This is a genomic window from Clavibacter michiganensis (assembly GCF_016907085.1).
Taxonomy (GTDB): domain Bacteria; phylum Actinomycetota; class Actinomycetes; order Actinomycetales; family Microbacteriaceae; genus Clavibacter; species Clavibacter michiganensis_O.
This window is the reverse complement of record NZ_JAFBBJ010000001.1, coordinates 171,362-284,776: the sequence shown is the minus strand read 5'-3', so window position 1 is coordinate 284,776 and position 113,415 is coordinate 171,362. Positions and strand designations below refer to the sequence as shown.

General features: G+C 73.3%; 103 protein-coding genes, 1 tRNA gene and 1 pseudogene (2 of these 105 only partly in view). 43 read left to right on the top strand and 62 right to left on the bottom strand.

Going from position 1 to position 113,415, the window contains the following annotated elements; genetic code table 11:
* The 4 genes from JOE38_RS01285 to JOE38_RS01270 form a co-directional block, all read right to left on the bottom strand.
* Positions 1-777, bottom strand: the 5' portion of a protein-coding gene (locus JOE38_RS01285; RefSeq protein WP_204574519.1) for an AAA family ATPase. 402 nt of this gene lie to the left of the window's left edge; the window shows 777 of its 1,179 coding nt (coding positions 1-777); its start codon is at positions 775-777; its stop codon lies beyond the left edge, outside the window.
* Positions 778-832: 55 nt separating this feature from the next.
* Positions 833-1,849, bottom strand: a complete 1,017-nt coding sequence (locus JOE38_RS01280) for a diacylglycerol/lipid kinase family protein (RefSeq protein WP_204574518.1) — start codon at positions 1,847-1,849, stop codon at positions 833-835.
* Between the two features lie 132 nt (positions 1,850-1,981).
* Positions 1,982-3,811 carry a BCCT family transporter gene (locus JOE38_RS01275; protein WP_204574517.1) on the bottom strand — a complete coding sequence of 610 codons (1,830 nt, stop codon included), beginning with the start codon at positions 3,809-3,811 and terminating at the stop codon, positions 1,982-1,984.
* A 136-nt stretch (positions 3,812-3,947) separates the two neighbouring features.
* On the bottom strand, positions 3,948-5,594 hold the full coding sequence (locus JOE38_RS01270) for a sensor histidine kinase (RefSeq protein WP_204574516.1): 1,647 nt from the start codon (positions 5,592-5,594) through the stop codon (positions 3,948-3,950).
* Positions 5,595-5,952: 358 nt separating this feature from the next.
* Here JOE38_RS01270 and JOE38_RS01265 point away from each other — a divergent pair, with 358 nt between their 5' ends.
* The 4 genes from JOE38_RS01265 to JOE38_RS01250 all read left to right on the top strand — a co-directional run bounded on the left by JOE38_RS01265 (position 5,953) and on the right by JOE38_RS01250 (position 8,918).
* Positions 5,953-6,498, top strand: a complete 546-nt coding sequence (locus JOE38_RS01265; RefSeq protein WP_204574515.1) for an alternate-type signal peptide domain-containing protein — start codon at positions 5,953-5,955, stop codon at positions 6,496-6,498.
* Between the two features lie 87 nt (positions 6,499-6,585).
* Complete coding sequence (locus JOE38_RS01260) at positions 6,586-7,188, top strand: TasA family protein (protein ID WP_204574514.1); 603 nt, start codon at positions 6,586-6,588, stop codon at positions 7,186-7,188.
* The gene (locus JOE38_RS01255; protein WP_204574513.1) at positions 7,185-8,087 is read left to right on the top strand and encodes a hypothetical protein; all 903 of its coding nucleotides are present in this window, start codon (positions 7,185-7,187) and stop codon (positions 8,085-8,087) included. The genes JOE38_RS01260 and JOE38_RS01255 overlap by 4 nt, the downstream gene beginning before the upstream one ends.
* A gap of 30 nt (positions 8,088-8,117) precedes the next feature.
* Positions 8,118-8,918 carry a signal peptidase I gene (locus JOE38_RS01250; RefSeq protein WP_204574512.1) on the top strand — a complete coding sequence of 267 codons (801 nt, stop codon included), beginning with the start codon at positions 8,118-8,120 and terminating at the stop codon, positions 8,916-8,918.
* Positions 8,919-8,927: 9 nt separating this feature from the next.
* Here the strand turns inward: JOE38_RS01250 and JOE38_RS01245 are convergent, their stop codons facing one another.
* From JOE38_RS01245 to JOE38_RS01210, 8 genes are all read right to left on the bottom strand, one after another.
* On the bottom strand, positions 8,928-9,212 hold the full coding sequence (locus JOE38_RS01245; RefSeq protein WP_204574511.1) for a hypothetical protein: 285 nt from the start codon (positions 9,210-9,212) through the stop codon (positions 8,928-8,930).
* A 121-nt stretch (positions 9,213-9,333) separates the two neighbouring features.
* On the bottom strand, positions 9,334-10,542 hold the full coding sequence (gene mmsB / locus JOE38_RS01240) for a multiple monosaccharide ABC transporter permease (protein WP_094171152.1): 1,209 nt from the start codon (positions 10,540-10,542) through the stop codon (positions 9,334-9,336).
* Positions 10,539-12,083: a multiple monosaccharide ABC transporter ATP-binding protein gene (mmsA, locus tag JOE38_RS01235; RefSeq protein ID WP_204574510.1), complete on the bottom strand. Its 1,545-nt coding sequence runs from the start codon at positions 12,081-12,083 to the stop codon at positions 10,539-10,541. The genes mmsB and mmsA overlap by 4 nt, the downstream gene beginning before the upstream one ends.
* A gap of 123 nt (positions 12,084-12,206) precedes the next feature.
* Positions 12,207-13,349, bottom strand: coding sequence for a substrate-binding domain-containing protein (locus tag JOE38_RS01230; protein ID WP_204574509.1), 1,143 nt, complete (start codon positions 13,347-13,349; stop codon positions 12,207-12,209).
* A gap of 299 nt (positions 13,350-13,648) precedes the next feature.
* Positions 13,649-14,323 (bottom strand): response regulator transcription factor, encoded by a 675-nt coding sequence (locus tag JOE38_RS01225; RefSeq protein WP_204574508.1) that lies wholly within the window; start codon positions 14,321-14,323, stop codon positions 13,649-13,651.
* Complete coding sequence (locus JOE38_RS01220) at positions 14,320-15,591, bottom strand: sensor histidine kinase (protein ID WP_239544722.1); 1,272 nt, start codon at positions 15,589-15,591, stop codon at positions 14,320-14,322. The genes JOE38_RS01225 and JOE38_RS01220 overlap by 4 nt, the downstream gene beginning before the upstream one ends.
* 39 nt (positions 15,592-15,630) lie before the next feature.
* The gene (locus JOE38_RS01215) at positions 15,631-16,494 is read right to left on the bottom strand and encodes an ABC transporter permease (protein WP_204574506.1); all 864 of its coding nucleotides are present in this window, start codon (positions 16,492-16,494) and stop codon (positions 15,631-15,633) included.
* Positions 16,491-17,411: an ABC transporter ATP-binding protein gene (locus JOE38_RS01210; RefSeq protein ID WP_204574505.1), complete on the bottom strand. Its 921-nt coding sequence runs from the start codon at positions 17,409-17,411 to the stop codon at positions 16,491-16,493. The genes JOE38_RS01215 and JOE38_RS01210 overlap by 4 nt, the downstream gene beginning before the upstream one ends.
* Before the next feature lie 137 nt (positions 17,412-17,548).
* Here JOE38_RS01210 and JOE38_RS01205 point away from each other — a divergent pair, with 137 nt between their 5' ends.
* Positions 17,549-18,793, top strand: coding sequence for a DUF418 domain-containing protein (locus tag JOE38_RS01205; protein WP_204574504.1), 1,245 nt, complete (start codon positions 17,549-17,551; stop codon positions 18,791-18,793).
* Here JOE38_RS01205 and JOE38_RS01200 read toward each other — a convergent pair.
* Positions 18,780-19,910 carry an SDR family oxidoreductase gene (locus JOE38_RS01200; RefSeq protein WP_204574503.1) on the bottom strand — a complete coding sequence of 377 codons (1,131 nt, stop codon included), beginning with the start codon at positions 19,908-19,910 and terminating at the stop codon, positions 18,780-18,782. The genes JOE38_RS01205 and JOE38_RS01200 overlap by 14 nt on opposite strands.
* Positions 19,911-19,999: 89 nt before the next feature.
* A complete protein-coding gene (locus JOE38_RS01195) occupies positions 20,000-20,269 on the bottom strand; it encodes a hypothetical protein (RefSeq protein WP_119457174.1) in 270 nt (89 codons plus the stop codon).
* Positions 20,270-20,374: 105 nt separating this feature from the next.
* On the opposite strand from JOE38_RS01195, the gene JOE38_RS01190 reads away from it, so the two are divergent.
* Positions 20,375-20,815, top strand: a complete 441-nt coding sequence (locus tag JOE38_RS01190; protein ID WP_204574502.1) for an iron chaperone — start codon at positions 20,375-20,377, stop codon at positions 20,813-20,815.
* A gap of 22 nt (positions 20,816-20,837) precedes the next feature.
* Here the strand turns inward: JOE38_RS01190 and JOE38_RS01185 are convergent, their stop codons facing one another.
* The gene (locus JOE38_RS01185; RefSeq protein WP_119435689.1) at positions 20,838-21,191 is read right to left on the bottom strand and encodes a VOC family protein; all 354 of its coding nucleotides are present in this window, start codon (positions 21,189-21,191) and stop codon (positions 20,838-20,840) included.
* Between the two features lie 100 nt (positions 21,192-21,291).
* Complete coding sequence (locus JOE38_RS01180; protein WP_204574501.1) at positions 21,292-22,419, bottom strand: hypothetical protein; 1,128 nt, start codon at positions 22,417-22,419, stop codon at positions 21,292-21,294.
* 99 nt (positions 22,420-22,518) lie between these two features.
* Here JOE38_RS01180 and JOE38_RS01175 point away from each other — a divergent pair, with 99 nt between their 5' ends.
* The 5 genes from JOE38_RS01175 to JOE38_RS01155 all read left to right on the top strand — a co-directional run bounded on the left by JOE38_RS01175 (position 22,519) and on the right by JOE38_RS01155 (position 27,724).
* On the top strand, positions 22,519-23,496 hold the full coding sequence (locus tag JOE38_RS01175; RefSeq protein WP_204574500.1) for a ring-cleaving dioxygenase: 978 nt from the start codon (positions 22,519-22,521) through the stop codon (positions 23,494-23,496).
* Positions 23,493-24,116 carry an alpha/beta hydrolase gene (locus JOE38_RS01170; protein ID WP_204574499.1) on the top strand — a complete coding sequence of 208 codons (624 nt, stop codon included), beginning with the start codon at positions 23,493-23,495 and terminating at the stop codon, positions 24,114-24,116. Before JOE38_RS01175 ends, JOE38_RS01170 begins: the two co-directional genes overlap by 4 nt.
* A gap of 70 nt (positions 24,117-24,186) precedes the next feature.
* Positions 24,187-25,716, top strand: a complete 1,530-nt coding sequence (locus JOE38_RS01165; RefSeq protein ID WP_204574498.1) for a cation:proton antiporter — start codon at positions 24,187-24,189, stop codon at positions 25,714-25,716.
* A 213-nt stretch (positions 25,717-25,929) separates the two neighbouring features.
* Positions 25,930-26,109 carry a hypothetical protein gene (locus JOE38_RS01160; protein ID WP_204574497.1) on the top strand — a complete coding sequence of 60 codons (180 nt, stop codon included), beginning with the start codon at positions 25,930-25,932 and terminating at the stop codon, positions 26,107-26,109.
* Between the two features lie 118 nt (positions 26,110-26,227).
* Entirely contained in the window at positions 26,228-27,724 is a 1,497-nt protein-coding gene (locus JOE38_RS01155) for a PASTA domain-containing protein (protein WP_204574496.1), read from the top strand.
* On the opposite strand, the gene JOE38_RS01150 is transcribed toward JOE38_RS01155, so the two are convergent.
* A complete protein-coding gene (locus JOE38_RS01150) occupies positions 27,721-28,341 on the bottom strand; it encodes a helix-turn-helix domain-containing protein (protein ID WP_204574495.1) in 621 nt (206 codons plus the stop codon). The genes JOE38_RS01155 and JOE38_RS01150 overlap by 4 nt on opposite strands.
* A 47-nt stretch (positions 28,342-28,388) precedes the next feature.
* On the opposite strand from JOE38_RS01150, the gene JOE38_RS01145 reads away from it, so the two are divergent.
* The 5 genes from JOE38_RS01145 to JOE38_RS01125 all read left to right on the top strand — a co-directional run bounded on the left by JOE38_RS01145 (position 28,389) and on the right by JOE38_RS01125 (position 33,449).
* Complete coding sequence (locus JOE38_RS01145; protein ID WP_204574494.1) at positions 28,389-29,246, top strand: class I SAM-dependent methyltransferase; 858 nt, start codon at positions 28,389-28,391, stop codon at positions 29,244-29,246.
* Positions 29,247-29,344: 98 nt separating this feature from the next.
* Positions 29,345-30,082, top strand: coding sequence for a hypothetical protein (locus JOE38_RS01140; protein WP_204574493.1), 738 nt, complete (start codon positions 29,345-29,347; stop codon positions 30,080-30,082).
* Between the two features lie 92 nt (positions 30,083-30,174).
* Positions 30,175-31,935, top strand: coding sequence for a DEAD/DEAH box helicase (locus tag JOE38_RS01135; RefSeq protein WP_204574492.1), 1,761 nt, complete (start codon positions 30,175-30,177; stop codon positions 31,933-31,935).
* Positions 31,936-32,034: 99 nt separating this feature from the next.
* Complete coding sequence (locus JOE38_RS01130; protein ID WP_204574491.1) at positions 32,035-32,601, top strand: GNAT family N-acetyltransferase; 567 nt, start codon at positions 32,035-32,037, stop codon at positions 32,599-32,601.
* Complete coding sequence (locus JOE38_RS01125; protein WP_307838816.1) at positions 32,598-33,449, top strand: alpha/beta hydrolase; 852 nt, start codon at positions 32,598-32,600, stop codon at positions 33,447-33,449. The genes JOE38_RS01130 and JOE38_RS01125 overlap by 4 nt, the downstream gene beginning before the upstream one ends.
* 16 nt (positions 33,450-33,465) lie before the next feature.
* On the opposite strand, the gene JOE38_RS01120 is transcribed toward JOE38_RS01125, so the two are convergent.
* A complete protein-coding gene (locus JOE38_RS01120; protein ID WP_204574489.1) occupies positions 33,466-34,782 on the bottom strand; it encodes a carboxylesterase family protein in 1,317 nt (438 codons plus the stop codon).
* 77 nt (positions 34,783-34,859) lie between these two features.
* Between JOE38_RS01120 and JOE38_RS01115 the strand changes: the two genes are divergently transcribed.
* Positions 34,860-35,486 carry a TetR family transcriptional regulator C-terminal domain-containing protein gene (locus JOE38_RS01115; RefSeq protein ID WP_204574488.1) on the top strand — a complete coding sequence of 209 codons (627 nt, stop codon included), beginning with the start codon at positions 34,860-34,862 and terminating at the stop codon, positions 35,484-35,486.
* Here the strand turns inward: JOE38_RS01115 and JOE38_RS01110 are convergent.
* On the bottom strand, positions 35,483-35,920 hold the full coding sequence (locus JOE38_RS01110) for an arsenate-mycothiol transferase ArsC (protein ID WP_204574487.1): 438 nt from the start codon (positions 35,918-35,920) through the stop codon (positions 35,483-35,485). The genes JOE38_RS01115 and JOE38_RS01110 overlap by 4 nt on opposite strands.
* Positions 35,921-36,029: 109 nt before the next feature.
* Here JOE38_RS01110 and cmtR point away from each other — a divergent pair, with 109 nt between their 5' ends.
* Both cmtR and JOE38_RS01100 read left to right on the top strand, forming a co-directional pair.
* A complete protein-coding gene (gene cmtR / locus JOE38_RS01105; RefSeq protein WP_307838815.1) occupies positions 36,030-36,383 on the top strand; it encodes a Cd(II)/Pb(II)-sensing metalloregulatory transcriptional regulator CmtR in 354 nt (117 codons plus the stop codon).
* The gene (locus tag JOE38_RS01100; protein WP_204574486.1) at positions 36,380-37,063 is read left to right on the top strand and encodes a cation diffusion facilitator family transporter; all 684 of its coding nucleotides are present in this window, start codon (positions 36,380-36,382) and stop codon (positions 37,061-37,063) included. Before cmtR ends, JOE38_RS01100 begins: the two co-directional genes overlap by 4 nt.
* A 45-nt stretch (positions 37,064-37,108) precedes the next feature.
* On the opposite strand, the gene JOE38_RS01095 is transcribed toward JOE38_RS01100, so the two are convergent.
* Positions 37,109-40,513 carry a sialate O-acetylesterase gene (locus tag JOE38_RS01095; RefSeq protein ID WP_239544720.1) on the bottom strand — a complete coding sequence of 1,135 codons (3,405 nt, stop codon included), beginning with the start codon at positions 40,511-40,513 and terminating at the stop codon, positions 37,109-37,111.
* A 338-nt stretch (positions 40,514-40,851) separates the two neighbouring features.
* Here JOE38_RS01095 and JOE38_RS15670 point away from each other — a divergent pair, with 338 nt between their 5' ends.
* The gene (locus tag JOE38_RS15670) at positions 40,852-41,367 is read left to right on the top strand and encodes a DUF3817 domain-containing protein (protein WP_239544719.1); all 516 of its coding nucleotides are present in this window, start codon (positions 40,852-40,854) and stop codon (positions 41,365-41,367) included.
* A gap of 10 nt (positions 41,368-41,377) precedes the next feature.
* Here the strand turns inward: JOE38_RS15670 and JOE38_RS01085 are convergent, their stop codons facing one another.
* From JOE38_RS01085 to JOE38_RS01050, 8 genes are all read right to left on the bottom strand, one after another.
* Positions 41,378-42,040 (bottom strand): YitT family protein, encoded by a 663-nt coding sequence (locus JOE38_RS01085; protein ID WP_204574485.1) that lies wholly within the window; start codon positions 42,038-42,040, stop codon positions 41,378-41,380.
* A 143-nt stretch (positions 42,041-42,183) separates the two neighbouring features.
* Positions 42,184-42,711 carry a hypothetical protein gene (locus JOE38_RS01080; RefSeq protein WP_204574484.1) on the bottom strand — a complete coding sequence of 176 codons (528 nt, stop codon included), beginning with the start codon at positions 42,709-42,711 and terminating at the stop codon, positions 42,184-42,186.
* On the bottom strand, positions 42,708-43,172 hold the full coding sequence (locus tag JOE38_RS01075) for a hypothetical protein (RefSeq protein WP_204574483.1): 465 nt from the start codon (positions 43,170-43,172) through the stop codon (positions 42,708-42,710). The genes JOE38_RS01080 and JOE38_RS01075 overlap by 4 nt, the downstream gene beginning before the upstream one ends.
* 47 nt (positions 43,173-43,219) lie before the next feature.
* Positions 43,220-43,714 (bottom strand): hypothetical protein, encoded by a 495-nt coding sequence (locus JOE38_RS01070; protein ID WP_204574482.1) that lies wholly within the window; start codon positions 43,712-43,714, stop codon positions 43,220-43,222.
* An 84-nt stretch (positions 43,715-43,798) separates the two neighbouring features.
* Positions 43,799-44,050, bottom strand: coding sequence for a toxin C-terminal domain-containing protein (locus JOE38_RS01065; RefSeq protein WP_204574481.1), 252 nt, complete (start codon positions 44,048-44,050; stop codon positions 43,799-43,801).
* A gap of 214 nt (positions 44,051-44,264) precedes the next feature.
* Positions 44,265-44,966 (bottom strand): hypothetical protein, encoded by a 702-nt coding sequence (locus JOE38_RS01060; RefSeq protein WP_204574480.1) that lies wholly within the window; start codon positions 44,964-44,966, stop codon positions 44,265-44,267.
* 1,118 nt (positions 44,967-46,084) lie between these two features.
* A complete protein-coding gene (locus tag JOE38_RS01055; RefSeq protein ID WP_204574479.1) occupies positions 46,085-52,939 on the bottom strand; it encodes a PA14 domain-containing protein in 6,855 nt (2,284 codons plus the stop codon).
* Between the two features lie 166 nt (positions 52,940-53,105).
* Positions 53,106-53,987 carry a siderophore-interacting protein gene (locus JOE38_RS01050; RefSeq protein ID WP_204574478.1) on the bottom strand — a complete coding sequence of 294 codons (882 nt, stop codon included), beginning with the start codon at positions 53,985-53,987 and terminating at the stop codon, positions 53,106-53,108.
* A gap of 92 nt (positions 53,988-54,079) precedes the next feature.
* Here JOE38_RS01050 and lipB point away from each other — a divergent pair, with 92 nt between their 5' ends.
* The 5 genes from lipB (at position 54,080) to JOE38_RS01025 (ending at position 58,970) form a co-directional block, all read left to right on the top strand.
* Positions 54,080-54,781 (top strand): lipoyl(octanoyl) transferase LipB, encoded by a 702-nt coding sequence (gene lipB, locus JOE38_RS01045; protein WP_204574477.1) that lies wholly within the window; start codon positions 54,080-54,082, stop codon positions 54,779-54,781.
* Positions 54,778-55,767 (top strand): lipoyl synthase, encoded by a 990-nt coding sequence (lipA, locus tag JOE38_RS01040; RefSeq protein ID WP_204574476.1) that lies wholly within the window; start codon positions 54,778-54,780, stop codon positions 55,765-55,767. Before lipB ends, lipA begins: the two co-directional genes overlap by 4 nt.
* 127 nt (positions 55,768-55,894) lie before the next feature.
* A complete protein-coding gene (locus tag JOE38_RS01035; protein WP_204574475.1) occupies positions 55,895-56,470 on the top strand; it encodes a PadR family transcriptional regulator in 576 nt (191 codons plus the stop codon).
* Positions 56,467-58,188, top strand: coding sequence for an ABC1 kinase family protein (locus JOE38_RS01030; RefSeq protein WP_204574474.1), 1,722 nt, complete (start codon positions 56,467-56,469; stop codon positions 58,186-58,188). The genes JOE38_RS01035 and JOE38_RS01030 overlap by 4 nt, the downstream gene beginning before the upstream one ends.
* A 116-nt stretch (positions 58,189-58,304) precedes the next feature.
* Positions 58,305-58,970 (top strand): peroxiredoxin-like family protein, encoded by a 666-nt coding sequence (locus JOE38_RS01025; protein WP_204574473.1) that lies wholly within the window; start codon positions 58,305-58,307, stop codon positions 58,968-58,970.
* Positions 58,971-59,038: 68 nt separating this feature from the next.
* Here JOE38_RS01025 and JOE38_RS01020 read toward each other — a convergent pair.
* The 3 genes from JOE38_RS01020 to JOE38_RS01010 form a co-directional block, all read right to left on the bottom strand.
* Positions 59,039-59,112, bottom strand: a tRNA-Met gene (locus tag JOE38_RS01020).
* 141 nt (positions 59,113-59,253) lie between these two features.
* Positions 59,254-62,202, bottom strand: a complete 2,949-nt coding sequence (locus JOE38_RS01015; RefSeq protein ID WP_204574472.1) for a UPF0182 family membrane protein — start codon at positions 62,200-62,202, stop codon at positions 59,254-59,256.
* 139 nt (positions 62,203-62,341) lie between these two features.
* Entirely contained in the window at positions 62,342-63,433 is a 1,092-nt protein-coding gene (locus JOE38_RS01010) for a YlbL family protein (RefSeq protein WP_204574471.1), read from the bottom strand.
* A gap of 211 nt (positions 63,434-63,644) precedes the next feature.
* Between JOE38_RS01010 and JOE38_RS01005 the strand changes: the two genes are divergently transcribed.
* Positions 63,645-65,060 carry a zinc-dependent metalloprotease gene (locus JOE38_RS01005; protein ID WP_204574470.1) on the top strand — a complete coding sequence of 472 codons (1,416 nt, stop codon included), beginning with the start codon at positions 63,645-63,647 and terminating at the stop codon, positions 65,058-65,060.
* Positions 65,061-65,202: 142 nt separating this feature from the next.
* Positions 65,203-65,973: pseudogene (locus JOE38_RS15990) on the top strand (TOMM precursor leader peptide-binding protein); the annotation flags it as partial.
* Here JOE38_RS15990 and JOE38_RS01000 read toward each other — a convergent pair.
* Positions 65,954-67,882 (bottom strand): ATP-dependent helicase, encoded by a 1,929-nt coding sequence (locus tag JOE38_RS01000; RefSeq protein WP_204574469.1) that lies wholly within the window; start codon positions 67,880-67,882, stop codon positions 65,954-65,956. The pseudogene JOE38_RS15990 and the gene JOE38_RS01000 sit on opposite strands and share 20 nt — an antisense overlap.
* Positions 67,883-67,892: 10 nt before the next feature.
* Positions 67,893-68,846 (bottom strand): NAD(+) diphosphatase, encoded by a 954-nt coding sequence (gene nudC, locus JOE38_RS00995; RefSeq protein WP_204574468.1) that lies wholly within the window; start codon positions 68,844-68,846, stop codon positions 67,893-67,895.
* A 140-nt stretch (positions 68,847-68,986) separates the two neighbouring features.
* Here nudC and JOE38_RS00990 point away from each other — a divergent pair, with 140 nt between their 5' ends.
* A complete protein-coding gene (locus tag JOE38_RS00990) occupies positions 68,987-70,063 on the top strand; it encodes a phosphotransferase (RefSeq protein ID WP_204574467.1) in 1,077 nt (358 codons plus the stop codon).
* On the opposite strand, the gene JOE38_RS00985 is transcribed toward JOE38_RS00990, so the two are convergent.
* Both JOE38_RS00985 and JOE38_RS00980 read right to left on the bottom strand, forming a co-directional pair.
* Positions 69,976-73,236, bottom strand: a complete 3,261-nt coding sequence (locus JOE38_RS00985) for an ATP-dependent helicase (protein WP_204574466.1) — start codon at positions 73,234-73,236, stop codon at positions 69,976-69,978. The genes JOE38_RS00990 and JOE38_RS00985 overlap by 88 nt on opposite strands.
* Complete coding sequence (locus tag JOE38_RS00980; protein WP_204574465.1) at positions 73,233-76,496, bottom strand: ATP-dependent helicase; 3,264 nt, start codon at positions 76,494-76,496, stop codon at positions 73,233-73,235. Before JOE38_RS00980 ends, JOE38_RS00985 begins: the two co-directional genes overlap by 4 nt.
* A 172-nt stretch (positions 76,497-76,668) precedes the next feature.
* On the opposite strand from JOE38_RS00980, the gene JOE38_RS00975 reads away from it, so the two are divergent.
* Entirely contained in the window at positions 76,669-76,893 is a 225-nt protein-coding gene (locus tag JOE38_RS00975) for a DUF3107 domain-containing protein (protein ID WP_204574464.1), read from the top strand.
* A 10-nt stretch (positions 76,894-76,903) separates the two neighbouring features.
* Positions 76,904-77,191 (top strand): hypothetical protein, encoded by a 288-nt coding sequence (locus tag JOE38_RS00970; RefSeq protein WP_204574463.1) that lies wholly within the window; start codon positions 76,904-76,906, stop codon positions 77,189-77,191.
* A 79-nt stretch (positions 77,192-77,270) separates the two neighbouring features.
* Here the strand turns inward: JOE38_RS00970 and JOE38_RS00965 are convergent, their stop codons facing one another.
* Positions 77,271-77,990, bottom strand: a complete 720-nt coding sequence (locus tag JOE38_RS00965) for a ferritin-like fold-containing protein (protein WP_239544898.1) — start codon at positions 77,988-77,990, stop codon at positions 77,271-77,273.
* 149 nt (positions 77,991-78,139) lie between these two features.
* On the opposite strand from JOE38_RS00965, the gene JOE38_RS00960 reads away from it, so the two are divergent.
* Positions 78,140-79,675 (top strand): DEAD/DEAH box helicase, encoded by a 1,536-nt coding sequence (locus tag JOE38_RS00960; protein WP_204574461.1) that lies wholly within the window; start codon positions 78,140-78,142, stop codon positions 79,673-79,675.
* 75 nt (positions 79,676-79,750) lie between these two features.
* Here the strand turns inward: JOE38_RS00960 and JOE38_RS00955 are convergent, their stop codons facing one another.
* From JOE38_RS00955 to JOE38_RS00945, 3 genes are all read right to left on the bottom strand, one after another.
* On the bottom strand, positions 79,751-80,053 hold the full coding sequence (locus JOE38_RS00955; protein ID WP_204574460.1) for a hypothetical protein: 303 nt from the start codon (positions 80,051-80,053) through the stop codon (positions 79,751-79,753).
* Positions 80,046-80,618 (bottom strand): hypothetical protein, encoded by a 573-nt coding sequence (locus JOE38_RS00950; protein WP_204574459.1) that lies wholly within the window; start codon positions 80,616-80,618, stop codon positions 80,046-80,048. Before JOE38_RS00950 ends, JOE38_RS00955 begins: the two co-directional genes overlap by 8 nt.
* A 241-nt stretch (positions 80,619-80,859) precedes the next feature.
* Positions 80,860-81,735, bottom strand: a complete 876-nt coding sequence (locus tag JOE38_RS00945; protein WP_204574458.1) for a PHP domain-containing protein — start codon at positions 81,733-81,735, stop codon at positions 80,860-80,862.
* Between the two features lie 92 nt (positions 81,736-81,827).
* Between JOE38_RS00945 and JOE38_RS00940 the strand changes: the two genes are divergently transcribed.
* Together JOE38_RS00940 and JOE38_RS00935 are read left to right on the top strand one after the other, a co-directional pair.
* Positions 81,828-82,853, top strand: a complete 1,026-nt coding sequence (locus JOE38_RS00940) for an endonuclease/exonuclease/phosphatase family protein (protein WP_204574457.1) — start codon at positions 81,828-81,830, stop codon at positions 82,851-82,853.
* Positions 82,854-82,923: 70 nt separating this feature from the next.
* The gene (locus JOE38_RS00935; protein ID WP_204574456.1) at positions 82,924-84,537 is read left to right on the top strand and encodes an aminopeptidase P family protein; all 1,614 of its coding nucleotides are present in this window, start codon (positions 82,924-82,926) and stop codon (positions 84,535-84,537) included.
* Positions 84,538-84,565: 28 nt separating this feature from the next.
* On the opposite strand, the gene JOE38_RS00930 is transcribed toward JOE38_RS00935, so the two are convergent.
* Complete coding sequence (locus tag JOE38_RS00930; protein ID WP_204574455.1) at positions 84,566-85,234, bottom strand: general stress protein; 669 nt, start codon at positions 85,232-85,234, stop codon at positions 84,566-84,568.
* A 58-nt stretch (positions 85,235-85,292) separates the two neighbouring features.
* Here JOE38_RS00930 and JOE38_RS00925 point away from each other — a divergent pair, with 58 nt between their 5' ends.
* The 3 genes from JOE38_RS00925 to JOE38_RS00915 are packed head-to-tail and all read left to right on the top strand — an operon-like array spanning position 85,293 to position 88,339.
* A complete protein-coding gene (locus tag JOE38_RS00925) occupies positions 85,293-86,639 on the top strand; it encodes a magnesium transporter MgtE N-terminal domain-containing protein (protein WP_045527244.1) in 1,347 nt (448 codons plus the stop codon).
* Positions 86,623-87,174, top strand: coding sequence for a DUF1003 domain-containing protein (locus tag JOE38_RS00920; protein ID WP_204574454.1), 552 nt, complete (start codon positions 86,623-86,625; stop codon positions 87,172-87,174). The genes JOE38_RS00925 and JOE38_RS00920 overlap by 17 nt, the downstream gene beginning before the upstream one ends.
* The gene (locus JOE38_RS00915) at positions 87,164-88,339 is read left to right on the top strand and encodes an Mrp/NBP35 family ATP-binding protein (RefSeq protein ID WP_204574453.1); all 1,176 of its coding nucleotides are present in this window, start codon (positions 87,164-87,166) and stop codon (positions 88,337-88,339) included. The genes JOE38_RS00920 and JOE38_RS00915 overlap by 11 nt, the downstream gene beginning before the upstream one ends.
* 99 nt (positions 88,340-88,438) lie before the next feature.
* On the opposite strand, the gene JOE38_RS15895 is transcribed toward JOE38_RS00915, so the two are convergent.
* Complete coding sequence (locus tag JOE38_RS15895) at positions 88,439-88,561, bottom strand: hypothetical protein (protein ID WP_275577753.1); 123 nt, start codon at positions 88,559-88,561, stop codon at positions 88,439-88,441.
* Positions 88,562-88,676: 115 nt separating this feature from the next.
* Here JOE38_RS15895 and JOE38_RS00910 point away from each other — a divergent pair, with 115 nt between their 5' ends.
* The gene (locus tag JOE38_RS00910) at positions 88,677-89,594 is read left to right on the top strand and encodes a LysR family transcriptional regulator (protein ID WP_204574452.1); all 918 of its coding nucleotides are present in this window, start codon (positions 88,677-88,679) and stop codon (positions 89,592-89,594) included.
* Positions 89,595-89,612: 18 nt separating this feature from the next.
* On the opposite strand, the gene JOE38_RS00905 is transcribed toward JOE38_RS00910, so the two are convergent.
* On the bottom strand, positions 89,613-89,987 hold the full coding sequence (locus tag JOE38_RS00905) for a translocase (protein WP_012037868.1): 375 nt from the start codon (positions 89,985-89,987) through the stop codon (positions 89,613-89,615).
* Between the two features lie 149 nt (positions 89,988-90,136).
* Here JOE38_RS00905 and JOE38_RS00900 point away from each other — a divergent pair, with 149 nt between their 5' ends.
* Positions 90,137-90,769, top strand: a complete 633-nt coding sequence (locus JOE38_RS00900; protein ID WP_043587585.1) for an O-methyltransferase — start codon at positions 90,137-90,139, stop codon at positions 90,767-90,769.
* Positions 90,770-90,880: 111 nt separating this feature from the next.
* Here the strand turns inward: JOE38_RS00900 and JOE38_RS00895 are convergent, their stop codons facing one another.
* The 3 genes from JOE38_RS00895 to dapE all read right to left on the bottom strand — a co-directional run bounded on the left by JOE38_RS00895 (position 90,881) and on the right by dapE (position 93,513).
* The gene (locus JOE38_RS00895) at positions 90,881-91,054 is read right to left on the bottom strand and encodes a DUF3117 domain-containing protein (RefSeq protein ID WP_012037866.1); all 174 of its coding nucleotides are present in this window, start codon (positions 91,052-91,054) and stop codon (positions 90,881-90,883) included.
* A 147-nt stretch (positions 91,055-91,201) separates the two neighbouring features.
* Complete coding sequence (locus tag JOE38_RS00890) at positions 91,202-92,434, bottom strand: hypothetical protein (protein ID WP_204574451.1); 1,233 nt, start codon at positions 92,432-92,434, stop codon at positions 91,202-91,204.
* On the bottom strand, positions 92,416-93,513 hold the full coding sequence (dapE, locus tag JOE38_RS00885; RefSeq protein WP_204574450.1) for a succinyl-diaminopimelate desuccinylase: 1,098 nt from the start codon (positions 93,511-93,513) through the stop codon (positions 92,416-92,418). Before dapE ends, JOE38_RS00890 begins: the two co-directional genes overlap by 19 nt.
* Before the next feature lie 80 nt (positions 93,514-93,593).
* Here dapE and dapD point away from each other — a divergent pair, with 80 nt between their 5' ends.
* Positions 93,594-94,592: a 2,3,4,5-tetrahydropyridine-2,6-dicarboxylate N-succinyltransferase gene (gene dapD, locus JOE38_RS00880; RefSeq protein WP_204574449.1), complete on the top strand. Its 999-nt coding sequence runs from the start codon at positions 93,594-93,596 to the stop codon at positions 94,590-94,592.
* 37 nt (positions 94,593-94,629) lie between these two features.
* Here dapD and JOE38_RS00875 read toward each other — a convergent pair whose 3' ends face one another.
* Complete coding sequence (locus JOE38_RS00875) at positions 94,630-95,466, bottom strand: PP2C family protein-serine/threonine phosphatase (RefSeq protein WP_204574448.1); 837 nt, start codon at positions 95,464-95,466, stop codon at positions 94,630-94,632.
* The gene (locus JOE38_RS00870) at positions 95,463-96,695 is read right to left on the bottom strand and encodes an FHA domain-containing protein (RefSeq protein WP_204574447.1); all 1,233 of its coding nucleotides are present in this window, start codon (positions 96,693-96,695) and stop codon (positions 95,463-95,465) included. Before JOE38_RS00870 ends, JOE38_RS00875 begins: the two co-directional genes overlap by 4 nt.
* Before the next feature lie 230 nt (positions 96,696-96,925).
* Between JOE38_RS00870 and JOE38_RS00865 the strand changes: the two genes are divergently transcribed.
* The 3 genes from JOE38_RS00865 (at position 96,926) to JOE38_RS00855 (ending at position 98,722) form a co-directional block, all read left to right on the top strand.
* Positions 96,926-97,405, top strand: coding sequence for an Lrp/AsnC family transcriptional regulator (locus JOE38_RS00865; RefSeq protein ID WP_086520636.1), 480 nt, complete (start codon positions 96,926-96,928; stop codon positions 97,403-97,405).
* A 106-nt stretch (positions 97,406-97,511) separates the two neighbouring features.
* Positions 97,512-98,132: a methylated-DNA--[protein]-cysteine S-methyltransferase gene (locus JOE38_RS00860; protein WP_204574446.1), complete on the top strand. Its 621-nt coding sequence runs from the start codon at positions 97,512-97,514 to the stop codon at positions 98,130-98,132.
* A complete protein-coding gene (locus JOE38_RS00855; protein ID WP_307838814.1) occupies positions 98,129-98,722 on the top strand; it encodes a DNA-3-methyladenine glycosylase I in 594 nt (197 codons plus the stop codon). Before JOE38_RS00860 ends, JOE38_RS00855 begins: the two co-directional genes overlap by 4 nt.
* 31 nt (positions 98,723-98,753) lie before the next feature.
* On the opposite strand, the gene yaaA is transcribed toward JOE38_RS00855, so the two are convergent.
* From yaaA to JOE38_RS00795, 12 genes are all read right to left on the bottom strand, one after another.
* Positions 98,754-99,509 (bottom strand): peroxide stress protein YaaA, encoded by a 756-nt coding sequence (gene yaaA, locus JOE38_RS00850; RefSeq protein ID WP_204574445.1) that lies wholly within the window; start codon positions 99,507-99,509, stop codon positions 98,754-98,756.
* A 126-nt stretch (positions 99,510-99,635) separates the two neighbouring features.
* Complete coding sequence (locus JOE38_RS00845; RefSeq protein WP_012037856.1) at positions 99,636-99,905, bottom strand: F0F1 ATP synthase subunit epsilon; 270 nt, start codon at positions 99,903-99,905, stop codon at positions 99,636-99,638.
* A 1-nt stretch (position 99,906) separates the two neighbouring features.
* On the bottom strand, positions 99,907-101,367 hold the full coding sequence (gene atpD / locus JOE38_RS00840; protein ID WP_104236114.1) for a F0F1 ATP synthase subunit beta: 1,461 nt from the start codon (positions 101,365-101,367) through the stop codon (positions 99,907-99,909).
* A gap of 35 nt (positions 101,368-101,402) precedes the next feature.
* Positions 101,403-102,302 carry a F0F1 ATP synthase subunit gamma gene (locus JOE38_RS00835; protein WP_104236113.1) on the bottom strand — a complete coding sequence of 300 codons (900 nt, stop codon included), beginning with the start codon at positions 102,300-102,302 and terminating at the stop codon, positions 101,403-101,405.
* Positions 102,303-102,352: 50 nt separating this feature from the next.
* Positions 102,353-103,990, bottom strand: a complete 1,638-nt coding sequence (gene atpA, locus JOE38_RS00830; protein ID WP_045527220.1) for a F0F1 ATP synthase subunit alpha — start codon at positions 103,988-103,990, stop codon at positions 102,353-102,355.
* A gap of 55 nt (positions 103,991-104,045) precedes the next feature.
* A complete protein-coding gene (locus JOE38_RS00825) occupies positions 104,046-104,837 on the bottom strand; it encodes a F0F1 ATP synthase subunit delta (protein WP_204574444.1) in 792 nt (263 codons plus the stop codon).
* Complete coding sequence (locus JOE38_RS00820; protein ID WP_086520641.1) at positions 104,837-105,403, bottom strand: F0F1 ATP synthase subunit B; 567 nt, start codon at positions 105,401-105,403, stop codon at positions 104,837-104,839. Before JOE38_RS00820 ends, JOE38_RS00825 begins: the two co-directional genes overlap by 1 nt.
* An 11-nt stretch (positions 105,404-105,414) precedes the next feature.
* Complete coding sequence (locus tag JOE38_RS00815) at positions 105,415-105,648, bottom strand: ATP synthase F0 subunit C (protein WP_012037850.1); 234 nt, start codon at positions 105,646-105,648, stop codon at positions 105,415-105,417.
* A 46-nt stretch (positions 105,649-105,694) separates the two neighbouring features.
* Entirely contained in the window at positions 105,695-106,489 is a 795-nt protein-coding gene (gene atpB / locus JOE38_RS00810) for a F0F1 ATP synthase subunit A (RefSeq protein ID WP_079533717.1), read from the bottom strand.
* A gap of 208 nt (positions 106,490-106,697) precedes the next feature.
* Positions 106,698-107,168: a hypothetical protein gene (locus JOE38_RS00805; RefSeq protein WP_204574443.1), complete on the bottom strand. Its 471-nt coding sequence runs from the start codon at positions 107,166-107,168 to the stop codon at positions 106,698-106,700.
* A complete protein-coding gene (locus tag JOE38_RS00800; protein ID WP_204574442.1) occupies positions 107,165-108,484 on the bottom strand; it encodes an MraY family glycosyltransferase in 1,320 nt (439 codons plus the stop codon). Before JOE38_RS00800 ends, JOE38_RS00805 begins: the two co-directional genes overlap by 4 nt.
* Entirely contained in the window at positions 108,481-109,428 is a 948-nt protein-coding gene (locus JOE38_RS00795; RefSeq protein WP_239544718.1) for an L-threonylcarbamoyladenylate synthase, read from the bottom strand. Before JOE38_RS00795 ends, JOE38_RS00800 begins: the two co-directional genes overlap by 4 nt.
* Positions 109,429-109,499: 71 nt before the next feature.
* Between JOE38_RS00795 and JOE38_RS00790 the strand changes: the two genes are divergently transcribed.
* Positions 109,500-110,147 carry an HAD-IA family hydrolase gene (locus JOE38_RS00790; RefSeq protein ID WP_204574441.1) on the top strand — a complete coding sequence of 216 codons (648 nt, stop codon included), beginning with the start codon at positions 109,500-109,502 and terminating at the stop codon, positions 110,145-110,147.
* A 27-nt stretch (positions 110,148-110,174) separates the two neighbouring features.
* On the opposite strand, the gene prmC is transcribed toward JOE38_RS00790, so the two are convergent.
* The 3 genes in view from prmC to rho are tightly spaced (at most 24 nt apart) and all read right to left on the bottom strand, a layout consistent with a single transcriptional unit that may run on beyond the window.
* Complete coding sequence (gene prmC / locus JOE38_RS00785; protein WP_204574440.1) at positions 110,175-111,050, bottom strand: peptide chain release factor N(5)-glutamine methyltransferase; 876 nt, start codon at positions 111,048-111,050, stop codon at positions 110,175-110,177.
* Positions 111,051-111,074: 24 nt separating this feature from the next.
* On the bottom strand, positions 111,075-112,154 hold the full coding sequence (prfA, locus tag JOE38_RS00780) for a peptide chain release factor 1 (protein ID WP_204574439.1): 1,080 nt from the start codon (positions 112,152-112,154) through the stop codon (positions 111,075-111,077).
* A gap of 5 nt (positions 112,155-112,159) precedes the next feature.
* A protein-coding gene (rho, locus tag JOE38_RS00775) for a transcription termination factor Rho (RefSeq protein ID WP_204574438.1) crosses the window boundary here: on the bottom strand, positions 112,160-113,415 show its 3' portion. 1,210 nt of this gene lie beyond the right edge of the window; the window shows 1,256 of its 2,466 coding nt (coding positions 1,211-2,466); its start codon lies off the right edge, out of view; it ends in the stop codon at positions 112,160-112,162.

The following is a 113,415-nucleotide window of genomic DNA, read 5'->3' as shown; positions in this document are numbered from 1 at the left end:
CGGGAACGCCCGGTCGACGATGGCGTCGAGGTCGTCGCCGCGGCCCCATTCCCGGATGGTCTCCACCGCGGCCGCCAGGTCGGCCCCGTCGCTCGCGAGGACCGGGGTGCGGGTGCCGACGCGAGGCCGGCGGGCGGGGGCGTCGAGGTCGGTGCGGAGGTGGTCGTAGAAGCGCCAGCCGCGCATGCGCTGGCGCAGGATCATCGCCTCGGGGCTCGTGACGGCGTCCGCGACCTCGCTGAGGACGCTGCGGTGCTCCGGGATGAAGGCGGGCACGCGCTGCCACGCGTCGGATCGGTCGCGTACGCGCACGTCCTTCCACCTGCGCTCCAGCAGGAGCGACCTGGGGCGCGCCGTGGGGCCGGAGAAGATCAGCTCGCGCTTGATCTCGGGATCGCGTTCGAACTTCGACCGCGGCACCGCGTCCGGATCGCGCTGCGGGATGCCGAGGTCGACCAGGTATCCGAGCTCGTCGGACGCGAAGCCGAGGCGGAGCGCGATGGGGCCGCGTCGCATGGTGCCCTGCACGGGGTGCTCCCCCTGCAGCACCGACCGCGCGATGGTCTCGGGGCCCGCCCACAGGACCGCGTCGAGGCCGCCCTCGCGCGCCAGGGCCCCGACCGCGCCGCCCTCCGCCATGTCGGAGATGAGGCGCATGGCCCGGTAGAGGTTGGACTTGCCGCTGCCGTTCGCGCCCGTGACCACGTCGAGCCCGGTGAGCGGCAGGACGAGGTCACGGAGGGAACGGTAGCCGGACACGGCGACGGTGCGGATCATGCCGCGACCCTCCCACGCACCGCCGACACGCGTGCGCGCGGCCGGGCGACGCGGGTCAGGCGTCCTGCGGCACCCGCACGGTCAGCCCGCCGGGCAGCACCTGGATCTTGAAGCCCAGGGCCCGGCCGAAGGGATCGCCGTCGAGCTCGATGTCCTCCTCCTTCTCGAGGCGCACCACGACCTCCTCGGCGGTGCGGTACTCGAGCGCGCGCACCTCCTTCTCGGGCCCCATGAGGCGACGGCCCGCGGCGGTGCGGCGGACGACGCCGTTCTCCCACGCGACCTTGAGCCAGATCTGGAGCCAGCCGAAGATGCCCTCGGGGCGCATGAGCACGACGTCGAGGATCCCGTCGTCGACCGCGGCGTCCGGCAGCAGCAGGATGTTGGCGGGCAGCGATCCGCAGTTGCCGACGATGAGGGTGTGCGCGCGGCGGCGGTGCGTGCTGCGGCCGTCGAGGCGGTAGCGCAGGCGGAGCTGGTCGCGGTCGCGGAGCGCCTTGAAGATCGCGTCGACGTAGGCGAGCCAGCCGACCTTCTTCTTCAGCTCCGAGTCGGTGTTGGCCAGCATCTTGGCGTCGATGCCGACGCCCGCCATGACGACGAACACGTGCTTGTCGCGGGACTCGTCCTCGCGCAGGATCTCGATGGCCGCGAGGTCCACCATGCGGTCGCGTCCGGAGAATGCGGCCTCGAGGGAGTGGTCGACGTCGTTGAGCGTGAGCTTGAGGTTGCGGGCCAGGAGGTTGCCCGTGCCGGAGGGCAGGAGGCCGAGCGAGACGCCGGATCCCGACATGCCCTCGGCGACCGCGCGGACCGTGCCGTCGCCGCCGGCCGCGATGACCATGTCGACGTCGTGCGAGAGGGCCTCCTCGGCGGCGCCCTTGCCCGGGTCGTCCTCGCTGGTCTCGAACCAGAGGGTCTCCTGCCAGCCGGCGGTGCCCGCCGCCTGGGCGACCTTCGTCTTCAGGGACTCGAGGTCGACCTTGATGGGGTTGTAGACGACGGCAGCACGACGGCCCGGCCCGTCGGTGGGCGCGGGAGAGGGTGCGGAGGCGGGGGTGGAGGTCGTCATCATGGTCACCCTACCGACGCGCGCGGCCCGTGAGGGGTCCGGGAGCCCCCGCTTCCGCGCGGCGCTCCCGGAGACGACGATGCCGACCCGCGCGCGAGGCGCGGGTCGGCATCGTCGTGGGAGACCGGGGCGTCAGGAGCGCCGGGCCTCGTCCTCGTCGCCGAGGGGCTCGCGGATCTCCGCGTCCTCCGGGTCGACCGGGTCGACCGCGAGCTGGAAGTGGTCGCCGTGCTGCTCGACGCCGTTGACGACGGCGTCGCGCATCATCTCGACCGCGACCTGGCGGCGCACGATGAGCGGATCCGTGCGCAGCTCCTTCCAGAGCGCGTAGCAGGCCACGAGCATCACGATCACGAACGGCAGCGACGCCACGACCGTGAGGTTCTGCAGGCCGGTGAGGGCCTCCGTGCCTCCCCCGCCGATGGCGAGCATGATCGCGGCGACCGCGCCCATGACGACGCCCCAGAAGATGACGACCTTGCGGCTCGGGTGGAGCGCGCCGCGCTGCGACAGCGTCCCCATCACGATCGACGCCGAGTCGGCGCCCGAGACGAAGAAGATCGCGACGAGCACCATCACGAGGATGGTGCTGACGCTGGCCAGCGGGTAGTGGTTGAGCAGCTGGAACAGCGTGTTGTCGCTCACCACGGCGCCGTCGACGGTCATGTCGCCGTCGGTCTGCTGCGCGTGGATCGCGGATCCGCCGAAGATCGAGAACCAGATGAGGGCCACGATGCTGGGCGCGAGGAGCACGCCGACCACGAACTCGCGGATGGTGCGGCCGCGGCTGATGCGCGCGATGAACATGCCGACGAACGGCGTCCACGAGATCCACCAGGCCCAGTAGAAGACGGTCCAGCTGGAGAGCCAGGCGCTCATCTCCTCGCCGCCGGTCGCCGCGGTGCGCGACGCCATCTCGGTCATGTCGCCGAGGTACGCGCCGAGCGTGGCGGGGATGAGGTTGAGGATGAGCAGCGTCGGGCCGACGACGAACACGAACACGGCCAGCACGACGGCCAGCACCATGTTGATGTTCGACAGCCACTGGATGCCCCGGGCGATGCCCGAGACGGCCGAGAAGATGAACGCGATCGTGAGCACGACGATGATGCCGATGAGGAGCGGGGCCGTGGCCTCGTCCACCCAGCCGTTGAACTCCAGGCCCGCGCCGATCTGCGTCGCGCCGATGCCGAGCGATGCCGCCGAGCCGAAGAGCGTGGCGAAGATCGCGAGCATGTCGATGACGCGGCCGGCCCAGCCCTCGGTGCGCTTCGTGCCGAGCAGCGGCTGGAAGATGGAGGAGAAGAGCTGCTTGCGTCCCTTGCGGAACGTGCCGTAGCCGATCGCGATTCCGGCGACCGCGTAGATCGCCCACGGGTGCAGGCCCCAGTGGAACATCGCGGTGGCCATGGCGGTGCGGATCGCCGCCTCCGACTCCGGCTGCGTGGTGCCGGGCGGCGGGGTGACGAAGAAGCTGAGCGGCTCGGCCGCGCCGAAGAACATCAGGCCGATGCCCATGCCCGCGCTGAACATCATCGCGATCCACGAGACCGTCTTGAACTGCGGCTTCTCGTCGTCGGCGCCGAGCTTGATGCGGCCGTAGCGGCTCGCGGCCAGCCAGATGACGAAGATCACGAAGAAGCTCGCGGCCAGCACGAACAGCCAGCCGGTCTTCTCGATGACCCAGCTCTGCGCGGAGCCCGAGATCGACGCGAGCCCGTCGGTGCTCACGATGCCCCAGACGACGAAGCCGACCGCGAGGACGGCCGTGACGCCGAAGACGAGACGGTCGATCTTCGGGTGCTCGGGCTCGTACAGGTCGACGGACCCGGTGAACCTGGCCTCGAGGAGGCGGTGGTCGGAGTGGTCGCGGCGCGGTGGCCGGGTGCCGTCGGGACCCGATCTGCGCTTCGGGACCAGACGGTCGAGGAGGCGTTCTGCGGACGTGCGCGGGGAGGTCATGGAGGGGATGGGCTCCTGTGGGCTCGATGGCGAGGGCATCGCCCGCAGGGGTCCCGCGAGCGACCGGGAGAGTCTAGGCGGAGGTCGCGGAATCGGTCGATTCGCCCGTCGGGCTTGCCATCGGCTATGAGGAGGGCTAGGAGCCGGTCGCGTCGCGGCCCGTCGGGAGGGTCGCGACCACGCGCGTGCCGTGGCCGAGGCGGCTCGCGATGCGGAGCCTCCCGCCGTGCGCCGTCACGGTCCGCTCGGCGATCGAGAGGCCGAGGCCGATCCCGGGGACGGCGCCGTCGCGCGCCGACTGCGCGCGAAAGAAGCGGTCGAACACGTGGGCCTGGTCCTCCTCGCTGAGGCCCACGCCCGTGTCGACGACGGAGATCACGGCGTCGTCCCCCTCGCGTGCGAGGACCACGTCGATCCGTCCGGACGGGGTGAAGAGGAGGGCGTTGGCGACGAGCGCCTCGACGACCTGCGTCAGCCGCTCCGCGTCGCCATCGAGCGTGATCCCCGGCTCGAGCCGCGCCTCGAGCACCAGACGGCGCTCGGCCGCGCGCGCCGCGGCCCGCCGCACGACCGCGTCGACCAGGGCCGTCACGTCGACCGGTCCACGACGGAGGGCGGGAGCGTGGTCGGCGCCCTCGAGGAGCGAGCCGATGATGCTCGACAGCTGCGCCACGTTCCGCTGGATCACGGCGATCTCGTCCTGGATGCCGAGCTCGGCGGGATCGTGCAGCTCGTCGAGCAGGTCGAGGTAGCCGACGATGCTGGTGAGCGGCGTCCGCAGCTCGTGCGACACGGTCGCCAGGAACTCGTCGCGCACCTGCACGGCCTGGGCGAGGTCGGTGACGTCGTAGGCGCCGAGCACCGTGCCCGTCAGCTGGCCGGGACGGCCGCCGATGGGCCGGACGGAGAGCACGAGGGCGCGCTGGTTGCCGGGCTCCCCCACCCAGTAGACGGGGCCGTGCACCTTGTCGGCGTACACCGCCTCCATCAGGACCTTGCCCTCGCGGGCCACGGGCGTCACGCGGTCGGATCCGTAGACGGAGGTCGCCATGCCCGTCTCGTGGTCGTACCCCGCGATGTCGAGGAGCGCGCGGACGGCCGCGTTGCGGATCACGGGACGGTCGTCGGCGTCGAAGAAGACGATGCCCACGTCGACGGCGTCCGCGACGTCGCGGATGGTCGCGGTCTGCTCGCGCGACTCGGCGAGGAGCCGTGCCTGGGCCGCGGTCGACTCCGCCAGCTCGCGCTGGTCGCGGCGCTGCGTCGCCGCGGCCTGCCCCGCCGCGGTGACCAGCAGGGCGGTGAGGAGGAGGCCGCCGACGAGGTCGGCCCAGCCGGCGCTCGTCGCGGGCAGCCCGCCGGCGCGGAGGACGGGGAAGACGGTGATCGCGAGCGCGCCCGCGACCGCGACCGGGACGCCGCCGGACGGGAATCCGAACACGAGCCAGAGGAGCGGGAAGATCACGAGCAGCGCCGCCGCGGGGAGGGAGGCGGCCGTCGCGTCGCGGATGAACGCGACCGCGAGCAGGTCGAGCGCAGGCACCGCGATCAGGACGGCCGACGGGATCCGGCTGGACGCGACCACGAGGGCGACGACGGAGCCGACGAGCACCATGGCGATGGCCGCCGCGTACCAGGCGTCGCGCTGGACGGCGGGCTCGACCACGGCGACGATGACCGCGACCACCGCGCAGCTGAGGAGGAACGGGATCTGCGCACGGGTGGATCCGCGCCGCCGCCGGTCGTCCGCGGAGATCCGGCCCACGGGGGCGGCAGGGGTCATGCGCTGTCCTCCTCCATCCGCCGTCGGGGGACGCCGTGGACCGAGCCTAGACCGGGCGACGCGGCGAGCCCCGTGCGCGTCGCCGCGGGGATCGCGTCGGGCCGTCCGCGGACAGCCCGCCGGGCCCTTGAGCCGAAGCCGGGTCCGGCTTGCGGGAAAGCTCGGGCGGACTTGCGGATCCCCAGCGGGTGGCTTGAGACCGCTCCGTCAGAGTGATGCATGTCGAAGGAAACACCGGTACGACACCGCGGGAGCGCTGCTGAAGCGCCGATGCAGGACCGGAGACGACCGACGGGACACCCACCCGCCGCCTCCCCATGAGCATGCGCAGCACACCGCGCGAAGAACAGGAATCCCCATGAACAAGATCGTCTCCGGTGCCGTCGCAGGTGCCGCCGGAATCGTCCTCCTCCTCGGCGGCGCCGGCAGCTTCGCGCTGTGGAACGCCAACGCCACGGTCGCCGCCTCCAGCGTCTCCTCCGGCAACCTGGCCATCGCCGCCGACACCGCGGGCGTCTGGACCGACATCACCAACGGCGGCAGCAAGGTCATCGACCCCTCCACCTACCGCATCGTCCCGGGCAACGTCCTGCAGTACACGAGCGCCCTGACCGTCACGGCGACCGGCGACTCGCTCGCCGCGGACCTCACCTACAACCCCGTCTCCATCACCGGCGACGCGGCGCTCAAGGCGGCCATCACCACGAAGCTCGACGTCACCTCGACCGACGCCAACATCACCCCCGCCAGCGCCGCGAACACCTTTACGGTCAAGCCCTCCACGGCCGCCTCCAAGGTGAACGTCGTCCTCACGGTGACCTTCCCCTCCACCGCGACGACCGGCCAGAACGGCTCGCTCTCCTTCGACAAGCTCGCCTTCACGCTCACGCAGCGCGCGATCTAGTCGCCGTACTCCCCTCCCCGCGGTGACGTCGCCCGCGGGGAGGGGGCTCCACCCACCACCCGCACCACCACCCGGAACGAGGACGCCATGCGCAGGAACGAGGCCCCCGCCCCGCGTCCCGCGCACGGTCGCCGTTCCGCGCGACCGGCCCGCCGCAGCCCCCTCCGGGCCGCCTGGCTCACCACCGGTCTCCTCACCGCCGTGGTCGTCGCCTCCCTCGCCGCGACCGGCGGCAGCTACGCCCTCTGGAACGGCGCCGCCAGCACGAAGCCCGCGAGCGTCACGAGCGGCACGAGCGGCCTCGTCGTCACCCAGCAGTCCGCCCTCGACTCCTCGAAGCTCCTCCCGGGGCAGGGCGCCATGGGCACCTTCACCGCGAAGAACACCGGGACGATAGCCTTGGACGTGGCCGTTTCCACCCGAGGCACCTCCTCCAACAGCGCCTTCCCGGGCGAGCTCTCGCTGCGCCTCGGCCCCGTCGCCACGGCGGCCGACTGCGTCCACGGCGCCACGACGTTCTCCGGCCGTCCCGGACAGGTGCACACGCCCAGCGGCTTCGTCCGCATCCAGCCCGGCGCCTCCGCGGTCGTCTGCACCGAGGTCCTGCTCGACACGGACGCGCCGCAGAGCGTGCAGGGATCCACCGCGCAGCTCACCTTCGCCCTCGTCGGCACGCAGGTGCAGCCGTGAGCCGCACCCGGCGTCCCTGGGGCCGCGCGCACGCCGCGCTCCTGGTGGGCCTCACCGTCCTCCTCGTCGGGATCGGCGCCACCGCCGGCCACGCGCTCTGGGCGTCATCGACCAGCACGAGCGCGAACGTCCAGAGCGCCACGGTCGCCGTGACCGAGAGCGGCTTCGACCGCCTCGCCGGCGAGCTCACGTCGCAGAACCCCACCCGCACCGCGACGGTCCTCGTCACCAACACGGGATCCACCCGCGACACGTGGACCGGCACGATGACGGCGCCCACCTCCTCGACGAACGACCAGTACTTCGCGCGCAACGTGCGCGTCGTCGCCTGGGCCGCGAGCGGCTCGAGCTGCACGGCCAGCACCTCCGTCGGCTCGGATGCCTCCACGGCCAACTGGGTGGCCCCGCCCACGCTCTCGGGCACGCTGTCCGCGGGCGCCTCCGTCATCTGGTGCGTGCGCACCACCGCGACCGCATTCCCGTCGGGATCCGCCTCCGTCACGGCCACGCTCACGACGGTGCTGGGATCCGGCAGCTGGACCGGCCGCGACACCGCGACCGCGAAGCAGACCACCCCGGGCCCCGCCGTCACGGGCGGCTTCCGATGCGAGCCGACCGACGGGAACTGGTACGTCTTCGTCGCCTGGGACACCTCCGTCGCGCCCTCCGACTCGAACTACGGCGTCATGGTGAACGGCACGCGCATCGCCACGTCGCAGGGCTCCTACGGCAAGGCCGCCATCACGCGCGACCAGGTGCCGTCCACGCTCGCGGCGGACGGCACGGTGCCCGTCTCGGTCGACCTCCTCGACGGCAACGGCGCGAAGGTCCGCCAGGTCGCGAACGGCACGGTCGTCGCCTTCCAACAGAGCGGCGCGCGCGGCTTCCGCTGCTCCTGATCCCCACCGACCCGACCCGGACGACAGACCATGCCCCGCCTCCTCCCCCGCCGACGCGCACGGCACGGCGACGCCCTCGGGCGCCCCGCGGACGACCTCGCCCCCGTCGAGCTCGAGGCCGGCACCCGGCCCCGCGGCGGCGTCACGCAGCTCGCCCGCTCGGCGGCCGTGGGGCTCAGCGTCGGGATCCTGCTGCTCGTCATCGCGCTCGCGGCCGTGCTGCTCGTGGTGCCGAAGGTCTCGGGATCCGTCCCGCTGACGATCCTCACGCAGTCGATGGAGCCGACGCTCCCGCCGGGCACGCTCATCGTGGTGCGGCCCGTGGACCCCGACGCGCTGGAGATCGGCGACGTCGCGACGTACCAGATCCGCTCGGGCGACCCTGCCGTCATCACCCACCGGATCACCGCCATCGCGTCCGCCTCCGACGGCACGCGATCCTTCACCTTCAAGGGCGACAACAACGCCTCCCCCGACTCGCTGCCCGTGACGCCCGGACAGATCCAGGGCGAGGTCTGGTACTCGGTGCCGCTCGTCGGCTGGGCGAACCAGGCCGTCAACGGGCAGGCGCGCAGCTGGATCATCCCCGCCGCGGCGGTCGCGCTCCTCGCCTACGCGGCGGTCACGATCATCACGGGCGCCGTGCAGACCCGGAAGAGGCGCACCGCGTCGGCCGCGGCGGACGTCGTGGCGGAGGGCGACCACGTGCACTCCGACGCGATGGCGGCGGGCGTCGCCGAGGCCGCCCGCGTGGATCCGTCGCACCCGGGCGTCGACGCGACCGAGCCTGCCCCGGCGGCCGTCCGCCTCCGGGGGCGCCACCGCGGCTGATCAGACGGGTCAGACGTGCCGGTGCTCGGGGCCCTCGTCGAAGAGGAGCACCGGGCGGCCGGCCTCCTCGCGCTCGACGACCAGCATCCAGTTGCGTCCCGAGGGCAGGATGCCTCGGCGGAGCTTCGCCGGCGACGGCACCCGCTCGAGCACGCCGTCCGGGAGAGTCCGTCCGGCCCCGCGCGACTCGGGGATCCGGGCGCCGGTGCACCACGCGACGCGCCACGCGCATCCGTCACCCAGTCGTGCGGCCACCTCGTCGCGCGACAGCACGCCGTACGGTCCATGTCCCATGCTCCGAGGCTCCCAGCCGCGCCTGATCCGGCGCGCGATCCGCCCCCACCCGGACGACGGACGGCCCGGCCGCTCCCCGCGTGAGGGAGCGGCCGGGCCGGGAGTCGTGCCGCGTCGCGGGTCAGCGCCCGGAGCGGCGCTTGCTGTAGACGTCGAAGGCGACCGCGAGGAGCAGCACCAGGCCCTTGATGACCTGCTGCCACGCCGCGTCCACCGACAGGATCGACAGGCCCTGGTTGAGCACTCCCATCACGAGGCCGCCGATGACCGCGCCGACCACCGTGCCGACGCCGCCCTGGACGGCCGCGCCGCCGATGAACACCGCGGCGATGGCGTCGAGCTCGAAGCTCTGGCCGGCCGAGGCGACCGCGGATCCGGCGCGCGCGGTGCTGACGACGCCCGCGAGCCCGGCGAGCAGGCCCATGTTCACGAAGATGAAGAAGTTGACCCAGCGGGTCTTGACGCCCGACATCATCGCGGCGAACAGGTTGCCGCCCATCGCGTAGACGTGCCGGCCGAACACCGTGCGCGTGAGGAGGAACGAGTAGAGCAGCACGAGCGTCGCCAGGATGATCAGGATGATCGGCGTCCCGCGGTTGTAGGCCAGCAGGTAGCAGAGGTACATGATCGCGAAGACGGCGATGGCGGTGCGGATCCAGAACGAGATCGCCCGCTCGCGCGGCAGCTCGAGCTTGCGCAGCGTCGCGCGGGTGCGCAGCTGCTGCACCACGAGCGCGACCGACACGAGCGCGCCGATCCCGAGCGTGAGGAGGTCGGGCGCTCCGGTGGTCGGCAGGTTGCCGGATCCGATGGAGTTGAACTCCGCCGGGAGCCCCGAGATCGTGCCGCCCGTGAGGAGCACGAGCGCGACGCCGCGGAACACGAGCATGCCGGCGAGCGTGACGATGAACGCCGGGATGCCGACGAACGCGACCCAGAAGCCCTGCCACGCGCCGATCAGCGCGCCGACCACGAGCGACAGCACGACCGCGGTCCCCCACGGCAGCCCCCACTCGTTCATGCTGAGCGCGGCCACGGCGCCCACGGTCGCGACCACCGAGCCCACCGACAGGTCGATGTGGCCCGCGATGATCACGATGACCATGCCCATCGCGAGGATCAGCACGTACGCGTTCTGCTGGATGAGGTTCGCGACGTTGCCCGGGTAGAGCAGCCGCCCCTCGGTGAGGACCTGGAACAGCAGGATGATGACGGCCAGCGCCGCGAGGATCCCGTACTGGCGGAGGTCGATCCGTCGGCGCGGGCGCTTCTTGATCCCGTCCGGCGTGGGCACGTTCGGCGCGGTGGCCTGCTCGGGCATGACGGTCACTGGTCGACTCCTGACTTCCGGCTGGCGGTCATGTGCCGCATCAGCTCCTCCTGTGTCGCGTCGGCCCGGGAGACCTCCGCGGTGAGCCGCCCCTCGGCGATCGTGTAGATCCGGTCCGAGAGGCCGATGAGCTCGGGCAGCTCGGAGGAGATGACGATGACCGCCTTCCCCTCGGCCGCGAGCTGGTTGATGATGCTGTAGATCTCGTACTTCGCCCCCACGTCGATGCCGCGCGTGGGCTCGTCGAGGATGAGGACGTCGGGACCCGAGTAGATCCACTTGCTGAGGACGACCTTCTGCTGGTTGCCGCCGGACAGCTTGCCGACCACCCCCGCGACGTCGGGCGTCTTGATGTTCATCTTCTTGCGGTAGTCGTCGGCGACCGCGTACTCGCGGTGCCGGTCGATCACGCCGAGCTTGACGAGCTTGGAGAGGGCGGCGGCCGAGACGTTCACCGTGATGCTGCCGATGAGGTTCAGCCCGTAGCGCTTCCGGTCCTCCGTCGCGTAGGCGATGCCGTTCTTGATGGCCTCGCTCACGGTGCGGGTGCGGATCTCCTTCCCGTCCTTGAAGATCCGGCCGGAGATGCCCGTGCCGTACGAGCGCCCGAAGATGCTCATCGCGAGCTCCGTGCGGCCCGCGCCCATGAGGCCCGCGAACCCGACGACCTCGCCCGCGCGGACGTGGAACGACGCGTCGTCGACGACGACGCGGTCGACGTCGACGGGGTGGTGCACGGTCCAGCCCTCGACGCGGAGCTTCTCCTCGCCGATGCGCGGATCCCGCGGAGGGAACTGCGCGTCGAGCGGTCGGCCGACCATGGCGCGGATGATGCGCGTCTCGATCTCGTCCGAGTCGGTGACCGGGAACGTCTCGATGGTCTTCCCGTCGCGGATGACGGTGACGTCGTCCGCGATGGCCCGGATCTCGTTGAGCTTGTGGCTGATGATGATGCTCGTGATGCCGTCGTCGCGCAGCAGGCGGATGAGGCCGAGCAGGTGCGCCGAGTCGTCGTCGTTGAGCGCCGCGGTCGGCTCGTCGAGGATCAGGAGCTTCACCTCCTTGGAGAGCGCCTTCGCGATCTCCACGAGCTGCTGCTTTCCCACGCCGAGCTCGAGCACGCGCGTCGCCGGGTTCTCGTCGAGCCCCACGCGCTTCAGCAGCTTGACGGCCTCGAGGTTCGTCTTGTTCCAGTCGATGACGCCGCCGCGCGACATCTCGTTGCCGAGGAAGATGTTCTCCGCGATGGAGAGGTAGGGGCTGAGCGCGAGCTCCTGGTGGATGATGACCACCCCGTCGCGCTCGCTGTCGTTGATGGATCCGTAGCGGACCTCGCGGCCGTCGATCGTGATGGTGCCCTCGTACGAGCCGTGCGGGTACACGCCGCTGAGCACCTTCATCAGCGTCGACTTGCCCGCGCCGTTCTCGCCGCAGATGGCGTGCACCTCGCCGCGGCGGACGGTGACGTCCACGCCGTCGAGGGCGCGCACGCCCGTGAACTCCTTGACGATGCCGGTCATCTGCAGGATGACGTCGTCCATTGCTGCTCCTGGTTCCCGTTCGGGTCGGTGGCGCGCGCCCTGTCGGCGCGCGCCGGGTGGAGACGGATGCGCGGCCGACGGGCGCCCGGCGTGGTGCCGGGCGCCCGTCGGCCGCGATGACGGCTAGAGGCCGACGTCGGACGCCTTGAGGAAGCCGGAGTCGATGAGGACCGACTGCACGTCGTCCTTCACGACCACCTGCGGGTCGAGGAGGAACGACGGGACGACCTTGTTGCCGTTGTCGTACGACTTGGTGTCGTTGACCGTGACCTCGTCGCCCTTCACGATCTCGCCGATCATCTTCTGGACCTGGTCGCCGAGCGCCCGGGTGTCCTTCCAGACGGTCATGGACTGCTTGTCCTGGAGGATCGCCTGCACGTTCGCCTTGTCGGCGTCCTGGCCGGTGATGACGGGCCAGTCGGCGCCGGGCGCGTAGCCGGCGCTCGCGAGCGACGCCTCGATGCCGAGCGCGAGGCTGTCGTTGGGCGAGAGCACGACCTGGACCTTCTGGCCGCCCGTGTAGAAGGACTGCAGGCGGTTGTCCATCTCGGCCTGCGCGTCGTCGGATCCCCAGCCGAGGATGCCGATGGCCTGCCAGTCGGCGCTCGTCGCGGGCGACTTGCCCGAGGGCACGGTCAGCTTGCCGCTCTCGACGTAGGGCTGGAGCACGTCCCACGCGCCGCCGAAGAAGAAGCCGGCGTTGTTGTCGTCGGGGCTGCCGGCGAAGGGCTCGAGCGTGAAGGGCCCGGCCGCGTTGTCGAGGTCGAGCGTGTCCTTGATGAACTCGCCCTGCAGCGTGCCGACCTTGTAGTTGTCGAAGGTCGCGTAGTAGTCGACCGCGTCCGTGCCGTTGATGAGGCGGTCGTAGGCGATGACCGTGACGCCCTGGCTCTTCGCGTCCTCGAGGGCCGGGCCGAGGGTCTTGCCGTCGACGGCCGCGACCACGAGGATCTTCGCCCCGCCCGCGACCTGGTTCTGGATCTGGCTGATCTGCGCGTCGGTCTTGTTGTCGGCGTACTGGAGGTCGACGGTGCAGTCGTCGCCCTCGAGCTTGGTCTTGAGGCCCTCGCCGTCGTTGATCCAGCGCTCGAGGCTGCGGGTCGGCATCGAGATGCCGACGTTGCACTCGGTGCCACCGGCGGCGGCGCCGCCGTCGCCCGAGCCGGTGTTCGTGGCGCCCTGGGGCGCACAGGCGGTCATGCCGACGGCGACGCCGGCGAGGAGGAGGAGGGAGCTGATCTTTCGTGCGTTACGTCCGGATGCCATGGGGGCGGGTCCTCTCGGTGGCCCGTCCGGGTCGCGCGGGCACCGGGCAGTCGCGTCCTCGCGAGGGCCGTGGTGCTCCGACGCGTCCTCGGGTCGGGTGCTGGTGCGGTGAGTGCTGGTGGTGGTGCGGGTTCGGTGCGGGGCGACCCTCGGCGGAGCGGCCGGGTCGCGGCGGTCCGTGCGTTTGTCGTCGGTCAGAACTTATCCATTTCCGCAGCCGCCGATACTGCTTCCGGCAGACGTTATCCAAGCGTTACCGGCGGTGTCCCGCGGATGGGGGCGGAGGGACGGGAGGCGGCTCAGCCCCGGCCGGGGCGGGCAGCCGGCGGCAGCAGGCCGAGCTCCATCGCGAGCGTGACCGCGCGGGTCCGGTCGCCGACGCCGAGCTTCTCGAAGACGTGCAGCAGGTGCGTCTTCACGGTCGCGGGGGTCACATGCAGCTCGAGGGCGATGCGCGCGTTGGTGCGGCCGGCGGCCACGAGCGCGAGCACCTCGGTCTCGCGCGGGCTGAGGGTCGGCGTCAGGGGCGCGGGCTCGGCGGCGGGGCGCGCCACCTGGCGGACCAGCGCGGCGGCGATCGCGGGCGCGAGGGCCACGTCACCGCGGGCCACCGCGCGGACGCCGGCGAGGATCTCCTCCTCGGGCGCCGCCTTCAGCAGGTAGCCGCTCGCGCCCGCCTCGATGGCGGTGAGGATGCTGGCATCGGTCTCGTAGGTCGTGAGCACCAGGACGCGCACGTCCGGCGCCTCCTCGCGGATCCGGGCGGTCGCGCCGACGCCGTCGAGCCCGGGCATGCGCAGGTCCATGAGGACGACGTCGGGGCGCTCCGCGAGGGCCAGCGCGACCGCCGCGTCGCCGTCGGCCGCCTGGCCGACGACGTCGATGTCGTCGGCGGACGCGAGCAGCGCGGCGAGGCCGGCGCGGACGACGGGGTGGTCGTCGACGACGGCGACGCGGACGGACGGGGGCGTCATGCGCGGGCCCGGGTCGGGGTCGCGGCGGGGGCCGGGGTCGACGCGGGCGTCGGGCCTGCGCCGCGCGGATCGACGTGGGCCGCCGCGGGCGCCACGTGCGCGGGGATGCGAGCAGTGAGCCGCGTGCCGTCGGGGCCGCTCGCGACGTCGAGGCGCCCGCCTGCCGCGTCGAGCCGGCGGCGCATGCCGTCGAGGCCGTAGCCGCCGGATGCGCGGGCAGGGTCGAACCCGCGCCCGTCGTCGCGGATCGCGAGCACGGCGTCGCCGCCGTCGCGCTCCAGGAGCAGCTCCACGGCGGAGGCGCCCGCGTGGCGGCGCACGTTCGCGAGGCCCTCCTGGGCGCAGCGGAGGAGGACGACCTCGGCGTCGCGGTCGACGGATCCGACGCCCGCATCGGCGCGCACCTCGACGGGGATGCCCGCCTCGCGCTCCAGGCGCGCGCCCAGCCGCGCGAGCGCCTGACCGAGTCCGTCCGTCAGCTCGACGGGCGCCGTGGCCGCGACGATCGCGCGGGTCTGCGTCAGCGCATCCCGCGCGCCGTCCTCGAGCTGGGCCAGGGTCCGGTCCGTGGCGTCCGTCTCGCCGCCGCGGAGCTCGCGCCGGCCGCGCTGCGCGAGCATCACGAGGCCGGTGAGGTCCTGCGCGACGGTGTCGTGGATGTCCGCCGACAGCCGCTCCCGCTCGCGGGCGGTCCCCGCCTCACGACCGAGCTCCTCGACCTGCGCCTGCGCCGCCCGCAGGCCCTCCAGGAGCTGCAGGCGCTCGCGGCTGAGGTCGGCGATCCGCGTGATCCAGAGCCCGAGCGCGATGGTGCCGCCGAGGCTGAGCCCCTGCGACAGGGCCATGGTCGGGAGGGCGCCCGGCAGGTCGCCGAAGCCGACCACGAAGCCCACGGCGATGGATCCGGTGAGCACGAGGGTCCCGATGACGGCGTCGCGCACCCGGTCGAGGAGCAGCCAGACGAGCGGGCAGAGCACGCACTGCACGACGGCGAACGTCGACAGGCTCGCGACGCCCCAGGTGGCGGCGGGGATGACGAGCGCGAGGAAGACCACCGCCGACGGCTCCGGGGGCAGCCGGGCCTCCGTGGCGGACGCCGCCGCGGAGGCCTCGAGCGCACGACGGCCCACCAGGAGGTACAGGGCGGTCATGGCGGCGATCGCGCCCCACGCGGCCCATCCGGCGTCCCCGCGCGAGCCGATGGCGAGCAGCACCAGCACCGCCATGGTCACCCCGTAGGCGAGGTGGACGGTGCGGACCGGGATCATCCCCTGAGCCTGCCATCCCGTCCGGTGGTCGCGCACCGCTCAGGAGTCCCGGCGGATCCAGCGGAAGCTGGCGACCGCGGCGATCGTGCCGCCGACCAGCCAGATCGCGAGGACGACCGCGACGCCCGCGAGGTCCCAGGTGCCGCCGCGCTCGACGGCCGCGAGCGCGTCGGGGAGGAACACGGCGCGCATGCCCTGCGCCATCCACTTCAGCGGCAGGAAAGCCGCGACGTCCTGCAGCCAGGTCGGCAGCATGGTGAAGGTCAGGTAGACGCCGCTGATGAACTGCAGCACGAGCACGATCGGCGTGATGACCGCCGTGGCCGACGCGCCGGAGCGCGGGATGCGGCTGAGGGCGATGCCCAGCACGGCCGACGACGTGATCCCGAGCGCGTACACCCACGCGAACGTGGCCCAGCGCCCCGCGTCGGTCGGCAGCTCCACCCCGAACGCGAACCGGGCGACGAGGAGCAGCACGACCATCTGCAGGAGCGAGGTGACGATGACCTGGCCGCCCTTGCCGATGAAGTAGGAGAGCACCGGCAGCGGGGATCCGGCGAGCCGCTTGAGCGTGCCATCGCTGCGCTCCATGGCGATGTCGACCGCGAGGTTCTGCACGCCCGAGAGGAGGATGCCCGCCGCGATCATGCCCGGCAGGTAGTAGGCCGCCGCGCTGACGCCGCCGGACCCGTCGGGCGCGGTGCCGAGGTTGCCGGACGAGCCGAAGGCCACCGAGAAGATCGACAGCATGATGACCGGGAAGAGGAACGTGAAGATGATGGTGTCGGTCTGCCGGAAGTAGCGGCGGACCTCGTAGCGGACGCGGTGGATCCCGAGCGGGAGGACGCCGGGCAGCGCCGGGGCGCGGACCGCGGCGGGGCTCGTGGGGCGGACGGCGGTCATGCCGCCACCTCCTGGGTGGTCGCCGGGGCAGCGGGAGTCGCGGCAGGGGCAGCGGGCGCGCCCGCCTCCGCGAGCAGCCCGAGGTACACGTCCTCGAGGCTCGGCCGGACGATCCGCAGGTCGCGCGGCTCGCCGCCGGGGGTGGCCTCCGAGAGCCGCGCCACGAACGCGCCGGGCGTCCGGGTGCGCTCCTCGTGGGATCCGTCGTCGTCGCGCCAGAGCACCCGCGGGATCCGCGCCTCCTCTCCCCCGATCTCGTCGAGCCGGCCGATCGCCACCAGGCTGCCGCCCGCGATCACCGCGGCCCGGTCGCCCAGCTGCGCCGCCTCGTCGAGGTAGTGCGTGGTGAGCAGGATGGTGGTGCCCTCCGCCTTGAGCTCGCGGATGAGGTCCCAGAACCGGTGCCGGGCTTCGGGGTCGAATCCCGTGGTCGGCTCGTCGAGGAACAGCAGCTCGGGGCGGCCGATGATCCCGAGGGCCACGTCCACCCGCCGCCGCTGGCCGCCCGAGAGCGCGCGCAGGAGTGTGCCGGCCTTCTCGGTGAGGCCCACGGCCTCGATGGTCGCGTCGACGTCGCGGGGCCGCGGGTACATCCGGGCGAAGTGCGCGACCTGCTCGCGCACGGTCATGGCGCCGCTCTCGGAGCTCGACTGGAGCACCATGCCGATGCGGGCGCGCCAGGCGCGGCCGCCCGTCGCGGGATCCACGCCCAGCACGGTCGCGGATCCGCCGGTGCGGAGCCGGTACCCCTCGAGGATCTCGATGGTCGTCGACTTCCCTGCGCCGTTGGGCCCGAGGAGGGCGAACGTCTCGCCGCGGTGGATGTCGAAGGTGACGCCCCGGAGGGCGGTGGTCGTGCCGTAGGTCTTCGCGAGGTCGCGCACGCGGACGTGCTCCTCGACGGCTGCTGTGGTCATGGATCCAGCGTGGCGCTCGGCGGGCCGGAGCGGAACGGCCGAGCGGTCGATCCCCGGCATCGGCCGATCGGTGGATGCGCGCGCGGGTCCCCCGCCCGGCGGAGGCGCCGCGCGGCCGCACCGGGCAGGCTGGATCCGTGACCCCGCACCCCGGCTCCCCCGCGCCCGCGCCCGTCGGCTACGCCGGCCCGACGTCCGCGGCGGAGCGCAGCCTCGCGCCCGACCTGCTCCGCGGGATCGCGCTGCTCGGCATCGCGCTCGCCAACTCCGTCTACTTCATCGTTGGCCGGCCGATGGGCCCGCTCGGCCGCCCCTCGGACGGCACCGCGCTCGACCACGTCGCCGACGCGCTCGTGGGCACGCTCGTCGACAACCGCGCGTTCCCGCTGTTCACGATGCTCTTCGCGTACGGCTTGGCGGTGATCCTGCGGCGCCAGGCCGCCGCGGGCGTCGACGGCCCGCGCGCCCGGCGGCTGCTCCTCCGCAGGAGCCTCTGGCTCATGGTCTTCGGGGCGCTGCACGTGGTGCTGCTGTTCGAGGGCGACATCCTGCTCAGCTACGGGATCCTCGGGCTCGCCCTCGCGGCGATGTACCGGGCCAGCGACCGCGTGTTCCGCGTGCTCGTGTGGGCGCCCGCGATCGTGTTCCTCATCGGGGCGGGGGCGGACGGCCTCACGGGCGACGACGGATCCGGGTCCCTCTTCGGCGGCGACGGCACCTTCCTCGGCGACCTCGGCAGCCGGGCGCTCGCCCTGGCCGCGATCCTCGTCGCGACACCCGTGACGGTCGGCGCGCTCGTGCCGCTGGCCGCGATCGGAATGCTGCTCGGCCGACGCCGCGTGCTCGAGGACCCGGCCGCGCACCTGCCGCTGCTGCGGGGCCTCGCGCTCGTCGGGATGCCCGTCAGCGTGCTCGGCGCGCTCCCGCTCGTGCTCGCGACCGTGGGCGCCATCGACGCGGATCCCGTGGCGCTGTACCTGCTCGGCGTGCTGCACGGCGCCACCGGGGTCGGCGGCGCGCTGGGTCTGCTCGGCCTCGTGGGCTGGGCGGTCGCCGCGCGGGCGCGCCGCGGGGATCCCGCGCCCGGCCCGGTGCTCGGCGCGCTGGTCGCCGTGGGCCGTCGCTCGATGACCTGCTACCTGCTGCAGTCGGTTCTGTTCGCGATCCTCCTGGAGCCGTGGTCGCTCGGCCTCGGCGTCGGCGCGGGGACCGCCCGCATCGCCCTCGTCGCGATCGGCGTCTGGCTCGTCACCGTCGCGGTGGCCGTGGCGCTCGAGCGCGCGGGTCGTGCCGGTCCCGCCGAGTGGGCGATCCGCCGCCTGGCCTACGGGCGTCCGGCCGCGGGACCCGCGGCGCCCGCGCAGCCGGTCAGCGCGGGATGAGCCCCTCCGCGCGGTAGCGCTCGAACAGCCCGAGGAAGCTGTCCAGCGTGCGGTGGTGCGTCTGGAACCCGGCAAGCCGGCTCTTGCTGATGTCGGTGACGACCTCGATGTCGCGTCCGAGGTCGGCGTCGGTGTGCCACCAGGAGGCGATGCGGTTCAGGTCGGACTCCGCGAGCCCGGCCTCGCGGGCGATGCGCGCCCACTCGTCCTCGTAGCCGGCCATCTGCTGCTCGAGCGGACGCGGCGCGTCCTGGAAGCCGACGGGCTCGACGCCGAAGAAGGCGGCGAGGCGGGGCCACATCCAGCGCCACCGGAAGACGTCGCCGTTGACGACGTTGAACGCCTCGTCGCGGCCGGCCTCGGCGGTGGACGCCCAGATCATCTGGTCCGCGAGCACGGTCGCGTCGGTGACGTCGGTGAGCCCGTCCCACTGGGTCTCGCTGCCCGGGAAGACGAAGGGCAGGCCGAGGTCGCGGCAGAGGGATCCGTAGACCGCGAGCGTCAGCCCCATGTTCATCTGGTTGCCGACCGCGTGCCCGATGACGGTGTGCGAGCGGTGCACCGACCACGCGAAGCCCTGGCGGGAGGCTGCCGCGAACAGCTCGTCCTCCTGCGCGTAGTAGAAGTTCGGGGCCTCGAGGCGCTCCTCCTCCTCGTGGAAGGGGGTGTCGGGCATGTTGCCCTGCCCGTAGGCCTCGAACGGGCCGAGGTAGTGCTTGAGGCCGGTGACGAGCGCGGCGTGCTCGACGGGCGCGCCGTCGAGTGCGGCGAGGAGGTCGCGCACCATGCCGCCGTTCACGTCGATGTTCTCCTGCTCGGTGGCCTGGCGCGACCACGCGGTGAAGAACACGTGGGTGGGCTGCTCGCCGGCGAGCGCGCGGCGGAGGTCGTCGGCGGACCGGAGGTCGGCGCTGATCCAGCGGACGCCCGGGCGGTCGGCGCCGGCGCGGCGGCTGAGGGCGAGCACGTCCCAGCCCTCGGCGGTGAGCTGGTCCACCAGCGCGGATCCGCTGATGCCGGTCGCGCCGACGACGAGGGCCGTGCGGCCGGTCCCGTCGGAGCGGGGGGATGCGGCGGGGGCGGGCGTGCGGACGCGGGTCTCTCGGTTCTCGGTCATCCCCTGCCCCAACGACGAGGAGCCGCCCGGGCATTCCGGGCGGCTCCTCGCGGGCGTGTCGGTGCGGGCGCACCGACCGGGGCGGAGGATCAGGCGGGGTGCGGCCCGTCGACCTCCGCGTCGGCCTCGCCGTCGACGCCGTCGCGGCCGGTGGAGGTCGCCTGCGTCGCCGCGGGATCGGCGGGCTCCTCGGCGAGCCCAGCGTCTGCGGTGCGGCGGTCGAGGTCGGCGGCCATGGCCTCGGATCCGCTGTCGCGGTGGTCGTAGGCGACCTGCTCGGCGAGCCCGGCGCGCTTCTCGTCCGCCGTGGCCTCGCCGGCGCCGTCCATGATGGGCTGGTCCTGCTCGTGGGTGCTCATGGTCCGACGGTACGCCGTCCGGCCGGGGTGCAGATCCGAGGGGCGCTTGCCGGCTCCCCCGCCGCCTGCCACGCTCCAGTCACACCACCAGGCGAGGGAGCGGACATGACCGACGGCGGTTTCTCGAAGGACGAGCGCGACGCGATGAAGCAGCGCGCCCGCGAGCTGCGCGAGGAGGCGAAACTCCAGAAGGCCGCCGACAAGCAGGCCGCCGCGCTGCAGGGCGTGCTCGACGCGTTCGCCGCGATGCCGCCCGAGGAGCGGGCGATCGCCGAGTGGCTGCACGGCATCGTCCTCGAGCACGCGCCGGGCCTCTCCCCCAAGACCTGGTACGGCTTCCCGGCCTACGCGGACGCGGACGGCAAGCCCGTCGTGTTCTTCCAGCCGGGTTCGAAGTTCGGCACCCGGTACTCGACGCTCGGCTTCCAGGATCCGGCGCGCCTCGACGAGGGCACCATGTGGCCGACGTCCTACGCGCTGACCGCGGTGGATCCCGCGAACGAGGAGCGCGTGGCGGAGCTGGTGCGGCGGGCCGTCGGGGGCTGAGCGGGCGGCGACGGGACTGCCGTCAGCTCGGCTCCCACAGCTCGATCCGGGAGCCCTCGGGATCCGTCACCCAGGAGAAGCGTCCGACGCCGGGCATGTCCTCGATGCCGGGCGCGACCTCCGCGCCGGCCGCGGCGAGGCGCGCGACGAGGCCGTCCAGGTCGCTCACGCGGAGGTCCAGCATCAGCCGCTGCTCCGGCGCCCGCGACGGCGGCGCCGTGCGCGCTGCGGCCGCGACGACGGTGGGGCCGGCCTCCTGCTGCCACACGCCCTGCGCGTCGAGGTCGAGCCCGAGCACGTCCCGGTACCACGCGGTGAGCGCGACGGGGTCGTCCGCGCGGAAGAGCAGACCGCCGATGCCGAGGATGCGTCCCATGCGCTCATGCTGGCCCCTGCGGATCCGCGGGGGAAGCCCCGGCGTCGACGCTGCGCCGGGCGGATCGCGCGTCGACGACCAGCTGAGGCCCACCCGCCGGTCAGCGCCCGTCGACGATCGACATGAAGCCCGCGATCGCGAAGACCGCGGGCACGAAGATCAGCGAGGCGCGGAACGCGATCCACGCGAACCAGCCGAGGGCGCCGAGGCAGCCGGTGCGGCGGTCGCGGACGTCGAGGCGACGGCCGTCGGCGGCGATGCGCGGGGCGCGGGGATCCGGCTCCTGCTCGTCCAGGTCCGCGCGCAGCGGCGCGGCCCGCCCTCCGTCGCCGAGCAGCACGCGCTCGTCGCGGTACCGGACCGCGCGTCGCCGGATGCGCGCGGCGACGCCGTCGAGGATCCGCCCGGCCGCCTCCCATGGCCCCGCCTCGGCGAAGTCGGCGAGCTCGCGGCGGAAGAACACGAGCGTGCTGTCGACCATCTCGACGTCGAAGTCCGCCGCGTCGTCGACGAGCGCCGCCATGACGTCGGGCGTGAGCAGGTAGAGCGCGTCGCGCTCGTACTCCGCGGGCGCGAAGAGGCGGAAGTGCCGGTCGAAGTCGCCCTCGAGGGAGAGGCGCTGCCCCCTGCGCACGCTCGCCGGGAGGTCGCCGCCGCGCGCGTCGTTCGCGGTGGCGTCGAGCAGCAGGTGCGGCAGCGGCACGGGGAGCGTCACCGCCACGTAGCTCCAGCCGGTGCGGCGGGCGCGCTTCCGGACGACGTTGCCGAACTCCACGCCCGCGGCGCGGAAGCGCGGGACGACGAGCACGCCGCCCGCGTCCTCGGTGATGAGCGCGCGGAAGGTGCGGCCGCCGCTCGGCTGCGGCGCGAACCCGTTGGCGAGCGCGGTGAGGTGCTGGCGCCACTCCCGTCCGCGGGCGCGCGGCGACGGCGGACGTGCCGCCCAGGCGTGCAGGAGGCGGGATCCGAGGATCGAGACGGCGAGGACCACGGCGGCTCCCGCGAGCCCCGCGATCGTCGCGGGCGTGACCGTGCCGTCCCCCGCGCCGTCGGTGACGATGCCGAAGTACATGAGGACGATGCAGACATACCAGAGGATCAGCGAGTCGTTGACGTGCGCGAGCACCTTGCGGCGCGACGGCACCCACGACGGCCGGGCGCTGGTGCGCACGGTCCGCATCGCCTCCGCGACCTCGTCGTCGGGCGCGCTCAGCCAGCGCAGGTCCATGGCGTCCCCCTCGTGGATCAGGCTACGGGCGGGAATGATCCGCCGTCCCATGCGTTTGCATGGACATGGCCCGACCGGGCCGCGCGGAAGGAGCGCCTCATGACCGCCAGCACCCAGGGACTGCATCACGTGACCGCCATCGGCGGCGACCCGCAGCGGAACGTCGACTTCTACGTGCGCGCGATGGGCCTCCGGCTCGTCAAGCGCACCGTCAACTTCGACAGCCCCGGCAGCTACCACCTCTACTACGGCGACACGGAGGGCCGACCCGGATCCCTCCTCACCTTCTTCCCGTGGAAGGGCGTGCCCGCGGGCCGTGTGGGCGCGGGGCAGTCCACGACCACCGCGTTCTCCGTCCCCGCCGGCAGCCTCGGCTGGTGGGCCGAGCACCTGCGCCAGGTCGGCATCGCCTCGTCGATCTCGTCGACCGGATCCGAGGAGGAGCGCCTCTCGCTCCGCGACCCCGACGGCCTCCAGATCGACCTCGTCGCGTCCTCCGTCGTCGACCCGCGCGCGCCGTGGGACTCGGCCGACGTCCCCGCCGAGCACGCGATCCGCGGCCAGCACTCCTCGGTGCTCACCGTGCGGGATCCCGCGGGCACGGCGTCCGTCCTCACCGACGACCTCGGGCTCCGGCTCGTGGACGAGCGCGACGGCCGGTTCCGCTTCGCCGCGGGCGACGGCGGGCCCGGCGCGATCGTCGACCTCGTCGCGGACCCTGGCGCGCAGCAGGGCCTCACCGCCGGCGGCACCGTGCACCACGTGGCGTTCCGCGTGCCCGGCCGCGTCGAGCAGCAGGCGTGGCGCGACGAGCTGGTGGATCGCGGGCACCAGGTGACGCAGATCCTCGATCGGCAGTACTTCACCTCCATCTACTTCCGCGAGCCGGGCGGCGTGCTGTTCGAGATCGCGACGGACACCCCCGGCTTCGACATCGACGAGCCGCTGCTCGAGCTCGGCCGCAGCCTCCGGCTCCCGCCGTGGCTGGAGCCCAGCCGCGCGGACATCGAGGCCGCGGTGCCGCCGCTGCGCCTGCCCGACGAGGAGGCCGCGCCGGCCGACGGATCCGCCGCGTGAGCGCGCTCCTCGACGCGACGCCCCACGTCTTCCAGCCGGGCGCCGACACCGGGCCCGTGATCCTCGGCCTCCACGGCACGGGCGCCGACGAGCGGCAGGGCCTCGAGCTCGCGCGTCTGCTCGCGCCCGGGCAGCCGGTGCTGGCGCCGCGCGGGAGCGTGCGCGAGGGGTCCGCGGCCCGCTGGTTCCGCCGGCACGCGGAGGGCGTCTTCGACGTCGACGACGTGGTCGCGCGCGCCGCCGAGCTCGCCGACCTGGTCGCCGAGGCCCGGTCGGCCTACGCTCTGGGGGACCGGGAGATCCTCGCTGTCGGGTTCTCGAACGGGGCGAACATGGCGCTGGCGACCACGCTGCTGCACCCGTCCGCGCTGCCCGCGACCGTCGCGTTCTCCGCGCGCTGGCCGCTCGGCGACCGGGCCCCGGCCGACGACCTTGCGGGCACGCGGATCACGCTGCTCAACGGCGACGCCGACGCCATGGCGCCGCTCGTCGACGTGGAGCGGACGGTGCGCGAAGCGCTGGACCGCGGCGCCGACGTCTCCTCCCACGTGCGGCCGGGCGGGCACGGGCTCGACGCGCGCGACCTCGACGCGGCCCGCGCGCGGATCCGCATCGGCTGATCGCCGCCGCGGCCCGACCCGCTCGTCCGATCCCCGCCCGCACCATCCCGCCCTCCACCGGAAGCCGCGCATGCCCGAGATCATCGCCTGGGTCGTCTCCTTCGTCGTCGTCACCGTCGCGGTCTCCGGGCTCGCCGGGCGCGCGGGCTGGTCGGCGCCCGTGGCGCTGGTCGCGGTCGGGGCGGCGCTGTCGTTCGTGCCGGGCGTGCCGCAGCTCGTGATCGAGCCGGACGCCGTGCTCTACGGGCTGCTGCCGCCGCTGCTGTTCGCGGCCGCGATCCGCACGCCGCTCGCCGACATCCGCGCCCGGCGGGACAGCATCGTGGTGCTCTCCGTGGGCGTCGTCGTGGTCACGCTCGTCGTGTTCGGGCTGACGCTGTGGGCGCTCGTGCCGGCGGTCGGGCTCGCGGCGGCGCTCGCCCTCGGCGCCGTCGTCGCGCCGACGGACGCGGTCGCCGTCTCGGCCGTCGCGGGTCGCGTGAAGCTCCCCCGCCGCGTGATGTCGATCCTCGAGACCGAGAGCCTGCTCAACGACGCGACCGCGCTGGTCGCCCTCAACACGGCGATCGCCGCGATCGTGGGGATCGTGCATCCGGTCGACGTCGCGGGCGGCTTCCTCGTGGCCGTGCTGCTGGGCGTCGCCATCGGCCTCGCGGTCGCGTTCCTCTTCTCCGCGGTGCGCCGCTTCCTCCGGTCCGCCGTGCTCGACACGAGCCTCTCGCTCGCGATCCCCTACGTCGCGTTCATCCCGGCCCAGGAGCTCGGCGGATCCGGGGTGCTGGCGGTGGTCGCCGCCGGCCTCGTGCTCGGGTACCGCTCGCCGCTGATCCAGTCGCCCGAGGCGCGCATCGCGGAGTCGGTGAACTGGCGCACGATCCAGTTCCTGCTCGAGAACGCGGTCTTCCTCCTCATCGGTCTGAGCCTCGCGGGCATCGTGCGGGATCTCCCGGAGTCGAGCCTCGACGGCTGGCAGATCGCCGGCCTCTCGATCCTGCTGCTCGCGGTGCTGACCGCCGCGCGCTTCGTCTCGGTGGCGCTCGCGAAGGTGCTGTTCGACCACGGGCCGGCGCGACTGCGGGCGCGCACCTGGACCTGGCGGACCGTGACCGCCGTGTCGTCCGCCGGGGTCCGCGGCGTCGTGACCCTCGCCGCCGCGTTCCTGCTGCCCGCCGAGACGCCGGAGCGGGAGCTGCTGCAGTTCCTCGCGTTCGTGATGGTGGCGGGCACGCTCCTGGGCGGCCTCGCGCTGCCCGCGATCATCCGCCGCCTGAAGCTCGGTCACTCCGCCGACGACCAGGAGCGATCCGACCGCGACCGCCTCCTCGACGAGGCGCGCGCGGCGGGCCTCGCGGCGCGGGCCGTGGCGATGCGCGAGGACGGCGCCGACGACGGACCGGGCGACGACGCCCTGCCGGAGACCACGACCGAGCGCCTCGCGCACGATCGGGTGCGACGCCGCATGATCGACGCCGAGCGGGTCGCCGTCCTCGCCGCCCGGCGCGAGGGGCGCTACCCGGAGATCGCCGTGCGCGCCGTGCTCGGCATGATCGACGCGGAGGACGTGGCGCTCGGCCGGCGCGAGGCGGACGACGCGCGCTGAGCAGCTGCGCGCTGAGCGGCTGCCCGCTGAGCAGCTGCGCGCTGAGCAGCTGCGCGCTGAGCAGCTGCGCGCTGAGCGGCTGCCCGCTCCGGCCCCGCGTCTCCCCCCTCGGGACGAGGCGCGCGGGCCCCGAGGAGGACGCGCGCATGCGGCCGCTCCGCGAGCCTGGGTGCACCGCCGCCCGCGCGGTGCGATCAGGAGGATCCCGTGCCCGTGTCCGTCTCCCCCACCACCGCCCCCGTCCGACCCGTCGCGGCCGTCGACAGCGCCCCGCGCCCGGGTGATCCCGCCTGCATCGCCTTCGCCGGCAGCGATGACGGCGCCGACGGCTTCCGTCACGCGGGCACCCGCAGCCTCGCGGTCGACCTCGTCCCGCCGTCGCCGCGCCCCTGATTGGGGGTGCGCGGGGCCGCCCCGCGACACGCCCGGGCTTCCCGGCCGGCCCGAGCGCCGCCTAATCTGGGCGGAGGAGCAGTTCCCCCACCTGGGGAACGCTCTCTTGAGGAGCACCATGTCGTCGACCCCGCCGCCCGCCTCCCCGACGTCGGTCACCCCGTCGTCCGACGAGCCCGGCTGGTTCGGCGACGGCGAAGGCAACCAGCGCTTCTGGGACGGCGCCCGCTGGACGTCGCTCGTCTCCAGCCGCCGCGTTTTCCCGGGCCGCGCGTCCTCGACGCCCGAGCCCAAGCTGATCTCCGAGTCGCCGCTGCCCGAGGACTACGCGCCCGGCGCCGCGCCGCTCGCCCCGCCCGTCGGATCCGCCGTCGACGCGTCGGTGGAGGCCCCGCCCGTCGGTGCGCCGCTGGCGCCGCCCACGGGTGCGCCCGTCGCGCCGCCCGCGGGCTACGCGATGGCGCCGCCGACCGGCGCGCCCGCCACCCCTCCCACCGGTCTGCCCACGGCACCGCCGACCGGCGCGCCCCTCGACGTCCCCGCGCCCCGCACCTCGTCCGTGGCCGGCAGCTTCGCGCCGCCGCGTCCCGCCACGAGCGCCGCCTCCGCCCCGACCCCGCGTGCCGCCACCACCGCGCCGGCTCTCCGCGGCCGGAGCACGTGGCCGTGGGCCGCGCTCGCGGTCGCCGCGGTGCTCGTCGTCGCCGCCGCCGTCATCGCCGGGCTCCCCGGCCTCCTCATCGCGCTCGGCGTCGTCGCCCTCATCGCGGGGCTCATCCCGCTGGTCCGCAGCGGCGCCGCCTGGATCCCCGGCATCCGCACGCGCGCCGCCGGCGGCGCCGCGGCCGGCTTGGCCCTCGTGCTCATCGCGGGCGGCGCGGTCGCCTCCACGCTGCCGACGCCGAGCGACGATGTGGCCGACCCCGACACCATCGAGATCTCGGACTCCCGCCCGGTGCCGAACGCGACGGATCCGGCCAACCCGCTCCCGATCTCGGCCGACGGCCTGGTCGAGATGGTCGACGTGACGCGCATGAGCGGGGCCGACGCGGGCGACACGCTCGCCGCGGCGGGCTTCGGCATCGCCTTCGCCGGCAGCAGCGGAGGCGGCGGCGCGTTCGTGCGCCAGGACGTGGGCATCGTCGCGAGCCAGGATCCAGCCGCCGGCACGCGCGTCGCGCCCGGCACGGTCGTGACCCTCACGCTCGCCACCCCCGCCCCGGACCGCATCGCGCTTCCCGTCGTGCCGAAGGCGCCGGACGTGCCCTCGCGACCCGGCACGCGGCCGGGCACGGGGACCTTCAACCCCGGCACCGGCGGCGGTGGCGGCAACGGCGGCGGCGGCACGGATCCCGGGACGTCGAACCCCGGTACCGGCGGCGGCTCGCCGTCGCAGCCCGACCCGACCTCGCCGGCGGATCCCGAGCCCCAGCCGACGACCGACCCGCCCACGGTCCCCACGCCCGACCCGACGACGCCCACGCCGGTGGACCCGCCCGTGGATCCGCCGGTCGAGCCGACGGTGCCCCCGGTCGATCCCCCCGAGCCGACGACCCCGCCGGAGCCCGAGACGCCCGTCGAGCCCGTGCCCGAGACCCCGCCGGCCGAGGGCTAGCCCTCCGTCCCGTCGTCTGCCGCGTGCCCGGCGGGCCCCGTGCCCGTCGTCCGCAGGTGCGCCCGCTGCCCGTCGCGGTCGAGGATCGTGAGGATCTCCGTGACCCTGCGATGCGCGCTGATCCCGTGCGGCACCATCGTCGAGAACTCGGCCGCGTCGCCCTCCGCCACGAGGATCGTCCGCTCCCCCAGCTGCAGGCGCGCCGTCCCGGACAGCACCGTGAACCAGTCGCGGCCGGGATGCACGCCGAGCGCGTCCACGGGGAGGGGCCGCGTCGGCATCATGCGCATCTTCGCGACGAACGGGCCCGATCCGCTGCCCCCGCCGCGGGACAGGATCCACGTCGTGCGCCCCGCCTGCGCGTCCTCCTGCGGCCGGATCACGACGTCGGCGTCGTCGCCCGACTCGATGAGCGCGTCGAGCGACGTCTCCAGGGCCTGCGCGATCGGCACGAGCTGGTCGAGCGCGATGCGCCGATGACCGGTCTCGATGCGGCTGAGCGTCGACGGGCTGAGGAAGCAGCGGGCCGCGAGCACGTCGAGCGACCAGCCGCGGGCCTCGCGGAGGCTGCGGATGCGCTGGCGGACGAGGGCGTCGAGATCCGGTTCTTGCGTCATGGGCAAGATCGTATGCGCGGCGAGCAGGGGTGCGCCAGCCTGGATCCATGACGCACCCGCACCACGCCCACGGCCCCGCCGACCCGTCGCTCGCCCGCATGCTCGACCTCGACGCCCGGATCCTGCACGGCCACCAGCGCGAGCTGACCGCCTGGGTCCGCCGCCTCGCTCGCGACACCGCCGGCCGCGTGGTCCTCGACCTGGGCGCGGGGACCGGCACCGGGACGGTAGCGCTCGCGCGGCGCTTCGAGCGGGCGGAGGTGCACGCCGTCGACGCGAGCCCCGCCATGCTCGAGCGGGTCGCCGAGCGCGCGGTCGTCGACGGCCTCGCCGACCGGATCCGCACCGTGCACGCCGACCTCGACGCGGGCTGGCCCGCCCTGCCGCCCGCCGACCTGGTGTGGGCGTCGCTCATGCTGCACGAGGTGGCCGACCCCGCGCGGCTGCTCGCGCGCGTGCACGACGGGCTCGCGCCCGGCGGGATCCTCGCCGTCGTCGAGATGGACGGCCCGCCGCGCTTCCTGCCCGACCGTCTCGATCCCGCGCTCGGTCGCCCGGGCCTCGCCGACCGCCTCGACGACGCCGTCACCCACGGCGGCACGGGCGGCCCGTCGCACCCGGATTGGGCGCCGTGGCTGCAGGAGGCCGGGCTGGTGGACGTCGAGACGCGCACCTTCCCCATCGATCCCGACCCGGCGGATCCGATCGCCGCCGCCGCGACCCTCCCCTACGCCCGCGCCTGGCTGACCCGCGTCCGCGACCGCGCCGCCGACCGCCTCGACGCGGGCGACCGCGCGGCCCTCGACGCCCTCCTCGACGACGGCGGCCCGCACGCCCTGGCGCGGATCCCGGGCCTCGGCCTCCGCGGCACCCGCACGGCCTGCGTCGGGCGCCGGCCGCGCTGACCGCCCGTCGCGTCCGCGCCGCCCGGAATTCACCGGGTGAGGAGACTCGACGTCCTCCCGTCGCTCCGCGGCGTATGCGGGTGCGGTAGTCCTGGGCCATGAGCCTGATCGACCGCCCGCTCGCGCACCCCGTGCACCGTCGCGCATCCGCCGCCTGGCGCATCGTCGCGGCCGCCCTGCTCGCGACCTCAGCGGCCCTCCAGCTCCACGCCTCCGCCGCCCGATGGATCACCGCCGCCGCATCATGGGACGACCCGGAGGCGGGGGTGCAGGACGGGCGGTACGACCACTCCTTCCCCTCCCGCGACTGGGTCCCCCTGGGCGACGCCGCCGAGACCCACGGCATCGGGATGCTCCTGCTCGCCCTCGCGGTGCTCGCGGTCGCGCGGGCCGTGCGGATCACGGGCGCGACCGGCGTGCTGGGCGTCGCGCTCGTCGCCGGCTGCTTCGCGGCGATCGGGACGAACGCCCTCGTCGCCGGGCTGACGGGGACGGCGACGCCCCTGGGCGACGCCTACCTCCGCGTCCACCTCCTGGGCCTCGCCGGGGCCGTGGTCGTCGCGGTGGCGATGCGCCGGGGACGCGCGCCGGGCGCGACGGCGTGGGAGGCGCTCGGGGCGGTGCTGATCCTCGGCAACGGCCTCGTCGGACAGCTCCTGGCCCTCTTCGTCATCGCGCCGGCGATCTGGGGAGGGAGCTACTCCGACACGCCCATCCACACGGAGAGCGTCGTCGCCACCAGCACGGCCTGCGCCGCCGTCGCCATGCTGGTCGCCGCCGTGCTCGCGCGCCACCGCGCACGCGTCCTCGCGCGCGACCTCGTCTCGGCCGCCTGACGTCGTCGGCGGCGGAGCTCGCGGCGCCGCGATCGCCCGCCGATCCGCCTGCCGTGGGACCCGAGGCACCCCCGACCCCCTACCGTTGAGGCATGAGCACTGACGACACCGCATCCACCCCCGACGCGGACGCCGCCCCCCGCACGACCTTCAGCGACCTCGGTCTCTCCGACCAGGTGCTCAAGGCACTCAAGGACGTGGGCTACGAGACGCCCTCCGCGATCCAGGCCGCCACGATCCCCTCCCTCCTGTCCGGCCGCGACGTCCTCGGCGTCGCCCAGACCGGCACCGGCAAGACGGCAGCGTTCGCGCTGCCGATCCTCTCCAACCTCGACGTCTCCCAGAAGACCCCGCAGGCCCTCGTCCTCGCGCCCACCCGCGAGCTCGCGCTCCAGGTGTGCGAGGCGTTCGAGCGCTACGCGTCCGGCATGCGCGGCGTGCACGTGCTGCCCGTCTACGGCGGCCAGGGCTACGGCGTGCAGCTGTCGGCGCTCCGCCGCGGCGTGCACGTGGTCGTCGGCACCCCCGGCCGGATCATGGACCACCTCGACAAGGGCACGCTCGACCTCTCGCAGCTCAAGTTCCTCGTGCTCGACGAGGCCGACGAGATGCTCAAGATGGGCTTCGCGGAGGACGTGGAGACGATCCTCGCGGACACCCCGAAGTCGAAGCAGATCGCGCTGTTCTCGGCGACGATGCCCGCGCAGATCCGCCGCATCTCGGGCAAGTACCTGCAGGACCCCGAGGAGATCACGGTCAAGAACAAGACCACGACCTCGGCGAACACCACGCAGCGGTACCTGATGGTGTCGTACCCGCAGAAGGTCGACGCCTTGACGCGCATCCTCGAGACCGAGAACTTCGAGGGCATGATCGTGTTCGTCCGCACCAAGAACGAGACGGAGACGCTCGCCGAGAAGCTCCGGGCCCGCGGGTACGCGGCGGCCGCCATCTCGGGCGACGTCGCGCAGGCGCAGTGCGAGCGCACGGTGGAGCAGCTGAAGTCGGGCAAGCTCGACATCCTCGTGGCCACGGACGTCGCGGCCCGCGGCCTCGACGTCGACCGGATCAGCCACGTCGTCAACTACGACATCCCGATCGACACCGAGTCGTACGTGCACCGCATCGGCCGCACGGGTCGCGCCGGACGCAGCGGCGCGGCGATCAGCTTCGTCACGCCGCGCGAGCGCCGCCTCCTCACCGCGATCGAGCGGGCCACGCGCCAGCCGCTCACCGAGATGCGCATGCCGAGCGCGGAGGACGTGAACGTCACGCGCCTCTCGCGCTTCGACGACGCGATCACCGCGGCCCTCGCCGACCGCGAGCGCCTGGACGCGTTCCGGGACATCGTGGGCCACTACGTGAACCACCACGACGTCGTCGAGTCCGACGTGGCCGCCGCGCTCGCGATCGTCGCGCAGGGCGACACCCCGCTGCTGCTCTCGGCCGACGACCTCCGTCCGCCCCGAGTCGAGCGCGAGCGCCGCGACGACCGCCCGTCCCGCGACGGCGACGACCGCGGCGAGCGTCGCGCCCGTCCCGCGCGCGGCAGCGGCAACATGGCGACGTACCGCATCGACGTCGGCCGCCGCCACCGCGTCGAGCCCCGCCAGATCGTCGGCGCGCTCGCCAACGAGGGCGGCTTCAGCCGCGAGGACTTCGGCCACATCGACATCCGCCCCGACTTCTCGCTCGTCGAGCTGCCGGCCGGGCTGCCGCAGGACAAGATCGACCGGCTCGCCAGTACGGTCATCAACGGGCGCCCGATCGACATCCGCCCCGACCGCGGCGGCCCCCGCGCCGCCGAGCGCGGTGCGGCCCCGGAACGTCGCGGGCGGAAGCCGCGCGACTGATCCGCTGATCGCCTCGACGGCCCGTCGCCTCTCCGGAGGCGGCGGGCCGTCGTCGCGTCCGGCGGCGGATCGCGGGTGCCCGGCCGGTAGCGTGGCCCGATGGATCCCGTGACCCTCCGCACCCCGCGCCTGACGCTCCGCCCGCCCGCGCTCGACGACGTCGACGCCATCACGGCCGCGTGCCAGGACTCGGCGATCCAGCGCTACGTGCCCGTCCCCGTGCCGTACGCGCGCGAGGACGCGGTCTCCTACGTGGCCGACTTCTGCGCCGCCGGCTGGGCGTCGGGCGACCGCCTGACCTGGGCCGTGCTCGAGGGCGGCGAGCTCGTGGGCACCGTGGGGCTGCACGCCATCGCGGACGGCGCGGCCGAGATGGGGTACTGGCTGGCGCCGGGCGCGCGCGGCCGCGGGATCATGCGCGAGGCCGCGGCGGCGGTCGTCGACCACGGGTTCGACGCGTCCGCCGGGCTCGCCCTCGCACGCATCGGGTGGCGCGCGTACTCGGGGAACGCCGGATCCGCCGCCGTCGCCCGCGCGCTCGGCTTCCGCTTCGAGGGGATCGCCCGCCTCGGCGCGATGGGACGCGACGGCCGCGAGGACGACTGGCTGGCGGGTCTCCTCGCGACCGACGGCCGGGCGCCGCAGCCGTGGCCGGTGCTCGCGTGACCGCCGGCCTCCTCGGGCGCGACGTCACGGTCACCACGGCGGTCGGCCGCCGCCTCAGCGCGATGGTCGCGGGCGACGGCGACGACCTCGTGGTGCTGGAAGCGGGCCTCGGCGGCAGCGGGCTGACCTGGGGGCTCGTGCACGGGATCGTCGCCCGCACCCACCGCGTCGTCGCCTACGACCGCGCGGGCCTCGGCGGCAGCGACCCGGATCCCGCACCCCGCGACCTCGCCCGGCTCGCCGACGACCTCGAGGCGGTCGTCGCCGCGTTCCCGCACCGCCGTCTCGTGCTCGCCGGGCACAGCTGGGGCGGGCCCGTCGTGCGCGTCGCGGCGGCGCGGCGGATCGCGCGCGGGGTGCCGACCTCCGGCGTCGTGCTGGTGGATCCGAGCGACGAGCGCGCCCGCGTCTACGTGTCCCCCGTCGCACGCCTCGGATTCGCCACGCAGGCGGCGCTGCTCGTGCCGCTGGCGCGGCTCGGCCCCCTGCGACGGCTGCACCGGATCGCACTCGCGGGCCTCCCGGAACCGCTCCTCGGGGCGGCCGCCGACGCCGCCGGCTCGGTGCGGGCGGCGCGCGCGACCGCCGCGGAGCAGCGGCACCTGCTGCCGGGGCTCGCTGGGCTCGTCGTTTCCGGCTCCCCGCTCCCGGGCATCCCCGTGCGCGTCATCTCCGGCACGACCGCGGGCCCGCTCACCCGCGGCCAGCGGCGCGAACTCGTGCGCGCGCACCGGGCGTCGGCTGCGGCCTTCGCGCAGGGCGCATGGATTCCGGCACCGAGGTCCGAGCACATGGTCCCGATCACGGATCCGGACGTGGTCGCCGCTGCGATCACCGCCCTGCTCTGAGGTCCCCCGGCTCGCCTCAGCCGCGCACGCGCCGCAGCTCCAGCACGCCCGGGATCAGCTGCCGCGTCGGGATCCGCCCGCGCGCGAAGTCGCCCCAGACCTGCCGCACGCGGCGGGCGTCGCGCTGGATGCCGTCCCAGTCGGCGCCCGCGAGGAGGCCGGCGCCGCGCCACGCCTCCTCGTCGCCGAAGAGGAGCGGCAGGTCCACGGTGTGCGCGGCGCCGAACGCGCTGCCCGGTGCCGACCACTGGATCACGTAGCGGTGGGCCGTGCCGCCGGCGCGCGCGTGACGGCGGGCGAAGCGGCGCGCGGGGATCCCGTAGACGATGCCCGTGACCGCTGCCACGGCCGCGCGGCGTACGAGCGGGCCCACGACCGGGAGCCGCGTGAGGCGCGCGAGCCACGGGATCCCCGGCAGGAACAGCCGCGCCTCCTCGGCCGTGTTGCCGATGAGCACGTCGACGCCGGGCGCCGCGGCGTCCCACGCCGCGTCGATCCCGGCCTCGCTCGGCAGCGGCGCGTGCCCGTACTGCGTGCCGAACGGCATCGCGCCGAGCAGCCCGAACGGCGCGGCGACGCGCTCGACCTCCGCCTGTCGGGCGAGCACCTCCGCCACGGGCATGTCGGCCGTGAGCCCGCGGGAGGCGCGCGCCATCGCGTCGGCCATGCGGCGCCGGCCCCGCGAGATGCCGAGCGGCGCGCTCTGCACGATCGCCCGGCGGAACAGGCCCGCGGCCTCGGGCACGGCCATCAGATGCGCGACAGCATCACCGCCCGCCGACTGCCCGAAGGCCGTGACGCGGCCAGGATCCCCGCCGAACGCGCGGATGTTGCGCGCGACCCAGCGGAACGCCTCCAGCTGGTCGAGGACGCCGAGGTTCGCCGGCCGGTCGCGGCCGTCGCCGAGGTAGCCGAGGAGGCCGAGCCGGTAGGTGACCGTGACGACCACGACGCGCTGCTCGGCGACGAGGGCGGCGGGATCCATGATCGGCACGTCCCCCGCGCCGGACACGTACGAGCCCCCGTGGATCCAGACCATGACCGGCAGCGCGTCGCCGGGGCGCACGTCGCGCGGCATCGTGACGGACACGCGCAGGCAGTCCTCGTCCACCTCCAGCGAGGCGAAGCTCCCGAGCACGGCGTCGAGCGCCTCCATGGGCGGCTGCGGGCACGCGGGCGCCCAGGCGGTCGCGTCGCGCGGCTCCGTCCAGTCGGGGTGCGGGACAGGCGGCGCGAAGCGGGCGGCCGTGGCGTACGGGATGCCGGTCGCGCGGACGACGTCGCCGTCCGCCCAGCCGACGACGGGGCCGCAGGGCGGTGAGAAGGCGGTCATCCGGTCGACGCTACCGTTCGGGAGGCGTTCGCCGGGAGGCCCGCGAGCACGATGGATCCCGGTGCTACCGTGACGCCATGCCCCGCCTGATCGACCACGCCCGCCGCGAGGACGAGCTCGCCGAGGCGGTCTGGCGGGTGATCCGACGCGAGGGCGCGAGCGGCGTCTCGGTCCGCACGGTCGCCGCCGAGGCGAGCCTCTCGACCGGATCCCTGCGCCACAGCTTCCCCAGCCGCATCGACCTGGTCGCGCACGCGACCGCGCTCGTCGCTCGCCGCGTCGAGGGCCGCATCCGGGCGCGGCGCACCGATCCGGACGCGCGACGCCGGGCCGTGCGGATCCTCGCGGAGCACCTGCCGCTCGACGACGCGCGCCGCGCCGAGGCCGAGGTCTCCGCGGCGCTCCTCGCCGACGCGGCCTCGCATCCGCGGCTGCGGGAGGTGCGGGCCGCCGCCCACGCGGCCGCCCGCGAGACGTGCCTGGAGCAGCTCGCGCAGCTGCGCGCGGCGGGGCTGCTGCGGCCCGACGCGGATCCCGAGGCCGAGGCCGACCACCTGCAGGCGCTCCTCGCGGGGCTCGCGCTGCAGCTGTTGGTGGAGGAGCCGGATCCGGCCCGGAGCGCCCGCGCGCTCGGCGTCCTCGAGCGGCACGTCGACGCGCTCGTCGCCCGCCGCGTCGACCGGCGCGCGTCCGTCGACGCCTAGCGCGCGTCCGGCTCGCCCGCGACGACGCCGAGACGGCCGCGCAGCTCCTCGACGCGCGCGCGGATGTCGTCGCGCACGAGCCGCATCCGCTCCATGCCGTCGATGCCGCGCTCGGACGGCTCGTCCGTGATCCACGTCTCGACCGCGACGTCCTGGTCGCCGTCCACGTGCGCCTCCGCGCCGAGCACGACCACGAGGTCGGCCTGGCGCACCATGTCGTCGGTGAGCGGCTTCGGGCGCTCGCCCGCCACGTCGATGCCGAGCTCGGCGAGCGACTCCACGGCGAGCGCGTTGAGCGAGGTGCCGGGATCCGTCCCCGCCGACGTGACGGCGACGGCGTCGCCCGCCGCGTGGCGCATGAGGGCCGCCGCGAGCTGGGACTTGCCGCCGTTGCGGGCGCAGACGAAGACGACGTGCGGGATGCGCTCGGGCATGGATCCTCCGGTCGGGATGTCGGCCGCATGTCGGCGCGTCCCTCGATCCTGGCAGACCACGGTGGGCGGACGCTGGCCTTCGGTACAGCCGACGCTGTACCGTCGTCGCGTGCCCGCCCTCGCTCCCCGCCTCGACGTCATGACCCGGCTCGGCCGGGCGCTCGCGGACCCCACGCGGTCCCGGATCCTGCTGGAGCTCCTCGACGAGCCCGCCTACCCCGCGCTGCTCGCCGACCGGCTCGGCCTCACGCGGCAGAACGTGTCCAACCACCTCGCCTGCCTGCGCGGCTGCGGCATCGTCCGCACGGTGCCCGAGGGGCGGAGCACGCGCTACGAGATCCAGGATCCGCGCATCGCCCGCGGCCTCGGCGCGCTCGTGGAGGTCGTGCTCGCGGTGGACGACGACCGGGCGTGCGCGGATCCGGCGCTCTGCGATCCCGGCTGCTGCGAGGCGGGCGCGTGAGCGGCCTCGCGTCCGCGCCGGGGCTCACGGTCGCGCACCGCGACGTGCTGCGCCGCCGCATCCGCTGGATCGTCGCGGGCACCATCGCGTGGAACGCGGTCGAGGCCGTGGTCGCGCTCACGGCGGGCGCCGTCGCGTCGTCGACCGCGCTCGTGGCCTTCGGGCTCGACTCGATCGTGGAGGTGCTCGCCGCGTCCGCCGTCGCCTGGCAGTTCTCCGCGCCGGATCCGGAGGCGCGCGAGCGCACGGCCCTGCGGCTCATCGCCGTGTCGTTCCTCGGGCTCGCCGCTTACGTGAGCGTGGACGCCGTCATGGCCCTGGCGGGCGGATCCGCGGCGCACCCGAGCACGACGGGCGTCGTCCTCGCGGCCATGAGCCTCGCCGTGATGCCCGCGCTCAGCCTGCTCGAGCGCCGCACCGGCACCGAGCTCGGCTCCGCGAGCGCCGTCGCCGACTCCCGGCAGACCCTGGTCTGCGCGTGGTTGTCCGCCGCGCTCCTCGTCGGGCTCCTGCTCGACGCGGGGCTCGGCTGGTGGTGGGCGGATCCGATCGCCGGGCTCGTCATCGCCCTGTTCGCCGTCCGCGAGGGCGTCGAGGCGTGGCGCGGGGACGCGTGCACCGTGCCCGTCGGCGCGCTCACGGGCGAGCGGGCGGTCGACGACCACGACGACCGCTGCTGAGGCCGAGGGGAGCACGGCCGGGCATCGCGCCCGGCCGCGCCTCGGCTACTTCGACAGCTGCACGGCGCCCGTCGCCCGCTGGTAGGCGGCGAAGTACTTGTCGCCCATGGCCCGGGCGCCGGCCGCCGTGTAGTGGATCGAGTCCTCCGCCCTGCTGTACCCGGAGGCTCCCGGGATGTAGGACACGTTCGCCCGCAGCGCGGGCATGCCCTGCTGCGCGGTGTCGATGGCCTGGCGGAGCGACGACACGTTCAGCCACTCGGGCACCATGCCGCCGATGAGGAACGGCACCGCGCCGTAGCGCGTGTTCAGCCGGTCGACGAGGTCGAGCAGCATCGACTGGTAGCCCGCCGCGTTCGTGCGGGTCGCGTCGGACTCGCCCTGGGCCCAGACGACCGCGACGAGGCGGTTGTCGGGATCCTGCGCGAGCGCGGCGTCGATCTGCCCGAGCGCCCGCGTGAACAGGTTGATGCGCGAGCGCGTGTCCGCGGGGTTCCAGGCGTAGGTGCCGTCGCCCGTCATGGAGGTGGACGCCATCGCCGCGGGGACGAGCAGCACCTTCCGGCCCGGGCGGGCGTCGGCGAGCATGTGCCGGCCGAGCTCCATCCCGGGGCCGACGGCCTGCACGCCGCCGGACGTCGTCCAGGTGGTCACGTGGCTCAGCGAGTCCTTGGCGGGCACGATCTGCCCGGCCTTGGCGCCGCTGCCGGCGAGCTGGTCGAGCCCGGGCACGCTCACGTCGATCGAGGGATCCCACCCGGTGCCGACGCCCTGCGCGTTCGACTGGCCAAGGATCACGACGACGTCGTAGCCCTCGCCGGTCGACGCGATCTGCCGCGGCACGGAGGTGCGGGACGTCGGGGCGAACCCGTCGGCCCGCCCGGTGACGGTCACGGTGACCTGCGATCCGGCGTCCCGCGGTGCGGGCACGTAGGTCGACGCGGTGCGGCCGGGCACGACCACGCCGTTGCGCTTCCACACGTAGGAGAGCGCGGTGGCCTCGGGGGTCCACGCGGGCGTCTCGGCCGTGAGGGTGGATCCGACGCTCGCGTCACCCGTGATGGTCGGGCTCGGCGCGTCCGTGAACGCCTGGTCGTCGGGTGACGGGGCGGGCGTCGCGGGCGGCACGTCGAGGGCGTCGACCACGACCGCGGTCGGCTCGCTCGTCACGCTCGTCGCCTTGTAGCCCGTGCGCGTGCCGGTGACGGTCACGGTGATCCGCGACCCGGCGTCCGCGCGGCGCACGGCGTACGTCGCGTCGGTGGCGCCGAGCACGGTGACGCCGTCGCGGGCCCACGCGTACGAGTACGAGGTGGCCTCCGGCGTCCATGCGGGCGTGTCCACCCTCAGGGGGCTGCCGGCCACCGGCGATCCCTGGATCACGGGCGTCGTCGTCGCCTCGAACGGGATGGACGGCGCGGGCGGCGGCGGCGTGACGGGCGTCTCGACGACGGCCACGCCGGGGCTCGTCGCCGTCTGCGTGACATACCCGGTCTTCGTGCCGGTGACGGCGACCGAGATGCTCGTGCCGACGTCGCTCGCCACGACGCGGTAGCTCGGGCCTGTCTGGTCCGGGAGCGCCACGCCGTCGCGCATCCACGCGTAGGAGAAGGACGGCCACGGCGACCACGTGCCGGACTTGGCGTTGAGCGTGTAGTCCACGCGGCCGAGGCCGGTGATGGACGGGGTGCCGACGGTCTCGAACGCGACGTCGGGGGCGGGCGTCGGGTCCGGCGTGGGCACGGTGGGCTCCGGCGTCGACTCGGGCAGCGGCACGAGGAGGCCGTCGCTCGCGAGGGACTGCGTGACGTACCCGGTCTTCGTGCCGGTGACGATCACGGCGATCGTGGCGCCCTGGTCGCCCTCCTGCACGCGGTAGGTGACGGCGGTCTGGCCGTCGATCGCGACGCCGTCGCGGGTCCACTGGTAGGAGAAGGTCGGCCAGGGGGTCCAGACCCCGGCGCGCGCGGACAGCGTGAAGCCGACGCGGGCGGTGCCGGCGATGGTCGGGGTGGCGGCGGCCGAGAACGGCGCGTCCTCGGCCGGAGCGGTGGGCTCCGGGGTGGGGACGGGGGTCGTCGGGGTCGGGGTCGGCTCCGGCGTGCCCGGCGTCGCGGTCGGGGTCGGGGTCGGCGTGGGCGTGCCCGGCGTCGCGGTGGGCGTCGGGGTCGGCGCGGGCGTCGTCGGCGCCGGGGTGGGCGTCGGCGTGCTCGCGGCCGGGACCTGGAGCTCCGCGCTCGTCAGCGACTGCGTGGCGTAGCCGGTCTTCGTGCCGGTCACGGTGACGCTGATGCGGGATCCCGCGTCCCCGGCCTGCACGCGGTAGGTCACGCCGGTCTGCCCGGCGATCACGACGCCGTCGCGGAGCCACGCGTAGGAGAACGTGGGCCACGGGGTCCACACCCCGGCGCGCGCGGACAGGGTGAAGCCGACGCGCGCGGTGCCCGCGATGGTGGGCGTCGCGGCGGCGGTGAACGGCGCAGCGGCCGGCGTCGTCGGCGCGGTGGTGGGGGCGACCGTCGGCGTGGGCGTCGGGGTCGGCGCCTGCGTCGGGGCCACCGTCGGGGTGGGCGTCGGGGTCGGCGCCTGCGTCGGGGCCACCGTCGGCGTCGGAGTCGGCGCGGTGGTCGGCCCGGCGGTCGGCGTGGCCGTGGGCGCCGCGGTCGGGGTCGGCGTCGGGGTCGGCGTCGCGCCCGGCACGGTCATCGCGTCGCTCGTCCGGGGCGTCGTCGCGTACCCGGTCTTCGTGCCGGTGACCGTCACGGCGAGCGCCGTGCCGCGGTCCTGCTCGGTGACGCGATAGGTGACGCCGGTCTGCCCGCCGATGAGCACGCCGTCGCGGGTCCAGGCGTAGGAGAAGGTCGGCCACGGGGTCCAGGTGCCGGACCGTGCGGTGAGCGTGAAGCCCACCTGCGGGGATCCGGCGATGGTGGGCGTCGGGGCGGCCGTGAACGGCGCGACGACGGGCGTCGGGACGGTCGCGGTCGGCTCGCTCGTCTGCGTGCTCGTGTCGTAGCCGGAGCGGCTGCCGGTCACGGCGACCGTGATGACGGATCCCGCGTCGGCGGCGCGCACGGTGTACGCAGTGCTGGTCTGCCCGCTCACGGGCACGCCGTCGACGAGCCACGCGTACGTGCTCGACGTGGCGGCCGGGGTCCACCGCGCGGTGGTGGCGACGAGGCGCTGGCCGATGACGGCCTTGCCGGTGATGACCGGCGCGGGCGTCGCGGTGAACGGCGCGGCGGCCGCGGTGGCCTGCAGCAGGCGCATCATCGACGCGGTGGTCGGCGCGCCGTCGGTCGCGGCCGGCTGCACGGCGCTCGTGCCGGGCGCGATGACGCGCGCGGTCGACAAAGCGGTGCCCGTCGTCGCGGCCTCGGCCGGAACGGCGCCCGGCTCTACGGCGACGAGCAGCGTCACCCCGAGGCTGAGCCCCGTGATGGCGGCCATGAGTCGTGCGCGTGCAGATGCGGTGCGCGTCCCCCGTGTCGAGGCACGGCGGACGGCAGAGTGGTGCTCCCCCAATTGATCCCCCCAGATCGTCGAGGCGAATTCCACCTCATGTGGAAATGCTTGCACACCGCGACGGTGATGCGTGACACGTGTCCGGTGAGGACCCCGCTCACGCCCGGCTCACAGGAGATGCACATGGCGCATCGACGGCCGACGATGCCGGCGCCCATCCTCCGCTGCCGCCCACAGCTCCCACCCGATGGCGCCGCGTACCGTGGGCGGCGACCTGCCCCGCCCGTCGGATCCCCGAGGATCCCCCTGCCCCGGAAGGCCCCATGACGAACGCCCCGCACCCCGACGCCGCCCCGCCCGCCGAGCCCGGGGCGCGCCCTGCGGGGTCGCCCGCCTCCCCCGCCGCTGCCGGCTCCGCGCCGGCCACCGGCTTCGCCGCGCTCGTCCGCGGCACGCGCGACCGCTCCGACCGCCCGTCGCGTCTCGGCCGCCTCTTCGCCGTCGTCGCGATCATCGAGGCGATCACGTGGACCGGCCTCCTGGTGGGCATGTTCCTCAAGTACGTGACGGAGACGACCGAGCTCGGCGTCTACGTCTTCGGCCGCCTGCACGGCGCCGCGTTCGTCCTCTACGTGATCGTCACGGCCGTCGCCGCGATCCGCCTCCGCTGGGGGTGGAAGCCCGCGCTCCTCGCGGGCGTCGCGGCGATCCCGCCGCTCGCGACCCTGCCGCTCGAGGTCGGGCTGCGTCGCCGCGGGTACCTGCGGCAGCCGGCCGACGCGGTCGACGGACGGGCGCCCGCGGGAGCCACGCCGGGCGACGCCGCCTCCCGCGCCTGACCGCCGCGGATCAGATCCCGGTGTAGCGCCCCGGCCGGTGGTTGAGCGCGAGCACCAGATTGAGCAGCACCGCGCCCAGCGCCGACCACACCACGCCTTCGACCGGCACGACCGTGAGGCCGAGCAGGATCACGATCACGTCGAGGATCATCTGCGCGTACCCGGCGGGGAAGCCGAACCGCTCCTGCGCGATGAGCGCGACGATGTTGAAGCCGCCGAGGCTGGATCCGTGCCGGAAGACCACCAGCAGCCCGATCCCCACGAGCAGGTTCCCCGCGAGCACGCCGTAGACCGGCTGCAGCTCGAGCCCGGTGACCATGAGCGGGTGGAGCGAGGAGAACAGCGACACGAGCCCGACCGAGATGACCGTGCGGATCGTGAAACGCCATCCCTTCTTCCACACCGCGAGCGCGAAGAACGGCGCGTTGACCACGAAGAACAGCACCCCGAACGGCAGCACGCCCGTGTAGCTCAGGAGCAGCGCGAGACCCGCCGTGCCGCCCGTGACGGCGCCGGCGTCCCGCAGCAGGAACAGCCCGAACGACGCCACGAAGGTGCCGGTGAGGATCCCCAGCACGTCCTCGATGACGGAGTGCGGGATGCCCGCGGTCGTCGGCTCGCCGGGCGAGGGGGCGATCGGCGTGGGCAGGGGCTCGGACGCGGAAGCGGTCATGGCGGTCTCCGGGGTGGGGGGACGGGATCCGCGCGGGCGGTCGTGCCGCATCACGCGCAGGGAACAGCATGGCGGATCGGCGGGGCGGTGGAGGACGGGATCCTGCCGCGGTCCACGGTCCGGGCTGCCCGAACGCTCCGACGTCAGAAGTAGGGATCCTCGAAGGGACCAACGTCGAAGAACGCCCCGGACGGGTTCTTCCCTCGCCGACCGAAGATCGAGTCGATTGACCGGCGCTCCTTCGCCGTCGCCCCCCACCGAAGGTCGGACTGCCGGACGAACCACGCCCTGGCCTCCTCCCACGCCTCGGGGGACGCGTCCCACCGGACGTCGAGCGCGGTCGTCACGACGTCGATGAGACTGCCCTCCGGACCCGGCAGGACCGACGACTCGGGCATCGACACCATCCACTCGTCCTCGCTGTCGCCATACCGCAGCTCGTCCTCGGGGAGCATCAGACGGTAGGCGTCGGGACCGAGCTCGTCGTCCCCGTACATGCGCCGCGCCATCACGAACGGATGCGGGTATCCGGGCAGCCGGATGCGCCCCGCGATCCCGGCCGGCAGCCAGTCCTCGTACCGCGGGACCGCGGGATTGCGGAGGAAGGAGCGGAGGGCGTAGGGCTCCACTTCTACCTGGATGCGGGGGCGGCGTCGCCAGAGGCGCATCATGACAGCGGCCTGCGCGCGAGCCTGAGCAGGGGGCCGCGCTGACGCGAGATGACGCGGCCACCGAGCCGACGCAGCCGAGAGCCGACGCCGCGCCGCTCCCGGCCCACGGTGCTGACGAGGTCCCAGCAGACCCCCGCCGCGTCGAGCCGCCACTGCGGATCGATGTCGTGCGGCAGGTGGATCAGCTCGTGGCTCACCTCGATGAAGGTCGTCGCGCGCGAGATCGGCGCCAGGAGCTCTACCGGGATGGGCTCCTCGACGAAGGACGCCTGATCGGCCCATCCCGTCACCTCGTGCAGATGATCGGAGACGTCGGAGAACGTGTCCATCACGTCCCGCATGAGGGCGCGGTACGCGGCGCCTGGTACTCGGTGCAGGGCGCGCGACGCCTCGTTCGAGAGCAGGTCGCGGGCGCCCCACAGGTACTCGACGTGGAATACTCCGTCGTCAGCGACCCACATGCGAGGTACCCCCCGTCGCCTCACGACATCGAGTGGAAACAAGACGATCACGATTCATGCAGATATCCCCGAAAATCCTCGATCAGACCCGCCCGCAGTGCCTCATTGCCGATGCGAGGATCCGTTGACATCAGGAGATCGCGGAGGGACAGATCGGATCCGCGCAGGAATATGTAGACGAACACTTCGCTCGGGTCCAGCACCTGCGCTCGGTCTCCTAAGGAGAAGCGGTTGATGAACGCCCGGAGGATCGAGGCCAGCCGTCGACTCGCAAGCATCGGGACCAGGTACGCCGGAAACATCTGGGCCGCGGGGTAGTCACCCCCGGCAGACTCGCCCGCATCCCCGGCGCTCGACTCCAACCGTTCGCCGACCCCGTGAATAACTCTGATCCGGACGTCGTCAGCTGCATCGTCGCGATCACCGCCCAGAGGATCGCTCAGGGCACAGACCATCGCGTGCACTTCATGGCGACGCAGCACGAGGACGGTGCCGTGCGAGGGGGATAGAATCGTGCCTCTCTGCCGCTCGGAGATCGCCACCAGCGCGCGGGTAATCAATGAGGGCTTCGACCCCCGGGGCTGAATCCAAAGGTGCCATTCCCCCAACCGTTCGTCTCGCGACACTCAGTCCCCTATCTGCTTGGTCAAGTATTTGTCCCAGGTGCCACCACGGGTGGTCTTGCTATTGAGGCCGGCAACAGAAGTGGCCCTCTTCCAGTAGCCGCCGTTGTGCCCACCGTTCTGGCTACTTCCACGATCATAGGTGATGTAGTCGTTCTTCCCCTTCTTGAAGATCGCCCGACCCTTGCCGGAACGTGCTTTGATCTTGATATACCCCTTGCTCTTTGCGACTTCACCCGCTTCCTCGTCGGTCACATGTCCCCCCTTGTTGGAATTGGGGTTTTTTGACTTGTTGAAGGCCTGGCGAATCCAAGGGAATGCTGTCGTTTTAAGCCAGGAACCGATTTACTGCCCTATCCACCACGCACCGATAACAATGGCCGTCGCGAGGACAGCGAGACCGAGGGCTACGGCCAAGACGACAGCGATAGGGACGAGGAACGCGAATTGCCCGGTCAGGTCGAACGCGTTAATCGGTCGTTCGGATACGCGTAGTCGTCATCCGTCCCGCCCTCGACCGGATCCACCTGCAGGAACCGCCTAGCGCCGCGACGTACTGCCTCGCGCCCATCTCCACCGTCGCGATGCCGCCCAGGTGCTCCGACAGCTTCTGGTGCTGACCCAGCCACCCGTAATCCGCATTGCCCTGCTGCGTGTCCGGACCCGACTGGTTCGCCGAAAACGTGCCCAGCGCACCCGTCGTCGGATCCTCGACCTGACCGAACGGGTCGTACACCGCCAGCCCCGGAGCACGCACCCCGGCCTGATCCGCCGTGACGAGGATGTCGCCGTGGCACCCTTCGCATCTCTCGGGTGGCGACTGCAGCGGTCGCGTGCCTAGGTGCCATGTCGGAGTTGCGTCCCAGACAGGCGCTACGCCAACGCTCCTCCGGATGGGTACATCGATCATCTCGCTCAGCTTCTCAACGTAGCGGTCCGTGATTTCCCGTGCCTCCTCCGGAGGCGATTCCAGGAGGAGGGAGTCGCGTATGCGAAGCGCGTCCTCGCGATCCAGCTGGAGCAAGACCCAGTGTCGCGCGTCGATGACCGTCGCGGCCCGAAGGGCGGGGAACGTCTTCGCGACCCGAGCAAGCCTGCCGGCCATTATCCTCGAAGCGACGGACTCTATGAACCACCCCGGGTAGAGCGTGGTCTCGGTGGTAATCGTCACCCGACGGTGACGCCTCCTGCACCTCCAGGTACCCGAAATGAGGAATGCATCCAATCGATCCAAGAGCTCCCGCCTGAATTTCTTCAGGCCCGGTGCAACGAGAGACCACGGAGAGATCGCCAGGACCCCGCGGAGGACGATAGCCGACTCGCGGGCCAACTGCATCGCAAAAGGATTGCGAAGGAGAGCGCAGAGGGGCTCGCCTGAAGGACAGCAGCTCGATTACCCAGGACATCAGTGAGCTCGGCTCCGCCACCGTATGTAGACAGGCCAGCCAGACGTCAACAGATTCCGTGTGTTCCATCAGCCTTTGTGTATCATTAACATCTGCCCCAAAGTAACTTCGCGAACCTTCATCCCGAAGCCGCATCCACAAATTCCAGAAGCCACCGTGGCTCGGAAGCGGAAGCGGTCATGGCGATCTCCGTGGGTGCGGGCGGGATCGGCGCGATAGTCGCGCCGATCCCGGGGTTGAGCCCCCCTCGGCTCGCGGATCCACGACTCGCCGGTAGACGTCGAAGCAAGCGGAAAGCCGAGAAGACTTCCCGTCTATTCATCGCTGCGCGCCCGCGAGCTCACGCCATAGGCGCATCACCCGGCTCGACGTCAAATGGGCCCGCGAAGCCGAATCCGCGAGGATTGCCACGTGCACGCAACTCCTCCAAGGTCTCGCCCTCATCCTGGCGCAGTCGAGATTCCGTCTTGAACCATGTGCACGCAGCACGCCAGGCCGCTTCAGAGGTATCCCATGCCACGTCGAGCACGCGCGTCGCAATATCTATCGCTCCCCCGCCGCGCTCGGAAATGAGGGACCCCTCGGCGATACCTACTAAGTAATCCGATGGTAACTCGCCGAACGTGAGGCCATCGATGGGAAGAAACAGTCGATACGCATATGGGCGACCCTCGACGTCTGCTTCCATTCGTCTCGCGAGGACCCACTCGCCCTCATGTCCAGGTGATCTCGGCCTCCCGGCTATACCCGCTGGCAACCATGTCTCGATCGCCGGGACACCCGGATCCCGAGGAATAGGAGGACGGCTACTCTCCTGGTGCTCTAAAGGCATTTCGCGCTTGGCATGACGCCCCTTGAATATCTTGCGCATCTACTCGCTCCGCTATCTTATGTGACTGATGTGCATGTTCTGATACAGATGGGCGTCATCCTTGCCGAATTGACGCGTGGCGGAGTGCATGACGTTCGACGTCCCACCCCCAAAACGCCCCCTCCCGGTCCGAGTCCTGAAAGCGATGTTCCTAGTTCGCGAAACAAACATCCTGCCTCCGTTACTCGGACGTGAGACAATGGGTCGCCAGCCGGTAGAAATTCTTCCCCCGATCCGCGTTCCTACCCTGCCCGCCAATCCACGAACGGCAAGCCCATCTGCTGCGAATCCTGCACCAGTTGCCTCCCCTGCTTCCAAAATACGCGCACTGCGGTAGACCAGCTGGGCAACCCGAACCACTCTCGGGACGAAGGTCGCCGCCCGTAGGGCGAGGCCGGCGCCCGCGATGACATCCAGGCCGGGTATGAACATCGCCGCTACGAGAGCCACGTTCGCCACCATCCCCCAGTCGACGCTCTGCCACCAGTCGCTCTGCCCAGTCAGATCCAACCCGTTGATCGGATCGTTCGGATACGCGTAGTCGTCATCCGTCCCGCCCTCGACCGGATCCACCTGCAGGAACCGCCCCAGCGCCGCGACGTACTGCCTGGCGCCCATCTCGATCGTCGCGATGCCGCCCAGGTGCTCCGACAGCTTCTGGTGCTGACCCAGCCACCCGTAGTCCGCGTTGCCCTGCTGCGTGTCCGGACCCGACTGGTTCGCCGAAACCGTGCCCAGCGCACCCGTCTTCGGATCCTCGACCTGCCCGAACGGGTCGTAGACCGCGAGGCCCGGAGCACGTGCTCCGGCCTGGTCCGCCGTGACGAGGATGTCGCCGTGGATGCTCGGGTACGACCACACGGCCGACCCGGTGCGGAACTCCGCCGTCACGCCACCCGGCAGCGGCAGATCCCACTCGGTCGCCGCGCTCGACACGTCGAGCACGAAGTCCGGGGAATCGCCGCTCCCCGTGAAGCCGTACCGCGTGACCGTCTTCACGCCGGCCGCGGTCACCTCCGTCCGCTGCACGATGCGATCCGTCGCATCGCGCACGTACGTCACCGACGAGCCGTCGGCGAGCTTCGTGGCCGTGTGCCGGTCCCCGCCGTCGTACGAGAGGGTCTCGTCCGCGAGCTGCACGGTGTTGCCGTGCGCGTCGTAGGTGAGCTGCGCGGCGGTCAGCGAGCGGTTCACCGGCGAGGCGTCCGCGGGGACGTTCGCCACCGTGGTGGCGATGAGGCGGTCCGCTCCGTCGTAGCAGGACGCCACCGTGGTCGGCGTCCCGCCGTCGAGCACGTCCGACGAGGAGGTGCGGTTGCCGTTCCGACCGGCGGCGGCGACCGCGCCGGCCTGGGTGCAGGCGGCGGATCCGGCGAGCGCGTCGAACCCGTAGGTCAGACGGTGGTGCGGGATCACGGCCGCGACGAGACGCCCGGCCGCGTCGTACGAGTACGTCGAGACGTTGCTCGTCGTGCCGTCGCTCGTGGTGTCCTGCAGCACGTCGCCCGCCTGCGAGCGGACGACGCGATCGGTGACGGCGGTCTGCTTGCCGGGGAACGACCAGCCGATGCCGGTCACCGCCCCTGCGCCGTTCCGCGTGATCTCGGAGAGCGACGAGCCGTTGCCCGCGCCGGTCGCACCGGAGGGATAGGTGATCCCCGTGAGCTCGCCCTTCGCGTACGTCGGATCGGCGACGACCTTGCCGTCCACGCGCATCACGTCGACCCGGGAGTCGCTGTCGTACTCGTAGGAGGTGGTGTGCGCAGCGCCGGAGGGCGGCGTCGCGACCGTCGAGGTGACACGGCCCGCGGCGTCGTACGACATCGACGTGACGGTCCCCCAGACGTCGGTGTACTTGACCGCCTGCCCGAGGAGGTTCGCGACCGTCGTGACGGTGCCACCGCTCGTGGATCCGGTGACGGATCCGTCCGAGACCGCCCCGGTGAGCGGATCCCCGCCGACCGCGTAGTCCGTCTTCTCCGTGCGCGCCGCGACGGAGCCGAAGGCGGCCGTGGTGCTCGAGGTGGCGCGCCCGCGAGCGTCGTAGCTCGTGCACGACCAGTCGGCGTCGCCGGATCGCTTCGATCCGACCGCGCGCCCCATCACGTCGTAGACGAACGAGGTGACGATGGCGTCGCCCGACGCGGGCTTCGCTCCCGTGGTGGTCTTCGTCGCCCCGTACTGCGGCGTGGCCGCGTCGACGCCGCAGACCTTGCCGCTGGCGCCCCACGCGGAGGCGATGGTCTCCGTCGGGCCGTAGTACGCCGTCGTCGTGGCCACGTTGGCCTGCGCGGGCAGCGTGCGGGTAAGGCGACGGAGGTACCCGGAGCCGCGCGCCTCGTGGGTGGTGGAGTGCGTGAGCGCCAGGCCCTTCGGATCCACCACCGACGCGGTCGCGATGCCCAGCCACGGCTCGTCGTACTGCGTGACCGAGGTGGCCGAGGAGATCTGCGACGCGCTGATGCCCGCCACGCCCGTCGGCGCCTGGTCGGCGGCCGTCACGCTCGTCTGCAGCCCGTAGTCGGGCGTGAGCGCGCTGCCCGGCACCACGACGGTGGCGCCGCTGCCGATCTGCCACTCCAGCTTGAGCGACGCGGACACCTGGCCCTCGTTGTACTGCAGCCGGATGCGCGCGGTCTGCCCCGCCGCGAGGTGCACGGCGTGGTTCGCCCGGATCTCGTTGCCGGGGTTCGCGCCCCACGCGTCGATCAGCGGGATGTCGTCGATGAACAGCTGCGTGCCGTCGTCCGCCTTGGTGGCGAAGGTGTAGTCGCCGTCCTGCGGTGCCGTGACGAGACCCGTGAGCCGTAGCGAGAAGCCGTCCGACGGGAAGCCGTCGCCGGCCGCGGCCGGGCTGCCGTTCCCCCAGTCCTGATCCACGCTGCCGTCGGCGTTGCCGACGCCCAACCCGTACGCGCGCGGCGCGCCCGTCAGGCTGCCGTTGTCGTACCAGACCGCGTCGAGCCCGTGCAGCCCGCCGTCGTACCCGGTCGACGAGTGCGCCGTCGTCGCGGCGCAGGCCGCCGTGGGCACGCGGTCGGAGCCGAAGCACGATGCGGGCGCCGGGCCGTAGGAGTCCGTCGGCCGGTCCTGCGCGTCGTAGAGCGTCGTGGACTTCCGACCCTGCGCGTCCACGGACGCCAGCGGCATGTCCTTCTGGTTCCACTCGGAGGAGGCGGTGAGCCCCGAGGGGCCGGTGATGCTCGTCTGCCGCCAGGCGTCGTCGTAGGTCACGGTCGACGCGTGGGTGCCCGCGGCCAGGCCGAGCGCCGGCACGTCGATGGAGGTCGTGCCGGATCCGTAGACGTACGACTTCGTGGGCCGCTTCGCCGCCGTGATGCCGTCGGGCGCCGGGAGCGTGACGGTGGTCGCGCGACCGGAGCCGTCGTAGGCGATGGTGGTGGCGACGTTCGCGTCGGCTGCGCGCCGCGCGTCCGCCGCGAGCCAGTCGTCCGCGAGCGCGTCGCGGACGGTGGTGAGGCGTCCGCCGTCGTAGGCGAGGTCGGTGATCTCGTCGCCCGGATCCGTGATGCGCACGAGGTTGCCGTGCGCGTCGTAGGAGAGGCGCGTGGTGTCCGTCGCTCCCGCGACGTGACCCGGGTAGACGATGCGGCAGAGCATGTCGGCGGGCGGCGCGGCGAACCCGGCGGCGACCGGGCAGGCCGATCCCGTGGAGTCCGTGTCCTTCGCGTCGAGGCCCAGGGACGCCGCGGTGTCGCCGGCGTACGCGAAGCGGACCTCGCGGCCGTACGTCTCCGGCGAGGTGCCGAGCGCGGAGAGCGGATCCGAGATGCGGTCGACGAGGCCCGTGCCGGGTCGACGCGTCGACAGGGGCGTCGCCCGCTTGAGGGCGTCACCCGGTCCCGTGACGCCCTGCACGCGGCCGGACGGGTCGAACGTGGTGATCGTGCCGTCGTCGCCGGTCACGACGACCTGCCGCGACTGGTCGAGCGTGACGCGGTCGTGCTCCCCCGTCGGCGCCGTGTAGCCGGTGCCGGATCCGTCGCCCGCGGTGCGCGTGTAGGTGTGCGCGGTGCCGGAGGCGTCGGTGAGGATCACGGCGGAGTCCGTGACCTGGGCGCGCGACCAGTCGCCGGCGTCACCCTCGAGCGCGGTGGTCGACGACCATCCGGCGGGGAGCGTGTCGACGGTGCGGGTGAACCAGTCGGCGGGGACCACGTACTGGGCGCCCGTCGGATCCGTGACCCACAGCGAGACCCCGGCCGCCCCCGCGTGCTCGAAGTAGTCGACCTCGAGCGGCACGGGCGTGCCCTGCGTCAACGCGGTCGGGGTCGATCCCGTGGTGTCCTGCGCGACGTGGTCGTCGCGCCATCCGGAGTACACGGTGGATCCGCCGACCCGGACGCAGCCGCCGTCGTCGCGCGTCATGCCGAACGTGTAGGTGCCCGTGGTGGGCACGTGCAGGAAGCCCGTCCACTTCGCGGAGAAGTCGTCCGGGTCGACCCCCGGGGCGGGCGAGCCGTCGCCCCAGTCGAAGGAGATCGACGGATCGGTGCGGGTGGTCGCGAGCGTGCCGGCGTCGGCGTGGCACGCGTCGCCGTCCCCGAGGGGAGCCGCGCCGTCGTAGTAGCGGCCGAGGAGCCCGCCGGAGCCGGCCTGCATCGAGTTGTAGCTGAAGCCCAGGCCCATGCTGCCGCCCACGGTCTGCACCGTCGGCGACGCGAAGCGCAGCCCGACGTTGCCGTTCGCGAGGTTCACGCTGACGGGACCGGCGGTGTCCGTGGGCGAGGGCCCGACGTCGCCGACCCGGCGGTCGACCCGGATCTTGTCCGTCCACGTCACCGGCGGCTCGTCGTACCCGTCGGACGCGCGCACCGACCAGGTGTAGCGGCCGCCGTCCTGCAGGGAGTTCGCCGGCACCGTCCACGTGGTGCCCGTCTGCCAGCCGGACGTGGCGACGGCGCCCGTGGTGCCGTCGGCCCCGGAGGCGATCTGGAAGCGGTACCGCACCGGATCGCCGTCGGGATCGGTGATGGTCGGCGCCGTCAGGGTCGGCGTGGTCGTGGTGATGACCGAGCCGTCGACGGGGGCGGATCCCGCCTGCGCCGTCATGGCCGGCGTGTTCGTGGTGAAGCTCCACGTGGAGGAGATGCCGAGCGTGGAGGTGCCGTGCACCCCGTCGTACCCGTCCTTGACGTAGCCCTTCCAGTGGTACCTGGTGCCGGGCTTCAGCGCGCCGAACGGCACCTTCACCTGCTGCGCGCCCCAGCCCGACTCCCACACCGGCGCCACCTCGGGATCGTCCCCGGCGCTGATGCGGTAGAAGTACTGCAGCCCGGTGCCCTCCGGGTCCGTCCCCGAGATCGCGAGCGTGGGCATCACGGGACCGCGGGCTCCGTCGGCGGGAGAGGGGGCGATGGCCGGCCCCGCCGTGGGCATGTCCTTGTAGGTCACGACGAGCGCGACCGCGATCGACTTGTACGTGTAGACGCCGGGCCGCTCGTCGCCGCCGATGATGAGGTACGCGCCGCGCGAGCCGTCGCGCACGTACTTCGCGATCTCGTCGGTGAGCCGGTCGTCCTGCGCGGAGCCGTTGTCGGACATGGCGAACTGGCTGAGGCGGTTCCCGACCCCGTTGTAGGAGAACGACGTCGCGGCGCTGATGGATCCCCCGAAGAGGGCCTTGGTCCCGCCGTTGTAGTACGAGCCGTCGATGCGGGCGCTGAGGACCTGCTTGCCGAACAGCTGCTCGTAGTCGAAGTGCTCGACCGTGCGCCAGTACTTGTCGCCGTGGTCCCGCGCGTTGCCGATGCGGACGGTGCCGTCGGTGAGCCGGGTGCCGTCGGACTTGTACTCGTGCTGGTCGTTCGACCAGGACGCGACGGACGACGGGTCCACGTGCACCGGGTAGGCGCGGTCGGGGCTCGCGAGCCACGCCGGATCGGGCGTCATCCGGATGGTCCAGCCGCGTCCGTCGGCGGTCAGCGTGGTGGCGACGGGCGCGTCGGCGGGCTCCTGCACGTCCGGGATACCGCTCGAGTCGTACATGCGCGGCGCGGGGATGCCGAAGACGACGGATCCGGCCTTGTCGGTGAAGAGGATGGAGCCGTCGGCGTCCTGCGCCGCGTGCAGACCGGCTGCGCTCACGTGCCAGGTGTACGAGGGCGCGGCCGGCACCGGCGGCGCCGCGAGGATGAGCTCCTCCTTGACTTGCCCCGCCGTCACCGCGTAGTGCAGGTCGGTGCGCGGGAACACGTCCCGGTACTGCACCTCGTCGGCGCTGGGTCGCTCGAGCGGGCTGTCCGCGGCGCCGTCGAGCGTGTACTTCAGCACGTGCCCGTCGTGGTGCAGCGTGAGGACGCCCGCGTCGGACGCGGAGTCGGCGAAGCGCGGAGCGAGCGGGTGGTCGGGGACGACGCCCGCGCCGGACGACCGGACGGTGACGTCCGTGTTGACCGGCACCCAGTCGCCCTTCGTGTCCTGCACGTTGAGGGGCGTCTGCGAGAGCACCGCCGACTCGGTGCCGTCGTCGTTCGCGTAGGTGTCCTGGAACTGCGACTGGGACACGAGCTGGGCCGAGTCGTGCAGCTGGCTCGCCGATGCCGCCCGTCGGGGTCGGGCGACGGCGGAGGCCGAGAGGGAGGAGGGCGAGACGGCCGAGGCGTCGGCGGCCGGCGCGCTCGGGTCGGCGGGAGCCTGGGCGTACGCGGGAGCGGGGGCGTCGACCGAGCCGGTGGGGATCGTCGGCGTGGCGACGTCGACGTCGTCGGACGTGAGCGCGGGCACGGAGGCGACGGGCCGGGTCGGCGTGGTCGCGGCCTCGGCGGGCAGGGCGACGAAGATCTCCGCGACCAGGGCCAGGGCCACGATGACGGCGGTGGAGGTGAGACGGCGTGCAGGACGCATCCGAGTGCTCCCTTTCGAGCAGACGGATCAGGCACCCGCATCCGCGACCGCCGAGCGGTAGCGGAGCTGAGAATAGGGTTGGAGGACACGAAGAATCGGCTGGCTTTCCACAGGCACGCCCGCCGGAGGCCGACCGACGCCCGCGCCCCCGATCCGGGGGCGTCCTCTAGTCCATGAAGATCGCTCCCACCGGCTCGCGCTTCTCCGCCTGGAAGCGGTCCTCCGCGCGGCCGAGCGCCCAGTAGGCGGAGAGCGAGAGGGCGCGGCGGTCGATGCCCCAGCCGTCCTGGAGGAGCGCGCGGATCTCCTTCATCGCCCCGCGCTCGCCGTGCGCGAAGACCTCGACCTCGCGGGCCGGCCGCTCGAGGGCGCGCACGGCGTCGACGAGGAGCGCGCCCGGCACGGCCTCGGGCGTGCGCGAGCGGTGGATCCAGCGCAGCTCCACAGCCGCGGGGTGCGCGAGCGGGAGCTCGTCGGCGGGCCCGTCCACCTCGACGAGCGCGACGCCCACCGCGTCGACGGGCATCGCGGCGAGCGCCGCGGCGATGGCGGGCACGGCCGAGTCGTCGCCGATCAGCAGGCGCGCGACCGCGGGATCGTCGGACGGCCGGAACAGGCCGCCGGGGCCGCTCGCCGCGAGCAGGTCTCCCGGCTGCGCGGACGCCGCCCACGGCCCCGCGAGGCCCTCGTCGCCGTGCACGACGAAGTCGATCGCCGCCGTGCCCGCGGCCCGATCCGCATTCCGGAGCGTGTAGGTCCGCACCGCCGGCAGCGCCTCGGGCGCGAGCGTCGCGCGCAACGCAGGGAGGTCGAACGGCGGCACGACGCCGGATCCCGGCTGCGGCAGCATCAGCTTCACGTAGGCGTCGGTCGCGGCGAGCCGCTCGGGGACGGCCTGCTCCAGCAGCGCCCGCGTCCCCTCCCCGCCCAGGTGCACGCGGACGAGGTGCGGGCTGAGGCGCTCCGTGCGGATCACCTCGAGGACGTGCTGAGACCGCGCGGCGCGGACGGGACGGTCGGGGACGGCGGGTGCGGAGGAGTCGGTCATCGAGGACGATCCTCCGCCCCGCGCGCCTCCCCCGCAACGCGACGGGCCCGCGCGCCCTCGCCCGCCGCGGACCGCGCGCCTATGCTGGCCGCGTGGTCGACATCGTCGTCACGGGGCTAAGCGCCAACTCCGTGCCGTACATCGAGGCCCTCGAGCGTCAGCGTGCCCTGCATGCCGACGTCGTCGCGGGCCGGGCGCAGGACACCGTCATCCTCCTCGAGCATCCGTCCGTCTACACGGCGGGCCGGCGCACGGAGCCGGAGGACCGGCCGCGCGACGGCACGCCGGTCATCGACGTCGACCGCGGCGGCCGCATCACCTGGCACGGGCCGGGGCAGCTGGTCGGGTACCCCATCGTGCGGCTGCCGGAGCCCCTCGACGTCGTGGCCCACGTGCGCCGCCTCGAGGACGCGCTCATCGCCCTCCTCGCCGACCTCGGCGTCGCGTCGTGCCGCGTCGACGGCCGCTCGGGCGTCTGGATCCGCGGCGCCTCTCCCGACGGCGCGCCCCGCGACGAGAAGGTCGCCGCCATCGGCGTCCGCGTCGCCGAGCGCGTCACCATGCACGGCTTCGCCCTCAACTGCAGCAACGCGTTCGACGCCTACGACCGCATCGTCCCGTGCGGGATCCGCGACGCCGGCGTCACCTCCATCAGCCGCGTCCTCGGTCGCACGGTCACGCCCGCCGACGTCGTCCCCCTCCTCCGCCCGCACCTCGTGCGCGCCCTCTCGAACGGATCCGCCATGCCCTCGACCTCTTCCCTCTCGTCCGTCACCGCCGGGGCCCGCACATGAGCGCCGCGCCCGACGGCCGCCGCATGCTCCGCCTCGAGGTCCGCAACGCCGAGACGCCCATCGAGCGGAAGCCGGAGTGGATCAAGACGAAGGCCCGCATGGGGCCCGAGTACCAGGCGCTCCAGCAGCTCGTGAAGACGGAGGACCTGCACACCGTCTGCCAGGAGGCGGCGTGCCCCAACATCTTCGAGTGCTGGGAGGACCGGGAGGCGACGTTCCTCATCGGCGGATCCCAGTGCACGCGCCGCTGCGACTTCTGCCAGATCGACACGGGCAAGCCCGCCGACTACGACACCGACGAGCCCCGCCGCGTCGCCGACTCGGTGCGCCGCATGGGCCTCCGCTACGCGACCGTCACGGGCGTGGCGCGGGACGACCTGCCCGACGAGGGCGCGTGGCTGCACGCCGAGACCGTGCGGCGGATCCACGCCGACAACCCCGGCACGGGCGTCGAGATCCTCGCGACCGACTTCTCCGGGAATGCGGATCTCCTGGCCGAGGTGTTCTCGTCCCGGCCCGAGGTCTTCGCGCACAACGTGGAGACCGTCCCGCGCATCTTCAAGCGCATCCGTCCGGCGTTCCGGTACGAGCGCTCGCTCGACGTGATCACGCAGGCGCGGGACGCGGGCCTCATCACCAAGTCGAACCTCATTCTCGGCATGGGCGAGACGCGCGAGGAGGTGTCCGAGGCGCTGGCCGACCTGCACGACGCGGGCTGCGACATCATCACGGTCACGCAGTACCTCCGGCCGACGCCGCGGCACCTGCCCGTCGCGCGCTGGGTGCGGCCGGAGGAGTTCGTGGAGATCAAGGCGGAGGCGGAGGCGATCGGGTTCCTCGGCGTGCTCGCCGGTCCGCTCGTGCGCTCGTCGTACCGCGCGGGCCGGCTGTGGGCGCAGTCGATGGCCGCCAAGGGCCGCGCGCTGCCCGCGGGGCTCGAGCACCTCGCCGACCCGACGCGCGGGTTCGCCCAGGCCGTCGGCTGACGCCCGGCTGCCCTCCCCCGACCGCGGACCTGTCGGGTCGCTGACGAAGCGGGCCCTGCCGGGTCCGCGGCCAGGTCCGCGGCCTATCGTCGAGGCACCGCGTTCGTCCCACAGCAAGGAGCTCGACATGGCCGCATCGTCCCCCACCGCAGGATCCCCGTTCGGCGAGGCCGCCGACAGCGTGTGGCAGGCGATGGAGTCGCTCCGCGCCCGCTTCGAGAAGCGCGACGACGCCCCCGCCGGGCACGGCGCCGGCCCGCACGACGTGCGCCACGCGGTCCTCGCCCTGCTCGCCGAGGAGCCCATGCACGGCTACCGCATCATCCACGAGATCGAGGAGCGCACCGCCGGCGCCTGGACCCCGAACGCCGGGGCCGTGTACCCGACGCTCCAGCTCCTCGCCGACGAGGGCCTCATCGCGGCGGAGACCACCGACGGGCGCAAGGTCTACGCGCTGACGGAGGCGGGCCGCGCCGCGGTCGCGCGCGACGGCATCACCGCGCCGTGGGCCGACGCCTCCGACGCGCACGGGCACGACGGCCACGACCGGCACGACCGCTCCGCTCTCCCGAAGGCCGGCCTCGCGCTGGCCCAGGCCGCGGCGCAGGTCCAGCGCTCGGGCACCCCGGCGCAGGTCGCCGAGGCCGTGACCGAGCTCGACGCGGTGCGCCGCCGCCTCTACGCGATCCTCGCCCGGGAGTGACCGCGGCCACGGCCGGCGCCGCTCCCGGGCTGGATCCCGAGGCCGACGCCCCGGAGACGCGCGCCCGCTACCGCCGCATCCTCCGCTTCGCCGCCTGGAACCTCGCGGTCACGTGGTGGTACGAGCTCTTCCTGCCCCGCGTCGGCCTCCGCCGCATCGCCGACCGCACGCGCACCCGGCGCATGAAGCTGTTCGCCCGCCGCTTCCGCGTGCTCGCGGTGGAGCTCGGCGGCCTCATGATCAAGGTCGGCCAGTTCATGTCGTCGCGCCTCGACGTGCTGCCGCCCGAGATCACCGCGGAGCTCGAGGACCTGCAGGACGAGGTACCCGCCGTCCCGTTCCCCGAGATCCGCGCGCTCGCGGAGCGCGAGCTGGGCATGCCGCTCGCCGCCGCCTTCGCCTGGGTCGACGAGACGCCCGTCGCCGCCGCGTCGCTCGGCCAGGCGCACCGCGCGATCCTCGGCCCGGTCGACTCCGCCGACACCGGTCTCACGGGCGCCGTCATCAAGGTCCAGCGCCCCGGCATCGACGACATCGTCCGCATCGACCTCGCCGCCCTCCGCCGCATCGGCGGCTGGCTCACGCACGTCCGCCTCGTGTCCGACCGGGTGGACGCGCCCGCGCTCGTGGAGGAGTTCGCCGAGACGAGCCTCGAGGAGATCGACTACCTGCACGAGGCCCGGAGCTCCGCCCGCTTCCAGGAGATGTTCGCGGCCGACGAGCGCGTGGCCGTGCCGGAGATCGTCTGGGAGCGCAGCACCCGGCGCGTGCTCACGCTCGAGGACGTGACGGCGATCAAGATCACCGACCACGCGGGGCTCCTCGCCGCCGGGATCGATCCCGTCGACGTCGCGCCCGTCTTCGCCGCGGTGATGTTCGACCAGCTCTTCGCCGACGGCTTCTTCCACGCGGATCCGCACCCCGGCAACGTGTTCGTCACGCCCGTGACGGACGGCTCCGTCGAGCAGGGCTGGACACTCACCTTCATCGACTTCGGGATGATGGGCGAGGTGCCGCCGAGCACCCGCAGGGGCCTCCGCAAGATGCTCATCGCCGCCGCCTCGCGCGACGGCAAGGGCCTCGTCGACGCGGCCCGCGACATCGGCGTGCTGCTGCCGTCCGCCGACACCACGCAGCTCGAGCTCGCCATGACGCGCCTCTTCGCGCGCTTCGGCGGGCTGGGCTTCGCGGAGCTGCGCGAGGTGGATCCGCGGGAGTTCCGCGCGTTCGCGAACGAGTTCCAGGAGGTGGTGCGCACCCTGCCGTTCCAGCTGCCGGACGACTTCCTGCTCATCATCCGCGCCATGTCGCTCACCTCGGGCGTGTGCAGCGCGCTGGATCCCGCGTTCAACCTGTGGGACTCCGTCGAGCCGTACGCGCAGCGCCTCATCCGCGAGGAGCGCGGCAACGTCGTGCGGGATCTGGGCACGCGCGTCTCCGACACCGCGGGCACGCTCGCCCGCCTCCCGGGCCGCCTCGACGCGCTCCTCACGCGCATCGACGACGGCGCCCTCCCCATCAGCGACCCCACGCTCGAGCGCCGCGTCGGCGCCCTCGAGCGGACCCTGCGCCGCGCGGTCTCCGCGCTGGTCTTCGCGGGCCTCCTCGCCGGCGGCGTGCTCCTCCGCCCGGACGACGAGGTGCTCGGCACCGTGCTCCTGGTGGTATCGGTGATCCCTCTCGCGCAGGCGCTGCTCCCGGGCCGCCGCGGCCGCTGAGCCGGCCCGCCTGTCCGCTCGACGTCGGTCGTGACGCCGTGTGACGCCCCACCGGCGGCCCTCCCGGATCGCCCGCCTACGGTGAGCGCACCGACCCGACGGACCGAGGAGACACCATGACCGACACGACCATCCAGGCGCAGATCGCCGACTTCGACCGCGGCTTCGCCGAGCAGATCGGCCCCGACCTGTCCGGCGTCTTCGCCGCGGAGCAGCGGGCCCTCCGCGAGGGCGGCGTCCCGTCCGACGCGGTCTCCCCCGGCGACGCGCTCCCCGGGGCGACGCTCGTGGATCCCGACGGCGCCGAGGTCGACCTGCACGCGGCCCTCGGCGCCGGCCCCGCGGTGGTCGTGCTCTACCGCGGCGCCTGGTGCCCGTACTGCAACCTGACGCTGCGCCAGTACCAGGCCGAGCTGCTGCCGGCCCTCACCGAGCGCGGGGCGACGCTCGTGGCCGTGAGCCCGCAGACGCCCGAGGGCAGCGCTCAGGCGGTCGCGGGCGGCGGGCTGGACTTCGCCGTCCTGTCGGATCCGTCCAACGCCTTCGTGCGCGCGCTCGGCCTCCTGACGGAACCGACCCCCGAGGCCCGCGCCGCCCACGCGCAGCTCGGCTTCGACGTCGCCGACAGCAACGCCGACGGCACGGGCGACATCCCGTTCCCGACCGTGCTCGTCGTCGACGCCGACCGCCGCGTCACCTTCGCCGACGTGCACGTGGACTACACGACGCGCACCGAGGTCCCGGAGATCCTCGCGGCGGTCGACGCCGTGGTCGCCCGCTAGCCGGCGCGACCCGGCACTCCCGGGGAACGCAGAAGGCCCGGTCTCCAGGAGACCGGGCCTTCATCTTGTTGCGGGGGCAGGATTTGAACCTACGACCTCTGGGTTATGAGCCCAGCGAGCTACCGAACTGCTCCACCCCGCGCTACGAGGAATACATTACCAGACCTCTGACGTGCTCATGACCACGGCGGAGCGACCGCCCGTTTCCCCATCCGGACGACGACGGCCCCGGAGGCACCCGCATCGCGGGGCCGCCGGGGCCGAGGTCATGAGGCGCCGAGCGTTACTGCTGCTGGCTCAGCTCGTACGCGCGCTGCACGGCCTCCGTGAAGCGCTGGTCCGCCTGGGCGGCGGCGACGAGGTCACCGGACGCGTACGCGGCCTGCCGCTCCTGCAGCGCCGTGTTGGCCGCGTCGAGCGCCGCCTGCACGTCCTGCGCGGGAGCCGCGGGCGACGTGGTCGGCGAGGGCGTGGGCGTGGATCCCGTGCCGCCGTCGGTCGCGCCGTCGGTGGACCCGCCGTCCGTCGCGCCGTCCGCGGGCGTCGTGGGCACGTTCTCGTCGCCCGCGGTCGCGCCGGAGTCACCCTCGAAGATGCTGTCGAGGGCCGCGTCCAGCGTGTCCTCGAACGCGATCTTGTCGCCGAACGCCACCAGCACCTTGCGGAGCAGCGGGTAGCTCGTGTCGCCCGTGGACCGGACGTACACGGGCTGCACGTAGAGCAGGCCGCCGCCGACCGGGAGGGTCAGCAGGTTGCCGCGCACCACGCTCGTGCGGCCGCCGCGCTCCAGCAGGTTGAGCTGGTTCGCCACGTTCGTGTCCGAGTTGAAGTTGTTCTGGATCTGCGTCGGCGCCGGGATCGTGTCGTCGTTCGGCAGCGTCAGCAGACGCAGCTTCCCGTAGTCCGGCGCCTTCTCCCCCGCCGTGCTGCCGGCATCGGAGTCGACTCCGAGGTAGCCCGTGAGCACGCTCCGGGAGGTGTCCTGCGTGGCCGGCGGGATGAAGGTCGAGTACAGGGAGAACCGCGGGGCGTCCTGACCCGGCATCTGCATGGTCAGGTAGTACGGCGGCTGGAGGCTCGCCGGCGTGCCCGCCTCGGTGGTGGCCGTCGGGTCGTTCGGCGTGGTCCAGAGGTCCTGGTTCGAGTAGATCGAGCCGGGGTCCGTCACGTGGTACTTGCCGAGCACCGCGCGCTGGACCTTGAACATGTCGGCCGGGAAGCGCAGGTGGCTCATGAGCTCGCCCGAGATGTCCGCGATCGGCTTGAGGGTCGAGGGGAACACCTTCTGCCACGTCTTGAGGATCGGGTCGTCGGTGTCCCACGCGTAGAGCGTGACCTTGCCGTCGTACGCGTCGACCGTGGCCTTGACCGAGTTGCGGATGTAGTTGATCCGGTCCGTCGGCACGAGCGGCTGGGTCTGCTGCGAGTCGGCGATGAGGCGGCTCATGTCGTTGTGCTGCGAGTACGGGTACTGGTCGCTCGTCGTGTAGCCGTCGACGATCCACACCACGCGGCCGTCGACGACGCTGGGGTACGGGTCCTTGTCGACCGTGAGGTAGGGCGCGACCTTGCCGACGCGCTCCGCCGGATCGCGGTCGTAGAGGATCTGCGACTGGTCGTTGATCTGGTTGGCCAGGAAGATCTGCTCCGACTGGAATTTGAGCGCGTAGATGAGCCGCTTGAAGACGTTGTCGACCTTCGGCCCGCCGTCGCCCTGGAACGTCGTGTAGGTCTCGTCCGCGCCGTCGACGCCGGACGGGTAGTCCAGCTCCACCTTGTCGCCGGACTCGGGCCCGCCGACGATCGAGTAGTCGGGCGAGTTCTCGCCGAAGTACACGCGCGGCTCGAAGTCGCCCAGGTCGCCCGAGGCGGGGATGCCCGACTCGAGGAACACGGGCTGGCCGTCGGAGGTGCGCTGCGTGCCGTACGCCGCGACGAGCGAGTAGCCGTGCGTGTAGACGAGGTGCTGGTTGACCCACGAGGTGCCGGTGTTGGTGGGGCTCAGCTCGCGGACCGCGACCACCGTGTCCTGCACGCGGCCGTCGATCTGGTACCGGTCGACGTCCAGGTTGTCGCCGAACTGGTAGTACTGCCGGAACTGCTGCAGCTGGCTGAACGCGTCGCCGACGACCGCGGGATCGAGGATGCGGATGTTCGCGGTGGTCGCGGCGTCCTCGCGGAGCGCGCCCGGCGTGGTGTCCGTGGTCGCGTCGTAGGGGATCTCCTCGATGTCCGCCAGGCCGTAGGCCTGCCGGGTCGCCTCGATGTTGCGCTCGTAGAACGGCGACTCGAGCGAGCGCTCGTTGGGCTCCACCTGGAAGCGCTGCACGATGGCCGGGTAGGCCGTGCCGATGAGGATGCTGGCCACGATGAGCCCCGCGGTGCCGATGATGGGCAGGCGCCAGCGGCCGATGGCCGCGGTGATGAGGAACAGGACCGCGACGACGGCGGCGATGCCGGCGAGGATCGTGCGGCCGGGGATCACGGCGTTGACGTCGGAGAAGGCGGCGCCGGTGAACAGCCCGCCGTTGGCGGTGTTGACCACGGACGAGTACTGGTCGAGCCAGATGCTCACGCCCTGCAGCAGGAAGTAGACGCCCGCGGTGATCGCGATCTGGATGCGGGAGCTCTTCGAGATGCGCACCTCGCGGCCCGTGAAGCGCACGGCGCCGTAGAGGTAGCTCGTGGCGAGCACGCCGAGCATGGAGATGATGACCACCGCCGAGGCGAAGCCGACGACCGCGTGGTAGAAGGGCAGCTCGAACAGGTAGAAGGACGTGTCGAGCCCGAACTGCGGGTCGGTCGTGCCGGATGGCGTGCGGTTGAGCCACAGCAGCGTGCGCTGCCAGCCGCTCGACGCGGAAACGCCCGCGAACAGGCCGAACACCGCGGGGATGGCGAACATGGCCAGGCGGCGCAGCGGCTCGATGACCTGCTGGTAGCGGTCGAGCTGCGAGTTGAGCTTCGCGTACACGGGCCGCGAGCGGTACGCGACCTGGATGCTCACGAACACCGGGATCGCCATGGCGAGGAACCCGATGAGGAACAGCGCGATGCCCGCGCCCCACTGCGTGAGCAGCACCCCCAGGTAGCCCAGCTGGTCGTACCAGAGGACGTCGGCGTAGAACCCGGCGAAGATGAAGAACGCGATCACGAGGGCGGCGATGATGGCCGCGGTGATGGCGAGGGGGGCTCGGCTCCGTCTGGCGGGCCGGGCGGATGTGCTTGTCACGTGTGTGCCTCAGAGTCGGGGACAGCGGAGTCCTCATCCTAGGCGGGGCTGTTGCCAGGGACCTGCGAGCGAGAGGCGGTCTGCGTCTGGTAAGGGAGCCCTCGCGACGACCGCGGCGGCCGCTGTCCTCGGCAGGGCGTCAGCAGGTCGGGAGCGCGTCCAGGTCGCCGTCCGTCGAGATGGCGGCGAGCGCCGCGAGCGAGTCGTCGAGGGTCGAGACGGCGAACACGCGGAGGCCGTCGGGCACGTGGCCCCGCACCTCGTCGCAGTTGTCGGTCGGCGCCAGGAAGTACTGCGCGCCGGCGCGCTCGGCGCCGACGAGCTTCTGCCGGATCCCGCCGATGGGGCCGACGTCGCCCGCCGCGTCGATCGTGCCCGTGCCGGCGATGGCCTTGCCGCCCGTGAGGGAGCCCTCCTCGAGCTTGTCCATGATCCCGAGCGCGAACATCATGCCGGCGCTCGGTCCGCCGACGTCGTCGAGCTGGATGTCGACCTCGAACGGGAACTGGTACGAGGTGGACGTGACGACGCCGATGACGGGGCGGCCGTCGCGCGCGGCGGGCGTGACCTCGACCGTGCTGTCCTGGCCGTCGCGCGTGATCCCGAAGGACAGCGGCGTGCTCGTGCCCGCGGCGGCGACGCGCGCCTGGAGGTCGGCCAGGTCGACCACGTCCGCGCCGTCGACCGTGCGGATCGCGTCGCCGGTGCGGAGCGGACCGTCGGCCGGGGAGCCGTCGAGGACGCTCTGCACCTGCAGGGTGCGCGGCACCCGGATGCCGAGCTCGGTGAGTGCCGCGGCGACGGCGTCCTGCTGCGAGTCCGTCATCTGGACCTGGTTCTGGGCGTCGCGCTCCTCGGCGGTCTGCTCGGCGGGGAACACGGCCTCCATCGGCACGACGCTCCGGGTCGGGTCGAGCCAGGCGGAGACGACCGCGAACCAGTCGGGGCGCTGCGCGGGGTTGCCGACGACGCTGACGGTGAGCATGTCGAGGCTGCCGTCGGTGGGGTACGTCGTGCGGTCGGGGATGGAGATGAGCGGACGTTCGGTGCCCTCGTGGTCGCTCGTGCCGAGGGTGTCGAACACGGGGCCCGGCTGCTCGATGACGTACGGCGACGGCATGAGGCCGAGCGCGAGGGCGAGCACGGCGCCGACGCCGGCGAGCACGCGACCGACGCCGCGGCGGCGCGGGGGCCGGGGTGCGCGGGGGGCGTGCTGGGCGAACAGGCTCATCAGGATGTCCTCGGTGTCGGGGCGCGTCGGGCCGGGAAGCGGCCGGGCGACGGGTGTCGGGGCGGCCATCACAGCCGCTGTTCGCGGCGGGCGGAAGCCGCGACGGCCCAGCCTAGGCGAATGCGGATGGGTTTCCCGTGGGCGCGGGCTAGCGTGGATCCACCGGCCGCGGCACCGCGATCCGGACCCCTCGACCCCCGGGAGAACCTCCATGGCCGACGAGCCCACCCCGAACCCCGAGGACGAGTTCCGGCGCATGCTGGAGCGGTTCCTCGGCGCCGACGGGCAGATCGACCCGGACAAGCTCGCGGGCGCCGCGGGCCTCCCGCAGGACCCGGAGATGGTCCGCCAGCTCCTCGCGCAGCTCCAGGGCGCGCTCGCCAACACGGGCGACGGCGTGGACTGGAAGGTCGCCCGCGAGGGCGCCCGCCAGCTCGCCGCGGCCGAGCAGACGCAGGTCACCGCCGCCGCGTCCGCGCCGCTCGACCAGGCCTTCCAGGTCGCCGCGCTCTGGCTCGACGAGGTCACCTACGTCAGCCAGCTCACGGTCGCGCCGCGCCTCATCACCCGCGCGCAGTGGACCGAGCTCACGATGCCCGTGTGGACCCAGCTCGCCGAGCCCGTCGCGCTCAGCATCGCCGACTCGCTCACCGAGGTGCTCCAGCAGAACGCGCCCGAGGAGATGCAGGGCATGGTCGCGGGCGCCGGACGCATGATGCGGAACCTCGGCGGCACGCTCTTCGCCATGCAGCTCGGCCAGGTGGTCGGGCAGCTGTCCACCGAGGTCGTCTCGGGCGGCGACGTGGGCATCCCGCTCCTCGACGACCAGCAGGCCGCGCTCCTGCCGCAGAACGTCCAGGCGTTCGGCGAGGGCATCGACGTCTCCGACGACCAGGTGCAGATCTACCTCGCGGTGCGCGAGCTGGCCCACGCGCGCCTGTTCCGTCACGCGCGCTGGCTGCGCCTGCAGCTCATCTCCTCCATCACGGAGTTCGCGAAGGGCGTGCACATCGACACCGACCGGCTCGAGTCGCTCGCGGAGGGCTTCGACCCGTCGAACCCCGAGGAGCTCCGCCAGGCCATGGTCGACGGATCCCTCATCCCGCCGAAGAGCGAGGCCCAGCTCGCCGCCCTCGCGCGCCTCGAGACGATGCTCGCGCTCATCGAGGGCTGGGTGGACGTGGTGACCGCGGCCGCGACCGTGCGACTCCCCCGGGCGTCCGCCATCGCCGAGACCGTGCGTCGCCGCCGCGCGACGGGCGGCCCCGCCGAGTCCGCGTTCGCGACGCTCGTGGGCCTCGAGCTCCGGCCCCGCCGCCTGCGCGAGGCCGCGGCCATGTGGCAGGCCGTCACCGACGGCGTCGGCGCCGAGCAGCGCGACGCGCTGTGGTCGCACCCCGACGTGCTGCCCACCTCCGAGGACATCGACGCGCCGCACGCGCTCGTCGTGCGCCTCACGCAGGGCGAGCCCGAGCCCGACGAGGTCGACCAGGCGCTCGAGGACCTGCTGAGCGGATCCGACGCCGGACGCCCCGTGGAGGACGGCCAGGGTCGCGCGACCGAACCGGGCGAGACGCCGGGCGACGGACCCGACGACGCACCCGGGACGGATCCGCGTCCCGTCTGACGCCCGACCCGCACCACCCGGGGAGGCCGGCACCGCGACCGCGGTGCCGGCCTCGTGCACGTCGGCCCGGCTCCGCGTCCCCCGCGTCGGACCTGTGGACGCGCGCCCCACGCTCCGCGCCCGTCGGGCACTCTCCGCGCCCATGGCCATCCGACTCGATCCCCGCCTCCCGCTCGTCTGGCGCACGCCGGACTCCCTCCAGCTCGGCGTCGACCGCCCGCCCGTGGTGCTCAGCGCCGTCTCGCGTCTCGACGAGCGGCTGCTCGACGCGCTCGTGCACGGCATCAGCCGCGGCGGCCTCGACATGATCGCGGCGACGGAGGGGGCGAGTCCCGCGCACGTGACGCAGCTGCTCGACCTGGTGCGGCCGGCGCTCCTCCCGCCGCGCGACGCGGACGTCCCCCGCCCCACCCGGACCGGGACGGTCGCGGTCGTCGGCGGCGGACCGACGGCCGACCGCATCGCCGACGCCCTGGCACGCGCCGGGCACGACGTGGCGCCGCAGCCGATGTCGGGCGACGCGGATCCGCGCACCGCCCTCGCCGTGATCGTCGCCCACTTCGCCATCGCCCCGGCCGTCTACGGACGCTGGTCGCGGGAGGACGTGCCGCACCTGCCCGTCGTCCTCGGCGACCGGCACGCGGTCGTCGGCCCGCTCGTCGAGCCCGGGCGGACGGCCTGCTGCTACTGCCTGGACCTCGCGCGCCGGGACGCGGACCCGGCGTGGCCCGCCATCGCGACACAGCTGCTCGGGCGCGACAGCGGATCCGAGGCGGGGCTCGTGCCCGCCGAGCTCGCGGCCCTCGCCGCGCGGCCCGCCGACCGGCTGCTGACGATGGGCGAGAACGCGCTCGCGACGCACCAGGCCGTGCTCGACGTGCGGTCGGGCCGGGTCACCCGCCGCGCTTCGCGCCCCCACCCGCGATGCGGGTGTCGAGCTCTGCCAGGAACCGCGACGGCTCCCGCTGACCGGATCGCTGGGGTCCGCTCCGGCTCCAGGAGAGCCGGAGCCCGGAGCGCGCGCGCGTGATCCCGACGTAGAGGAGGCGCCGCTCCTCGTCGACCGCCTCGAGCGTCTGCGCATAGCTGATGGGCACGAGCCCCTCGCTCAACCCCATCAGGTAGACGTGCTCCCACTCGAGGCCCTTGGCGGAGTGCAGGGTCGCGAGCGTGACGGCGGAGACCGTCGGCTCGTGCTGGCCGGCCTGCCGCTCGAGCAGCTCGTCGGTGAAGGCACGGAAGGTGCTGCCCGCGGGCATCCGCTCGGCGAGGCCCATGATCGCGTCGAGGGACTCCCATCGGTCGCGCACGGCGCCCGGCTGCTCAGGCGGCTGCTGGCTCCAGCCGAGGCCGCGGAGCACGTCGCTCACCGACTTGAACAGCGGCTCGCCGGAGATGGAGACGGACGCGCCGCGGAGCGCGAGGAGCGCCTGCTTGATCTCGGGGCGGTCGAAGAAGCGCTGGGATCCGCGCACCTGGTAGCTGACGCCCGCGTCGCCGAGCGCCTGCTCCAGCACCGCCGACTGCCCGTTCATGCGGTAGAGCACGGCGATGTCCTCGGGCGCGATGCCGGAGGCGATCTGCTGGGCGATCGCGCCCGCGATCGCGCGCGCCTCGGCGCCGTCGGACGGGAACGCGCTCACCTGCGGCGCGCGGAAGCCCTCGCCGCGACCCGGGACGGCGGCGGATCCGCGGCCCTTCGCGGCGCGGGCGGAGGACGTGCCCGTGCCGTCGCCGTCGGGGTCCGCGTCCGCCGACACGAGCGTGAGCGCGCCGGGCCGTCCGCGCATCAGCCGGTTCGCCGCCTCGGTGATCCCGGAGGTCGACCGGTAGTTGCGCTCCAGCCGCACCACGGTCGCCTCGGGGAAGCGCGACGCGAAGTCGAGGAGGTACGCGCTCTTGGCGCCCGCGAACGAGTAGATGGTCTGGCTGGCGTCGCCGACGACGCAGAGGTCGCGCCGGTCGCCCATCCAGAGGTCGAGGATCGTCTGCTGCAGCGGCGAGACGTCCTGGTACTCGTCGACCACGAAGAAGCGGTACTGCTCGCGCACCTGCTGCGCGACCCATGGCTCCGCCTCGATCATGCCCGCGGTCGCGAGCAGCACGTCCTCGAAGTCGAGCTGGCGGCGCTGGTCCTTGATGTCCTCGTAGGCCTGCAGGAGCGCGACGGCCTGGTCGGCGTCGAGCTGCGGCGGCAGCGTGCGCGTGGTGCGCGCGGCGAGGCCGTACTGCTCGATGGAGATCATGGACACCTTGCGCCACTCGACCTCGGCGGCCATGTCGCGGAGCGCGGCCGTGTCGAGGCGGAGGCGGAGCGACTCGGCGGCGTGGCCGAGCATCCGGCCCTTGCTCTCGATGAGGCGCGGCATGGTGCCGCCGACCACCTGCGGCCAGAAGAAGTTGAGCTGCTTGAGGGCCGCCGCGTGGAAGGTGCGCGCGGCCACGGGTCCGGCGCCGAGCTCGCGCAGCCGGCCGCGCAGCTCGGCCGCGGCGCGCGAGGTGAAGGTGAGCGCCATGACCCGGTTGGGCGGGTAGACGCCGGCCTGGATCCCGTAGGCGATGCGGTGCGTGATGGCCCGCGTCTTGCCCGTGCCGGCACCCGCGAGCACGACGACGGGGCCGAGGAGCGCCTCGGCGGCGAGGCGCTGCTGGTCGTCGAGCGCCTCGAGCAGGGATTCGGCGGTGCGGGCCTCCTCCACGGGCTGGTCGGCGGACTCGTCGGTGGTCGCGGGGCCGAGGGAGACGGGTGCCGGGAGGGCGCCGGACGCGGTCGACCCGTAGGGGTCGCGCCCGGGCGTCCCGGGGACGAGCTGGTCGGTCACGATCGGCGGATCACCACTCCCGCTCGCCGTCCTCGAGGGGTCCGCCGTACCACTCCTCGATGATGGCGCGCGCGATGGACGACGGGCCGGGCAGCGCGATCTCGCCGAGCGACGCGCGCAGCTCCTCGCGGCTGAACCAGCGCAGGTCGATGATCTCGACGCCGTCGGGCGTCGCGGGTCCGCTCCCGGCGGAGACCCGCGCGAGGAAGCCGACCATGACGGACGCGGGGAACGGCCACGGCTGGCTGCCCAGGTAGCGCGGATCCTCGACGGTCACGCCGGACTCCTCCAGCACCTCGCGCTTCACGGCCGCCTCGAACGACTCCCCCGGCTCGACGAAGCCCGCGAGCAGCGAGTAGCGGTCGCCGCCCCACATGGCGTTGGCGCCGAGGAGCAGACGGTCGTCCGCATCGACGACGCCCATGATCACGGCCGCGTCGGTGCGCGGGAAGACCTGCGAGCCGTCGGAGGGCGCGCGACGCACCCAGCCGCCCTGCTCGACGACGGTCGGCTCCCCCGTCTTCGGCGAGAACGGGTGCGACGCGTGCCAGTTCGCGGTGGCGAGCGCGCCCGTGAAGAGCGCGGCGTCGCGGTCGTCGAGCTGCGTCGCGGTCGTGCGCAGCTCCAGCCACCGCTCCTCCGCGGGCTCGAGCTCGGCGGCAGCGGCGTCGGTGAGGACGGCGGCGACGACAGGAGTGCCGACCGGCTCGCCCTCGTGCGCGATCGTGGTGCGGCCGAGGTAGATGCGGACGGTCGCGCTGGTCACGCGGTCGACCGGCAGCAGGTCGAGGGCGGCGCGGCCGTCCGCGGCGGAGCCCAGCGCGCGGTGTCCGTGGAGAGGGAGCACGCGCGTGGCCGGATCCGCCCACAGCTCGTCGAAGAGGGCGGGCGAGTCGCGGTTCAGGCCGTCGCGGTCGACGCCCTCGCGGGACAGGGGCAGACGGGAGAGGAAGCTGTCGAGCACGGGTGACCAATCGACTTCGGGGGCGGACGGGCCGAGGGGCGGAGACGGCGGTGCCGATGGTCCGCCCACGGTGCGCGTGTGGGGCCGGAAGCGCGTGGCGCGGTGAGACGGAGGGCTCCCAGCGACCTAACCTGTAAGGCATGGCCAGATCCCACCTCACTCTAGCCGCGTTGGCGACCTCGGCGGTCTCGGGGCTCGACGTGGTCCGCAGCACCCCCTTCACGGCCGGCGGCGCGGGCGACTTCGACTCCGCGCTCCTCTCCACGCGGGACGGCCGCGAGCTCCTCGTGCGCGTGCCGACCACGCAGGCCGCCGAGTCCGAGCAGTCCGCGGACCTCGTGGCGCTCCGGGCGCTGAGCACCGGGATCCGCTCCCGCCTGCCGTTCCAGGTGCCCGAGTTCCTGGGGCAGGCGCCCATCAAGCCGACCCGCGGCTTCGTCTACGGGCACGTGCCCGGGCGGGTCATCTCGCTCGACGAGATCCCCGCGGGCGACGGCCTCGCGCGCTCCATCGGCGCCGCCGTCTCCGCCGTGCACAGCCTGCCGACCGGGTTCGTCGCCGACGCGGGGCTGCCCGTGCTCTCGGCCGCGGAGATCCACAGCCAGACCGCCGCCCTCATCGACCGGGCCGCGGCCACCGCGCTCGTGCCGAGCCTGCTTCTCAGCCGCTGGGAGGAGGCGCTCGACGACGCGTCGCTCTGGCAGTTCCAGCCCGCGGTCGTCAACGGCGCCGTGCAGGCCTCCTCGTTCCTCGTCGACGGCGACGACGTGACCGGGATGATCGGCTGGTCGGAGCTGCGCGTCGCCGACCCGGCCCACGACCTGCACTGGGTGCTGGGCGCGCGCGCCGAGCACGTCGCCGAGAGCGTCTTCCGCGCCTACAACCAGGCGCACCACGTGACGGTCGACCGCCAGCTCAAGCAGCGCGCGCTCCTCTACGCCGAGCTCGAGATCGCCCGCTGGCTGCTGCACGGGACGGACACGCGCAACCAGGGCATCATCGACGACGCCGTGAACATGCTCAGCGCGCTCGTGGACACGGTGCGCGCCGACGAGGGTCAGCGCATCGCCCACGAGACGCTGCCCGTGATGGACGTCGACCAGGTCGAGGAGATGCTCGACTCCCGGCCTCAGCCCACTGTCTCTCCCGACGGCGGGCGCGACGCGTCCGGGGTGCGCGCGCCCGACCAGAGCGCCACGAGGTCCTCCTCGGAGTAGAGCCGCTCCGGCTTCAGCGACCGGCCCTCCGCGACGAAGTAGAACTCCGCGTCGATGAGGTCGGGGTCGATGCCCCGCCACTTCGCGAACGCGAGGCGGTAGAGCGCGAGCTGGAGCTGCTTGAGCTCGAGGTCGGCCGCGTCCTTGGGGGTGCGGCCGGTCTTCCAGTCGACGACGCGGTAGCGGCCGTCGATGAGGAACACCGCGTCGATCTTGCAGATGACGACCTGGCCGGCGAGCTCCATGTGGATCTCGACCTCGACCTCCTCGGGCTTCCTCGCCGCCCACTCGCTCGCCTCGAAGATCGCGCGCAGCCGGTCGAGGTCCTCCGTCTCCACGGGCGGCTCGGTCGGGTCCGCATCGAGCTCGACGCCGGACGCGTCGATGACGTCGGCCGTGCCCGCGGGCCCGTAGCGCGCCTCGACCCAGCCGTGGAAGAGCGTGCCGAGCCGCGTCTGCCGGTAGGGCCTCTCGGGCATGGGGCGGCGCAGGCGCGCGGCGACGGCCGCGGGATCGCTCACGAAGTCCTTGAAGCGCGACGCGGGGATGCGCGTGGGCAGGTCGACGAGCTCGGCGTCCCGGGCGCGGGCGTCGCGCTCGGCGAGGAGCAGGTCGATGTCGCGGGTCCACACGGTCTCCGCGCGCGGATCCGCGACGGCCACGGCAGCGGCGGCCGCGCGGACGCGGGCCTCGCGCGGCCCGAGGGGCGGCAGCGGCCAGGCGACGCGCGCGGATCCGGGCTCGAGCGGGTTCTCCTCGAGCTCGGGCGCCTCGGGCAGCGCGTCCGGCGCGATGAGGCCCACCTGCTGGATCTCGCGGAGGAACGCCCCGGGACCCCGCGGCTTCTGCTGCGTCGACCAGAACGACCCGCTGAGCAGCAGATCCGAGCGCGTGCGCGTGACGGCGACGTACGCGAGGCGCCGCTGCTCGGCCGCGTTGCGCTCCTCGAGCTCCTCGCCGAAGGCCTCCATCGCCTCCGCGAACTCCTTCTGCGTCTCGACGCCGCGCCACGCGAGCGACGGCAGCTCGGCGGAGTCGCCGCGGAACTCGAACGGCAGGGCGCCGAACGCGACCCAGCCGCGCTTCTCGCGGAGCGTGCCCGGCAGCTCGCCCTCGACCATGCGCGGCACCGCGACGACGTCCCACTCCAGGCCCTTCGAACCGTGGATCGTGAGGATCTGCACCGTGCCCGGCTCCGGCTCCTCGGTGCGCGGCGCGAGGTTGTCGCGCCGCTCGGCCTCGGCGAGCCACGCGAGGAAGGGCCCGAGCGTGCCGGCGGAGTCGCCCTGGAGGTAGCCGGCCACCTGCTCGGTGAAGGCCTCGAGGCTCGCGCGGCCGAGCGGATCCGTCTCGTTGGCGGCGACCTCGATGTCGAGCAGCAGCTCCTGCTGGACGACGGTGACGAGGTCCACCAGGTCGAGCCCGACGCGGGATCGGAGCACCTGGAGCTGTCGGCCCGCGGCGCGGAGGCGCGCGAGGCCCTCGTCGCTGAATCCGGCGAGCGCGGTGTGGCCGTCGCGGGCGTCGACGACGAAGTCGAGCGCGTCGACGACGGACCCCACCTCGTCGGGCACGACGGAGGCGCGGAGGCCGTCGCGCACCTCGTCGGCGAGCGGCTTCTGCGCGTGGTCCCGCGACATGAGCCAGGAGGCGACGCGGGACAGCGCGTGCACGTCCTTCGTGCCGATGCGCCAGCGCGCGCCCGTGAGGAGGCGCACGAGCTCGCTGCCCGCGGTGGGGTCGTGCAGCACGCGGAGGACGCACACCAGGTCCACCACGGCGGGCTGGTCGAGGAGGCCCCCGAGGCCGAGCACGCGGAACGGCACGCCGCGGTCGGCGAGCGCCGTCGTGAACGGCTCGATGGTCTTGAGCGAGCGGCACAGCATGGCCGCCGAGCGCGGACGGCCGTCGGATCCGGTCTGCCGCAGCCGGTCGGCGAACCACGCGGCGACGCTCGCGGCCTCGTCGGCGATGGTCTCCTCGTAGGCCACGTCGAGGCGGCCGTCGCCCGCGTCGGGCCGGGGCTCGAGGCGCGCCACGGGGATCCGCGACGCCGCGGTGAGCGGCTCGACGATGCGGTTCGCGGCGCCGAGCACCGCGCCCGGGTTCCGCCAGCTCGTGGAGAGCGCGTAGACGGGCACGTCGGCGGCGCTCGCCCCGGCGGGCGCGAAGTCGGCCCCGAAGCGCGCGAGGTTCGCCGCGCTCGCGCCGCGCCAGCCGTAGATGGACTGGTGCGGATCCCCCACCGCCATGACGGGCGTGCCGCCGAAGAGCGTGGCGAGGAGCCGGGTCTGCACGACCGAGGTGTCCTGGTACTCGTCGAGCAGTACCACGCGGAACCGCTTCCGGTGCTCGGCGACGACCTGCGGCACGCTCTCGCAGATCGCGAGCGCGAACGCGACCTGGTCGCTGTACTCCACGAGCCCGCGCCGGGTCTTCTCCTCCTGGAACCGCACGGCGAGGTCGACGAGCGGCGGCAGCGCGCCGACGGCGGCGACCGCGTCAGCGGCTGGCGCCTTCTTGATGCGGGCGGATCCGAACGGCAGCTCCGCGAGGCCCGTGAACGATCCCGCGAGGCGCACGACCTCGGCCGGCTCCGCGACGTTCTCGCTCATGGCCCGGCTGAGGGAGATGACCGCTTGCGTGATGGGATCCACGCCCCGCCCGAGCTCGAGCAGCCGCGGGTCGGTGCTCTCGACCACGAGCCGGCGCGCGAGCTGCCACGCGGACGCCTCCGTGAGCACGACCGACTCCGCCTCGCGGCCGATGAGGGTCGCGCTGTCGCGGAAGATGCCGTTCGCGAACGCGTTGTAGGTCTGCACGGTGGGCGTGGCGAACGCGTCCGCGGGGACGGCGGCGAGCCCCGCCTGCTGGAGCTGCTCGATGCGCGCGCGGATCCGCACGCCGAGCTCCCCCGCGGCCTTGCGCGTGAAGGTGAGCCCGAGGATCTCCTCGACCCCCACGTGCCCGTTGGCGAGCAGCCAGACGACGCGGCTCGCCATGGTCTCGGTCTTGCCGCTGCCCGCGCCCGCGACGACGAGGCCGGGCTCGAGCGGCGACTCGATGACGCGCCGCTGCTGCTCGGTGGGGCTCGGCAGGCCGAGCGTCTCCGCGATGCGCCGCGCGCTGATCACGCCGCCCTCGCCCGCGCCGGTCGCCTCCGCGCCGCTCACGCCGACACCGCCCGCACGAGGTGGATGCGGTAGCGCCGCGCGGATCCCGGATCCCGCTCCCCCAGGTCCGGCGTGCCGTCGAAGGTCGCGCCCGCCATGCCCTCGGCCGCCTCGGCGATGCGCGCCCGGAACCCGTCGAGCTCCTCGCGCGTGAGCGGCTCCTGCGGCAGCTCGCGGTAGGGCAGTCCGCGCGTGCCGCCGGAGACGTACAGCAGCTTCGCGCCGCCGGACGGCGTGCCGGCGGGCACCTGCTCGAGCGAGCCCTCGACGTACGCCAGCTGATAGGAGCCGAGCTGCGCGTGCGCCGGGATCTCGGCGCGCGTCGGGTAGTGCCGCCCGGTCTTGAGGTCGACGATGACCACCCGGCCCTCCCTCGTCAGCTCGATGCGATCGATCTTCCCGCGGAGGCGCGCGACGCCCACCTCGAGCTCGAAGCCGCCCTCGGCCGCGAGCATGCGCCCGCCGTCCGCGGCGAAGTCGCGGAGGTACCCGCTGACGCCGGCGATGAGCTCGCCGGCCTGCCGCCGCTCGCGCTCGCCCACCCAGGGGGACACGAAGGGCAGCTCGCCCCACCGCTCGTCGAGGCGGACCTCGAGGGCGGCCGGTCGGAGGTCGGCGTCCGGATCGAGGCTCGCCTCCTCCATGACCGCGTGGACGATGGTGCCGATGCCCATGGCCGTGCTCGTGGATCCGCCGGACGCCTGGTCGATGAACCAGTTGAGCGGCGAGCGCTCGAAGGCCTCCAGGCGCGACGGCGACACGGGCACGCGGGCCGCGGGGTCAGTCAGGTCGACGACGGGCTCCGTGGTGGAGGGCTCGCGGAGGCCGTACCACTCGTCCGGATCCGCGCCCGTGACGCCCTCCGCCGCCAGGCGCGCGAGGGCGGAGGCAGCGGCCAGGCCGCGCTCCCGGGTGGCGTCGGCGGGTCGGCGCGCCGTGCGGTCGCCCGAGACGACGCGGCCGTCGTCGAGCAGCACGGCGTCGCGGTGCACGACCGCGAGCTCGCGTCGGAGCGCGCCGACGAGGCCGCGGAGCGAGAGCGGGTGATCGGGCCGGATCCGCAGCGCGGCAGGTGCGTCCGCCGCCACCCGACCCGCCTCGGCACCGGCCTCCGCCTCCGCGAGGCCGGGCGCGGGCGGCACGAGGCGCAGGAACGGCGACGGCGCCTCCTCGTCGTTGGCGGTGGCGCTCAGCACGACGACGCGCGACGCCCGGGAGACGGCGAGCGCGAGCATCCGCAGCTCGTCGCCGAGGACCTCGGCGCGCTCGTCGACGTCGGCCCGGTCGAGGCCGCGCGCGACGGCGGAGAGGCGCTGCGGATGCAGCAGGGATCCGCGCAGCCGCAGGTTCGGCCACACGCCCTCCTGCAGAGCGGTGACCGCGACCACCTGGTATCCCGCGCCCACAACCGCGGACGGCGTCGCGACGAGGACGGTGTCGGCGAGCGGCTGCGGCGAGAGCGTGTCCTCGGGCACCTCGGCGCCGAGCAGCTCCTCCACGAAGTCCGACGCGGGACGGCCCGGGTTCCGCTCGACGAAGCGGCGCGCGGCCGTGAAGAGCGCGACCACGCCGTCGAGGTCGCGGTTGGCCTGGTCGGCGACGATCCCCGTCTGCAATGCCTGCTCGAACCACGGCGTCGCGAGCCTCGAGCCCTCCCACAGGTGCCAGAGCAGCTCCTCGATGGTGCCGTCGGACGCGGCCAGCTCGCGGGCCCCCTGCAGCGTGCGGGCGAGCCGGGCGAGGCGGCGCGCGGGCGCGAGGTCGAGCGTCTCGAGCCGGCCGGGCGCGGCGAGCGCCTCGACGAGCAGCTCGTCGCTGGAGCGGTGGCCGTCTCCCGCGAGCTCCTCCTGGCGCATCGCGAGCCGGAGCCGCCGGAGCGCGACGCCGTCGAGCCCCCCGAGCGGACCCGTGGCGAGCTCGGCCGCGATCTCCGGGGTGAGCGGCACGCGGCTGAGCACCACGTCGACCGCGCGGATGAGGGCGAGCGCGGCGAGGTCGTCGCGCAGCGCGCGCCCGGCGACGGCCGTGCGCGTGGGCACCTCGGCGGTCGCGAGGCTGCGGGCGACCTGCGGCACGAGGGATCCTGATCGCACGAGCACGACCATGCGCGCCCACGGCACGCCGCCCAGCAGGTGCTCCTCGCGGAGCCGGCGCGCGAGGCGGGCGAGCTCCAGGGCGCGCGTGGGCGCCTCGATGACCTGGATGGGGTCGGCGTCGTCGACGAGCCCCGGCGCGGATCCCGCCTGCCGCTGCCGCCCCGCGCCCGCCGCGCCGATGCGCGCCGTGACGGCCGAGGTGAGCGCCCGGAGCGCGGGCGGCTGCCGGTGCACCCGGTCGAGCACGAGCGTGCGGAGGCCGGGCAGACCGAGCACGGTGGAGAGGCGGCCGAGCGCCGACGCCTCGGCCCCGCGGAAGGTGGCGGCCGCGACGTCCGGGTCGCCGAACGCGATCACGTCCGCGCCGCGCGCGGCGAGCGCCCGGAGGAGGGACAGGGTCGCGACGGTGGCCTCGTGCAGGTCGTCGGCGACGACCAACCGGATCCCCGTCAGCGCCTCCCCCCGCGACACGAGCAGCACGGCCTCGGCGAGCAGCTCCGCGCTGTCCAGGTGGTCGCCGCGGAACGAGTCGACGACGTCCTCGTACTCGCGGGCGAACTCGGCCGCGGCGATCCATTCCGGCACCTGGTGCGCGCGGCCGGCCTCGGCGAGGGCGTCCGGCCGCACGCCCTCCTCGGTGGCGCGCATGAGCAGCTCGCGCAGCTCCGTCCGGAAGGCGCGCAGCCGCCGCACCTCGACGCCCAGGGGATCCGGCCAGGCGGGCCCGGTGCCCAGCTCCTCGTGCCCCGCGAGGAGGTCGGCGATGATCTGGTCCTGCTCGGCGCCGGTGAGCAGCCGCGGCGGCTCCGTGCCGGTCTCGGCGGCGCGGCGGGCGAGGACCTCGAACGCGACGGACGTGGACGTGCGCGCGAGCGGCCCGAGCGTCGGCACGCCGACCCGGAGGGCCAGCTCGTCGCGGAGGCGCGTGGCGGCGGCGCGCGAGGGCGCCAGCACGAGCACCTCGGCGGGGTCGAGCCCCTGCGTGAGGATCCGCTCGGCCACGAGCTCGCGCAGCGTGGTGGTGCGACCCGAGCCCGGCGCGCCGATGACGGCGGCGCTCACGCCCACCGGCAGCTCGACGACGGCCCGCTGCGAGGGATCCAGCTCCACCGCGGGGGCCGCGGCGTCGGATGCGGGCGGCTGGCGGAATCCCCTGATGGTCACGCGCCCACGCTACCGGCGGCCCCCGACGGCAGCGGATCCGGGGATCGGGACGCGTCGTCCGCCCGCCCGTCCGCCCGCCCGTCCGCCCTCAGTGAACGCCGCCGGGCCGCGCATGCGGGTGCCCTAGCCTGAGGGGGCACCGTCGCATCCGACGCATCGAAAGGCACCTCCCGTGGAAATCCGTATCGGCCTCGTCAACACCGCCCGCGAGCTCTCCTTCAGCACCAAGCAGTCGCCCGAGGAGGTCCAGGAGACCGTCGCCGCGGCCGTCCGCGATGGCGCGCCCTTCATCTCGTTCACCGACGAGAAGGGCGCCACCCACCTCGCCGTCACCGCCCACCTCGCCTACGTGGAGCTCGGCAGCGCCGACGCCCCGCGCATCGGCTTCGTCCGCTAGCCCGGCGCCCGTGGAGCTCCTGTTCGTCGCGCTCTTCGGCGCCATGATCGGCCTCGTCGCGCGCTACGCGCTCCCCCACCGCGCCACTCACGGCGCGCTCCTGATCCCCGCCGTGGGTACGACCGCGGCCATGGTCGCGTGGGTCGCCCTCACCTGGGCGGGCCTGCGCTGGGACCAGGGCGTCATCTGGATCGCGACGCTCGCGATCTCGGCGCTCGTCGCGGCGGGCACCGACCTGCTCCTCGGTCGTCGGCGTTCCTCGGCGGACGCCCGCGACCTGGCCGCCATCGGCGGCTGACCGCACCCGCACGACATGACGCCCGGTCCCCCAGGGGGCCGGGCGTCGTCGCGTGCCGGGTGCGGGCCGGCGACGCGCGTCAGGCCGTGAGGCCGAGCGCGTCCATCCGACGGGTGTGCGCCGTGATGATCCCCGCGAACACGGGCTCCAGGTGCACGCGCGCGTCGTCCGGGTCGGCGAGGGACGCGCGCATCGCGGTCCCCGCGACCAGCAGCGTGTCGCCGACGAGCCGACGGCCCCACATGGCCAGGCGCGACGCGAGTCGCGGGTCGCGGCGGATCCCGGCGCGCACCGCGTCGACGATCCCCTGCTGCCCCACGCCCGACGACAGCAGCACGACGACGCGCTGGCGCTGGTCCGACGGGAGCCCCGAGGCGAGGCGCACGAAGAAGTCGTCGAGCAGCCCCGTCGTGATGTACGCGGAGAGCAGGCACTCGTACCAGTCGGCGCCCGCGACGGTGGCGGTGAACCGGTCGAACGCGGCCCGGTGCGGCTCCATCACGACGCTGGGGTCGCCGCCCTGCCGCTTGATCTCGGCGGCGAGCGCCTGGTGCTTGCCGAGCGCGATGCCGGCGGCCGTCGAGACGGCCTCCTTGCCGGCGAGGTCGGGCGCCTCGGCGACCGCGCGCGACAGGGTCTCGAAGACCGTCAGCTGCAGGTAGGCCACGGCGCCGAGGAAGCGGAGGGTGTCGGGCGAGAAGTCGTCCACGCTCACGGTCGTCGCCGGCGATCGACGCTTCGACTCGCCGCGGGACCGGACCCGGGGCGCCTCGATCGTCGTCGACCGGCGTCCGAACATCTTGAGCACGTGGCCAGTGTAAAGGGCGGCGGAGGGGGTCTCCGGGCCCCGGCCCGCTAAACTCGCCCGTGGTCCCTCAACGGAAGGGCCCCATCGCGCCCGCAGAGAAGCAGTCCGGGCGTGGACCGCACCGCTAGACAGGGCACAACGTGACTTTCACCGAACTGAACATCGACGAGGACATGGTGCAGGCGCTCGCCGACCACGGCATCCTCGAACCCTTCCCCATCCAGGAGCAGACCATCCCCCTGGCGCTCTCCGGCCAGGACATCATCGGCCAGGCCAAGACGGGCACCGGCAAGACCTTCGGCTTCGGCCTCCCGCTCATCCAGCGGCTCGGCCTCACCCCCGAGCCCGGCGTGCAGGCGCTCGTGGTCGTGCCGACGCGCGAGCTCGCCGTCCAGGTCACCGAGGACCTCCAGATCGCGACCGCCAACCGCGCCACCACCGTCGTCTCCATCTACGGCGGCAAGGCGTACGAGGGCCAGATCGAGCAGCTCAAGGCCGGCGCGCAGATCGTCGTCGGCACCCCGGGCCGTCTCCTCGACCTCGTGGGCCAGCGCCTGCTCTCGCTCCAGGGCGTGCGCGAGATGGTGCTCGACGAGGCCGACAAGATGCTCGACCTCGGCTTCCTCTCCGACATCGAGAAGCTCTTCGCGCAGACCCCGGCCGTGCGCCACACGATGCTGTTCTCCGCCACCATGCCGGGACCGATCGTCGCGCTCGCCCGCCGCTTCATGACGAAGCCGATCCACATCCGCGCGACGGACCCCGACGAGGGCCTCATGCAGGCGAACATCCGCCACCTCGTCTACCGCGCGCACAACATGGACAAGGACGAGGTCATCGGCCGCATCCTCCAGGCCGAGGGCCGCGGCAAGACCGTGATCTTCACGCGCACCAAGCGCGCCGCCGCCCGCCTCGTCGAGGAGCTCAACGACCGCGGGTTCAACGCCGCCGCGGTGCACGGCGACCTCAACCAGGAGCAGCGCGAGCGCGCCATGGCCGCGTTCAAGGCGGGCAAGAAGGACATCCTCATCGCCACCGACGTCGCGGCGCGAGGCATCGACGTGCTCGACGTCACCCACGTCATCAACCACACCATCCCCGAGGACGACAAGGCGTACCTGCACCGCGTCGGCCGCACGGGCCGCGCGGGCAAGACCGGCATCGCGGTCACGTTCGTCGACTGGGACGACCTGCACAAGTGGGCGCTCATCAACCGCGCCCTCGAGTTCGGCCAGCCGGAGCCCACCGAGACGTACTCGTCCTCGCCGCACCTCTACACCGACCTCGACATCCCGGCCGGATCCAAGGGCCGCCTCCGCGCGACCCCCACGGTCAACCCCGACGGCACCCCGCGCGAGCGCCCGGGCAGCCGCGGCAACGACTCCGGTCGCGACGGCGGACGCGGCGGTAGCCGGGACGGCGGCGGACGCGGCGGCGACCGCTCGGGCAGCCGCTCCTCCTCGACCTCCGGCGGCGGCGACCGCGACCGCTCGCGCAGCCGCAGCACGTCGACCCCCACGGCCACCTCCCCCGCCGAGGCCACCGCCGTCATCGGCAGCGAGCAGCCGAACACCGCGGGCGGCCATGAGGCGCCGCACGCCGACGGCCAGACCCGCCCGCGCTCGCGCAACCGCCGCCGCCGCTCGGGCGGCGACCGCCCGACCGCCACGTCCTAGAGCCGCGCGCACGAAACGCTGAAGAGGGGCCGCATCCACCAGGATGCGGCCCCTCTTCGCCGGAGGGGATCGGTGCTACCTGGGGAGACGCAGCCTGACCCGGAACCGACCCTCCAGCGCCTCCTGCAGGTCGTACATGAGCTGGAGGCCTTCCACGTCGTACCAGCGGCGCCGCTCCTCCGACCCGAAGAGCCCGGTCTCCCAGTCGATGTTCGCGTTGAAGAACGCGGCCCACGCGACCAACCGGTCACGCAGCTCCGGCGAGATCAGGGTGTCCCAGTCCGGACGGGGGCCGGGCCACATGATGTCGTCGAGCGGCCACTTCTGAGCGTAATCGACCGAGAGGATGAGGTCCTTCGGCGGATGCGCCTCAACCACAGTTGTCCACCAGATGTGTCGGGAAAGAGGTGATGATCTTCTTGTTGTTCGCGGAAACGATCACCGTCGGTTTGTAAGTGTCCACGACGTTACCCTCCTCGTCCTTGATGAGAATTGGTGCGGAATAGCAGAGCTTCCCATCACCCTCGTCCTTCGGAAAACCGGGAGCCGGCGAAGTGACTATGGATCCGGTGGCGAAGACCATGAAGTCGTCCCAGTTGGCTCCACCGCCAGCCCCGTCCACCACGGTCTGCCACTGGGACTGGTGCTCCGTCCGGATGTGGACATAACCGGACCTGTCGTCCCCGCAGAACAGGTCGACGTGCCCGATGCCGGTCTCCCAGGAGGCGACGCTCACATCGCCGAAGCCCGCGTTGCACAAGCCGATTGTGCCGGGGTCCAGGAGCGATGCGTCCACTCCGCTGTTCGAAGCCTGCTGGTGAGGGGTGTAGGTGATGGTCTCCGCTTCAGCGGGGCCGGCGGACAGGGACGCGACGAGCGCGAGGCAGGATACGGATGCGCACGCCGCCAGGATGCGCCCGGCGCGGGATCGAACACTGGTCATGATCTCTTCTCCTCATCGAGATGGTGATCGGTCGCGGAACGCGACGTTCAGCTCAGGCGAGCTGACGCAGACGACATTCCCGCTGCGCGAGGGCCGAGCGCAGCATCCACAGGAGGGACGGATGCGGGTCCTGCCCCGGGGTCGCGCCGACCGACGAGATCCGCGGGCATGTGCGGCAGCGCACATCGCCGGAACTCGCGTCCTGCGGCGGTATGAGATCCGGGGGCCCCGTGCTCGACGGTCAGCCGGCGGGCACGGGCACGACGGGCGACCAGCCCGTCGCGCGCTCGATGATCCGGGCGAGCACCGCGGGCTCCGTGGTGTTCTCCGCGAGCCGGTTGGGCTTGCCGGCGCCGTGGTAGTCGCTGGATCCCGTCACCTCGAGCCCGAACCGCTCGGCCAGCTCCGTGAGGCGCACGCGGGACGCGGGCGGGTTGTCGCGGTGCCGCACCTCGAGGCCGAAGAGCCCGGCCGCGACGAGCGCGGTCATGCGCGAGTCCGACAGCACGCGCTCCGGCCCGCGGGCGCCCGGGTGCGCGAGGACGGCCAGGCCGCCCGCCGCCGTGATCAGCTCGACGCCGAGGATCGGATCCGGCGCGTAGTGCGGCCGGTAGTAGCCGCCCTGCCAGTGCAGGATGCTCTCGAACGCGGCCGTGCGCGTGGGCACGTGCCCGCGCGCGACGAGCGCGTCGGCGATGTGCGGCCGGCCGATGGTGCTGCCCGGCGTGGTCTGCGCGAGCACGTCCGCCCACGTGAGGTCGTAGTCGCGGGCGATGCGGCCGACCATCGCCTCGGCGCGGGTCATGCGCTCCGAGCGGACGCGCGCGGTCATGGCCGCGAGGTCCGCGTCCTCGGGATCGAAGAGGTAGGCGAGGACGTGCACGCTCGCGTACTCGAGCTGCGTGCTCATCTCCATGCCCGGGACGAGCTCGATGCCGTGCGCGAGGGCCGCGGCGGAGGCGTCCGCCCAGCCGGCGGTCGAGTCGTGGTCGGTGAGGGCGACGGCCGACAGGCCCTGCGCGGCGGCCTGCGCGACGAGCTCCGCGGGCGTCTCGGTGCCGTCCGACACGGAGCTGTGCGTGTGCAGGTCGATGGGACCCCGCTGCTCCTCCGGCATCCCGCCATCCTACGCGGCGGCCCTGCGCGCCCCGGCCCGTCGGCGCCCGCGGCGGCGCTCTCCCAGAGAGCCGCCATAGTGTGGTGGTCGTCATGGGTCGGGTCGTCGGAGCAGCAGTCATCCTCATCACGGCCGCCGGGTTCCTCGTCGTCACCTGGCCGCAGCTGCTGGGGCTCGAGCAGACCTACCTGGTCGCGCACGCCGTCGCCATCCGCGGGGGCCTCGTCGCCGCGGCGGCCGCCGTGCTCGTGCTGACCCTCGTCCTCTGCCTCGCGATCCGCCCCGGCCGTCGGCTGCTCGGCAGCATCGCCGTGCTGCTCGTGCTCTTCATCGGCGCCAACTCCGCGGTGCTCGCCACGCGCGGCCTCGGCGACACGGCCTTCCAGGAGGCGCAGGACGACGACGTCACCGTGCTCTCGTGGAACACGCTCGGCGGCGCGACGGGAGCCCGCGCGGTCGCCGACCTGGCCATCGAGTCCGGCGCCGACGTCATCACGCTCCCCGAGACCCGCGAGGAGACCGGCGCGGAGATCGCCGTCCTCATGCGCGACGCCGGACGGCCGATGTGGGTCCGCACCGCGGCCTTCGACGACGTGGCGGCTGCCCGCTCCACCACCATCCTCATCAGCGCGGCCTACGGCGACTACCGGATGGACGAGTCGCGCGGCACCACGAGCGTGCTCCCCACGGTCATCATGGAGCCGGTCGACGGGAAGGGCCCCGTCATCATGGCGGTGCACCCCGTCTCCCCCATCCCCGAGCAGATGGACAACTGGCGCGCCGACCTCGCCTGGCTTGGGAAGCGCTGCGACGAGGGCAACGTGATCATCGCGGGCGACTTCAACGCGACGCTCGACCACATGAGCCGGTACGGCGGCACGCCCACCGAGCGCGACCAGGTCACCGACCTCGGGAAGTGCGTCGACGCGGCGCGCGCCTCGGGGAACGGCGCGGTCGGCACCTGGCCCACGGGGATCCCCGCGCTGCTCGGCACCCCGATCGACCACATCATGGCCACGCCCGGCTGGGCGGTCACGGGCTTCCGCGTCGTCGAGGACCGCGACGGCGCCGGGAGCGACCACCGGCCGGTCATCGCGCAGCTGACGCCCCTCCGCTGACCCGGCCCGCCGCAGCGCCCGCCCTGCGTCCGCCCTGCGTCCGCCCGCGCGCAGGTGGGATGATCGTCGGATGGCCGAGAACATCGACACCGCGTCCGAGACCGCCCCCGCCGAGATCGCCGCCGATCCGGCCGCGCCCCTGGCGACGACCGAGACCGCGGCGCCCGCGACCTCCGCTCCCGGATCCGGCGACGCCCCCGTCCCCCGCGCCACCTCCAACCGCAGCACCACGCCCGCGAGCACCGCGTTCAGCGACTTCGTGTCCACGAACTGGGCCGATCGCGAGGAGGTCGACCCGCCGGCCCGCGAGCAGGCGCCCTTCGCCGCCGACCGCCGCCGCCGCCTCTCCGCCCTCCACGTCGGCGCGCGCCTCGTGATCCCCGCCGGTCGCCTCAAGCAGCGCAGCAACGACACCGACTTCCCGTTCCGCGCCCACTCGGCGTTCGCGCACCTGACCGGCTGGGGCGCCGACAGCGAGCCCGGCGCCGTGCTCGTCCTCGAGCCCGTTGCCGAGGGATCCGCCGCCGACGGATCCGCGCACGAGGCCACCCTCCACTTCCGCGAGCGCGCCGGCCGCGACAGCGACGAGTTCTACGCCAACGCCGAGATCGGCGAGTTCTGGATCGGCCCGCGCCCCTCGCTCCGCCAGGTCGCGGCCGACCTGGGGATCGCCACCGCGCCCCTCGCCGACGTCGACGCCGCCATTGCCGCCGGGGGCACCGTGCGCGTGATCCGCGAGGCCGACCCCGCCATCGCCGCGCGCGTGGACGAGGCCCGCGCCGCCGCCGACGCCGACGCGGACGACCAGGACCCCGCCGACGGCGACGCCCGCCTCGCCCGCGACGCCTCCGAGCTCCGCCTCGTCAAGGACGCCTACGAGATCCGCCAGATGCGCGAGGCGGTCGACACCACCGGCCGCGGGTTCTCCGACGTGATCGCCGACATGCCCGCCGTCGTCGCGCACGCGCGCGGCGAGCGCGTCGTCGAGGGCGTCTTCAACGCGCGCGCCCGGGCCGACGGCAACGCGGTCGGCTACGACACGATCGCGGCGTCCGGCCCGCACGCCTGCATCCTGCACTGGACCCGCAACGACGGCCGCGTGCTCCCGGGCGACCTGATCCTCATCGACGCCGGCGTCGAGCTCGACAGCTACTACACGGCGGACATCACCCGCACGCTCCCCGTGTCGGGCACCTTCACCGACGTGCAGCGCGAGGTCTACGAGGCCGTGCGCGAGGCGGCCGACGCCGCGCTGGCGATCGTGCGCCCCGGGATCCTCTTCCGCGAGGTCCACGCCGCGGCGATGCGGGTCATCGCGCGCAGGACCGCCGACTGGGGCATGCTCCCCGTCACCGCGGAGGAGGCGCTCGAGGCCGACAACCAGCACCACCGCCGCTACATGGTCCACGGCACGAGCCACCACCTCGGGCTCGACGTGCACGACTGCGCGCAGGCCCGCCGCGACATGTACATCGACGGGATCGTCGAGGCCGGCATGGTCTTCACGATCGAGCCGGGCCTGTACTTCCAGCCCGACGACCTCACGGTGCCGGAGCGCTTCCGCGGCATCGGCGTGCGCATCGAGGACGACATCCTCGTGACGCGCGACGGCGCCGAGAACCTGTCCGCGGGGATCCCCCGCACGGCCGACGAGGTCGAGGCGTGGATGGCCGGACGCGCGTAGCCGTCGGGACGGGCGCGGCGCGCGGGGATCAGGCCCCCGCCGTGCCCTGGTCGCCCACGGGACGGTCGGTCGACGTCGGCGGCGCGGTCGGCTCGGGGGCGTCGGATCCACCCGGCTCGGGCAGGCGCTCCCCGTAGGGGCCCACGGGCTTCGCGGCGGGCGCGGTGGCGGGCGGCGTCGACACCACCGGCTCGCCGTACACCGACGTGCCGACTCCCCCGATCCCGAGCACGTTCCGCGCGCGGTGCAGGGAGTCGGGCTCGACGACCACGGAGTAGCTCGTGGCCGTGACCTGCATCACCGAGGTGAAGTCCCGGCGGCGGCGCGTGATGCTGTAGCTGACGATCCCGTAGATGGCGCCGAAGCCGACGCCGATGATGACGGCGCCGACGACGAACGAGAAGTTCGGCACGGGCGAGAAGAGGAAGGTCACGAGCCCGAGGAACAGGCCGAGCCACGCGCCGCTCGCCGCTCCCGCGACCGCGGCCCGGGCGGAGGTGAGCTTGCCCGTGACCCGCTCGACGCTCGTCAGCTCGTTGCCCACGATGCTCACCTGCGTGACCGGGAAGTCCGCCTCGGCGAGCGTGACGACGGCCTTCTGGGCCTCGTCGTACGTCTCGTAGGTCGCGACGGGCTCCCCCTTCGGCAGCTTCGGCATGCGGGCACGGGAGGAGCGTCCGAGGAGGGGGTTGGTCACCTCGTCAGTCTTCCACGGGGTGCCGGGCGGGCGCTGGGCGAGCGACTAGATTGACTCTGTGAGCGCCTCCCGAGTCTTCGTCGCCCGGCTCGCCGGGTGCAGCGTGTTCGACCCCGCAGGAGACCGCGTCGGGCGCGTCCGCGACGTGCTCGTCGTCTACCGCAAGGACGATCCGCCGCGCGTCGTCGGCCTCATCGTCGAGATCCCCGGCAAGCGCCGCGTGTTCCTCTCCATCGGCCGCGTCACGAGCATCGGCTCCGGGCAGATCATCACGACCGGCCTCATCAACCTGCGCCGGTTCGAGCAGCGCGGGGGTGAGGTGCGCGTCATCGCGGAGATCCTCGGGCGCCGCGTGAGCATGCGCGACGGATCCGGCACCGCCGTCATCGAGGACGTCGCGATCGAGGAGTCCGGCCAGGCCGAGTGGGAGGTCTCGCAGCTCTTCTGCCGCCGCCCGCGCACGAGCCCCTCCCCCTTCGCCAAGGGCGCCACCATCTTCGCCACGTGGGAGGAGGTCGCCGAGCTCCAGGACGACGGCGTCGCCCAGTCCGCCTCGCAGTTCCTCGCCGCCTACTCCGACCTGCTGCCCGCCGACCTCGCCAACACCCTCCTCGACCTGCCCCAGGCGCGTCGCCTCGAGGTCGCCGAGGAGCTGCCGGACGCCCGCCTCGCCGACGTCCTCGAGGAGATGCCGGAGGCCGAGCAGGTCGAGATCATGGCCACGCTCGACGACGACCGCGCGGCCGACGTGCTCGACCAGATGCAGCCGGACGACGCGGCCGACCTCATCGCGCAGCTGTCGGACGAGCGCGGCGAGACCCTCCTCGAGCTGATGCAGCCGGAGGAGGCCGACGACGTCCGCATGCTCCTCAGCTACGCGCCCGACACCGCGGGCGGCCTCATGACCACGGATCCCGTCATCGTCTCGGGCGACGCCACCGTCGCCGAGGGCCTCGCCCTCATCCGCCGCCACGAGCTCGCGCCCACGCTGGGCGCCGCGGTCTGCGTCACGCTGCCGCCGTACGAGCCGCCGACGGGCCGCTTCCTGGGCATGGTGCACTTCCAGCGGATGCTGCGCTACCCGCCGCACGAGCGCCTCGGCACGCTGCTCGACCAGGGCCTGGAACCGGTGCGCGCGGACACGAGCGCGGCCGAGGTGTCGCGCATCATGGCGAGCTACAACCTCGTCTCCGTGCCCGTGGTGGACGAGAACCACCGCCTGGTCGGCGTGGTCACCATCGACGACGTGCTCGACCACCTCCTGCCGGACGACTGGCGCAGCGCCGACGCGGAACGCGAGACGCGCAAGCGCGCGACCGCCCGCTTCCACGGCACGGCCACGGCCGCCATCCCCACCGCAGGACCCGTACGAGGACGGAGGATCCCCCGTGGCACGGCAGAGTAACCGCGACGTCCGACTGGACGCCCCCAAGGGCCTCCGCACGACCGTCCTCCCGATGCGCAACCGCGCGAGCCGCGACCGCTTCGGCCGCTTCACCGAGTCCATCGCCCGCGGCATGGGGACGCCGTGGTTCCTCGTGGGCCTCACGGCCTTCTGCGTCGCGTGGATCGGCTACAACACCTACGGGCCGGAGTCCGCGCGCTTCGACTCCGCGGCGCTCGGCTTCACCGCGCTCACCCTGATCCTGTCGCTGCAGGCCTCGTACGCGGCGCCGCTCATCCTGCTGGCGCAGAACCGCCAGGACGACCGCGACCGCGTGCAGATCGAGCAGGACCGCCAGCGCGCCGAGCGCAACGTCGCCGACGTCGAGTACCTCGCCCGCGAGGTCGTGTCGCTCCGCCTGCAGATGAAGGACGTGGCCTCGAAGGACTTCATCCGCGCCGAGCTCCGCCAGCTCCTCGAGGAGCTCGACCGCCGCGACGATCCCGAGGCGGACGACGTGGAGGGCGCGGGCAGCCGACGCACGCATGGCCGCTGAGGCCCCCGGCGCGGAGGCGCTGACGACCGAGGCGATCCGGCGGGCGCTGGCCCGCGTGGTGGATCCCGAGATCCGCCGCCCCATCACCGAGCTCGACATGGTCTCCGACGTGCGGATCCAGGACGGCGGCGTGGCCCACGTGGACATCGCGTTGACGATCGTCGGCTGCCCGGCCGCGACGTCGATCGAGCGCGACGTGCGCGAGACCGTCGAGGCCGTCCCCGGCGTCGCGCGGCTCGAGCTCACGGTCGGCGTGATGAGCCCCGAGCGGCGCCGCGCGCTCACCGAGCGGCTGCGGGGTCCCGCCGCCCAGCGGGGGATCCCCTTCGGCCCGGACAGCCTCACGCGCGTCTACGCCGTCACGAGCGGCAAGGGCGGCGTCGGCAAGTCCACGCTCACGGCCAACCTCGCGGTCGCGCTCGCGGCGAAGGGCCTCGCGGTGGGTCTCGTCGACGCGGACGTGCACGGCTTCTCCATCCCGGGGATCCTCGGCCTGGTGGGCGCCGACGGCCGCACCGCGCAGCCCACGCGCGTCGGCGACATGATCCTGCCGCCCGTCGCGCACGGCGTGAAGGTCATCTCCATCGGCATGTTCCTCGACCCCGACGCCACCGGCGGCACCGCCGTCTCCTGGCGCGGGCCCATGCTGCACCGCACCATCCAGCAGTTCCTCACCGACGTCTTCTTCGGCGACCTCGACGTGCTGCTGCTCGACCTGCCGCCCGGCACGGGCGACGTCGCGATCACGGTGGGCCAGCTCCTCCCCAACGCGGAGGTGCTCGTCGTCACGACGCCGCAGCCCGCCGCGGCCGACGTGGCCGAGCGCAGCGGCCTGGTCGCGCGGCAGACGGGCCAGCGCGTCGCCGGCGTGGTCGAGAACATGGCGGGGTTCGTCCAGCCCGACGGATCCGTGCTGGAGCTCTTCGGCGCGGGCGGCGGCGCGGAGGTCGCGCGCCGGCTGTCCGCGGGGCAGGACGAGGCCGTGCCGCTCCTCGCGAGCGTGCCGCTCAGCATGTCGCTCCGCGAGGGCGGCGACGCCGGTGCGCCGCTGGTGCTGGCGGAGCCCACGGATCCCGCCGCGGTGCAGATCCTCCGCGTCGCGGACCACCTGGCCTCGCGCGGCCGGGGTCTCGCGGGCCGGCGGCTGGGGCTGTCCGTCTCCTAGGCGCCGGGCCCGCGTCGACTCCGTCGACGACCCCGTGATGCACGAGGAGGACGGCAGCCCGCGGGCTGCCGTCCTCCTCGTCCGTGGTGCGCGTGCTGCCTAGACGTGGCTGCGGTGCGTGCGCGTCGGCATGGCGCGGTAGCCGTCGCGCGCCGTGACGACGACGGTGCCGGCGACGGCGGAGACGGAGAGGGCGGCGATGGCGATGAGGAAGACGGTCATGGTGGTGCTCCTGCGGGAAGGCGGATGGCGGCGCATTCCGCCGCACCTCCATGGGACCACCGCAGAACGTTCAGGACAAGCGCATAGTCCTTGCCTGGCTGTGTAGCCTGCCTACATGGACATCCGCCGCCTCGAGCTCCTCCGCGAGCTCGCCGACCGCGGCAGCGTGGGCGCCGTCGCCCGCGCCGCCGGCCGCACACCGTCCGCGGTCTCGCAGCAGCTCAAGGTGCTCGAGCGCGAAGCCGGCGTGCCGCTCACCGAGCGCTCGGGCCGGGGCGTGATCCTCACCGACGCGGGCCGCGCGCTCGCCCGCACGGCGACCGACATCGCCGTCGCCGTGGCCCGCGCCGAGGCGCTGTGGGAGGACTTCCGGCATCAGCCCTCCGGCGAGGTCACGCTGGCCACGTTCCCCACCGCGGCGCAGATGCTGCTGCCCGGCCTCCTCGACCGCGTCGCCGGGATCCCCGACCTCACGCTGCGCGCGAGCGACCGGGATCCGACCTCCGCCGCCTTCGCGGACCTGACGGCCGACTTCGACGTCGTCATCGCCCACTCGCTCGCCGGCGCGGGCACCTGGCGCGGGCTCGGCCTCGTGATCGTGCCGCTCATGGTGGAGCCGCTCGACGTCGCCATGCCCGCGGACCACCGCCTCGCCGGCCGGGCCTCGGTGAGCCCCGCGGACCTCAGCGGCGAACCCTGGATCGGGGTGCCGCAGGGGCTGCCCTTCGACCGGATCCTCCTCGACATCGAGCAGGCCGTGGGCGCGCCGGCGCGCGTGGTGCAGCGGTTCAGCGACACGCGCATCACGGAGTCGCTCGTGGCCTCCGGGCACGGGATCGCGCTCTTGCCCCGGTACACCGCCGGCGAGCACGACGGCGTCGTGGTCAAGCGGCTGTCGGGCGTCGCGTCGAAGCGGCACCTGCACGTGCTGCTGCGGCCCGATCGCGCCGAGCGTCCGTCGGTGCGGGCCGTGGTGGACGCGCTCCGCGAGGAGGCGAGGGCCGTGGACGCGCGCTTCAGCGGGAACGGCTAGACGGTCAGGCGACGTGGGTCAGGTGGCCTCGGCGTCGAAGGGGGCGGGCTGCGCCGACGCGGCGGCCGCCTCGCGCTCCAGCCGCTGCCTCCGGGCGATGGTGGTCTCGACCGGCACGCGCGGCTTCGTGACCACGGGCTCGTCCTCGAACAGCGCCTCCTTGATGATGCGGCGCGGGTCGTACTGGCGCGGGTCGAGCTTCTTCCAGTCGACCTCGTCGAACTCCGGCCCCAGCTCGTCGCGCATGCGCTCCCGGGCGCCGGTGGCCATGCGCCGCGCGGCCTTCACCAGGTCCGCGAGCTTCTGGGTGTAGACCGGCAGCCGCTCGGGGCCGAGCAGGAACACGGCGATGATGCCGATGAGCATCAGCTTCTCGAACGTCAGGCCGAACATGATCACAGGCTAGCCGGTCGAGGTGCGATCTCCGCCCGACCGCAGGGTCCGGTCAGCAGAGGGGCCGCATCGGATCCGCACCGGACACCGCCCGGTCAGACGGGTGCCGCCGGGCCGATACCCTGGGGACCCGGAAGAGGAGGTGCCGCGTGTCCGACCAGGAGACCGGGTGGAAGTTCGCCGAGGACGTCGTCGTGGAGGACGAGCACATCGCCCTGGCGCGCCAGCACTCCCGCGAGCTCGGCATCGAGGCCGTCTCCCCCGCCGTCGGCGCGCAGCTCTCGCTCCTCGCCGCGGCCACGCGCGCGACCAGCGTCATCGAGATCGGCACGGGCGCCGGCGTCTCGGGCCTCTGCATCTTCCGGGGAGCGCCGCGCGCGGTGCTCACCAGCATCGACGTGGAGTTCGACCACCAGCAGGCCGCCCGCGAGATCCTCGCCGACGCCGAGGTGCCCGCCAACCGCGTGCGCCTCATCACGGGCCGCGCGCTCGACGTGCTGCCGCGCATGAGCGACGCGAGCTACGACCTCGTGCTCGTGGACGCGGATCCCGCCCAGGTCATCGAGTACGTGGAGCACGGGCTGCGCCTGGCCCGCACGGGCGGACTGGTGCTCGTGCCGCACGCCCTCTGGCGCGGCCGCGTGCAGAACCCGGCGGCGCGCGACGCGCAGACGGCCGCGTTCCGCACGCTGGTGCAGGAGACCGCGGGCTCCGGCGCGGTCGTCGCGTCGCTCTCGCCCGCCGGGGACGGCCTGCTGCAGATCGCCAAGACCGGGCGCTGATCGACGCCGTCCGGCTGTCGTCACGCGAGCCGGTGACGCCGGACCCCGGGTAGACAGCACCGCCCGCCCCGTCGTCGACGGGGCGGGCGGTGTCGCGTGGTGCGGTCTCGACTAGCTCGCGCTGGTCACCGCGGCGAGGGCGTCGTGAAGCTCCTTCGCTTCGGCGTCGTTGACGGAGACGACGAGTCGTCCGCCTCCCTCCAAGGGCACGCGCACGATGATGAGCCTGCCCTCCTTCACGGCCTCCATCGGTCCGTCGCCGGTCCTGGGCTTCATGGCTGCCATTCGGCTCCCCTTTCGTGGATGTGCATCCATTATCCCGCATGGACACGCCCCCCGATGAACGCGCGGCTCCGTGCTACGGCCGACGCGCCCCCATCCGGCGGTGGAGGGGGCGCGGCGGGCACGTCGCCGGGCGTCGCGGGGACCGGGTCACGGCGGCGTCCAGTCGCCCGCCGTCGCCCGCCAGAAGACGTCGATCCAGATCCACTGGCCCACGATCATGGCGGCCACGATGGCGACGCGGTAGGCGCGCGACCGCGGCACGGCGAGCGCTCCGGCCAGCGGGATCATGGGCAGCAGGAGGCGGAAGACGCTCGACTGCGGGAAGAACACGGCGAAGAGGTAGAGGCCGTAGGACGCGATCCAGATGCGGAGATCCGGGCCGAGCGCGCGCACGGAGGGGCGCAGGAGGATGAGGACGAACGCCGCCACGGCGAGGAGGACGGCGATCACGCCGGCGATCCCGCCGATCCAGAAGTCGCCGGCGTCGAACCACGCCTCGAAGGGCACGAGGTGCCGGTAGCCGACGTACGCGGCACGCCAGGAGAGCTCCGTGTCGGTGTATGCGGAGAACGAGCCCGTGCGGATCCACGCGATCACCGGCCATGCCGCCCCGGCGGCCACGGCGGCGGTCGTCGCGAGGACGAGCCGGGCGCGCTCGGCGGTCGGGAACGGGTCACGGCGCGCTGTCGCGATGCGGTGCGCGCCGTGCAGGACCAGCGCCAGCGCGAAGGCGAGGCCGAGGGGGCGGGTGAACGCCATGACCACCACGACGGGCGCGAGCAGCACGTAGCGCCGCTCGACCAGGAGCAGCAGGGCCGTGAGCAGCAGGAGCGTCTGCAGGCTCTCCGCGTACGCGATCTGGAAGAGCGGCGAGACCGGGGCCACGCAGACGATGACCACCGCGGTGAGGGTGGACGAGGGCGAGAGGAAGCGCGACAGCAGGCGGTGCAGCACGAGCACGGCGCCGCCGCCGGCGAGCACCGAGACGGCGACGGCGGTCACGTCGAACGGCGCGCCCGTGGCGTCCTGGATGGCGCGCACGATCGCGGGGTACACGGGCAGGAACGCCCACGGGTTCGATTGCACGTGGCCCGCGGCGTCCACGGGGAGCACGGTCGGGTAGCCGAAGGTCGCGATGTCGCGGTACCACCCGGCGTCCCAGAACGTCGCGAACTGCAGGTAGGACGGCGACGCGGGGGCCCACGGGGTGCGGATCTGGCTCCGCGCCGACACGAGCATCAGCACGGTGGTGAGGACGCGGCTGAGGGCGTAGACGCCCAGGACCGCCGCCCACCAGGGCAGGCGGCCGGCGGGTCGCTCGTCCGGCAGGTCGAGCCGCGCCGGGCGCCCGACCGGCCGGGTCAGCGCGCCGTCAGCCACGCCCGGAGGCCGCGCTCGCACGACGTGATCTGGGCCACGTCGACGCGCTCGTCGTCGTGGTGGGCGAGGAGGGGATCCCCGGGGCCGTAGTTCACGGCGGGGACGCCCAGCGCGCTGAAGCGGGCGACGTCGGTCCAGCCGTATTTGGGGCGCGCCTCCCCGCCGACGGCCGCGAGGAAGGGCTGCGCGATCTCGGCGTCGAGGCCCGGGCGGGCTCCCTCCGCGAGGTCGACGACCGTGACCTCGAAGCCCGGGAACAGGCTCGTGACGTGCTCCACGGCCTCGGCACCGGATCGGCTGGGGGCGAAGCGGTAGTTCACGTGCACCATGGCCTCGTCGGGGATGACGTTGCCCGCGATGCCGCCGGACACGCCGACGGCGTTGAGGCCCTCGCGGTACACGAGGCCGTCGACCTCGACCTCGCGCGCCTCGTACGCGGCCAGGGTGTCGAGCACGGGGGCGATGCGGTGGATGGCGTTCTCGCCCACCCAGGAGCGGGCCGAGTGTGAGCGCTTCCCGAACGCGCGGACCTCGACGCGCAGGTTGCCGTTGCAGCCGCCCTCGATCTCCGCGCGGGTCGGCTCGCCGAGGATCGCGAAGTCGCCCTCGAGGAGCTCCGGCCGGGTGCGGGCGAGGCGGCCGAGTCCGTTGAGGCTGTCGGAGACCTCCTCGTGGTCGTACCAGATCCAGGTGATGTCGTAGGCGGGATCCGCGAGCTCGGCGGCCAGCACGAGCTGCACGGCGACGCCCGCCTTCATGTCGACCGTGCCGCGTCCCCAGAGGTACTCGACGCCGTCCTCGTGCTCGGTGCGCGTGGGCAGGTTGCGGTTGAGCGGCACCGTGTCGATGTGGCCGGCGATGACGACGCGACGGTCGCGGCCGAGGTGCGTTCGGGCGACGACCGCGTCGCCGTCGCGCTCCAGCTGGAGGTGCGCGCAGTCGGCGAGCGCCCGCTCGATGGCGTCCGCGAGCGTCGCCTCGTCGCCCGACACGGACTCGATGTCGCAGATGGCGCGGGTGACCTCCACGCTCCCCGCGGTGAGGTCGAGCTCGGGCACGGGAGGCGCGTCGGTCGGCATGCGGATCATCCTAGGTCGGTGCCGAGACGTGGTCCTGGGGAGGACCCGGGACGGGCTACGGCGATCGGTACGCTGGCCGCATGGCCTCCCCCGCTCCGACCCCGTCCGCCGCGCCCGCCTCCTCTCCCGCCACCGGATCCGCCTGGGGCTACGGCCTCGCGACCGTCTCCTCCGACGGCACCGTGCTCGACACCTGGTTCCCCGCGCCCGAGCTCGGATCCCTGCCCGCCGGCCGCGACCGCTGGATCGCGCCGGCCTGGATCGAGGAGCTCGCGGTCGCCGACCCGCGCCGCGGCGTCACGATCGACATCGTCACGGTCGAGATCGACCTGCAGACCCCGCCCGCGTCGACGCCCGACGCCTACCTGCGGCTGCACCTGCTCAGCCACCTGCTCGTGGCGCCGAACACGCTGAACCTCGACGGCGTCTTCGGGCACCTCCCCATCGTCGTGTGGACCAACGCCGGCCCCGTGCACCCCGACGACTTCGACCGGCTGCGGCCGTCGCTCCAGCGGGCCGGGATCGCCGCGCACGGCATCGACAAGTTCCCGCGCCTGCTCGACTACGTCACGCCCGACCGCGTGCGCATCGCCGACGCCTCGCGCGTGCGGCTCGGCGCGCACCTCGCGCCCGGCACCACCGTGATGCACGAGGGCTTCGTCAACTTCAACGCCGGCACGCTCGGCGCATCCATGGTCGAGGGCCGGATCACGCAGGGCGTCGTCGTCGGCGACGGCTCGGACATCGGCGGCGGCGCGTCCATCATGGGCACGCTCTCGGGCGGCGGCACGCAGCGGGTCGTCATCGGCGAGCGCGCGCTCCTGGGGGCGAACTCGGGCGTCGGCATCTCGATCGGCGACGACAGCGTCGTGGAGGCGGGCCTCTACGTGACGGCCGGCACCAAGGTCCGGCTCGCGGGCGAGGCGCCGGGCGCGGACGGCACCGTGCCGCAGGTCAAGGCCGTCGAGCTCTCCGGCCGCTCCGGGATCCTGTTCCGCCGCAACTCGCTGACGGGCGCCGTCGAGGCGGTCCCGCGCCGCGGCGGCGGTTCGATCCTCAACGACGCGCTGCACGCGTAACGGACGCCGCTGACCCGGTCGCCCGGCGGCGTCCGGGTCAGCGGCGCAGTCCGCGGCGGCGGGGCGGCTCCGGCGCGTCGGCGGGCGGGTCGATCCGCAGCACGTCGACCACGACGGCGGTCACGTTGTCGCGCCCGCCGTTCTCCAGCGCGTGCACGACCAGGTCGCGCACGGCCGTCGCCGCGTCGTCGGCGCGCAGCAGGTGCCCGCGGATCTCCGCGTCGGCCAGCTCCTTGGTCAGCCCGTCGGAGCAGATCAGGAGACGCAGCCGCGCCGTGACGGGCAGCAGCCAGTAGTCGGCCTCGGCCGCGTCGCCCACGCCGACGGCCCGCGTGATGATGTTGCCGTCCGGGTGCCGGTCGGCCTGGGCGCGCGTGATGCGACCGGCGTCCACCATCTCCTGCACGACGGAGTGGTCGACGGTGACCTGCTCGAGCACGTCGCCGCGGAGCTGGTAGACCCGCGAGTCGCCCACGTTGAAGACGGCCCAGTACGGGCGGTCGGACACCAGGGTGAGGCACGCGCCCGTGACGGTCGTGCCCGCGTGCAGCTCGAGGTCCCCGGTCTCCTCCCGGATGTCGCCGACCGCGAGGTCGAGCGCGGGCTCCACGCCCTCGGGATCCGCGAACCCGGACTCCGCGCGCTCCTGCTCCTCGGCGAGGCGGCGGATGACGGCGTCGCTGGCCACGTCGCCGGCGGCGTGCCCGCCCATGCCGTCCGCCACGGCGAAGTACGGGACGGCCGCGAGCACGCTGTCCTCGTTGTGGTCGCGACGGAGGCCGCGGTCGGTCATGGACGCCCAACCGAGCACGAGCGTGCGGCCGTCGGGCAGGGCGAGGGCGGTCTCGGCGACGTCCGCTCCGATTGCGGTCATCGGGCGGACAGGATCTCGAGGACGACGCCGTCGCCGATGTCGATGCGCGTGCCGGGCACGACCACGAGCGACTCCCCCGGGCGGAGCGCGAGGCGCTCGGCACCCGGGACGAGCACGACCGTGCCGTTCGTGGAGTCGAGGTCGGTCACGACGACCACGCCGGAGTCCTGCCGGATCCCGAGGTGCGTGCCGGAGATCTCGCCGAGCGGGGAGGGCACGGCCACCAGCCGCGGTGCGAGGCCGCGGACGACGCGCGGCGGCCGGGGGCGACGGCCGACGATGGCGGGGGCGTCGAGCGGGATCCGGTCGGGGGCGCCCGCGTCGACGTGCGGCACTCCGTCGCGCAGGACGCGGAAGGCGTGGACGACGCGCACGGCGGTCTCCTCCTCGTCCGCGGGCGGCACGGCGGGCATGGCGACCGTCGGCACGCCGGCCGACCCGGCGCGCGCCGCGGCATCCGCGCGCGGATCCGCGTCCGCACGCGCGTGACGGGGACCGCCGGCCGCGGGATCGTGATCCGAGGCGCCGGCGGGGGTCGAGCGCGCCACGACGTCCGCGGGCCCGTCGAGGACCGTGGCGACCAGGGCGGGGTCCACGGGCGACGGGGATGCGCGGCGCGCGGAGGGCGTGGCGTCGCCCCGCCGCGCGTCCCCGCCCGCCGGGTCGTCGGATCGGGCGTCGTCGACGCGCCAGCCCACGGCGTCGGCGGCGACGACCCCGGCGACGAGCGGCAGGCCGTCCGGCCGGCCCGCGGATGCGGTCGCGCTCGCGGTCGCGCTCGCGGTCGCGGTCGTGGATGCGGTCGTGGATGCGGTCGCCTCGGCGTCGGCCCGCCCGGCCCGGTAGGCCCGCACCCGGTCGAGCGTGGCGAGGTAGAAGGGCTGGGCCCGCCGCGCGTCGACCCGTCGGGGACCCGCGGCCCCGACGACGTCGACGTCCACGTCCACGACGGCGTCGCCCCGCAGGACCACCTGGATGCGCGCGCCCTCCGGTCCGCCGGCCTCGTGCACGAGCACGGCGAAGGACACGACCTCGTCGGAGCCCCTCAGGGGCAGGGTCGCGACGAGCGCCTCCGCCGTGACGGCCGGATCCGCGACCGCGCGCCAGAGGCCGTCCACGACGTGCGTCGGGGCGCCCGCGGGCAGGAGCACGACGGCGTGGGGCATCACGACCGCGACGCCGGCCGATCCCGGGCCGGCGGGAGAGGAACGGTGGGAGCCCTCGCTCACGTCATCGGCTCCATCGAGGGTCGGCGCCCGGTCGGGCGGTCGGCGCCGGGCCTCGGGCGGCCGGACGCGCTGACACGGATCCTATCGCGCGAGCGCGCCCCGCCCGAGGGCTGCGCCGTCCGTCGGACAGCGGCTCGCCGCGGGAACGAGGAGGGGCATCCGGTCCGTCGGGATGGCCCGGCGCCGCGGATCCGGTTGCCCGGCCACCGCCGGACTGCCATGCTCGGACGATGAGCACGCCGCAGCGCCCCTCCGCCCGCGGGCTCCCCGTCGACGCCATCTCCCGCTCCATCGTCGACCAGCTGCGGGAGGACGGGCGCCGGTCGTACGCCGAGATCGGCAAGGCCGTGGGGCTCAGCGAGGCGGCCGTCCGGCAGCGCGTGCAGAAGCTCACCGACGCGGGCGTGATCCGCATCGTCGCGCTCACCGACCCGCAGCAGCTCGGGCTCACTCGCCAGGCCATGATCGGCGTCACCGTGAGCGGCGACGTGCGCGTCGTCGCCGACGCCCTCGCGGACATCCCGGCGGTCGATTACGTGGTGATGACGGCGGGCACGTTCGACCTCCTCGCCGAGGTGGTCTGCGAGGACGACGAGGAGCTCGTCGAGCTGCTCAACGCCCGGATCCGCGCGCTGGACGGCGTCGTGAGCACGGAGACGTTCGTCTACCTCAAGGTCCACACGCAGGACGGGCACGGGCGCTCCCGGTGACGGCGGCGCGCTCCTCCGCCTCCTCCCCCGACGGGGCGGGCCGCCGTCCCTCCTCCGACCCGGCGGTCGACCACGCGATCCGCGCGGCCCGTCGTACGTTCGCCGCATGACCCCCGCTCCCGCTCCCGCCGCCGCCCCCGCGCGCCGGCCGGTCGTCCCTCCTCGCGACCGCCGCCCCGCCTCCCCCGTGCCCGCCGCCGATCCGCGCCGTCCGCTCCCGCCCGCGGCGGGACTCCTGCCCGTGGGGGCCGCGCTCCTGCGCATGCCCTCGCCCATCGGCCGGCTGGAGCTGGTCGGCGAGGGCGACCGGGTCGTGGCGCTGTCCATCGCGACCGCGGGCGTCCTGCCGCTCGACCACCTGGACGACCGGCCGAGCCCCGTCCTCGCGGAGGCGGCGCGGCAGCTCGACGAGTACTTCGCCGGTCGCCGCACGTCGTTCGACGTCCCGGTGCGGCTCACGGGCACGCCGTTCCAGGTCGCGGTCTGGCAGGCGCTCGCCCGCGTCCCCCACGGCGGCGTCACGACGTACGGCGCCCTCGCCCAGGCGGCGGGTCGTCCCGGAGGGGCGCGCGCGGCAGGCGGCGCCGTCGGCGCCAACCGGCTCTGCATCCTCGTCCCGTGCCACCGCGTCCTCGGCTCGGACGGCCGCGTGACCGGCTTCAGCGCGGGCGACGGGGTCGCCACCAAGGTCCGTCTGCTCGCGCTCGAGGGCTCGGTGCTGTCGTGACGCGGGACTCGCTCGTGCGCGGCGAGGACGGCCTGGCGCGCTGCGCCTGGTCCGCCGGCGATGCGGAGTACCGCAGGTACCACGACGAGGAGTGGGGTCGCCCCCTGCACGGCGACCGTCCCCTGTTCGAGAAGCTCTGCCTCGAGGGCTTCCAGGCGGGGCTGTCGTGGATCACCATCCTCCGCAAGCGCCCGCGCTTCCGGGAGGTGTTCCACGGCTTCGACGTCGACGCGGTTGCCGCCATGGACGAGGACGACGTCGAGCGGCTCATGGGCGACGCCGGGATCATCCGGAACCGCGCCAAGATCCTCGCGGCCGCCGGCAACGCGCGCGCCGTCCGGGCACTCGTCGACGAGCACGGGGAGGGAGCGCTCGACCGGATGATCTGGGCGCACGCCTCCGATCCCCGGGTCCGACCCCGCCCGACCACGGCCGACGAGATCCCCGCCGTCACGGCGGAGTCCACCGCCCTCAGCCGGGAGCTGAAGGCGCACGGTCTCCGCTTCGTGGGCCCCACCACCGTCTACGCGCTCATGCAGTCCTCCGGCCTCGTCGACGACCACGTCGTCGGGTGCCACCGGGCCGCCTGATCCTCCGGCGCGGGCGCTGGAGGCGGCGCCGTCAGTGCGGTGCGGCCACGAGGACGAGCTCGCCCGAGTCGCCGCGGGACAGCTCGATGCCGGCGCCGTCGGCCCAGTCGAGCAGCTCCGCCACGGATCCGAGATCGCGGCCGGCGAGGATCAGCGCCCGCACGAGCTCGCCCTTCGCCTTCTTGTTGAAGTGGTTGAGCGCGCGCACGGTGCCGTCCGCGCCGCGGGCGACCACGCGCACCACGACGGAGTCCTCGTGGCCCGGACGCGGACCGAGGGCCGCGTACCCCTCGGATCGCAGGTCGAGCACGAGGCCCGGGATGCCCTCGAGCACCCGACGGACCGAGGCGACCCAATGCGCCTTCATCCTCAGGCCCGGCACGCGGCTGTCGTGCGAGAGCCGGTAGGCGGGGATCGGGTCGGTCGCCCGCACGGGACCGAGGAGCGCGGAGTGCACGGCCACGTGGCGCCCGGCGAAGGCGAGCTGCGCGGCATCCAGGGCATCGGCGCCGATGGGGTCGTAGAGCACGCCCGTGTAGCGGCGCAGCGCCGGCATGGTCGGCGACGACTCGAGCAGCAGGTTCCGCTCCACCTCGGCCGCCTGGCGCGGGCCGAGCTTGAGGGCGCGCACCGCGGCCTCGGGATCCCGGGCGAGGTCGGCGACGGCGCGCACGACCGTGCGCCGCTCCTCCGTCAGCTCCGGGAAGCCGAGGAGGTCGAGATCCAGCCGCGATCCCTCCGTCCCTCCGCCGCGCTTCGTCTCGGACGGGGGCAGCAGGACGAGCACGGGATCTCCGGGGTCGGATGACGGGACGGGACAGGACAGGACGGGATGCGCGGGCGGCTTCCGCCCGCAGCACGCACGACGGCGGACGGCCCCCGAGGGGACCGCCCGCCGTCGGACGAGGTGACGCTACGCGACCAGTGCGGCCTTGCGCGCGACCACGGTCACGTTGTCGTTCTCCACCGAGAGGAAGCCCTCGTCGGCGTCGGCCGTGATCACGGCGCCGCCGTCCTGCGTGATGCGGACGTTGCCGGTCGCGAGGATCGCCAGCAGGGGCTCGTGACCGGCCAGGATGCCGATCTCGCCCTCGCTGGTGCGCGCGACGACCATGGACGCCTGGCCCGACCAGACCTGCTGGTCGGCCGAGACCACGGTCACCGTGAGATCAGCGCGGGCCATGTCAGCCGTTCTCCTTCTGGATCTCGGACCAGCGGCGCTCGACGTCGTCGAGGTCGCCGACGTTGAAGAACGCCTGCTCGGCGACGTGGTCGTAGTCGCCGTCGGCGATCTTCGAGAACGACTCGATGGTGTTCTTCAGCGGCACGGTCGAGCCCTCGACGCCCGTGAACTTCTTCGCCATGTACGTGTTCTGCGAGAGGAACTGCTGGATGCGGCGCGCACGCGACACCGTGACCTTGTCCTCCTCGGAGAGCTCGTCGACGCCGAGGATCGCGATGATCTCCTGCAGCTCCTTGTTCTTCTGCAGGATCGCCTTGACGCGGGTGGCCGTGTCGTAGTGCGCCTGGCCCAGGTACCGCGGGTCGAGGATGCGGCTGGTGGACGTCAGCGGGTCGACGGCCGGGTAGAGACCGCGCGACGCGATCTCGCGGCTGAGCTCCGTGGTCGCGTCGAGGTGCGCGAACGTGGTGGCCGGTGCCGGGTCGGTGTAGTCGTCCGCGGGGACGTAGATGGCCTGCAGCGACGTGATGCTGTGGCCGCGGGTCGACGTGATGCGCTCCTGGAGCACGCCCATCTCGTCCGCGAGGTTCGGCTGGTAGCCCACCGCGGACGGCATGCGGCCGAGCAGCGTGGAGACCTCGGAGCCGGCCTGCGTGAAGCGGAAGATGTTGTCGATGAAGAGCAGCACGTCCTGGTTCTTCACGTCGCGGAAGTACTCCGCCATCGTGAGCGCGGACAGGGCCACGCGCAGGCGCGTTCCCGGCGGCTCGTCCATCTGGCCGAAGACCAACGCGGTCTTGTCGAAGACGCCGGCCTCCTCCATCTCCATGATGAGGTCGTTGCCCTCGCGGGTGCGCTCGCCGACGCCGGCGAAGACGGACACGCCGCCGTGGTCCTGCGCGACGCGCTGGATCATCTCCTGGATGAGGACGGTCTTGCCGACGCCCGCGCCGCCGAACAGGCCGATCTTGCCGCCCTGCACGTAGGGGGTGAGGAGGTCGATGACCTTGATGCCGGTCTCGAACAGCTGCGTCTTGGACTCGAGCTGGTCGAACATCGGGGGCTTGCGGTGGATGGGCCAGCGCTCGGTGATCTCGATCTGCTCGCCACCCTCGTTGTTGAGGATGTCGCCGGTGACGTTGAAGACCTTGCCCTTGGTGATGTCGCCGACGGGCACCGAGATGGCGGCGCCCGTGTCGCGCACCTCCTGGCCGCGGACGAGGCCGTCCGTGGGCTTGAGGGCGATGGCGCGGACGACGTCGTCGCCGAGGTGCAGCGCGATCTCGAGCGTGATCTCCGTCGACTCCTCGCCGATGGTGATCGTGGTCTTGAGGGCGTTGTAGACCGGGGGGATCGAGTCGTGCGGGAACTCGATGTCCACGACCGGGCCGGTGACGCGGACGATGCGTCCGACGCCGGCCACGCTGTCGCTGGCGACCGGCGCAGTGGCGGTGTCAGTCATTGATGTCTCTCTTCTTCATTCGTGGAGCGTGGGAGTTACTTGCTGGAGGCGAGCGCGTCCGCGCCGCCGACGATCTCGGAGATCTGCTGCGTGATCTCGGTCTGGCGCGCGTTGTTCCGCAGCCGCGTGTAGGTGGTCACGAGCTTGTCGGCGTTGTCGCTCGCCGACTTCATGGCCTTCTGGCGCGCGGCGTGCTCGGAGGCGGCCGACTGGAGCATCGCGTTGAAGATGCGGCTCTCGATGTAGACGGGCAGCAGCGCGTCGAGCACGTCGCCCACCTCGGGCTCGAACTCGTAGAGCGGCAGGACGGCACCCTCGCCGGGCGCCTCCACCCCCTCGACGACCTCGAGCGGCAGCAGCCGGACGACCTCGGGCTTCTGCGTCGCGATCGACACGAAGCGGTTGAAGACGATGTGGATCTCGTCCACCCCGCCCTCGGACGCCGGCGTCACGAACTTCTCCACGAGCGCGTCGCCGATCGACTTCGCGGTCTCGAACTCGGGCTTCTCGGTGCTGCCCGTCCAGATGCGCTCCGAGTCCCGCTTGCGGAACTTGAAGTACCCCACGGCCTTGCGGCCCACGAGGTAGTACACGATCTCCTTGCCCTGCGAGCGGAGGAGCTCGGCGAGCTGCTCCGACTCCTTCAGGACGCTGGAGCTGAAGGCGCCGGCGAGGCCGCGGTCGGAGGCGAAGATGACGATCGCCGCCCGCTCCACCTTCTCGGGCTCGGTCGTGAGGATGTGGTCGACGTTGGAGAACGTCGCCACCGCCGAGACCGCGCGCGTGACGGCACGGGAGTACGGCGCGGACGCCGCCATCCGCTGCTGCGCCTTCTGGATGCGCGACGCGGAGATCAGCTCCATGGCGCGGGTGATCTTCTTCGTCGTCTGCGCGGATTTGATCTTCTGCGTGTAGACCCGGAGTTGTGCTCCCATGAGTCTCCCTAACGGTCTCGGTCGGTGGCGGATCGTGTGGCGTCAGCGCGTCAGCGCTTGGCCTTCACGATCTGCTCCTGGTTGACGTCCTCGGCCTTGGTCGCCTCGAACTTCTCCGAGCCGACGGATGCGAGCGGCTTGCCCTCGCCCGTCTGGAACTCGAGCTTGAACTGGTCCACGGCCTTGTCCATCGCGTCGACGATGTCGTCGGTGAGGACGTTCTTCTCCTTCAGCTGCGACAGCACCTCCGTGTTGCGGTGGAGGTGGTCGAGCAGCTCCCGCTCGAAGCGGAGGATGTCCTCGACCGGCACCTCGTCGAGCTTGCCCTTCGTGCCCGCCCAGATCGAGACGACCTGCTCCTCGATGGGGAACGGCGAGTACTGGGGCTGCTTGAGCAGCTCGGTGAGGCGCGCGCCGCGGGCGAGCTGGCGACGGCTGGCCGCGTCGAGGTCGGACGCGAAGATCGCGAACGCCTCGAGCGAGCGGTACTGCGCGAGCTCGAGCTTGAGCGTGCCGGAGACCTTCTTGATGCTCTTCACCTGGGCGTCGCCGCCGACGCGGGACACCGAGATGCCGACGTCGACCGCGGGACGCTGGTTCGCGTTGAAGAGGTCCGACTGCAGGAAGATCTGCCCGTCGGTGATCGAGATCACGTTGGTCGGGATGTACGCCGAGACGTCGTTCGCCTTCGTCTCGATGATGGGCAGGCCCGTCATCGATCCGGCGCCCAGCTCGTCCGAGAGCTTGGCGCAGCGCTCGAGCAGGCGGGAGTGCAGGTAGAACACGTCGCCGGGGTATGCCTCGCGTCCCGGCGGACGACGCAGGAGGAGCGAGACGGCGCGGTAGGCCTCGGCCTGCTTGGACAGGTCGTCGAAGATGATGAGGACGTGCTTGCCGCCGTACATCCAGTGCTGGCCGATGGCCGAGCCGGTGTAGGGCGCGAGGTACTTGAAGCCGGCGGGGTCGGACGCGGGGGACGCGACGATGGTCGTGTACTCCATGGCGCCGGCCTCCTCGAGGGCGCCCTTCACCGAGGCGATGGTGGAGCCCTTCTGGCCGATGGCGACGTAGATGCAGCGCACCTGCTTGTTCGTGTCGCCGGACTCCCAGTTGGCCTTCTGGTTGATGATCGTGTCGATCGCGATGGCCGTCTTGCCGGTCTGGCGGTCGCCGATGATGAGCTGGCGCTGGCCGCGGCCGATCGGGATCATGGCGTCGATGGCCTTGATGCCGGTCTGCATGGGCTCGTGCACGCTCTTGCGCTGCATGACGCCGGGCGCCTGCAGCTCGAGGGCGCGGCGGCCCTCGGTCGCGATCTCGCCCTGGCCGTCGATGGGGTTGCCCAGCGGGTCCACGACGCGGCCGAGGTAGCCGTCGCCGACGGGGACGGAGAGCACCTCGCCGGTGCGGCGCACCTCCATGCCCTCCTCGATGCCGGCGAACTCGCCGAGCACGATGACGCCGATCTCGCTCTCCTCCAGGTTCTGGGCGAGGCCCAAGGTCCCGTCGGCGAACGTGATGAGCTCGTTGGCCATGACGCCGGGCAGGCCCTGCACGTGGGCGATTCCGTCGCCCGCGTCGAGCACGTAGCCGACCTCGGTGGTCGAGGCCTTGCCGGGCTCGTAGGACTGCACGAAGTCCTTGAGCGCGTCCCGGATCTCGTCGGGGCTGATCGAAAGTTCTGCCATCTTCTTTCCCTTTGCATTCACGAGAGCGGACGGCTCCCGAGGTGACGCCCGCCGGTCAGGCGAACTGGAGTCTCAAATCGTTGATCCTGGTGGCGACGCTGCCGTCGATGACGTCGTCGCCGATCTGGACGCGGAGGCCGCCGACGAGGTCGCGGTCCACGACCTGGTTCAGCTCGATCCGGCGGGAGTACCGACGGCTCAGTGCCTGCGCGAGGCGCTCCGACTGCTCGGGCGACAGGGGCGAGGCGACGCTGACCGTGGCGATGGTGAGGCCCGCCTGGTCGGCCACGAGCGTGGCGGCGTGACGGACGAGCTCCCCGATGCGGCGGCCGCGGGGCTGCTGCACGAGCTGCTCGACGATGACGACCGTCTGCTCCGACGCGCGACCGTCGAGGAGACGGTGGACGAGCGTCGACTTGGCCTCGGGATCGCCCAGCTTGTCGCCGAACGCCAGCTCGAGGCCGTCGTCGGTGGACACGGCGCGGCCGAACGTGAACAGCTCGGACTCGACGGGCGTGCCCTCGGGCGCCGAGATCGCCACGGCGCGGATGCCGAGCTCCTCGATTCCCGCCAGCAGCTCTTCGTGCGACGACCAGCGGCCGTCGACGACCGCGCGGAGGACGCGGAGCGCCGGCTCCTGCACGGTGGCGCCGAAGACGCGATCCACGATGCTGTGCTTGACCTCCGGCGCGATGCCGGTGTCCGCCAGCGCGGAGAGCAGGTGCGTGGATCCGCCGATGGCACGGCCGGCTCCGAGGAGCTGACCGGCCGTCGACAGGTCGACGCCCCCGAGCTCCGCGAGGACGCGGCGTGCCGAGTCCAGCGATGCGCGCGATGCACTGCCCATCAGCTGGCGGATCCCGTCCTGCCGGCGGTCTCGCTGGCCTCCAGGTCGGCGAGGAACCGGTCGACGAGCGCGGTGGAGCGCTGGTCGTCCGTGAGGCTCTGGCCGATGACGCCCGACGCGAGGTCGATCGCGAGCGATCCGACCTCGGAGCGGAGCGCGACGACCGCCTGCTGGCGCTCGGCCTCGATCTGCTGCTGCGCGCTCGCGGTGATCCGGGCGGCGTCGGCCGTGGCCTGCTCCTTGATCTCCGCGGCGATCGCCGTGGCGTCGACCCGGGCCTGCTCGCGGATGCGGCCGGCCTCGGCGCGTGCCTCGGCGAGCTGAGCGGTGAGCTCGGCCTTCGCGGCGTCGGCTTCCGCCTGCGCGCGCTCGGCCTTCTCGATGCCGCCGGCGATGGCCTCGGTGCGACCGTCGAGCATGGCGTAGACGCGCGGGAGCGCGTACTTCCAGATGACGACCAGGAGGACGACGAACACGACCGCCGACCACACGATGTCGTAGACCGCGGGTAGGAGGATGCTCGGCGCTTCTTCACCTGCCGCCATCACGTTGTGGGGCGTGAGCATGTGCGACTCCCCTAGTTGGTGAAGATGAAGTAGGTCGCGAGGCCGATGAGCGCGAGCGCCTCGGAGAACGCGATGCCGAGGAACATCGTGGTGCGGAGGCTGCCGGCCATCTCGGGCTGGCGGGCCATGGCCTCGACGGTCTTGCCCGCGACGATCCCGACACCGATGCCGGGGCCGATCGCTGCGAGGCCGTAGCCGACGGTCGCGATGTTGCCGTTGATCTCGGCGAGAATGATGGGGTCCACTGGGGTTTCCTTCCGGTTGGGTGATCTCGTTGGTCGACGAGATCGCTTAGTGCTCCTCCGCCACGGCCATCTGGATGTAGACGGCGGTGAGGAGGGCGAAGATGTAGGCCTGCAGGACGGCGACGAGCAGCTCGAAGAGCGTGAACGCGAACCCGAGGACGAGGGTGCCGGCGCCGAGGATCTTGAGCGCGCCCTGGGCCTCGAAGAGGAAGAACCACGTCGCGGAGAAGCAGAGCACCAGCAGGAGGTGCCCCACGAGCATGTTCATCAGGAGTCGGAGCGTGAGCGCGACCGGCCGGATGATGAACGTCGAGAGGAACTCGATGGGCGTGAGGAGCAGGTAGACCGGCTTCGGCGCCCCGGCGGGGAAGAGCGTGTTCTTGAAGAACATCACTCCCCGGTCCTTGATGCCGGCGTAGATGAACGTGACGTACGCCACGAGCGCCAGCAGGAGCGGGAGGCCGATGACCGAGGTGCCGGCGATGTTGAGGAAGGGGACGACGCCCGTGAGGTTCATGCCGAGGACCAGGAAGAAGATGGTCATGATGATCGGCAGGAAACGACGGCCGTCCTTCTTGCCGAGGATGTCCTCCGCGATGTTGACGCGGACGAAGTCGACGCCCATCTCCACGAGGTTCTGGCCGCGGCCGGGCACCAGCGCGAGCTTGCGCGTGCCGACGACGAACAGGACGACGAGGACCGCCATCACCAGGAGCCTGATGAGCATGATGCGGTTGAGGTCGAAGCCCGTGCCCTCGAAGAAGGCGATCGGCGGGAAGAACTCCTCGAGCGTGGGAGCGTGGAACCCCTCACCCGAGTCTTCAGCGGCGAGGGTGATGATGCTGGGTGCAGCGGTGGCTAACAGCGCTATCTCCTGTTTCGGGGCGTGGAGCGCGAGCTCTCGCGGCGACGAACGGATGGGGTGAGAAGACGCCGGCGTGAGGTGGATCTGGGCACGGCCCGACGGGAATCGTCACGAGAGAGACTATCAACAATGAGGGTGCCCTGACTAATCGCGTCCCCCCTTCCGACAGCCCGAGGGCGCGCGGCTAGCGCCCGGGGAGCTGCGCGTCGCTCACGTAGCCGACGCGGGCCTTGGTGATCACGATCATGTCCATGACCAGCGCGCCCACGACGCCCACGATCACGGTCACGAACAGGACGACCAGGTTGATCCACGGCTGCTCCTTGAGCACCATCGCGACCGCGAGGAACACCACGAACTTCACGAGCCACGCGCCGAGCACGACCGAGAAGAACAGGGTCGGGTAGATCGGCGACGATTGGAAGCGGTTCGCGAAGAGGATGCTGCCCGCTGTGAGGCCGAGGAAGACGAGGGCCATCGCGCTGCCGATGACGGCGCTGAGGAGTCCGCGGCCGCCGTCGACCGCGAAGCCGACGATGCCGCCGACCACCGCGATGGCGAGGGCGAGCAGCGCTCCCCCGATGAGAATGCGCGTGAAGACGTCCTTCTTCGCGGGGCGCTCCGCAGGGGCGGGGGCGCTCGGGCTGTCGGTCATGTCGTCTCCTTGGCTGTCCCCGGGTGCGGGGCGTCGGTGGGTCGGGTCGCGATGGCTCCCGTGGCGAGCTCGGCGTGCTCGCGCTCGACCTCCTCGAGCTCGGATTCCGTGAGGCGCGCGAGCGGCCGGTCCGCCGCGGCCTCGTCGAGCGGGTCGAACGCCGCGGCGTCCTCGGACTCGGCGTCGGCGGGCACGAGCTGCGCGGCGGCCTCGAGGCGCTTGCGGCGGCTGAGCGGGGCCAGGGTGACGACCGCGCAGGCGACCATGCCGACCGCGATGAAGGCGACGCCCCAGGCGTACGGCTGCACGACGAACATCAGCAGGCAGCCCACGGACACGACGCCCGTCCACGCGTAGAAGATCAGCGTCGCGTGCAGCCGCGAGTGGCCCATGTCGAGCAGGCGGTGGTGCAGGTGCTTGCGGTCGGCGCTGAAGGGCGACTTGCCGGCCTTGAGCCGGCGGAAGACGGCCAGGGCGAAGTCGAGCAGCGGCACGATGAGGATCGCGAAGGGCAGGAGGATCGGCAGGAAGGCGGGCAGCAGCTGCGAGCGGCCGAAGGTCTCCGGGTTCGGGTCGATCTCGCCCGTGACGGCGATGGCGCTCGTGGCCATGAGGAGGCCGACGAGCAGCGCGCCCGCGTCGCCCATGAACAGCTTCGCGGGGTGCCAGTTGAAGGGGAGGAAGCCGAGGCACGCGCCGATGAGGATCGCGCTGATGAGGGACGCGAGGTTGAAGCGCTCGGTCTGGCCGGTGGCGGTGTCCGAGAGCAGGAAGCTGTAGAGGAAGAAGGCGCCGTTGGCGATGATCGCGACGCCCGCGACCAGGCCGTCGAGCCCGTCGATGAAGTTGACGGCGTTCATGACGAGGACGATCGCGAAGATCGTCAGCATGATCGACATCTGCGAGGAGCCGACGGTGAGGCCGCCGATGGGGAGCGACGAGATGGCGACGCCCTGCCAGGCGAGGAGGCCGGCGGCGAGGATCTGGCCGGCGAGCTTGATCATCCAGTCGAGGTCGTAGATGTCGTCGAGCACGCCGATGACCACGATCATCAGCGCGGCGCCGAGGATCGCGAAGACGGGGCCCGGACGGTCGAAGACGAGACTGAACCAGGAGACCTGCGACGCCACGGCGAACGCGACGAGGATGCCGGCGAACATGGCGACGCCGCCGAGGCGGGGCGTCGGTCGCGTGTGCACGTCCCGCGCGCGGATGGCCGGGTACAGGCGGTAGCGGTAGCCGAGCTTCATGACGACCATCGACAGGACGAGCGTGATGACCGCCGACACGACCGCCATGGCGGCGTAGTAGGTCACCGGGGGTGCGCGGGAGGATCCGCGGGGGGCTCGGTCGCGGTCGGGTCGGCGGGCGTCGGGTCGACCGGCGTCGCGTCGCCCGGCTCGACGAACTCGGGGTACGTCGGGCCGGCGTCGGCCGTCGCCGCGGCGTCCGGGGCCGGCGTCTCGGCGGTCGGCGCGACCGCGGCGGGATCCGCGGATCCGTCGACGCGCTCAGCGCCGCTCGCCGTGCCGCGCGGGGCCTCGGGCTCGTCGGGGACGACCGGCTGCTCCGGCTCCGCGGGCGCGGCGACGACGGGCTCGAGCTCGTCGCCGATGAGCTGCTGGATCTGCGCGCGCGTGATGGCGCCCTCGCGGACGATGCGGACGCGGCCGCCGGACTGCGTGACGCGCGAGGCGTCGACGATGGTGGAGGCCGCTCCCCCGGCGGCGCCGCCGTCGAGGAAGACGTCGACCGACTCCCCGAGCTGGTCGACGGCCTCCTGGGCGGTCGCGGCGGCGGGCTGGCCCGTCTTGTTCGCGGACGAGACGGCGAGCGGGCCGGTCTCGGCGAGGAGCTCGAGCGCGTAGGAGTTCGCGGGCATGCGCAGCGCCACGGTGCCGCGCGTCTCGCCGAGGTCCCACACCAGGGAGGGCTGCGCCACGAGGATCACCGTGAGCCCGCCCGGCCAGAACTCGTCCACGAGGCGCCGGACGACGTCGGGGACGAATTCGGCGAGGGCGTCGAGGGTGGACTGCCCGGGGATGAGGACGGGCGGCGGGGCATCGCGCCCGCGGCCCTTGGCGTCGAGCAGACGCTGCACCGCGTCGGGGTTGAAGGCGTCGGCGGCGATGCCGTACACGGTGTCCGTGGGGATGACGACGACCTCGCCGCGGCCCACCGCCTGTCGGGCGAGTCTCATGCCGGTGAGGAGGTCGGTGTCGACTGAGCAGTCGTAGATGCGCGCCATGTCGTCGCTCATCGTAGCCGAGCGCACGCCCCCGGCCCTGAGCGGTGGATCCGCGTGGCGCCCGCGCCCGCATACTGGGCGTGATGACCTCCGCGCCCCGCTCCCCCGGCCCCGACGGGCTCCTGTTCGTGTTCGACATGGACGACGTGCTGTACGACCACGACTGGCGGGGGCCCGCCGACCGCATCACGGCCGCGACCGGGCACGACCTGCCGGAGCTGCGCCGCCGCTGGTACAACGACGAGGGCGAGTGGGCGGCCGAGGCGGGCCGGTTCGACGCCGACTCCTACCTCGACGCGTTCTGCGCCGCGGTGGGCGTGGAGATGGACGAGGACGAGTGGGTGCGCCGCCGCCGTGCGTCGATGGTCGTCCGCCCACAGGCGCTCGAGGCCGTGGCGCGGGCGCGGGAGGCCGGGCGGATCACGCTGCTGACGAACAACAACGCGCTCGCGGCCCGGCACCTGCCGGAGCTCGCGCCCGAGCTGGTGCCGCTCTTCGGCGTCGAGCACCTGCGGACGTCGAGCGGCTACGGCGCGCGCAAGCCGGATCCGGCCGTGTTCCGCGGGGTGCTCGCCGCGTACGGGCACCCGGCCGAGCGGACGTTCTTCGCGGACGACCGCGAGGACAACGTCGCGTCGGCGCGCGCGCTCGGGATCACCGGGCACCACGTGCGCGGCGACGGCGACCTCCTGCCCGCGGTCGAGGCGTTCATCCGGGCGCAGGCGGGCTGACCCCGGGAGCCGAGCTCGCGGTCCCGGTCAGCGCAGCGCGGTCGTCGCGCGGTCGCGCCGCGTGAGGTCCTGGTGCGTCGCGGTCGCGCGCCAGCCGTCGGCGTCGAGCAGGGCGCGGATCGTATCGCCCTGCATCTCCCCGTGCTCGATCACGAGCGCGCCGCCCGCGTGGAGCAGCCGCCGCGCGGTCGTCGAGACGAGCCGCACGACGTCGAGGCCGTCGGCGCCGCCGTAGAGCGCGAGCGCGGGATCGTGCAGCCGCACCTCGGGGTCGCGCGGGATCGCGTCGGCCGGGATGTAGGGCGGGTTCGAGACGACGACGGAGACCGTGCCGTCGAGCTCGGGGAAGGCGTCGGCGAGGTCGCCGAGCACGAGGTCCACGCGCGGCGCGAGGCGCTCCACGTTGCGGGCCGTCCACGCGTGCGCGTCGGGCGACACCTCGATCGCGTGCACGCGCGCGTGCGGCACCTCGGTCGCGAGCGCGAGCGCGAGGGCGCCGGATCCCGTGCCGAGGTCGACCGCGACGGGCGCGTCCCCGGGGGCGGAGGACAGCGCGTCGATGGCGAGCTGCGCCACGTGCTCCGTCTCGGGCCGCGGGACGAAGACGCCCGGGCCCACGAGGAGCTCGAGGGAGCGGAAGTGCGCGACGCCGGTGATGTGCTGCAGCGGCTCGCGGCGCGCGCGGCGGGCGGTCAGCTCCAGGACGCGCGCGGCGTCCGCGGCCTCGACGGCCGCGCGCGTGATGGCGCGCGACTGCACCTGCCCGCGCGAGAGCCCGAGCACGTGCCCGACGAGGAGCTCCGCGTCGACCGCGGGATCCTCGATGCCGGCGGCCGCGAGGGCCCGGCCGACCCGCATGCGGAGGGCGTCCACCGTGGCCGGGACGCCCTCCTCGTCAGCCACGGGCGAGCGGGACGCGCGAGGTCGTCACGCGTCCGTCCCGAGCGCGTCGAGACGCGCCTCCTCGTCGGCCTGGATGCACGACTCCACGACCGGGTCGAGGGCGCCGTCCATCACCGCGTCGAGGTTGTACGCCTTGTAGCCCGTGCGGTGGTCCGCGATGCGGTTCTCCGGGAAGTTGTACGTGCGGATGCGCTCGGACCGGTCCATCGTGCGGATCTGGCTGCGGCGCACGGCCGAGGCCTCCGCGTCGATCTCCTCCTGCTGCTTCGCGAGGACGCGCGCGCGCAGCACGCGCATGCCGGCCTCGCGGTTCTGCAGCTGGCTCTTCTCGTTCTGCATCGCGACCACGATGCCCGTGGGCAGGTGGGTGATGCGGACGGCGGAGTCGGTCGTGTTGACCGACTGGCCGCCGGGGCCGGAGGAGCGGTACACGTCGATCTTGAGGTCGCTGGGGTCGATGGCGACCTCCTCGACCTCCTCGACCTCGGGGATCACGAGCACGCCCGCGGCCGAGGTGTGGATGCGCCCCTGCGACTCGGTCGCCGGCACGCGCTGCACGCGGTGCACGCCGCCCTCGTACTTGAGGTGCGCCCACACGCCGAGCGCGGGGTCGTCGGACGTGCCCTTGATGGCGACCTGCACGTCCTTGTACCCGCCGAGGTCGCTCTGCGTCTGGCTGAGGACCTCGGTCTTCCAGCGGCGCGACTCGGCGTAGTGCAGGTACATGCGGAGCAGGTCGGCGGCGAACAGCGCGCTCTCGGCGCCGCCCTCCCCCATCTTGATCTCCATGATCACGTCGCGCGCGTCGTCGGGGTCGCGCGGGATCAGGAGCCGCCGGAGCTTCTCCTGCGCCTGGTCCAGCTGCTCCTCGAGGCCGGGGATCTCGTCGGCGAACGCCGCGTCCTCCTCGGCCAGCTCACGCGCGGCGGCCAGGTCGTCGCCGAGCTGGGTCCACTCCGCGTGGGCGGCGACGATCCGGCTCAGCTCCGCGTAGCGGCGGTTGACCTTGCGCGAGCGCGACGCGTCGGCGTGCAGCTCGGGGTCGCCGAGCTGCTGCTGGAGCTCCTCGTGCTCCTCCAGCAGCTGGACGACGGACTCGAACACGGGGGTCAGCCCTTCTCGTGCGCGCCGTGCCCGTGGCTCTGGTGGGACACGCCGTTGCCGGTGTTGGGCATGGAGGCCTGGACCTTCATGAGGAACTCGACGTTGGACGTCGTCTCCTTCAGGCGGCTGAGGACGATCTCGAGGGCCTGCTGCTGCTCGAGCCCGGCGAGGGCGCGGCGCAGCTTCCAGGTGACCTTGACCTCGTCGGCGCCCATGAGCATCTCCTCGCGGCGCGTGCCGGAGGCGTTGACGTCGACGGCGGGGAAGATCCGCTTGTCGGCGAGGGCGCGCGAGAGGCGGAGCTCCATGTTGCCGGTGCCCTTGAACTCCTCGAAGATGACCTCGTCCATCTTGGATCCGGTCTCCACGAGCGCCGTGGCGAGGATCGTGAGCGATCCGCCGTGCTCGATGTTGCGCGCCGCGCCGAAGAAGCGCTTCGGCGGGTAGAGCGCGGACGAGTCGACGCCGCCCGAGAGGATCCGGCCCGACGCCGGTGCCGCGAGGTTGTACGCGCGGCCGAGGCGGGTGATGGAGTCGAGCAGCACGACCACGTCGTGGCCGAGCTCCACGAGGCGCTTGGCGCGCTCGATGGCGAGCTCGGCGACCGTGGTGTGGTCCTCGGCGGGACGGTCGAAGGTCGAGGCGATGACCTCGCCCTTCACCGTGCGCTGCATGTCGGTGACCTCCTCGGGACGCTCGTCGACCAGCACGACCATGAGGTGGACCTCGGGGTTGTTGGTGGCGATGGCGTTCGCGATGGCCTGGAGCACGAGCGTCTTGCCGGCCTTGGGCGGCGAGACGATGAGGCCGCGCTGGCCCTTGCCGATCGGCGACACGAGGTCGATGATCCGCGTGGTGAGCTTCGCGGGCTCGGTCTCGAGGCTGAGGCGGTCCTGCGGGTAGAGCGGCGTGAGCTTGCCGAACTCGACGCGGTTCGCGGCCTCCTCGGGCGGCAGGCCGTTGACCGAGTCGATCTTCACGATCGCGTTGTACTTCTGGCGGCTCTGGCTGTCGTTCTCGCGCGGCTGGCGGATGGCGCCGACGATGGCGTCGCCCTTGCGCAGCGAGTGCTTCTTGACCTGGCCGAGCGACACGTAGACGTCGTTCGTGCCGGGCAGGTAGCCGCTCGTGCGGACGAACGCGTAGTTGTCGAGCACGTCGAGGATGCCCGCGACGGGCAGGAGGACGTCGTCCTCGGTGACCTCGGGCTCGAAGTCGTCGCCGCCCTGGCCGCGGCCGCGCTTGCGGTCGCGGTACCGGC

Bases quoted from the DNA above. Each gene is read 5' to 3' on its own strand.
- JOE38_RS01115 (WP_204574488.1), top strand. From the start codon at position 34,860: ATGCCCCGCCTGATCGACCACGCCCGCCGCGAGGACGAGCTCGCCGAG.
- JOE38_RS01220 (WP_239544722.1), bottom strand. From the start codon at position 15,591: ATGATCCCGGTCCGCACCGTCCACCTCGCCTACGGGGTGACCATGGCG.
- JOE38_RS00865 (WP_086520636.1), top strand. From the start codon at position 96,926: ATGAGCACGCCGCAGCGCCCCTCCGCCCGCGGGCTCCCCGTCGACGCC.
- JOE38_RS01035 (WP_204574475.1), top strand. From the start codon at position 55,895: ATGGCCGCATCGTCCCCCACCGCAGGATCCCCGTTCGGCGAGGCCGCC.
- JOE38_RS01110 (WP_204574487.1), bottom strand. From the start codon at position 35,920: ATGCCCGAGCGCATCCCGCACGTCGTCTTCGTCTGCGCCCGCAACGGC.
- JOE38_RS00910 (WP_204574452.1), top strand. From the start codon at position 88,677: ATGGACATCCGCCGCCTCGAGCTCCTCCGCGAGCTCGCCGACCGCGGC.
- JOE38_RS01215 (WP_204574506.1), bottom strand. From the start codon at position 16,494: ATGACCGCCGTCCGCCCCACGAGCCCCGCCGCGGTCCGCGCCCCGGCG.
- JOE38_RS01185 (WP_119435689.1), bottom strand. From the start codon at position 21,191: ATGGGACGCATCCTCGGCATCGGCGGTCTGCTCTTCCGCGCGGACGAC.
- JOE38_RS01025 (WP_204574473.1), top strand. From the start codon at position 58,305: ATGACCGACACGACCATCCAGGCGCAGATCGCCGACTTCGACCGCGGC.
- JOE38_RS00895 (WP_012037866.1), bottom strand. From the start codon at position 91,054: ATGGCAGCCATGAAGCCCAGGACCGGCGACGGACCGATGGAGGCCGTG.
- JOE38_RS00805 (WP_204574443.1), bottom strand. From the start codon at position 107,168: ATGACCGACAGCCCGAGCGCCCCCGCCCCTGCGGAGCGCCCCGCGAAG.
- JOE38_RS00835 (WP_104236113.1), bottom strand. From the start codon at position 102,302: ATGGGAGCACAACTCCGGGTCTACACGCAGAAGATCAAATCCGCGCAG.
- JOE38_RS00820 (WP_086520641.1), bottom strand. From the start codon at position 105,403: ATGCTCACGCCCCACAACGTGATGGCGGCAGGTGAAGAAGCGCCGAGC.
- JOE38_RS00790 (WP_204574441.1), top strand. From the start codon at position 109,500: ATGACCTCCGCGCCCCGCTCCCCCGGCCCCGACGGGCTCCTGTTCGTG.
- JOE38_RS01180 (WP_204574501.1), bottom strand. From the start codon at position 22,419: ATGGACCTGCGCTGGCTGAGCGCGCCCGACGACGAGGTCGCGGAGGCG.
- JOE38_RS01130 (WP_204574491.1), top strand. From the start codon at position 32,035: ATGGATCCCGTGACCCTCCGCACCCCGCGCCTGACGCTCCGCCCGCCC.
- JOE38_RS00795 (WP_239544718.1), bottom strand. From the start codon at position 109,428: ATGAGCGACGACATGGCGCGCATCTACGACTGCTCAGTCGACACCGAC.
- JOE38_RS01210 (WP_204574505.1), bottom strand. From the start codon at position 17,411: ATGACCACAGCAGCCGTCGAGGAGCACGTCCGCGTGCGCGACCTCGCG.
- JOE38_RS00935 (WP_204574456.1), top strand. From the start codon at position 82,924: ATGGCCGAGAACATCGACACCGCGTCCGAGACCGCCCCCGCCGAGATC.
- mmsA (WP_204574510.1), bottom strand. From the start codon at position 12,083: ATGGACGACGTCATCCTGCAGATGACCGGCATCGTCAAGGAGTTCACG.
- JOE38_RS01175 (WP_204574500.1), top strand. From the start codon at position 22,519: ATGACCGCCAGCACCCAGGGACTGCATCACGTGACCGCCATCGGCGGC.
- JOE38_RS01200 (WP_204574503.1), bottom strand. From the start codon at position 19,910: ATGACCGAGAACCGAGAGACCCGCGTCCGCACGCCCGCCCCCGCCGCA.
- JOE38_RS00940 (WP_204574457.1), top strand. From the start codon at position 81,828: ATGGGTCGGGTCGTCGGAGCAGCAGTCATCCTCATCACGGCCGCCGGG.
- JOE38_RS01245 (WP_204574511.1), bottom strand. From the start codon at position 9,212: ATGGGACATGGACCGTACGGCGTGCTGTCGCGCGACGAGGTGGCCGCA.
- JOE38_RS00990 (WP_204574467.1), top strand. From the start codon at position 68,987: ATGGCCAGATCCCACCTCACTCTAGCCGCGTTGGCGACCTCGGCGGTC.
- JOE38_RS01145 (WP_204574494.1), top strand. From the start codon at position 28,389: ATGACGCACCCGCACCACGCCCACGGCCCCGCCGACCCGTCGCTCGCC.
- JOE38_RS00825 (WP_204574444.1), bottom strand. From the start codon at position 104,837: ATGGGCAGTGCATCGCGCGCATCGCTGGACTCGGCACGCCGCGTCCTC.
- lipA (WP_204574476.1), top strand. From the start codon at position 54,778: ATGAGCGCCGCGCCCGACGGCCGCCGCATGCTCCGCCTCGAGGTCCGC.
- JOE38_RS01265 (WP_204574515.1), top strand. From the start codon at position 5,953: ATGAACAAGATCGTCTCCGGTGCCGTCGCAGGTGCCGCCGGAATCGTC.
- JOE38_RS00950 (WP_204574459.1), bottom strand. From the start codon at position 80,618: ATGACCAGTGTTCGATCCCGCGCCGGGCGCATCCTGGCGGCGTGCGCA.
- dapE (WP_204574450.1), bottom strand. From the start codon at position 93,513: ATGCCGACCGACGCGCCTCCCGTGCCCGAGCTCGACCTCACCGCGGGG.
- JOE38_RS01095 (WP_239544720.1), bottom strand. From the start codon at position 40,513: ATGGCCGCCATCACGGGGCTCAGCCTCGGGGTGACGCTGCTCGTCGCC.
- JOE38_RS01010 (WP_204574471.1), bottom strand. From the start codon at position 63,433: ATGAGCCTGTTCGCCCAGCACGCCCCCCGCGCACCCCGGCCCCCGCGC.
- JOE38_RS01275 (WP_204574517.1), bottom strand. From the start codon at position 3,811: ATGACCTCCCCGCGCACGTCCGCAGAACGCCTCCTCGACCGTCTGGTC.
- JOE38_RS01230 (WP_204574509.1), bottom strand. From the start codon at position 13,349: ATGGCATCCGGACGTAACGCACGAAAGATCAGCTCCCTCCTCCTCCTC.
- atpA (WP_045527220.1), bottom strand. From the start codon at position 103,990: ATGGCAGAACTTTCGATCAGCCCCGACGAGATCCGGGACGCGCTCAAG.
- JOE38_RS01270 (WP_204574516.1), bottom strand. From the start codon at position 5,594: ATGACCCCTGCCGCCCCCGTGGGCCGGATCTCCGCGGACGACCGGCGG.
- JOE38_RS01135 (WP_204574492.1), top strand. From the start codon at position 30,175: ATGAGCACTGACGACACCGCATCCACCCCCGACGCGGACGCCGCCCCC.
- JOE38_RS01120 (WP_204574489.1), bottom strand. From the start codon at position 34,782: ATGACCGCCTTCTCACCGCCCTGCGGCCCCGTCGTCGGCTGGGCGGAC.
- JOE38_RS00860 (WP_204574446.1), top strand. From the start codon at position 97,512: ATGACCCCCGCTCCCGCTCCCGCCGCCGCCCCCGCGCGCCGGCCGGTC.
- JOE38_RS01080 (WP_204574484.1), bottom strand. From the start codon at position 42,711: ATGATGCGCCTCTGGCGACGCCGCCCCCGCATCCAGGTAGAAGTGGAG.
- JOE38_RS01150 (WP_204574495.1), bottom strand. From the start codon at position 28,341: ATGACGCAAGAACCGGATCTCGACGCCCTCGTCCGCCAGCGCATCCGC.
- JOE38_RS01260 (WP_204574514.1), top strand. From the start codon at position 6,586: ATGCGCAGGAACGAGGCCCCCGCCCCGCGTCCCGCGCACGGTCGCCGT.
- JOE38_RS15895 (WP_275577753.1), bottom strand. From the start codon at position 88,561: ATGACCGTCTTCCTCATCGCCATCGCCGCCCTCTCCGTCTCCGCCGTC.
- JOE38_RS01075 (WP_204574483.1), bottom strand. From the start codon at position 43,172: ATGTGGGTCGCTGACGACGGAGTATTCCACGTCGAGTACCTGTGGGGC.
- JOE38_RS01005 (WP_204574470.1), top strand. From the start codon at position 63,645: ATGGCCGACGAGCCCACCCCGAACCCCGAGGACGAGTTCCGGCGCATG.
- JOE38_RS01055 (WP_204574479.1), bottom strand. From the start codon at position 52,939: ATGCGTCCTGCACGCCGTCTCACCTCCACCGCCGTCATCGTGGCCCTG.
- JOE38_RS00965 (WP_239544898.1), bottom strand. From the start codon at position 77,990: ATGTTCGGACGCCGGTCGACGACGATCGAGGCGCCCCGGGTCCGGTCC.
- JOE38_RS01165 (WP_204574498.1), top strand. From the start codon at position 24,187: ATGCCCGAGATCATCGCCTGGGTCGTCTCCTTCGTCGTCGTCACCGTC.
- JOE38_RS01050 (WP_204574478.1), bottom strand. From the start codon at position 53,987: ATGACCGACTCCTCCGCACCCGCCGTCCCCGACCGTCCCGTCCGCGCC.
- JOE38_RS01195 (WP_119457174.1), bottom strand. From the start codon at position 20,269: ATGAGCACCCACGAGCAGGACCAGCCCATCATGGACGGCGCCGGCGAG.
- JOE38_RS00915 (WP_204574453.1), top strand. From the start codon at position 87,164: ATGGCCGCTGAGGCCCCCGGCGCGGAGGCGCTGACGACCGAGGCGATC.
- JOE38_RS01190 (WP_204574502.1), top strand. From the start codon at position 20,375: ATGACCGACGGCGGTTTCTCGAAGGACGAGCGCGACGCGATGAAGCAG.
- JOE38_RS01280 (WP_204574518.1), bottom strand. From the start codon at position 1,849: ATGACGACCTCCACCCCCGCCTCCGCACCCTCTCCCGCGCCCACCGAC.
- JOE38_RS01085 (WP_204574485.1), bottom strand. From the start codon at position 42,040: ATGACCGCTTCCGCGTCCGAGCCCCTGCCCACGCCGATCGCCCCCTCG.
- JOE38_RS01225 (WP_204574508.1), bottom strand. From the start codon at position 14,323: ATGACGCCCCCGTCCGTCCGCGTCGCCGTCGTCGACGACCACCCCGTC.
- dapD (WP_204574449.1), top strand. From the start codon at position 93,594: ATGGCCTCCCCCGCTCCGACCCCGTCCGCCGCGCCCGCCTCCTCTCCC.
- atpD (WP_104236114.1), bottom strand. From the start codon at position 101,367: ATGACTGACACCGCCACTGCGCCGGTCGCCAGCGACAGCGTGGCCGGC.
- JOE38_RS00875 (WP_204574448.1), bottom strand. From the start codon at position 95,466: ATGACCGCAATCGGAGCGGACGTCGCCGAGACCGCCCTCGCCCTGCCC.
- JOE38_RS01140 (WP_204574493.1), top strand. From the start codon at position 29,345: ATGAGCCTGATCGACCGCCCGCTCGCGCACCCCGTGCACCGTCGCGCA.
- JOE38_RS15670 (WP_239544719.1), top strand. From the start codon at position 40,852: ATGACGAACGCCCCGCACCCCGACGCCGCCCCGCCCGCCGAGCCCGGG.
- JOE38_RS00845 (WP_012037856.1), bottom strand. From the start codon at position 99,905: ATGGCCCGCGCTGATCTCACGGTGACCGTGGTCTCGGCCGACCAGCAG.
- JOE38_RS00945 (WP_204574458.1), bottom strand. From the start codon at position 81,735: ATGCCGGAGGAGCAGCGGGGTCCCATCGACCTGCACACGCACAGCTCC.
- JOE38_RS01155 (WP_204574496.1), top strand. From the start codon at position 26,228: ATGTCGTCGACCCCGCCGCCCGCCTCCCCGACGTCGGTCACCCCGTCG.
- JOE38_RS00905 (WP_012037868.1), bottom strand. From the start codon at position 89,987: ATGTTCGGCCTGACGTTCGAGAAGCTGATGCTCATCGGCATCATCGCC.
- JOE38_RS01250 (WP_204574512.1), top strand. From the start codon at position 8,118: ATGCCCCGCCTCCTCCCCCGCCGACGCGCACGGCACGGCGACGCCCTC.